The organism is Kosakonia oryzae (assembly GCF_001658025.2).
In the GTDB taxonomy this organism is placed as follows: domain Bacteria; phylum Pseudomonadota; class Gammaproteobacteria; order Enterobacterales; family Enterobacteriaceae; genus Kosakonia; species Kosakonia oryzae.
In genome coordinates this window covers 3,903,836-4,018,929 of the sequence record NZ_CP014007.2, presented here as the reverse complement: position 1 = coordinate 4,018,929, position 115,094 = coordinate 3,903,836, and the positions used below count along the sequence as shown (strand labels likewise).

The following is a 115,094-nucleotide window of genomic DNA, read 5'->3' as shown; positions in this document are numbered from 1 at the left end:
ATGTTCTCCGTGCCGACGGATCCGAGTTACGGCCAGCTTTCGCGCCAGGATCTGGATCAGTTGCAGGCGGGGGCGCGCGTGGAAGTCGCTGACGTCAAACGCAACCCGATGGATTTCGTATTGTGGAAAATGTCCAAGCCGGGCGAGCCGAGCTGGCAGTCGCCGTGGGGCGAAGGGCGTCCGGGCTGGCACATTGAGTGCTCGGCGATGAACTGCAAACAGCTCGGTTCACATTTCGACATTCACGGCGGCGGTTCTGATCTGATGTTCCCGCATCATGAAAACGAAATCGCGCAGTCTACCTGCGCCCATGACGGCGAGTACGTGAATTACTGGATGCACTCCGGCATGGTAATGGTTGACCGCGAAAAGATGTCCAAATCGCTGGGTAACTTCTTTACCGTGCGCGACGTGCTGAAGTATTACGACGCGGAAACCATCCGCTACTTCCTGATGTCCGGTCATTACCGCAGCCAGTTGAACTACAGCGAAGAGAACCTCAAGCAGGCACGCTCTGCGCTGGAGCGTCTCTACACCGCACTGCGCGGTACGGACAGCGCCGTGCCGGCGGAAGGCGGCGAGGCGTTTGAAGCGCGTTTTGTGGAAGCAATGGATGATGATTTCAACACGCCGGAAGCTTACTCGGTGCTGTTCGACATGGCGCGTGAAGTGAACCGTCTGAAAACGGAAGATGCGCATGCGGCCAACGCGCTGGCATCACATATGCGCAAGCTGGCGGGCGTACTTGGTTTGCTGGAGCAGGAGCCGGATGTTTTCCTGCAAAGCGGTGCGCAAGCGGACGATGGCGAAGTGGTTGAAATCGAACAGCTGATCCAGCAGCGTCTGGATGCGCGTAAAGCGAAGGACTGGGCAGCGGCCGATGCGGCGCGTGACCGTCTCAACGAGATGGGCATCGTGCTGGAAGATGGCCCGCAGGGCACCACCTGGCGTCGTAAATAAGAAAAAAGCGGCTTCGGCCGCTTTTTTTATCTCTGGCGTGTTTTTCTCTGCCATTCGCTAACGAGCGCCGGATGCCGCTTATCCGGCCTGCACAACGCCGGTTAACACGAAAACCGCCATCCACCCTTTAACGCCTGCGCCACCACAACAATCCCATCACTATCACACCTGGCAGCCACACCCACAGCAACTCCGAAATGATCACCTGGTGACCATATGGCGTGGTGTAGCGTGACAGGGCAAACGGTGCGACTTTAATTACCTGCCAGGGCGCAAAGAAGCGTTCATCTGACCACGGCCACAGCCAGCCGACGCCTTTACCGCCAGTGGTTATTGAATCCAGCAGGCTGTGCGATAACAGCGAAACCGTTAAAAATGCCCAGCAGCGCAGCAGGCTGGCTTTAAACCGTTTTCGCCCAAACCACGCGACCAGCAGCGGTACGACGAAGGCAAACAGCAGCGAGTGGGTAAATCCGCGATAACGCCGCGGTTAATTACGCTGACTCGCGGGCGATAAGCTGCCCGGAGAGCGTAATGCGCTGGGTCTGTAATTCTGGTTCTTTCAGTTTGCGCAGCATCAGCCCGGCAGCCTGGCGCCCGGTCTCTTCACTGGCAGAAGAGACATAGGTGAACGAGGGCGAGGTGAGGTTGACGTGCAGCATATCCTCAAAGCCTATCAACGCAACTTGTTGAGAGAGAAAGACATCCTTGCCGATAGTGCGCCCGGTGTGGTGAATACCGGATATCGAGCCAATCATCGCCGCCGGGGAGTGACAGAGCAGGGCGGTGATGGTGTTGTTATTTTCCAGCAGTTGTCGGGTGGCGTAGCTTGCCGCCTGGGTGTCGTCGCTACAATCCGGCGTTGAACCTTCACGCAGCACCAGCCCATACTGGCTCATCGCGCTGCGAAAACCCAACAGCCGCTGCTGGCGAAGTAAATCGCCCTCAACGCCGCCAATATAGGCAATGCTGCGGTGCCCGCGTTCAATCAGGTAGCGCGTCGCCAGGCTCGCCGCCTGGCGGTTATCACGCATCACCAAATCGCAGTTTTCGTTGAGCAGTGACTGTGAAACCACTACCAGCGGAAGGTGGCACTGGCGGATCTGTTCAGGCAGCGAGGCGCTGCGCGTGTCCGAGGCGAGATAAATCACGCCCGCCACGCCCTGTTGCTGGAAGGAGAGCAGGCAGCGTTCCAGGTGCTCGCCATCATTAAGCGGCTGGCCGAGGAACACCATATAGCCCTGCTTTTCCAGCTCCTGAACGATACTGGCCATCACTTTGATGGAAAAGCTGTCGCTGAAATCGCGCAGGATAAGCCCAATCAGGTTGGAGGTGTTGGCGCGCAGGTTAGCCGCCGCGACGTTTTGTACATAGCCGAGCGCCGCGATCGCCGCATGGACTTTCTCGATCGTGGCTTCTGAGATTTTCCCTTTCTGACGCAGCACCAGCGAGACGGTGGAGACGGAAACGCCCGCCTGTTTTGCGACATCAATAATGCTGACTTTCTTCAACTCTGCTCCCTGAATTTCCTGCTTATCCGCCGGGTTAGCGCCTCGGGTAACCTGGCACAGAGGCGCCAATCCGGCATAATATTATTTGCCAATCATCGTGGACATGGTTTGTGCGATAAATTGCGCCCTCGCACCAAAAATCACCTGAATACCGCTGTCGCCCACGAACACCACGCCGCGTGCGCCCAGCCCGTTAAGGCCATCTTTATCCACCATTTCGCTCTTCGCCACTTCGAGGCGCAAACGGGTGATGCATGAACCCACGGAATCAATATTCTGCGCGCCGCCCAGCAGGCCGATAATTTCGGTCGCCAGTTCGGTATCGGTTTTATCGTCCGCCACGGCGGTCACGTCGGTACGGCCTGGCGTTTTGACATCAAAACGGCGGATCACAAAGCGGAAGGTGAAGTAGTAAATCAGCGCCATCGGAATACCGACGATAATAGCGTTCAGGAAGTTGGTCTGATAGCCGTTAAACGAAGGCAGAATGCCGAATGACAGGTAATCAATAAAACCGGCAGAGAATGATTTGGCGATGTGTGCGTGCAGCAGGTACATCGTCATATAAGCCAGGCCCGCCATGATGGCGTTAAAGACATAGAGGATCGGCGCGACAAAGATAAAGGTAAACTCAACCGGCTCGGTGATCCCGGTCAGGAAGCAAGTCAGCGCCGCCGAGAAGAGGATACCGAAAGCAATCTTTTTGTTGCGGGTCTGTGCTTCGTGGTACATCGCAAGGCAAGCCGCTGGAAGCGCGAACAGCATCAGCGGGAACTCACCCTGCATAAATTTCCCTGCGTTCTGATAAGTATCGCTGCTGAACGATTTCACCCCTTCTTCCAGCATCTTGAACCAGATAGTCTGATCGCCGTGGATCACCTGACCGGCCTGCGTGGTGTAATCGCCAAACGAATACCAGAATGAGGGGTACCAGATGTGGTGCAGGCCGAGCGGGATTAACGCGCGTTCTACCAGCCCGAAAATAAAGGTCGAAGCCGCCTGATTATCGCCGTTGACGATCACCGACAGTGCATCGATTCCCGCCTGGATGTGTTGCCAGACATACGGCAGCAGCAGGCCGAGCACAAATGACAGGAACGCCGTGGCAATGGCGACAAAGCGCTTGCCGGAGAAGAAGCCGAGAAACTCCGGCAACTGCATCGTGTGGAAACGGTTATAGCACCAGGCGGCGAGAATACCGCAGATCAGGCCGCCAAAAACGCCCATTTGCAGCGTCGGGATGCCGACCACCATGGAGTATTTTCCGCCCTGCGAGGCCATCTCCGGCGTAATGCCTAACATTGTGCCGATGGTGATGTTGGTGACAAACACCGATACCGCCGCCGACAGCGCTGCAATCCCGGATTCGGACGCCAGCCCGACAGCCGAACCGATGGCGAAAAGCATGGGCAGGTTATCAAAAATGACGCCGCCTGCATTCATCATCAGCGGCAGATGGAACTTGTCGCCGAAGGCCAGTAATAACCCCGCAGCCGGTAACAGCGAGATCGGCAGCATCAGTGCGCGACCAATCATCGATAATTTAGACAGCGATTTAACAAACCCTGATATCAGACTCATGCTGATTTCCCCCGAAGTTGCGCATATTGCGCGTTATTATTGTCAGTAGAACGTTTTAGTAGAACGTTCTACTCATCGTGAGATAAGGGCAAAAAAGCTGCAACTAAATTTTCACATTCAGCCAGATCAATTAATGATTATTTGAGGTTGATCGGTAATAAACCGTGATGATCGCGGGGTGATTAAATAAGAAAGGCCGGATGGCGGCTATCGCCTTATCCGGCCTGGAGACTCACAATTTGCAGGCGCTGATAAGTGCAGCGCCATCCGGCATTTTGGCAGATGCTCAGGCGGTGACGGTCACGCTCTGGCCGTCAAAACTCACTGTCTGACCGGCAACGATTTTGCAGCGTTTGCGCGTTTCCACCACGCCATCCACATTCACCAGACCTTCAGCAATGGCGATTTTCGCTTGCGCGCCGCTCTCACTCCAGCCTTCCAGTTTCAGCAGATCGCACAACTCTACGTGCGGGTGTTTTCCCAGGGAAAATGTTGCCATCTTATGCGCCTTCTACATCATGATATTCTTCACACGCTTGCAACGTGTTCTGGATCAGGGTGGCGACGGTCATTGGACCGACACCGCCCGGAACCGGGGTAATATACGCCGCGCGGGCCGCAGCTTCTTCATAAATCACATCGCCGACCACTTTGCCGTTTTCCAGGCGGTTGATGCCGACATCGATAACAATCGCGCCCTCTTTGATCCACTCGCCCGGAATAAAGCCCGGTTTACCGACCGCGACGATCAGCAGATCGGCGTTCTCAACGTGATGACGCAGATTTTTGGTGAAACGGTGCGTCACGGTGGTGGTGCAGCCCGCCAGCAGCAGTTCCATGCTCATCGGGCGGCCGACGATATTGGACGCGCCAATCACAACGGCGTTGAGGCCGAAAGTATCAATGTTATAGCGCTCCAGCAGCGTCACGATCCCGCGCGGTGTGCAGGGACGCAGACGCGGCGCACGCTGACACAGGCGGCCCACGTTATACGGATGGAAACCGTCAACGTCTTTATCCGGCGCGATGCGTTCCAGCACTTTCACATTGTCGATACCGGCGGGCAGCGGCAATTGCACCAGAATACCGTCGATGGTGACATCGGCGTTCAGCTTGTCGATAAGCTCCAGCAGTTCGGCTTCGCTGGTGGTTTCAGGAAGATCGTAAGAGCGGGAGATGAAACCCACCTCCTCACAGGCTTTGCGCTTGCTGCCGACGTAAATTTGCGATGCCGGGTTGCTGCCAACCAGTACGACTGCCAGGCCTGGGGCGCGTTTCCCGGCCGCTACGCGCGCCCGTACTTTTTCCGCAACCTCAGAGCGCACCTGCTGCGCAATCGTTTTACCATCAATAATCTTTGCTGCCATCAGAGAGAGGATTCCATCTGTCGTTTCAACTAAGGGGGATGTGACTATTTTGTCAGAAGCGCGGCGTGCTGTCAGTTATCGTTTGCGTATTTCACCTGCCAGGGGGAAGGCAGAGAGCGGAAAATGTCCCGCACAGTCTCGGTTTTAACGAAATCTGACAAATTAAAGGGCATCGATGTCGAAAGGCACGAAAAAGAGGTCATTGGCCGCGAGGAATGGGGCTGGAAACAGCAGGGATGGCGCGAAATTGCGCGCAGCCGTTCACTAAGCAGGCAGCCAGCGGAAAATACATTGACTCATCAGGCGCTGACCGTATAATTCCAGCCGTTTCCACCGCAAAGGTGGAACATCCGCGCAATGCGCCCTTAGCTCAGCTGGATAGAGCAACGGCCTTCTAAGCCGTAGGTCACAGGTTCGAATCCTGTAGGGCGTGCCATTAGAAACCAGCAAGTTACGCTAATTTCAATCCAGCCTGATTTCCTCTTGTGTCGTATTTGTGTCATGGTTGCCAAAATGGCATCAATTTTCCGCGCGTGTTCGGTGAGATAGTTAGGCGCAAGGTGGCATACCGACGCACCATTGCGATGTTTTCCAGTCTGATCGTGTAACACCTTACCGGCAGTTTCATTCAACACAACCCAATAGCGCGGTTTGATTTGTTGTCTCCAGACTCTACCCGCACAATGACTCGTTAAACCGGAGCGGCTTTGGTCGCTCAGCACTTTCTTTCGCCGCGCTGGCATCTTTGTGCAGCACGCTGTCCAGACGCTCATTGATCGCTTCTTCCGTGACAGCGCATCCTGTCCTTGCTAACTCCATCACTACGTAGCCGATAGCTTTCGCCATCTCATCGGAATCACTCTTATTAGCCTGCATAAGTCCACCTCAAAGCTAAGGGAATTCAACTTATCTGACTATTACTCCTTAAGCTGCGAGGTTACCAGGCCGTTCCTGTTGTTCCGGTTGTTTTATATATGTTTTTAGGCAGTAACTTTATGTATTCACTGGGTTATATGATTTATATATGGAACAGCGCTGGAACAATATTGAAAGGGTTTGGAACAACCGAATCGGGGCACGTAATTTTCGGCATAGATAACATGGTGATTTCTTTCAGGCGGCCCTGTGGTTTGGAAAGTTCACTGTAACCATAAGGCCTCCTTCCGCAGACGTACTCAGGCGCACGCTGCTGTTGTGTAGCTGCGCAACAGCTTTGACTATTGCGAGGCCTAATCCACTTCCGCTTTGCATCTGATTGGGATCGCGAAAAAATCTATCGAACACGCGTTCCCTCAGTTCAGCGGGAATGCCGGGCCCGGCATCGGAGACTCGTAGCTGCGTGGCGTCATATGATGATCGCACCTCGACCTCAACCCGTCCGCCTTCAGGGCTGTACTTGATGGCATTTTCAATGACGTTGTCGAGCAGCGACATCAGGCGTTCCCTGACGCCTGTCACCCAGATCTCATCATGCGAGTAGAATTCAAGCTCAATCCCGCGCTCAGCAGCCAGCGGCGCCAGCATCGCCATTCGCTCTTGGATCAGCGTCGTCAGCGGCACCGGCTCCATCACCGTGTCAATGCGCGCTTCGCTGTGCATCAGCAACAGCAGTTGATTAACGAGACGCGCCGCACGGCTGTTGCTGCGAATAATCCCTGCAAGCAACTCCTGTTGACTGTCGCTACTAACATAGGACTGCAAAGCCTCAACATTGATCCGCATCGCAGCCAGCGGGGTACGCAGCTCGTGAGCGGCATCGGCAATAAAAACCCGTTCCCTTTCCGTGCTTTCTCGCACCCTGGCAAGAAATACATTCACAGCGTCCACCATTTGGCGAAGCTCCCTGTGTTTTGGCACTGCTTTTAAGGGAGAGAGATCTTCGGGCGTGCGTGAGGCAATTTCATTGACCACCTTGTTCCAGGGGCGCATTGCAATGCGGATGGACAGCCACGCGGGAAACAAAAGAAAAGGAATGCATACCAGCAGCGGCAATATGTAGTATCCCCGCGAGTTCAGGTAAATAAAGAAGTTCCAGCCGCCGGCAGGGGTGACGAGTGTGACCTCTGCGTCGGAATTCCCGGATTTTAGGGTACGGCTGGTCCAGGTACGGCCTTCACTCTCAATATTCTGGATTTTCCCGTATAGGGTGTTTGTTACCCCTGTCGGAGCGCCATCCGATGAATAAATTATCGCGTTATTCTTCCGGACGATAAGGCTGATTGACAGTTCTGGATCTTCGCCTCCGCCATAACCTTCCCGCAACGCCTTGCTGAATTTTTCCAGCACATCGGTGAGATCCTGTGGGCGATCGTCCATCCGATCAACCAACGTAAGAATGGTTTCGTAAGTCTGGTTGCCCAATAACATAGAGGGGCTACGCAAGTTCTCCCACAAAATGTAGGTCAGAAAAAGACACCAAAGCAGCGTAAGCAGTAGCATCTGGGCGATCATAATTCGCCGTACGAGCGTCGGGGTTTTCAGGCGGCGGCAAAAATTTCGCATCAGCCAGCCCCTTTCTGAATCGGTACGGTATCAATGACATACCCTACGCCTCTCACTGTTCGCACATAGCCGTCGCCGATCTTGCGACGTAAATTCCCCATATGCACGTCGAGAGCATTACTCATGTTTTCTTTTGCGCCGAATATCCGTTCTTCCAGAAACCCTCGTGTCAGTACGCGGTCAGTGCGCAACATTAACGTTTCCAGCAGCGCGTATTCACTTGCCGTCAACTCAATATTACGTGCATTCACTGTTACGCGACGCGTCGGCACGTGAAGAGATAACCCTCGAATTTCTATCACCTCATTCTGAAAACCGTAACTGCGGCGCGCAAGCGCTCTCACTCTGGCCAGCAACTCGGCAAGAACAAACGGTTTGACGAGATAGTCGTCTGCGCCGGCATCCAGCCCGGACAGGCGATCTTGCAGGGTGCCGCGCGCAGTCAGGATGATGACGGGGATCCCTTTGAGCTGCTGACGCAAGCTCGCCATCAGGCTCATGCCATCGCCGTCGGGCAGCCCAAGGTCGAGCAACACAAGTTCTGGCGCGCAGACATCGAGTTGATGCAGCGCATCCACTTTGCGGCGAACCCATATGACATCTAACCCTTGATCTGCAAGGGCAATACGTACGCCATTGCCGAGATCCAGGTCGTCTTCGATGAGGAGAATTTTCACAATGGTTACGGTATCAACAGTGAATGAAGAACGTCTGAAGAAAAAAACGGTATCAGGAAATCTATCAGCTTTGCAGCTCCTGTACTTGCTTCAGTCTTTCTTCATTTTGGGCTCATGAGAACTTTAGGGTGCGCATTCAAACTGAGCGTTCTGGCGTTTAAAAACCGCTTGTATCGTAATCATTTGAATCCACAAGGACTTCTTTCATGAGAAACATCGAACTGTGTCATAAGTTCCCCCATTCACTCTCGGGGCGCATGCTGAAAAAAATGTTGCCGGGAGCCGTGCTGGCCTTACTGGCGACCCCAATACTGGCGGCAGAACTGAAACCGGGCAACGAGTTGACCCTGGGAGGCGGCGTGGATGTCGCGCCACGCTATTCTGGTTCGGATGAAAGCCGCGTCACGACTGCCCTGGTGCTTGATTACGCTATGGCAAATGGTTTCTTCGTCAGCACCACGCGTGGTATCGGTTACGGCAACAACATCGGCAAGTTGAATTACAGCACTGCGCTGAGTTATCGCCCAGGCCGTAAGGATCGTAACGTGGACAGCGATGCGATGAGCGATGGCAGCGACGACTTGCGAGGTATGGGTGACGTCAAAGGTTCGGCTCTCGGTGTGCCTGGCCTGGGGTACGAGGTGACCGACTGGCTTAATGTGCAATTGCAGGCTGAGGTGCCGATTTCTCAGCGAAGCAACGGTGAGGCCCTGCATTTCAGTGTTATCAGCCCGTTCTATAAGTCAGCGAAAAATTCCATGACGCTGGCGCTGACCGGCAGTTGGGGGACCAGCAAGTATATGCAGACTTACTACGGGGTCAGCGCATCGCAGTCGGCCGCATCGGGGTTTAGCCGATATGATGCCGGATCGGGTATTTATGCCTGGTCAATGAATCTTGACTGGACGCACAAGTTCAACGAGGAGTGGAGCGTGGTTGCCGCAGCAGGCGTTACGCAGTTGACGGGTGATGCGCGCAATAGCCCCATTGTGCAACGAAAAACATCGCCCACGGGCAGCCTGAAGGTGACATATCGTTTCTGAGCGTTGTGTGATCTGTGCTTGTCGGCAGCGTGTGGCTCACTAATAAATATGCCTTCGATTCGCCCCGCTTCAGATGACGGGGCGGTGCTGATCCTGACGCAAAATCCTGCGCTACTCAGAAAGCACATTCCTTCCTGATGGGGGCGCTTTCATGTGATCGCCAAGAAACAATTAACGGTTTCGAGCGTTGAGACAGGAACAGGCGAATGGCGGTACTTGCGTTCGGAGTGCGTAGCGCCGTTCCACTTCGTGACGGCGAAGGAACAAAGCGGAGAAGACATTATTGTTGATTCCTCTCCACCTCAGGATCTGCGTGGGAGGAGAGTTAAAGCTTCGAGCCTATAATTCTGGATGCGACTGCTTTCGCCGCTTCAAGCTTTGCTTTCCCGGCTTCAGAATGTGTACCAGATTCAAATGCTTTGAAGTTAAGCTGAATGTTCTCTTTGGCTTTATCGATGAACAATTGCGGCAGTTCTGAGCAGATGGACTGAAAAATTATTTCATACGCTAAAACACGAGACTGCAGATCATCAATCGCTTCTTCTACTGGCTTCATAATCTCTCCTTACGAAATACTCTGGCGCTCACCGGCAAACAAGAAATGTTCTGTCGCGAGTACCTGTGCTATGTGAATATTAAATATCGTTCAGTTAGACAAATAAAACCAGAACAAGCCACGGCCAAACTGGACCGGCAGATCACAGAAATTGAAGGGAAATCAGCAAGTGAGGCAAAAAGTTCGCATGGGTAGCGCACCTGGTCAGCAAAAGAGTGCCGATTTCTTGTAATGGTCCACAGATAAGCACTCCGCAGGTAAATGTTGCGCGGGTGGATGGCTCAGCACCGATCGGCAATACGTTGTTCACTCAGAGGGAACAGGGCGCTTCATCTCTTCCCGTTGGTCTGATCAGCCGGTTATGCAGACCACATTTTCACCCGCTTTCCATCCCTGCTGGTTTGCCACTGGCAGCGCGGTTGCCCGAAACGTATACGCAAAAAAAATTTTATTTTGTGGCCTTGAAAAACGGGTGGGAGGAATTATTTATTGAAGCGGACAAGCAACGCTTGCCTTTATGTTGAACTTTTGAATGGATTATTCAGGAGGTTAATTATGGCACTCAGAACCTTGTCAGCACTCCCGGGCTTTTCTGATTCTGTTTTTGCTGACCGTTTTAATCGTATCGACAGGCTGTTCAGTCAGTTAACGGGCGACTCTCCGGTCGCTTCATTACCCGCTTATGACCTGAAAAAAATCGATGCAAGCAATTATCTGTTAAATGTAAGCGTACCTGGCTGGAAGGAAGACGAACTCGAAATCGAGACGGTCGGCGGAACGCTGAATGTTTCTGGTAAGCGCTCTGAAAATGAATCTCAGGATGAGCAGGGCTGGATCTATAAAGGCATCCGCCGTTCTGATTTTCGTTTGAGTTTCACTTTGCCGGAGCATGCCAAAGTCAGTAATGCAAAACTGGAAAGCGGGATCCTGCAGGTTTCCATTTTCCAGGAAATTCCGGAAAGCGAAAAACCACGCAAAATTGCGATTGAGAATACACAAAAAGCCATTGAACATCAGGCTTGATTATTGACGTTATACATAATTTTTCAGGGCCCGCTCAGGCGGGCCTTTTTTATTTTCCGTTTCATTTGGCTGTCACAAACGAAGTGGAAAATAAAAACTGGCAGACGCGACATCGTTTCTGCCAGTGAAAGAAGTTACTGCTTGTCAGAAGTCATATCCCTTATGCATGTTATAACTTACCTTCATACAATTCACTAATCGCAAATTTCTGCATCCTGATTCAGAAATTTAATGATCCTGGTACTAATGCTCGCCGCGACTTCAAGCTCGCTTATCGTCCTGCACGAAATTTGTACGCTGCCGCCAGCAATCCGACAGCAACCAAGGTCGCCAGAACCACGTCTGGCGGCCGTTGAACAAGGGGCTTCGGCGGATAGCCGCCGGGCAGAAAGCACTCTCCCGGCGAGGAACATCTTCAGGACACGTTTTTCCCCGGCAGGCCGCGCACCCGAATGGGTTCTTCGACGGCGTTTGCTGCGAGCAGGCGCTGAAGGGCGGAGATCGCGGTATCGGTCAGTTCATGTCCTTTGGTCAGTACCATTAATCCATTTGTGGTGCGAATATCTTCATCGACAACCCAGCCCGGCATCAATTCACGGATACGCGCGGAGCGAACTCCCTCCACATTTGAGCGAAAATCTGACAGCACTTTGATGAGATATTCAGGCAGCGCCGGACGCACCGCACGCAGGATTTCCCACGGGCGCTCCAGGCTCCAGCCGCGCGCGGCGTGCCGTTCCAGCTCCAGTGCGGCACGCAGTAGCTGAGCGCCGCGTACCACTTCTAATGGTGCGCTGGCAGGCGCTTCTTTCGCCTGGTGACGAATGATCGCCGCAACCAATTCTAAGCGTGGAATTTGCTCTACCAGCCGGCCCGCAACGTCCGGATGTTCATGCAGCAGTTTTTCTTCCTCCGGCGTCAGTTTACGCTGCGCGGCATCGGCCTGAACGATGTCGGCAGGAATACCAACGCAACCGATCTGACTTAACGACGCGGCGAGGGTGTAAAGCCACTCATCGGGCCATCCCAGTTTCGGCAATGCATGGCGGACGCAGGACTGCGCGAAAGCTGCGCGCTGAAAAGCCCAGGGGGCAACCATCGCCAGTATTTCTGTGAGCGTTTTTACCGAAGCAGAAAGCGTGGTCGCCAGCAGCTCTTTTTCTGCGCAAACGAGCCGGTACTGACGAACCGCATCATTTAACGTCGCGATCAGATCCTCTCTTGGGCACGGTTTACAGAGATAGCGGAAAATCGCGCCCTTATTGATTGCCGCGATCGAGGATTCCACATCGGCCTGTCCGGTAAGAAGAACCCGCACGCTGTCCGGCGAGACTTCCCGCGCTCTGGACAAAAAAGCCGCGCCATCCATTCCCGGCATGCGCATGTCGGAGAGGATCACCGCAAACGGTTCTCCGCTGCGAATCGCATCCAGACCGGCTTCACCACTGTGCGCTGTCACCACATCAAACAGATCAAACAGATTACGCTCGATGGCGGCGAGCACATTGGGTTCATCATCGACGCATAACACGCGGGGTAAGGAAGTATCAGTCATTGAGCATCTCCTGCCATGCGGGCAGTTGGTCCAGCATGCCGGTTTGTTCGAGATAACATTTATCGGGAACGCCATGATTGGCAAGGGTGACCGCAACATGGACGACACCGAGCATGCCAAAGGTTTTTTCCGTTGAGCGGGAAGGTTGTACATGACCTGCGACGGCTTCAACGATGTCCATCGGCAACCCCCACAGCGCCAGTAAATAGGCACCGATGGCGGCGCGCAGCGGGCTATCACCCTGCTCAGTCGTCGCCTCGTCGCGGGGGGGGCTTAATTCGGGAATGAGCAGCGCAATATTGGCCAGCAGTGCCGCCGTGGCTTCCCGTTCCCCGGCGATACGCTCTGCCAGCTTTGAGGCGCGAAGGGCGGTCTGCTGTAGCTTATCCACATCGGGATCAGTACTGGCATCGGCATAAATCTGGGACGCCAGTACCAGCAATTTCACTTGTTCCTGCCCCAGGTGAACGATCGCATTATTAATGTCATGAATTTGTGCTCCCCGGCTGAACCAGGCGGAATTCGCCAGTTGCATAATCCGGGCGCTGAACGCCGGGTCGCTCGCCAGCAGCTCGGCAATCTCCCGGGTATTCGTCCCCGGATTGGCAAGAAGGCGGTTAATTTCCGCAAAGACTTTCGGGGCGGGCGGAAGCTGGTTAATTTTCCCGACCAGCGTGACGACGGTGGGATCTTTGAAAAGCGTGCGCAGCGCCAGCGCGTTTGCCACCATCGCCAGTAATTGCGTGCTGTCGCAGGGTTTGGAGACGAACCGGTGCGCAACGCCCAGCATACGAACCGTGGCCTCGGGTTCGGAGTAACCGGACAAAATGATCCGGATCGTGCCGGGCCAGCGGTCACGAACCTGCGCCAGGAACTGCGCGCCATCCATCAGCGGCATGCGCATATCCGACACTACAACGTCGGCAGGGGTTTCTTCCAGCAGGCTCAACGCTTCGTGACCGCTGGTAGCGAAGCGGCATTCCCACTCGTTGTCCTGCATCATTAAGGCGCGCTCAATACCCGAAAGGATGCGTGCTTCGTCATCCACGAACATCACTTGCATGTTTACGCCTCCTGCTGCACGACGAGGGGAAACCGCATGATAAATGTGGCGCCCGAACCGGGTTTCGACTCGCAGCGAATCTGCCCATTATGCTTGTCCACCACGGTCGAATAGGCAATGGCCAGCCCCTGACCGGTGCCTTTGCCGACTGCTTTGGTGGTGAAGAAGGGATCGAAAATGCGCTCGCGTATCGCCTCAGGGATGCCGGTGCCATCGTCGGCGACGCGGATCTCCATCATATCGCCGACCTGCTCCGCAGAAACGACGATATGCCCTTTTTCCTGCTCGCGGTTCTGAAGGCTGTCCGCAATGGCGTGTGCCGCATTGACGATAAGGTTAAGCATCGCCTGGCCAACCATATCGCGCAGGCAGGGCAGGAGCGGCAAATCACTGGCGAAGCGGGTTTCCAGTTCCGCCACGTATTTCCACTCGTTGCGGGCGACGGTCACCGTGGTATTGATGACGTCGCGTATATCCACGTACTCCTTTTTGTTTTGCGAGGGATGAGAGAACTCTTTCATGGCGGCGACAATCCGGGAGATATGGCCAAGCCCGTCGAGTGATTCATCTAAAGACTGGGGGATCTGACGGCGCAGAAACTCAATTTTGCTGCTCTTAAGGAGGGTATCGAAGGCCGCAAGCGTGGGCTCGTCGGCCATTTTTTCCCGCATCACGGCAGCCATGGCAATCGCCGCATCCAGCAGGTTGAGCAGCGAACGGTTGGCGGTTTTCACGAACCCGACGTTGTCAGAAACATACTGCGTGGGCGTATTAATTTCGTGGGCGATCCCGGCAGCAAGCTGGCCGATGGACTCCATCTTTTGCGCCTGTAGAAGCTGTGCCTGCGTGAGACGCAGCTCAGCAAGCGCCTTCTCTAACTCGTGGCGCTCGTTTTCCAGTTCGATGGTTTTACGGGCGACCACTCTCTCCAGGCCCACATTCTGCTCAAGAATAGCGAACGGGGTCATCTGGTTGTGCCGGCTTTCCTGCGCGATGCGTCGCTTTAGCACCTCGATGGTTTTATCCCGCGCGACAAGTTTGCGCTGATAATCGGTAAGGGAGAGTGTCGCGACCGCTGCTTCAGTTGACGGAGACATTATTTACCTCCTATTGCCACGCCCGTGAATGTCTGGTTGACGTGCAGCCCGTTGTACTGCTCGCCGTAGGTTGAGAAACCCACGATCCGGTTTTGCACCATAAAATTGCCGATCTGCAGGTCAAGCTCCTCCTGCTCAAACTGCAAACGCCGCAGGATACAGTCGCAGCCAATAATCACCGCCGGTTCCGGTATGATTTCATGAACTTTTTCCAGCGCCTTGCTAAAGGTTTCGAGCGGATCTTCCGCAATACCAATCGAGACGATCAACCCTTCTTCAATTGCGCAGTAGCAGGTCAGCGAGAGATCGTCGTTTATTTTCTGGATCGAGCGGACATAAGGTTCGTCGCCAAAAGAGAGCACCAGCGGATTGCGGGAAAACACGGTGGGCGTTAATTCATCAACGGTGATGCCCAGCGATTCGGCATACACCTGCGCGGCAGGCTCGCCGTTGATTTCCCGAATCAGCCGTTTTTCCGGATCGGCATCGGTAATGATGAGTTCCACCTTGCTGGGTTCGAAGTGCTGAACTTTAAAAATCGCCACCGGCGAGGAGGTTTCGATGACCGCGAACACTGCGGCATCGGAGATAAATTCACCTTCACCGTTATAGATGTAGCTCTTTTCGAAACGCAGATCGTCACCCGCAGAGCCGCCGATAACCGGAATATTTCCTGTCTGCTGATAAAGATTAGCGATGAGGCGTTCCTCAGCCATCGACAAGCCATCAACCAGTAACAAACCAAAGCGTTGCAAATTGGGTCTGGCCGCGCTGTCACGACGGATCTCCTCGGCAATCTCTGCAATGGTCGCGGAGTAATCATTCAGGGGGTGAATCACAAAATGGCGGGTGCGAAAAGCGGCGCTCAGACCCAGCCCTAATATCCCGGAGTGCTGAAAACCGTCGGTGCCGATCTGCCCGGAGGAGGTACATCCAATACAGGGGCAGTGAAAGGTTTTTTGCATCTCGCGGCCCAGAATATTCAGGTCATAGTCCGGGGAACAGAAGAAAAGGACCGTTTCTGGCTCAGCGGGAAGCATCTGCCTGGCAAATTCCGCAACCGCCAGCACGGGGTCAGTCAATTCGCTGCTTGCATATCGGATCTGGAAATTCACGTTGTTTCTCCCATGCTAAAGCGTCAGCGTCGCTGGCGGCGTCGTACAACCAACGCCGCAGCGCGTCAGGTTTAAAAAGATTGCCAGTTTTCGCTGGTGGTCACGTTACGGGTTGCTTTGCGCGAAGGCTGATTCGCCGCCGTGGCGGTTTTGGCTGCCTTTCCTGCAAGGCCAGTCGCAGGGTTATCTCCTAAATCAAAGAGCGCGATGGCGTCGTTTAATCGCCCGGCTTCTTCTTCAAGTGCGATGGCATTCGCTTTGGCTTCCTGAACCAGTACCGCGTTTTGCTGCGTCACCCGATCCATTTCTGTCATCGCCTGGCCAATCTGATCGATGCCTTTACTCTGCTCGTCGGAAGCAATGGTGATTTCGCCCATCAAGGCATTGACCTGGCCGACGGTACTGATAATGGTCGACATCGCCTCGCCAGCCTCTTGTACCTGCTCTGCGCCCGTTTGCACCCTGTGAACGGATTCATTGATCAGCGCTTCGATCTCTTTAGCGGCCTGGGCGCTGCGCTGCGCAAGTAAGCGCACTTCGCTGGCGACGACAGCGAAGCCACGCCCCTGTTCACCGGCGCGTGCCGCTTCCACTGCCGCATTCAGCGCCAGCAGGTTGGTCTGGAAAGAGATGCTGTTTATGACACTGGTGATATCTGCAATCTTCTGCGAGCTTTCCGAGATACCGTGCATCGTGGCGACAACCGTCGATGTAATCTCTCCGCCTTGTTCCGCCACCTGCCGGGCGTTTCCGGCCAGTTTTTGTGCTTCGCGTACGTTATGCGCGTTGTTTCTGACGGTTGAGGTCAGCTCTTCCATACTGGCGGCGGTTTGCTGAAGTGCAGCGGCCTGTTGATCCGTGCGTCCGGAAAGCTCTTCGTTCCCGGTACGTATTTGGTTGGTACTGGTAAAGATGGTGGTTGAGCTACCCTGAATCGCCTGCACTGTTCTGGAAAGATTTTCCTGCATCCCCTGAATAAAGGGGATCAAACGACCGGCGCAGTTACGCCCAAACTCTTCGAGTCTGGCGTGCAGCTTGCCGCTGGCAATGGTTTCAAGGTGCCGGGTAATGGTTTCAAGCGGTTTAACCAGATAATTGACCAGATAACGATCGGTTAAGAACAGCGTCACAATACCGGCGACTAACGCGCTGATTAGCACCAGTTTGTTAAAACTGACTTTCGCCGTGGTTTGGCTCAAGATGTCATCTGTTTGAATAGCTTGCGTATATTTTTCTGCGCTCACGCCAAATTGCACGCTCAGCGGCGGATAGGTTTTGCGAAACAGTTGGCGGAACTGCTCGGCCTGCTTATCCTGCGCGGCTTTATACATAGGAATAATGCCGTTGTTGAGCAACGTTTCCCAGTCCTGAGCCATGTTCTGAACAACCTCATCGCTGACGCCAGGATGGCTGCTCTGGCGGAACTTCGCCAGCATATCCTGGCTGATCTCCAGCGCTTTGCCTGCGGAAATCAACGTCTTATCCGCATTGGCATCATCACCGGTCTGGCGGTAATCCATGGCGCGCAGCATGCGCGTTACGGTGCGAAAATATTGATCGTTGCCTTTAACCAGATAAGAGTACGAGATTTTTTGCGTGGCGTTCTGCGTTAATAATGTTTCGATGGTGGCGAAGTTAAATAAGGTCATCGCCGTGGCGATGCCCCAGATGCAACTGAACAGCACCAGGATAAGTAAAACCATTTTTCTGATTGTTATATTGCGAAGTATTTTCATCGTATTTCCCCACTACGTGTTGGGTAACTTTTTTTACGGCGCCGCTGTGCGCCGCAAGAAAAAGAGCTCATTTCTCAAACTGCAATTATTGTGGGTTGTTATAGGGTCGCATCACACCTCGCTTCGATATTACATTCAATAATGTGCAGATTATCCTTGACGGCCTCTAATGAGACGGGACGACCTATGTAATATCCTTGTGCAATGTCACATTTGTATTTTATTAATTGCTGCAATTGCTCTTGTGTTTCAACACCTTCAGCGGTTACTTCAAGGTTATAATCTTTGCCGAGTCCAATGACCTTTTCCACAATACTCTTTGCTGATTCCGAATCGTTCATCGCGAAGATAAATGACTTGTCGATTTTAATGCCATGAAAAGGAAAACTGTGCAGGTAATAAAGCGAGGCATAACCGGTGCCGAAATCATCAATCAGCAACCGGATACCTAAGCTTTTTAATTCCTGCATGACGATCCGTGCATTATCGGGGCTACATAATGTCACATTTTCAGTGACTTCCAGTTCAAGGCGTGCCGCCGGAAAATGGGTTGTCGCCAGTGCGTTTTTAATGCGGGCGATAACATCGCTGGCTTTGAATTCGATCGGGGAAATATTGACTGACACGGAAATATTGTCAAATGCCCTGCCGATGTCCTCACAGGCATTGACCAGCACCCAATCTGTCAGATCGGTAATAATTCCTGACTCCTCGGCCAGGGGAATAAACTGATCCGGCATCAATAGCCCGTGACGCGGGTGTAGCCAACGCACCAGCGCTTCGAGAGAGTTAATGCAGCCTGCATGAATGTCGAAGCGAGGCTGATAGACGAGAAATAATTGATTTTCTTTAATCGCTTCCCGTAATTCATTTTCCAGTTCGCGTCGTTGGACGATCTGTTTCGCCATGTCAGCCTGATATAAAACAAAACTGTTATTGCCGAGATTTCTGGCTTCATACAGCGCAATGTCTGAATAGCGTAATAAATCGCTGGCCGTCAGGGCGTCTTGAGGCGATTGCGCCGCGCCGATGTTGACGCCGAGAGAGACTTCATTACCGGACACGATAAACGGCTCGTTGATGACAGCAATAATAAGCTGGCAGAGCGAGCGGATATCCTCTTTTTTATGAATTGCAGGCGCGATAATAATAAATTCATCACCGCCCTGGCGTGCGACCAGATCGGTTGCGCGTAAACAGTTGCGCAACCTCTGCGCCACCTCGCCCAGCACCTTATCGCCAGCGTCATGGCCGTAGATATCATTGACCAGTTTAAAATCGGTCAGATCGAGGCTGAGCATCACCAGCGTGCTATTCGCTTCGCTGCGTGAATGCAGTTTTCCGTCGAGGAACTCTTGCATCATGACGCGGTTCGGCAGGCCCGTTAACTCATCGTGATGGGAGAGGAAGCGAATACGTTCACTGGACTCCACCTCCAGCGTCACGTCCGAAGCCGTACCACGAAAGCCCAGCGCGCCATTCGGTAGCGTGATCCTTTTTAACGTGATATTGCAGTAGCGCTGGCTGCCGAGTGCGGACACATAACGGCAGTGCGATAACGTTAAATAATCGCCCGGATGCGGCAGTGTTAACCAGTTGCTGATGGTTTGCTGGCTGTCGACTAAAAAATCGGTAAAGCTGCGCCCCAGCCACTCGTCGATGTGATGGCCTGTGATCACCGGAAAGCGGGCAGAAATCCAGGTCAGATTAAAGTTTTCATTGGCTTCCCAGATCCAGTCCGTGGTGGTTTCAACAATATCCCTGAAACGCTGTTCGCTGGCGGATAACGCTGCGCGACTTTGTTCCAGCAGAAAGGTTTTTTCATCATTCATGCGCGCTTTCATCAAGGCCTTACGCATCAAACTGATGGCGAACAGCACGGAAACCACCATTAACAGCACCAGTAAAGGCAGCACTTTGCTTAACAGGGTTTCGACGGGATTTTTGCTCTGCCATTCGACATAAATGCGATCGTTTCCGGCGGTGAGAAACATCGTATCTTTGTGCATTGAGGCCACTTCAGGCGGCAAAGTGCGTAAACCCTGAATTTCATATTCGTCGCCAAGTTGCTGAAACTTTTCTGGCGTGAGCTTATCGACAAAGATCATCACCGCATGATCTGAAGGATTTGTCCCGGCGGCAGAATTATCATCCGACGTGATCCATGATGCGGCGACGAGCGTGGGCTGGTTATGGATAGCGATCAGCCGCGAGAACGCTGCTCCCTGGTTGTTGGCTAATGTTGTCATCAACGTGTCGGTCAAATTTTCGCCCAACCACGCGTCAAAGGAAACCTGCCCGGGTTGTCCCTCCAGCACGCTATAGCGGGTTACGCCATCCGGCGACAGGACAAAAACGCCCTCATACTGAAACTTATTAAAAAGCGATTTTCCCAGGTTTTGTCTGTCCCATGCCCAATGCACATTTATGGTGGTTGTCAGATTTTGAAAAGCGTCATCCCAGTTGGCGTAATCAGCAAGATGTAAGCGTAAGCTTTCCTGCCTGTTTTCAAGCGCTTTAGTCAGCAAGTGCATTTTTTGTCGATGTTCAGTTTGCTGAAGATCGCTTTTTGTCTGGATGAGGGTGAAGAGAATGGTAAAAAAGATAAATGTCATCAGCGCCAGCATCAATGTCGCTGTCTGTTTGAGTATCCCATGCGTATTACCTGCCAGCGAAGGCAGGTTTTTATCATCGAGAACATGCATGCTTCACCCTTTTTTTGTGATGAATAAAATACGCCGGGTCTTTTTACATTAACGGCCTGCGATGCGTTTTATTTAATGCAAATAGCACCGTTGATACTTTTTTGTGATAGTTATCAAACTTCATTCTGCTGTTAATTTTTGCGAACGCGGGAATATTAATTTTTCCTTAAATTATTAGCCTGGATATCATAAAAACAGCGTTTTTTTCTGCAGGTTAATCTTTTTTGAGTAGCCGTAACCAATAATATGAAACGCTGGTTTTAAATATATTTTATATTTCTGCTTTGCCGGTGGCGTATTTATCGCATGGAGAATCAATATGTTGTTTATTAGTAATAAGTATTTTCTTAGGAAGGATAGTGTAAATACCTCCAGGTGGGTATTTTCGGCGTTTGTTTGCAAGCGGGACGACAGAAAAAAAAGGCCTGGCGGGGAAGGCTTTATTGCGTGCCATGCGATCCCCGGCAGGCCTGTTGTGGTGGGAGGCCATGGCGCTCCCACCGGGTTTACATCATATCAGAACGATTTACGCAGACGCAGGCTGACCGTCTGGGCGTCGAAGTGCGGCGCAGTAGAAAGGTCATAACGCGCGCTGAGGCTCAGGTCGTCATTTTGTACCAGCGCCACGCCGGCACCGATATCCGCGGTATCGGACACCGGCGTGGCGCCGAAGCTGGTGAAACGCGTTTCGCCCAGCGTATCGGCGACGTAGCTGGCGCTGGTCGCGGTGCGGCTGCGGTCATATTCGTGCGTCCACATCGCCTGCACGAATGGCACCACATCGCCGATTCCCGTGCTCCAGCTATGTTCCAGTTTCGCGCCCAGCGAGCTGCGTACCGACTGCGTATGGCTGGAATCAACTTTCAGCGCGGCACCCTGATCGCTGTGCTCTTTATAGTCGTCCTGGTGCAGGTAGCTGTAACTGACGGCGGCGAGCGGGGTCAGCGTGGTTCCCTGGGCGAAGAAGATCGGGTAGCCGACTTCTGCTTTGGTCATCACTTGCTGCCCGTTGAAGCTGCCATCCGCCTGGCCGGCAAAACCGTCGAAACCAATACGGCGCTGGCTGTCATACTTCTGCGTGCTGACGCTGGCGGTCAGGTTGACGTACAGCGGGTTGCCGCTCCAGCTTGCGTAGGCAATGCCGCTCCAGGCATCAACATCCGTGTGGCTACCCGTCAGGTTGTCGCGACCATTGACGGAAGATCGCGCGTAGCTGAATGCGCCGCCCACGCGCCAGTCGTCAGCGATCTGACGATCCGCTCCCAGCACCACACCGCCGTAATGCGCGGTGTAACCGCTGACGTTATCAATCATGCCCTGGCGAGCGCTGCCGTAGAACGGCTGGCCCCAGACGGCCCAATCCAGCGCATCATCACCGGTGGCAATACCGCTTTGTGAACCGTTACGGGCGAGACGCGTGCTGTTCATATGGTTATTCACCACGGCCAGCGCGCCGGAAGAGGCTGCGGCTGCGGTACTGCTGGCGGCGCTGTTTTGTACCGGCGACAGTTGCTCACCGGCCCGGTTGGCTTCTTCGCGGCTGCCGATCGCCATGGAGGCGTTATAGAGGTTGAGAAGTCCTTCAGAGAAGCCGCTGTAGTTACCCAGCCCGCGCAACGAGGCGATGGCGTTTGGTGTCGTGGCAAAAACCGGGTTCGGGGTAACCACTGGCGTTGTTGGTGTCGTCGGTGTGGTGGGGGTTGTCGGCGTCGTCGGTTCCGTTGGCGCCGTCGGTGTCGTCGGCGTGGTCGGATCCTGGGCGTCGAGATAAATCACGAGGCTGTTAGTGCCGTTAATCGTTACTGCTTTACCGGTCACCGTACCGTTGTAACCCGCGACATGGTAGGCCAGCGCGTTCTCATTGTATTGCGTTCCTGAACCGGAGGCCTGCACCACCAGGAAACGCTGGCCATTGGCAAAACCATAGCTCTGGCCTGTCGTGAGCAGCGAAACGCTGGAATGCGCGGCAAAAATCGCATCGCCGGTCACCACCAGGCGGCCATAACCGCTGTCCAGCGCACTGCCGTTGGCAACCGCGCCATCGGCGACGCCGATAGCCAGCTCGCCTTGCTCTTGCTGGAGGTAGTTACCGTTAATTGTCACCGTACGGTTAAGTAATAAAGAGGCCCCGTCGTTGATAACGCTGTGCGTGCCCATCTGGAAATCATCATCCACAGTGAGCTTACCGGTGCCAAAGTGCAGATCGGCTCCGGAACTGTAGACCCTGCCACCGCTGTTATAGCCGGTCATCAGGCTGTCGTAGCTGCTGCCACCATTAATGGTTAACGGGTTTGACGTGTTGTTCCAGATATTACCAGCCAGCGTGCCGTTGTTATTAATGACCGACAGTGCGCCGATATTGTAAATAGCCGCATCGATACCGCGCAGCGTACCATTGTTGGTGATCCCGTTGGTCATCGTACCGGCGTTCTGCACGGCGTAGGCACCATCAATCAGGCCGTTGTTGGTGAAATCAGTAATGGTCCCCCAGCTAATCACACCACTGTTAGGACCCTGAATCGTCCCCTGGTTGATCAGCGAGGTAATTGTTCCGGAGTTATTCAGCGCGACGTTACTCGTAATCGTGCCGTTCACACTGTTTTCCAGCGTGCCGATGGTTCCCCGGTTATACAGCCCGTAAGGGCCAATAGTGCCTGAGTTACCGGCGAGATAACTGTTATTGAAGAACATATCTACGGACGAACTATCATCGATATACATGCCGGAATCGTTGTAGTTACTGCCGGAACTCATGATCGTACCGTTGTTGGTAAAGGTGCCCATATCAACAGACTGGAATGAGAGCGCGTTACCCGTAGGGCTGACGACACTTCCGGTAGACGTGATCGTTACCGTATCGAATGCACCGATAAAAGAACTTTGACCTTCTGCTGTGGAAATCTCTGTACCAATTGATGCCTGAATTGCAGGGGCGAATGACACCCAGGCGGCCGCCATCGCGAGCAGTAATGGCTTCTTACGAAAGACAGGGTTATGCATAGCTATTCATCCAAAAAAGAAATGTAACTGCTGAATCTTTGTTCAGGCAGGCGAGGCAGCAGAAAAGGACGCACCTGAAAACCAGGAGCGATGGTGTCCTTAACCGATATTAAGTTATCGGCGCGTCTCAGAAGGGCTGTAGGGGAGAGCGGAAAATATATCGTGCACTTTTTCTCCTTCTTTCACCTGCCGCTTTTGTGCAGACAGCTCGCCTGAAAATAGGGCCAACTAGCGGCAGGAGATAAGAAAGAGCTTAGTTGGATGGGGGGGTTATGCTAGTCAGGTCTTTGGCGCAGTAAATAAAGAAAAATTCCTTCTTAATATTTATCCCGTCAATTAAACAAAGGCTGCGGCAAAAAATGAACTGCCGCAGGTCTTTTTTTGCTGGCGACAACCACAATGACGAAAATTATTATTTTTGCCAGTTAATTTATTGACCTGGAATTACGGAGCGGTCTATGTCAAATAAACTGGAATGGCAAAAAATAGCGAATAAAGAGCTCAGTCGGAAAGGAAAGACGATTGATTCGTTGGTAAAACCGACGCCTGAGGGTATCGCCATTAAGCCTTTATATACCCGTGAGGATCTCGACGAACTGGATATTGCCCGGTCACTGCCAGGGCTGCCGCCTTTTACGCGCGGGCCGCGGGCTACTATGTATACCGCTCAGCCCTGGACGATTCGCCAGTATGCTGGTTTTTCAACGGCAAGAGAGTCGAACGCCTTTTACCGGCGTAACCTTGCTGCCGGGCAAAAGGGGTTGTCGGTGGCCTTTGATTTGGCGACGCACCGGGGCTACGATTCGGATAATCCGCGCGTGGTGGGCGATGTGGGTAAAGCGGGTGTCGCCATTGATACCGTTGAGGATATGAAAATCCTTTTCGATCATATTCCGCTGGACACCATGTCGGTTTCCATGACCATGAATGGCGCGGTATTGCCGATTATGGCCTTTTATATTGTCGCTGCGGAAGAACAGGGTGTCGCCCCGGAAAAATTAACCGGCACCATCCAGAATGATATTTTAAAAGAGTATCTGTGCCGGAATACGTATATTTATCCGCCGAAACCGTCAATGCGAATTATCGCCGATATTATTGCCTGGTGTTCGGCGAATATGCCGCAGTTTAATACCATCAGCATCAGTGGCTACCATATGGGAGAAGCGGGCGCGAATTGCGTTCAGCAGGTGGCGTTCACTCTTGCAGATGGCATTGAATATATTAAAGCCGCAATTTCCGCCGGGCTGAAAATTGATGATTTCGCACCGCGCCTCTCTTTTTTCTTTGGCATCGGCATGGATCTGTTTATGAATGTCGCCATGCTGCGTGCCGCCCGTTATTTATGGAGTGAGGCCGTCAGCCAGTTTGGTGCCACGAATCCGAAGTCGCTGGCGCTGCGCACCCATTGTCAGACCTCCGGCTGGAGCCTGACGGAACAGGATCCTTATAACAATATTGTTCGCACCACGATTGAAGCGCTCGCCGCCACTCTTGGCGGCACGCAGTCTTTGCATACCAACGCGTTTGACGAAGCGCTGGGGCTGCCGACAGATTTTTCGGCGCGCATTGCGCGTAACACCCAGATTATTTTGCAGGAAGAGGCGGAAATCTGCCGCACGGTCGATCCGCTCGGCGGCTCTTACTACGTCGAGTCGCTTACCGCTCAGATCATCAAAGAGGCGCGGGAGATTATCCGGCAAATCGATGAGGTGGGCGGCATGGCGAAGGCCATCGAAGTTGGGTTGCCGAAACGCATGATTGAAGAAGCTTCCGCGCAGGCGCAGTCAGAGATCGATCAGGGTAAACGCGTGATCGTCGGCGTAAACAAATACAAGCTGGAGCAGGAGGCTATTACGCCGGTGCTGGAGATCGACAATGTGAAGGTGCGCAACGAGCAAATCGCCGCGCTGGAGCAGATCCGCAGCACGCGTGATGCGGCAGCAGTTCGCGATGCGCTGGCGGCGCTCACTCATGCGGCACAGCATAATGAAAATCTGCTGGCGGCCGCTGTTCACGCGGCTCGGCTGCGCGCCACGCTCGGGGAGATTTCCGATGCGCTGGAAGCCGCGTTTGATCGCTATCTGGTTCCCAGCCAGTGCGTTACCGGCGTGATCACCCGCAGCTATCAACAAAGCAAGGATACCGCAGCGGAATTCGACGCCATTGTTGAGCAGACCCGGCAATTTCTCGCCACCCACGGCCGCCGTCCGCGCATTTTGATTGCCAAAATGGGGCAGGATGGTCACGACCGCGGCGCGAAAGTTATTGCCAGCGCTTACTCCGATGTCGGTTTCGATGTCGATCTTAGTCCGATGTTCTCAACGCCGCAGGAGATTGCCCGTCTGGCGGTAGAAAACGATGTGCATGTTGTTGGCGCGTCATCACTGGCTGCCGGGCATAAGACGCTAATCCCGGAGTTGATTGCCGGGCTGAAAGCGTACGGACGGGAGGATATCTGCGTAGTCGCGGGCGGCGTCATTCCGCCGCAGGATTATGCCTTTCTGCATGAACAAGGCGTGGCAGCTATTTACGGCCCCGGCACCCCGATGCTGGAAAGTGTTCGTGACGTATTAACACGGATTGACCGCCAGCATGATTAACGAAAAAACGCTGGAAGCGACAATCCATCGGTTGTGTGCCGGCGATCGTGTCGCTCTCGCTCAGGCGATGACGCTGGTGGAAAACCAGCTTCCGCAGTATCAACGCCTCAGTCGTCAGTTGCTGGATATCATTATGCCGCTAACCGGCAGGGCGCTGCGCATTGGCCTTACCGGTACGCCTGGCGCCGGGAAAAGTACCTTTCTGGATACCTTCGGCATGCTGCTCATCCGGCTTGGTAAGCGGGTCGCCGTGATTGCTGTTGATCCCAGTAGTCCGCTGAGCGGCGGCAGTTTGCTCGGCGACAAGACGCGAATGATATCGCTGGCGCGTGCGGAGGAGGCCTTTATTCGTCCGGTGCCTTCTGGTGGTTATGCCGGTGGAGCCAGTCAGCGCGCCGCTGAATTGATCCTGTTATGCGAGGCGGCGAATTATGACGTGGTGATCGTTGAAACCGTGGGGGTTGGCCAGTCGGAAACGGAAGTCTCTGGCCTGGTGGACTGCTTTGTCTCACTGCAAATCGGCGGCGGCGGTGATGATTTGCAGGGGATTAAAAAAGGCATTATGGAGATGGCCGACATCATCGTTATCAATAAGGACGATGGCGATAACCGCGCGGCGGTTGCGGCCGCGCGCCAGGTGTACGAGAGCGCGCTTTCGATGGTGCGACATAAGTATCCGCAGTGGTCGCCGCAGGTGCTGACATGCAGCGCACGGGAAAAGCGCGGTATTGAGGATGTCTGGCAGTGCATTGTCCGCTTTCGCGAAGTCATGGCGCAAAGCGGGGGACTGGCGCAGTTGCGCCAGCAACAAACGATGAAATGGCTTCAGAAGCAGGCCGAAGAGGAAGCGCTGCGACAGCTTTTTGCCCATCAGGTTTTTCGCCAGACTTTCAGCGAGATGCTGGAAGGCGTGAAAAATAACCAACAGGCTCCGCGCACCGGCTTACAGCACATCCGTGAATTTCTTCAGCATCACTATTTTGAACAATAAGAAGGTGTCTTTATGTCGTATCAGCATGTTGTCGTCACGATCATACAAAAAGTGGCTGTTATTGAATTTAACTATGCCCGCAAATTGAATGCGCTCAGTAAGGTATTTATCGATGATTTGATTCAGGCGCTGGAGGATCTCAATACACCGGAGATTCGCTGCGTAATTCTCCGCGCTCCGCACGGCGCGAAGGTTTTTTCCGCCGGGCATGATATTCACGAGCTGCCGACTGGCCGCCGCGATCCGCTCTCGTATGATGATCCGCTGCGGCAGATTACCCGCATGATCCAGAAATACCCGAAACCGGTTATTGCGATGGTTGAGGGGAGCGTCTGGGGCGGCGCTTTTGAGTTGATCATGAGCTCAGATCTGGTCGTGGCTGCCACAACGTCCACCTTCTCAATGACGCCGGTAAACCTCGGCGTGCCGTATAACCTTGTCGGCATCCATAATCTGACGCGCGATGCTGGTTTTCATATCGTTAAAGAGATGATTTTTACCGCAGCGCCGATTACCGCTGAGCGCGCTCTGGCCGTAGGCATTCTGAACCATGTCGTGGATGCGAATGAGCTGGAAGATTTTACCTTGCTGATGGCACACCAGATCTGTGAAAAAGCCCCGCTTGCCATCGCCGTTATTAAGGAAGAACTGCGGGTTCTGGGGGAAGCGCATACCATGAACGCGGATGAATTCGAGCGAATTCAGGGCATGCGTCGTGCGGTTTATGACAGCCAGGATTATCAGGAAGGGCGAAGCGCCTTTATGGAAAAACGCAAACCGCATTTTCTGGGCTACTGAGCAACGGAGAACAGCATGAAAGAGTCCTGGCCCCGGATAAGCGCTGACGAGGCGGCCGCGCTTATCCAGCATGATGAAATGGTGGCATTCAGTGGTTTTACTGCCGCCGGTTCGCCTAAAGCGCTACCCGCTGCGATTGCCCGGCGCGCACGCGAGTTGCATCAGGCGCAGCAGCCTTTTCAGATTCGCCTTCTCACTGGCGCATCCATTGGAGCTGCTGCCGATGATGTATTGTCTGAAGCGGATGCTGTCTCATGGCGTGCTCCGTACCAGTCGGCAGCGGGCATGCGGCAAAAAATTAATCAGGGTAGGGTGAAGTTCGTTGACCTGCATCTGAGTGAAGTGGCGCAAATGGTGAACTATGGCTTTTTCGGCGACATTGATGTCGCCGTTATCGAGGCCTCTGCGCTAACCAGCGATGGCAAAGTCTGGCTTTCCAGCGGTATTGGTAATGCGCCAACCTGGCTGCGACAGGCAAAACGAATAATCATTGAATACAACCATTACCACAGCCCGCAGGTGGCTCAACTGGCTGATATTGCCTCGCCCGGTGCGCCGCCGTACCGCAACAGTGTTGCTATTTTTAGTTCGCTGGACAGAATTGGCCTGCACTATGTGCAGATTGATCCGCGAAAAATTATCGCCGTAGTGGATACCGAATTGCCGGATGCCGGTAATACGCTGGAGGAGGAGAAACCAGTCTGTCAGCAGATTGCGGACAACGTAGTGACCTTCCTGCTCAATGAGATCGCACACGGACGAATTCCTCCAGAGTTTCTGCCGTTGCAAAGCGGTGTCGGCAATATTAATAACGCGGTGATGGCGCGTCTTGGAGAAAACCCGGATATCCCACCGTTTATGATGTATTCCGAAGTGCTACAGGAATCGGTGGTACATCTGTTGGAAACGGGAAAAGTCAGAGGGGCCAGCGCATCCAGCCTGACGGTTTCCGACAAAGCGCTGCGGAAAATCTACGATAACATGGATTTTTTCGCCGAACGCATTGTGTTGCGGCCGCAGGAGATCTCCAACAATCCGGAGATCATTCGCCGCCTTGGCGTCATTGCGCTCAATGTCGGATTGGAGTTCGATATTTACGGTCATGCCAATTCAACGCACGTGGCAGGCGTTAATCTGATGAATGGCATTGGCGGCAGCGGCGACTTTGAGCGTAATGCTTACTTATCGATTTTTATGGCGCCCTCGATTGCAAAAGAGGGAAAAATATCGACCATTGTGCCGATGTGCAGTCACGTCGATCACAGCGAACACAGTGTCAAAGTGATCATTACCGAGCAGGGGATTGCCGATCTGCGCGGGCTTTCGCCGATTGAGCGAGCCCGTACCATTATTGAAAATTGCGCCCACCCGCTATACCGGGATTATCTCCATCGTTATCTGCAATCCACGTCTGGTGGGCATATACACCACGATCTTAGCCGCGTCTTTGAACTGCACACTTCGTTACTGAAAACAGGTTCTATGCTGGGTTAACCCGTCGTACCGTGGCGATCGTCAGCAATGTACTGACATATCGCTGCGGTATGCCGCTGGTTTTTCAGTGAATAAAGGTACTCCTGCATCACCATCGGACCGTTCGGCGCATCGAAATACGTTAATGTTTGCTGGTTAACCAGCGGCCAGGCGAACCAGGGGATCACCGTGAGAAATTGCCCGCGTTCCACTGCGCTGATTTTGGCCATAAAGCTGTATGCCCGATAAATAATCGTCGGATGAATGCCGCATGACCGAATGTGGGCATCCAGCATGGCTTCAAAATTGGCTCGGTTCTGGAAACGCATTTGCAGCCACGGCAACTCGCGCAGCAGTTCCTGTGGCTGTTTATCCTGATAGCGTCGCGAGACAAGAAAACCGAGTCGCAGCGGCGGCAGCTCGGTAACCATCAGGTTTTCCAGTTCCTGGACGCGTGGCGAGACCAACTGCGGTGAAATAATAAAATCGAACTGATGGCCCAACAGATCGTCAATCACCCCATTTTCACTGAATTCAACCGCCTGGGTGCTGACGTTTTCATACTTATCGCCCAGGCTAATGAGCTGATCGAAAATAATGGTTGGGTAAGTGTTATCAATACCGAGCACCACTTTCTGTGAGCGCTGCGCTGAGTTATGGAGCTCGTTTTCAATGGCCGATAACCGCTCATAAACCGGGAAGAGTTTCTGGTAAAGCTCCTGACCGGCTTTATTCAGGCTGATGCTGTTATCTTTTCGGGTAAAAAGCGGATAGCCAATCTGCGCTTCCAGCGCGACGATGCTTTTGCCAAAGGGCGAGGCGGTCATATGAATTTTTTCCGCCGCTCTGGCAATGCTTTTGGTCTGCACCAGAACAATAAAATTACGCATCCTTTTGGAAATAAAAATAGAGTTGCTCACCTGAAAATCCCTCTCGGTTCCGATAACCAGTATGTTTGGCAATCCGTGCCATTGTTAGCATGCTATTTATTGCTGCGATCAATGTTAGCACACACTGGCACAGTGGGAACCACTGCAATCCTTCAGAGATGGGAGAAGCGCCGCAATTCACCTGTTGCGTTTGCCAGATGGTCTCTTCAGCCAGTGTGCAGTGTTAAAAGAACCCGCGATGTTTTATTCTTTTATACATACTATTGGTGTGGTTTCTCATTAAGATGAGAATGAGATGCATCTCATACTTTAATTTATTTAAAATATTAAGAAAGCATTAATTTTTATTTTATTGATGCGTTTTTATTGCGAGATGAGTACCACAATTGATTCATTGATAAATGAATCGCCTGTGGTAATGTTTCACTTAAAATCAATGTTCAGATCACCTGTGGAGTGAGTATTATAGTTACGTCATGGTAGATAAAAACATTTACTTCGAGCTGCAAAAGCTATCTTTAGCACTATTTTTAGCGACGAAAGGTTCAGCGGCGCGATTATTTATCGACGATGATAACCAACCTGTTAATAATCCAGCGGTTAATGAACCTTTTCAGGAGATCGACGCGGAGGATCCTCATACCCGGTTGCATGTGCGCCATTTTTGCCACAACGTGCAGCTATTGAAAACGCATACCCGCGCGAGTGAATGTCAGCAGGTCATCGAGGCCTGGCGCGCTTACGGTAACGACTGCCTGATGGATGGCCAGTCGATGCCGCTGCTTAATCTTGTCCAGGGCTGGATGTTGATCGAGACCTGTCAGTCGCAACACGATGGAAGTACGACGTTGCCTGGTTTTGATAAGTGCAGGACATTGCAGAGTGCAGACTCTATTTTTCAGCAATGTTTGCCTCCACCAACAGCATTAACTACCCCAATGCAGGGAAAAAACGACTGCGGCCAGTGTTGCTGTCAGTTGAATATTTCTCCTGTGCAGAGCTATACATCGGATAAATAAGCTTCAGGATTCATTAATTTTCATGGCAATACATTAGGTAGCCTGTTTTATTAACATTAGCCCTGGAAGGGATGGTGGGCATTTACTGCACTACCCGTAGACACAAGAATAACGTTAAGGCCGTATGGATATGAGGGGGAATTCTTCGCTGTGCGGCTATGTTTGTTTTCTCGTTGCCACTTTTCCTGATCTTTCGCATAACATGCTTTACGACATATTCGCTAATTTAACAAGCCGTACAATGAATGACGAAGCGCAAGAATAGTCACTCAACATCTCCCGCCGGAAGTTGATCGGGCAACAAATTGTGTGCCGGGTAATAAACCCTGCCGCCAGCATAGACGAGAATGTTGTTGGCAAGCAGCATGCTCAGGGAAAAGTTAAATAAATGTTCGATGGGGGTATCGAGCGTTTCCGTGTCGCACGACGACTGTTCTGTGCGGCAGTAAAAGCTATCAGATGTTACTTAAGGGATAAACGGCAGCGGCGATGGGGAAAGATCAGAAAAGAAAGCTGAGTGGCTGGGCAGAAATAAAAAAAGGGGCAGTTGCGCTGCCCCTGATACATTTTAGAGCTCGAAGTCTTCCAGCTTTTTGCCGCCTTCAATGGCTTTTGCAATCGCTTTCGGCGTACGACCCTGGCCGGTCCAGGTTTTTTCGCTGCCGTCTTCGTCAATATACTTATATTTAGCAGGGCGAGGTGCACGAACAGATTTAGACTTCGTGCTTTGCCCTTTCAGGGAGGATAAAAGCTCGGTTGGATCGATTCCTTCATCCAACAGTTTTTGACGGAAAGCAGCCAACTTCGCTTCTTTCTCTTCTTGTTCTTTGCGAATTGAAGATTCTTCTTCGCGGCGTTCTTCAACGACAACAGACAGTTTCTCAAGCATCTCTTCCAGTGCTTCGAGCGTAACTTCACGAGCCTGAACTCTCAGGGTGCGAATGTTATTTAATGATTTTAATGCTTCTGACATAGCGTCACTCCGTGTGCAGAGAAATGTAAATTCTATCGGAATTAATTTTTAGTGATCATGAGATAAAAATCAATACTGAATTATATTTTTTAGCAAATATAAATTCACTTTTGTAAACATGCTCTACCTCATACATGTGGATAAAGCGAAATTTAGCCAACGATATACGGGAAAAGACCATATCCTTTAAGGGTTAATTTAATGTTGAGCTGCAGTTAGAGCCGCCTGGCTTGTTGAGGAAATAATGCGCAACTCACCATTTTTCCATCCATACAAAGATAAGACTGCTCCCAAAAGCCCGTCATTCCATGCTTAGCGCCTGTTTCAACCGATAAAAATTATCCCTGAAGAGGCGTGTTTTCTCTTTCTTGTTGGTCGTTTCGTCCACTGCGATTTCAGCACTGCTGAATGTTTCGTTAAACATTACCACATATTGATGGCTCAGATTCCGACACAATAAGTAGCTAAGGAATTTCGCCCGTGTCAAACATTGTTGAGAATAATCTCGATCCGTCGCCAGTACGGCGCGCTCCAGCTCATACCGGAAATCAAAGAAATCCACTTTGTTGACGGTCATATGTGATTTTTTCTTCATACCATCCTTTTTTATTCTGCCTGGTAATGGCGTAAGCCGCATTACCAGGTCTTGCCAATATTAAACTGGAACTGTTCAGCTTTATCGTTCTCATATTTTTTAAAAGGCAGGGCATAAGAGAAGACCAGCGGTCCCAGCGGCGACATCCACTGTAAGGCGATACCTGCGGAAAAACGGATATCATAAGGATCGCTATAATCTGGCAGACCTGCAGCCAGTGTTTGTGCTGTGTTATGCCATGAGGTATTCCAGACCGTTCCGGCATCTACGAATAATGAGGTGCGCAAGCTGTCGGCATATTTATCGCTGACAAAGGGCGTCGGGACGATAAATTCGCTGTTCAGCACCACCATCGCATTTCCGCCCACTGAATCATCTGAATTTTCCAGCGGACATCCGCTATAGCTACTTTCTGATCCGTTACAGCGGTAATAAGCCGATTTTGGCCCGATAGTATTTGAGGAAAAGCCGCGAACTGACGACGATCCGCCAGCGTAGAAGTTGTCATAAAATGGCACTTCTTTGCCATTCAGCCCGCCGGCATATCCTGCTCGCAGACGTTCCATCCACACCCAATTTTTATCGCTGTTTAATGGCAGATACTGCGCACTGTCGAAACTGATTTTGTAATAGCTGTTATCGGAACCCGGAATGGTTATTTTGCCGGTTAAGCTACTTTTATTACCGGAACGAGGAAAAAAACCGCGATCCAGCGAGTTATAGCCCCAGCCCAGCGAGGCAAAGAAGTCATTGGCGCTATATTCCGCGTTGCTGTCTTCATCTTTGCTCACCACGTTAGGGTAGATTCCACGTGAATTAAGGTAATTCCAGGTGGTAAGCTCCGGTTCCATATTCGTTAACCGGTTATGGACATAATCCAGCCCGAGATTAAGGGTATTATTTTCGCTGACCGGGAAGCCCATATTCCCGCCGAGACCATAGCTTTGCTGATTGTAGCTACCGGTGTCAGCATCAGAAGCATCGTAACTGTTATAGAAAATTTTGCCGCCGAGGCTTACTCCATCCACAGTGAAATAAGGATCGGTGACGCCCAGTTCAATATAAGACTGGTAACTGCTGCGCGTGCCGTTAAAACTGACGGTGTTGCCGGTGCCGAGCCAGTTATCCTGCGAAACGCCCAACTGGTAACTGATACCGCTATCCGTACCGTAGCCGAGGCCGACATTAAAAGAGCCGGTATTACGCTCCTTCACTTTATATTCGACATCCACCTGATCCGGCTGGCCGGAAACCGGTGTGATATGGCTCTCCACGGTTTCGAAATAGCCGGTGCGTTCCAGCCGCGCTTTCCCCTGCTGCACTTTCTCATCATTCAGCCATGCGCCTTCCATCTGGCGCATTTCCCGACGCAGTACCGAATCGCGGGAGGTATCGTGGCCGGAAAACCGGATCTGGCGCACTGAGTAGCGACGTCCGGCATTGACATTAATCCGCAACGTGACGCTACGGTTTTTGTCGTCAATCTCTGGCACGGTATTGACCTGCGGCCAGGCATAACCATCCTTACCGTACAGTTTTTTGATCGCCTCTTCGATGCGGGTAATGTTCGCTGCGCTGTAAGTTTGCCCTTGCAGCGTGCGCGCCAGCGCATCCACCTCTGTATTGCGCTGCGCCAACTCGCCGCTCACCCGTGTGCTGACGATCTGATAGCGCTCACCCTCAGAAATATTCAACGTGATATACAGTGATTTTTTATCCGGCGTCATACTGACCTGGCTGGAATTAATCGCAAAACGCGCAAACCCACGATCGAGATAATAGCTGCGAAGAGTCTCAATATCGGCTTCAAGTTTTTGCTTTTGGTATTTCTGATCGCCAAGCACATTCCACCACGGTACTTGATCGCGTAATTGCAACTGATCCAGCAAGGTCTGATCGCTGAATGCATGATTGCCAATAATATTAATCTGCACGATTTTGGCAGAAAGCCCTTCCTGAAAAACAAATTTCACATCAACGCGATTACGCGGTAGTGGCGTTACCACCGAATGAACCTGCGCGCTGTATTTTCCCACGCTATAATAAAAATCCTGCAACGCTTTTTCTATTTCCGAAAGATTATTTCGATCCAGCGCTGAGCCTTCCTGAATACCATTAGCACGCAGGTTCTCTTTGAGCACATCCTCTTTTATTGCTTTATTTCCGGCGAAGCTAATCTGTGCGATTGTTGGCCGTTCTTTGACCTTTATCAGCAATGTCTCACCTTCGCGCAGGATCTGCACATTGTCGAAATTGCCGCTGGCATACAGCGCACGTACCGATTCGCTGATATCGTCATTGGTGACCTCTTCACCCGCTTTGATTGGCATACTAAGCAGTGCTGCCCCAACGGTAACGCGTTGCAAGCCTTCGAACTGAATATCATTGATTTTCAAAGAGGTAGCGGCATGCAAAGCGCAAGGAGATAACAATAAACCGGCGATGATATTGTATTTTTTAAACATGAAAGTTTCGTCTAAGAGATATTTTCAAAGAAAACCGCTGCGAATAGAAATGCAGGATTACATTTAATGATGGGGAAATAATGGAGAAAGCATGAATATACAACGCAGGTAAAAATAATATGCCTGCGTGGAACTTTATTTGAATATCAGTATCGAAAGATTTGTCGGCGAGTGGTGTAAGACTATTTTAAAATTCCGTATTAAAAAAAGCCCCCTTCCTGAACGGGGGGGAAGGGGGAAGAGTTTATTAGGAATGATGTCCTCTGCACTCAACAAAGAACGCTGAGACAATAACAAATAATGTGTCAGTTAAAATGAAGAAAGCATGGATAATATATGTATGAAAAAAGAGGCTGCTGAGCATAAAGCCGTTACTCAGGGAAATCATTAATAAAAGAGCGCAGTGAAGGGAAATCCCCCCTCCACCGCATGGCTGCGGTTGGGATTTGGAAGGGGGGATGGAGTACTACTTTTATGAAGGAGTGGTATTACACCACAGTTGATTTCTGCTGGATCCATTCCCGCCGAACTCAACCGTGCTAATAATAAACCCGGATAGTGAAAGGATTATGCAGAAGCGATGAAGATTTTGTCATCATATATAACAGCGCGGATTTAGCGGACAAAAAAGCCGGAAACATAAACTGTTCCGGCTTTGATGATGACATCAGAAATGCGTGTTCACGCTAACATAAAAGGTGCGCCCTGATTCGTTATATGTTTCTGCGCCTGCGCCGTACAGGTAAGCACCGGTGGTGCTGTTGCCGGTGGTTTGCGCATTACCGGCGCGGTAGTGGCGGATATCAAAGATATTGTCCACGCCGCCGGTCATGCTCAGGTTTTTGTTCACCGTCCAGGTCGAGCTCAGACCGACCACACTGTAAGGGCTGACTTCATTCAACTCACTGCCGGAAACCGCCTCACCTTTATAGTTGAAGCGTTTGGGTTTCTGCCGTCCGTACCAGGTAAAGGTGCTTTGTAGCGACAAATCGTCGCGAACCTGCCAGGCCAGCGTCGAGTTCAGGGTAAATTGCGGGATCACCGACAGACGATCGCCCGTGGTTTTGTTCTTGCTTTGCAGCATCCATGTCATATTGTTGCTCCAGTTGACGCTTTCGCTAACCGGAACATTCAGCGTGCCTTCCAGCCCTTCTACTAATGCTTTGGGCACGTTTTCCCATTGATAAATATTGGTGGTGCCATTGCTGGCGGTACCGACGGCGGAATAACCGGATTCGATCTTGTTGTGGTAATCGTTGCGGAAGTAAGTGATGCCACCCTGGAAGCCGTTGTGTTTGTACTCGATGCCGATCTCTTTGTTAACGCTGGTCTCGGCTTTCAGGTCGCTGTTACCCATCAGATAGCAGGCTGAACTGCTGGCATAGCATCCCTGGCCATTACTATAGAGAATGTAGTTTGGGTTGAGCTGATAAAGATTCGGCGCTTTATAGGCGCGTGCAATCCCCAGTTTCAACGTCCAGTCTTCCGCCAGCCCTTGCGACAGGTTCAGAGACGGGCTCCAGTTGTTGCCGACGATCGAATGGTGATCAAAGCGCAGCGCCGGTGTCAGCATGGTGCTGTCGGTAAGGGCGATATTGTCTTCGGTAAATAGCGAGAAGATCTCCGCGCTGGAGTAAGGGCTGCGATTGGTGCTGCTGACGCCATCAATCGATCCGTAAGAGAGCGACTGGGTTGTCGAAACGCCATCTTTCATGCGCTGCTGGTTCCACTCGGTGCCGATCGTCAGGTTCTGATCGACGCCCAGCGTAAACGGAATATTGACCTCGCTGTGTAGCAGCACATCGGAAAGATCAATATCGAAGAACTTATCGCTGGAGAAGATCCCTTCCGTGCCGCCAGCCAGCCCTTCGCCAAGCCGGGAGTTGCGGGTGCGTTCATACTGCGCGTAGGTGTTGGTTGTTACGCCATTGTCCCAGCCGCCGGTCCAGGTCACGCCCCAGTTCTGGCGGTAAAGGCGGTTGGTCTCTTTGCCGTACATACTTTTCACCAGCGTACTGGTGTTGGTGTTTTGCGTATCGCCTGCGTACAGGTTGCCCTGACGGCTGTAGCCGGATTCAAACTCCAGTGCCTGCATCGGAGCGAATTCCCAGCGCACTTTGCCGTGAATATCTTTATTAATCACTCCTTCACGGCCTGCCGGATAAGAACCGGCATAGGTGCCGGTGCGTGCGGCTTCGTGGCCGGAGTTGATGTCCTGTGCGTCGGCCTGGGTTTTGCTCAGATTGCCCCACAAATTAAAGCTGACGGTATCGGAAAGCGGGCCGTTCAGGCTGAAGTTGGTGCGTTTCGTCGAACCCTCTTTGCGGTGCTGCGGCGCATTCAGATAAGTGTTCCATGAACCGTGCCATTCACCGGTAGTGGGTTTGGTAATGATATTCACTACGCCGCCCATCGCGCCGTTGCCGTAGCGCGCGGCGGCCGGGCCACGGATCACATCGATATGATCGATCATTTCCGCCGGTACCCAGTTGCTATCGCCACGGCTATCGCGATCGCCACGCCAGCCATAGCGCACGGAATTACGGCTGGTCACCGGTTTGCCATCCACCAGAATCAGCGTGTTTTCCGGCCCCATACCCCGGATGTCGATCTGCCGATTATTTCCGCGCTGGCCGCTGGTGGAGTTGCCGGTCAGGTTGACGCCAGGCTGCGTGCGGATCAGTTCAGAGACATCGCGGGCGGGCGGGTGTTTGCGGATTTGTTCGGCGGTGATGGTCGAGACGCCGGAAGCCTGCAACGTCTGTTTGGCGGCGGTTACCACCAGCGTATCTTCCTGCGTTTTGGTTGTGTCCGTCGCGGTTTGCTCAGACGTATTACTGGTGTCAGCGGCCTGTATCGGAAGCGCCAGACCCCACAGCGCCAAGTGAATCAGCATGGCCAGTGGGTAATGTGAAGCGTGTTTCATGCCATATTCCCTGTATTTTTATGTGTGCGGTTCTCGCTTTTTTCGGGCGTAGTGACGCCTCCCTGAGCCGTGGCATAAAAAAGAGAATAAATGCCCGGACTGCGGCGGTTATCTGCGTCAGTAAATGAGTAAAAACGAGAGGGATTATTTGCACGATGAGGAAAACGTTATTCGCCAGAGAATCCTCATCATGCGCGAATGACGTTAATAGAAATGAAATTCATTATCAAGATAATAGTTATTCAAAATTTAAGAATTTAAATATGATTTATAATCAATGAGTTATAAATATTTTTTAAAGTTGATATGTGAGGTTGGTAAATAATAAAAATAAACCTTCATTGTTAATTCGTAATATTTTCAAATTCTCTTCATTATTCACTTTGTTATTCCTTGAGTCACGAAAATAATATGCTGACATTAGCGGCCGACATTTTTCGGGAAACTTTCCAGCAGCCAGTCAATAAAAACCCGCAGGCGATGCGTCACATGGCGGTTTTGCGGATAAACCACATGGAAGGGGTAGGGTGCGGGGCGCCACGGGCGCAAAATTTCCACCAGCGCGCCGCTCTTCAGCGCACTTTCCAGCGCATAACTGAAAGTCTGAATAATCCCCAATCCGGCCATACCGGCGGCCAGATGGGCGTTACTCTCGTTTACGCCGATGCGGTGATCGACCTTGATTTCACACTTTTCGCCGTCGCGCTCAAAACGGAGGGGGAAGGCTCTGCCGGTTTGCGGCGACAGATAACTTACTAGCCGGTGACCATTTTTCAGCTCATCCGGGTAGGCGGGCGTGCCAAAGGCTTTCAGATACGCGGGCGTGGCGCAGGTCAGCAGCGTTGCGGCGCCAATCTGGCGGGCGATCAGCGAGGAGTTATCCAGCGGGCCGCCGCGGATCACGCAGTCCACATTGTCGCTAATCAGATCCACTGCGCGGTCAGAAACGCCAAGATCGATACGGATATCCGGGTAGCGCGCCAGAAACTCCGGCAGCGCCGGGATCAGTACATCGCGCGCCGTGGAGCCACCGACGTCAATACGTAACTGGCCCCGCGGATGGCTGCGCACGCTGTTAAAGGAGGTATCGATATCTTCCAGATCGCGCAGAATGCGCGCGGTTTTGTCGTAATAGTCGCGTCCTTCCGGCGTCACCGTCACCCGGCGGGTGGTACGCTGCAACAATCGCACGCCGAGGTGCGCTTCCAGCTCCTGCACCAGTTTGCTCAGCGTGGCGTTGGGCATCTCCAGTGAATCTGCCGCCCGGGTAAAATTCCCGGCTTCTACCACGCGGGCAAAGGCCCGTATTGCCTGCAACTGATCCATACGTCCCCCTTTGTTCGTGAAAGCTGATTATACACCACAGTGAATAGTCATTTTCATTTTTCGGTATTTTTCAATAAAAACGCCAGCGCTACAGTAGCGCCATACCGAAGACGTCAGCCCTGCTGACCGCCGGTAAACCCTAAAACCCAAACTGAGGAACAGAAAAATGACGAAACAACTGAGCGGAAAAATTGCCCTTGTCACTGGCGGTACCAGCGGTATCGGGCTGGCGACGGCGAAAGAGCTGGTAGCCCAGGGCGCACGTGTCTTTATTACCGGCCGTCGGCAGAAAGAGCTGGATGCTGCCATCGCGGAAGTGGGCGCCAACGTAACCGGCATCCGTGCGGATGCATCAGTTCCGGCGGATCTCGACGCGGTGTATGCGCAAATCGCCAAAAGCGCCGGTCGGCTGGACATCCTCCACGCCAACGCCGGGGGCGGCGATATGTTGCCGCTAGGGTCGATTACCGAAGAGCATTTCGACCGCATTTTTGCCACCAACGTACGCGGGGTGCTGTTTACCGTACAGAAAGCGCTGCCGCTGTTAGTGAATAGCGCATCGATTGTGCTGACCGGCTCCACGGTGTCGATCAAAGGGACAGCCAATTTTAGCGTCTACAGCGCCAGTAAAGCCGCCGTACGTAACTTTGCCCGCTCGTGGTCGCTGGATCTGCAAGGCCGTGGTATCCGCGTCAACGTGGTCAGCCCTGGCCCCATCCGCACTCCGGGTCTTGGCGATTTAGTCCCGGATGAACACCGTCAGGGGCTGTTTGACGCGTTGGCTGCGCAAGTGCCGCTGGGCCGTCTTGGTGAACCGGAAGAGGTCGGCAAAGTGGTGGCTTTCCTGGCGTCGGATGCCTCCAGCTTTATCAATGGCGCAGAGCTGTTTGTCGATGGCGGCATGGCGCAAATCTGATGGTCAACGCCCTCACTTTTCGCGGGCTGGCGCTGGCAGCGTTGATGGTGCTGCCGCTGGCCCGTGCACAGACAACGGAGCATAAAGAGATGAAATCACCTGAACTGCACATCGCCCAGCAACTGATCGATAAACACTTTGCCATCTGGAACGATCCGCAGCCGCGTATCAGCAGCTTTGGCGAGGTTTATACCGAAGACGTTTATGTCGCCGATTACGCCGACATCGCCACCGGTTACCAGCAGGTTGTGGCATTAATTGCCCGCGTCCAGCGTGAGCATCCGGGCTTTGTCTTCCATCCGGCCCCGGTAACATGGAATCACGGATTAGGCCGCGTGACCTGGAGCTATGGCCCGCAGGGCAATCCAGGCCTGGTTCACGGCGAAGACATTTTCACCGTTCGCGATGGCCGTATCGCCAGCGCCCATGTGTTTATCAATCAACCCTAAGCGGAAAAGCCCCATGAAACGCCCTTTATTACTGCTCAGCGTGCTGCTGGGATTGAGCGGTCTGACGCAGGCCGCCGGGATCAAAACAGCCGGAATCGATCACGTCGGCATTAGCGTGCCGGATCTGAAACAGGCGGAAACCTTCTTTCATGACACGTTCGGCTGCGTGCCCGCCACGCAAATCGGTCCGTTCGCGCTGGAAAAACTGCCCTCGCCGGATGGCAAACCGCTGACCGGCAGCGTGACGATTGCCATGATCCGCTGTGGCAATGGCGCGAACATTGAATTGTTCGCTTATCAGGACGCCAACGGCAGCATGCAGATGCCAGCGATGCAGGATATCGGTGCCTCGCACATTGCGTTTTACACCGATGATATTCAGGGCGGCGTGGCCTGGCTCAAGTCGAAAGGGATTGCCATTAGCGGTGAGCCGATGACGATGACCAGCGGCGATACCGCGGGTGAAACTTGGGTGCATTTCCGCTCGCCATGGGGCGCGGATATGGAACTGGTCAGTTACCCGAATGGCAAAGCGTATGAAAAACATGCCTCTGTCAAACTGTGGAAGCCGGGCCGTTAATCCTCTACTGGAGCGAGAAATATGAACCGTACGATTTCGAGTGCCGATCACGACAAATCTCCTGCTACCGGCATTGTGGTTAGCGCTTACTATCGCGTGCATCCCGACGATCGGCAGACCTTTATTGATGCGGTGGTGCCGGAAATGGCCGCCGCGCGTAAACTGCCCGGCTGTATTTACTACGCCTTTGCTCAGGATCTGGCCGATGCCAACGCCTTTCATCTGCTGGAAGGCTGGGCCGATGAAGCCGCGTATGAGCACCACGAAAACGCCGCCACCTTCCTGCGGGCGCTGGCGACGGTGGTGAAAAATGTGCGCATTCTTCATCGCGAAGGCGTGCGTTACGACGTGGCGCAGCAATATATCGACGATCCGCGCGGCAAAGTGGCCTGAGCCGCGCCGCCCGGCGTTTTGCCATTTTCCGCAATAGTTACGCCATTTAAGTTGGTTGTGATTTCTGCCGTTCCCTCACATCGTGACGCGAATCAGTGCAGAGAGTGTATGAGTGAATGGCAAAACGTCGTGCGGTCTATTTACATGAAGAACAACGTGATTTTATTCAACAGCGCGCCCGTAGCTGGCTGTGGCGCTATGAGCTTCCCACCTGGACGGTGATTATTGCCGTGTATGGCGGCTGGTTTGCCACGCTGGCGAACTGGCAAACCTTAGGCTTGTGGCCAGCAACGTTGCTGCTGATCGTGTTTACCTGCTGGTATCTCTCTGTGCAGCATGAATTAATCCATGGTCATCCAACGCGCTGGCCGTGGTTTAACCAACTGCTGGGCCTGCTGCCGCTGGCGGTCTGGTATCCGTATGGCTTTTACCGTGATTCCCATCTCGCGCACCACAACACGCCGGAACTGACGCTGCCGCATGCGGATCCTGAATCGTATTATTTTGCCCCTCAGCGCTGGCAGCGTTTCTCGCGCCTGCAGCGCGAAATCATTCGTCTGCGCAACACATTCCCCGGGCGGTTGTTGCTGGCGCCGCTGCTCGATATCGGGCAACTGCTGGCAGGCATGATTCGCGCGTTTTATCAGCGGCAGACGAAAACTATCGCTATGTGGCTGGTGCATGGTCTACTGCTCGCAGCGCTGTTTACGTGGATGGCACATTGGGATTTTTCACCGCTGTGGTTTGTGCTGGCGGTCAGTTATCCGGCGCTGGCGGTGACAAAAATCCGCTCTTTTCTCGAACATCAGGCGGCGGACGATCCGCTGGCGCGATCGGTGATCAATGAAGTGGCGCTGCCGTGGCGCATTCTGTTTCTCAACCTCAACTATCACTCCATCCACCACGATCTGCCCGGCGTGCCCTGGTATGGATTGCGTACGCTCTACCTGCGAGACCTGCAGGTTTATCGCCAACGTAATCGCGGATTTCTGGTTCAGGGCTATAGTGAATGGTTACGACGCTTTTTGTTTACATCGGTGGACGTGAATGCACACCCAGGCTGCAAGCAATACAACGACTAACCTGTTTTCTTTGCCCATGTACGATCTGCACCGCGCAGATACCGTGGCGCTGGGCGGTGTGCTGAAAGAACTGTTCGCCGCTCGCGGCATCGTAGCAACACATGTCTGGCCGTCGCCGGATCTGTTGACGCACTGGCAGGAAGAGGGGTTGCTGTTAAGCCAGACCTGCGGTTATCCGCTGGTTACGCAGCTTGATAAAGTGCAAACCGTGGGATGTTTTCACTATCAGGCACCGGGCTGCGAAGGCATCGGCTACTGCAGCTTCCTCGTGGCGCGTGCAGAAGAGAGCGGGAAAACATTGGTGGATTTTCGCGGTCAGCGCGCGGTCTGCAACGCCATCGAATCACAATCGGGCTATAACGCCCTGCGAAAAATGGTCGCGTCACTCTCCGGCGGGCAACGTTTTTTTGCCTCGGTGGAGTTTAGCGGCAGCCACCGGCAATCGCTGGTGGCGTTACAGCAAGATCGTGCGGATATCGCCGCCATCGACTGTGTTACCTGGGCGCTGCTACAGCGCCATCAACCGGACTTACTTGAAGGGCTGACGATTATCGGGCAAAGCCCGCTGACACCCGGACTACCGCTTATCACCTCCGCTTCAACCTCCGCCGATAATGTGGCGCTGCTGCGGGAAGCATTACAGCAACTGGTCAGCGATGCGCAGTATCAGCAGGTTTGTGCGGCGGCATTGATTGGCGGTTTTGCTGCTGTCACACGCGAGGATTACGCTTTACTGCTGGAGTGGCGGGATGAGGCGGCAAAGCACGGTGTGGTTGATTTATAAATGTTGAAATATTTCATTATTTTATGAAAAACAAAAGCCAGCAAACGGCACGTTCCGCCAAAGACAATCGCGCACGGCAGGCGGAAAGTCATGGACCTGAGCCGGAATTAAGGAGAAGAAATGAGCAAATTATTTACGCAAGCAAACGTGGGCAGCGTTGCGCTGGATAACCGCATTGTTATCGCTCCGATGTGCCAGTATTCCGCCGAGGCGGGGAAAGCGACCGCCTGGCACCGCATACATTTGGGCAACCTGGCGCTTTCCGGTGCCGGGTTGCTGATTATTGAAGCCACCGCCGTAGAGCCGGAAGGGCGTATCTCGCCGCAGGATCTGGGCTTGTGGGATGATGAGACACAGCAGGCGCTGCGCGTGGTGCTGGAGGATATTCGCCACTATTCACCGATAAAAGTGGGCATCCAGTTGGGTCACGCGGGACGTAAAGCCTCCGTCAGCGCGCCGTGGCTGGGCGGCAAACAGCTCAGCCTGGAAGAGGGTGGCTGGCAAACGATCTCCGCTTCGCCCGTGCCGCACGATCCGGGCGAACGCCCGCCGCGTGAAATGAGCCAACACGATCTGCAACGCGTCAAACAGCGCTTTGTCGACAGCGCGCGTCGCGCCGTGGCGCTGGGTATTGAGGTGATCGAACTTCATGCCGCTCACGGTTATCTGCTGCATCAGTTCCTGTCGCCGCTCTCCAACCAGCGTACCGACGAGTACGGCGGTAGCCTCGAAAACCGTCTGCGCTTCCCGCTGGAAGTCTTCAGCGCAGTGCGTGAAGCTGTGCCGTCATCGGTGGCGGTTGGCATCCGTATTTCCGCCACCGACTGGATAGAAGGCGGCTGGGATCTGGAGCAATCCATCGTACTGACGAAGAAAATCGAAGCGGCGGGCGGCGATTATGTTCACGTTTCCAGCGGCGGGCTGTCGCCGTTGCAGAGCATTAAAGTGAGCGCCGGATATCAGGTGCCCTTCGCCAAAGCGCTGCGTCAGCAGACCAGTATGCCGGTGATCGCCGTTGGGCTGATTACGGAGCCTCAGCATGCGGAAGAGATTCTGCAACAGGGAGATGCGGACCTGATTGCGCTGGCGCGCGGTGCGCTCTACGATCCACGCTGGCCGTGGCATGCCGCCGCTGCGTTGCACGGCGCGGTGCATGTTGCGCCGCAGTATCGTCGTGCAGAGCCGCACGGCGTGAAAGGCACGGTAAAATAATCCATTCAGGCGAGCCGGACCGCAGCAGGCTCGCCTGTCTGAAAGCATTAAGCGGAGCTAAACGCCTTTGCGTACCAGCTCCGCTGCTTGCAAAAAAACCTCATCTTCAACCCCATCACCCCGGCTTCTGCCTTGCCGTTCGATCTCCTGAATAATGTTGTCGCGGTTAATCGCCTTCCGTTCCGAAACCAGTCCAATTACTGCTGCACCAATGGCTAATCCAATGAGTCCCGTCTGTTCATCATTGAATTTCATGCTCCACTCCTCCTGATTATTAGGATAGGAAAAATCTAGCACAGGGATATATTTCCGTCATTTTCCTAAAGTGCCACGCGATCAGCAGGATATGGCCGCTATGCGCCAGAGATCTGTTTCCCTTTTTCGCAGCGCTTGCGGCAGGATTGTGCAGGTTATTATCGGGTTGTTCAGGGGGAAAAAAATCAACAACATGGCCTCTCACTGGCTGGCATTGAGAGGACTTTCAATCACTTCTTACCGTTAGGTTTTAACTGCTCGCCCGGCTTGAGTTTGAACAACTCGTCGTCGCGCGTGGAGTAACGCACCGTACCATCATCCAGCCGATATGCGCCTTCGGTAAACCCTGCGCCATTAAGGAACGGAGCCACCGCATCCGGTTTACCGCGCATCGCCGCTTCCAGCGCCAGCAAGGCATAAGGAGCGATACTGTCGATATTGGCGTAGATATGCTGCTGATCATCGACGAAAAAGCCGTTCAGCCGTTTGTGGGCAATAATGTTGTCCGCCACTTTATCCGCCAGCGTGAGGTAGCTTTTATCGCCGGTTGCCTGCGCCAGATCGATCAGCGCAAAGATGGCGTACGGCTCGCTGTTTTGCGTGTTGAGAGCCAGTTTGTGGTTTTTGCCGCCGGGTTCGCCGATATCACCCAACCCCTGGCTACGGGCAATCCCGCGCGCCACTTTCCATATCTCTGTATCCGGTTCCAGCGTCCAGGCGCGGGCGTAAGAGAGCAGGAATTCATTGCCTGCCGGATAAGGCTTCAGCACGGTGCCTTTTTTACCGTAGTAGCCGTCACGTTTCAGGGTATAACCCGACAAATCGCTGCCGTTTGCCAGCATTGGACGGAAGGTGTTGCTGTTCGCGTCATAGGCATATTTGGCGAAAGCTTTCAGGCCATCCAGCGTCCATTTTTTGATGTCATCCCCGTCGTGTCCGAGAGATTTCGCCAGCGCCAGTTGCATCAGCGCGTTTTCCGAATAGAGCGTACTGGTACGGCCTTTCAGCATCATATTGCCTTCCAGTGCATCCGCGCCAAACTCCGGGCCAAACTGGCGCTGCGCGCGGTCGCCATATTTTGAGTTGGTATCGCTGTCGTCGCTGGTTTCGGCGCGTTTTAACGCCTGGGTAAACTGATAAACGCCTAACCCGGTCTTTTTATCGCGTGGCAGAACATACTGTTCCGCCAGCCGTTTTGCCCAGGTGAGCGCGCCTTTGTCACCATCGTGTTGATAGAGCAGCGAGGCGGAGTAGATCAGATCATTTCCCGCGTTGAGAAAGCTCAGGCCTTTGGTGGCAAAGAACGGCGGCTGTTGTTCAAACTCGCTGTTCCACAGTTTGCCCATTGCTTTGCCGTATTCCCCGTGGCGGCTGGTTTCCAGGATCTTCCAGTCGTAAACATGTGCATTCCAGAACGCGCGGATAAAACGTTCGGTCGCCGGTTTATCGACGGTAAACATTAAATCATAGTAGGGGTAGGCGTTCTTCAGTTCGTGGACCATCTCTTTCTCGCTTGGCCCTTCCGGTTGCAGCGTGTTGAGATCGATAAAGCGGTGTCCGCCCCACAGCAGTAGCCCGCTCTTGTCCTGGTAATGGCGGAAATAGTAACGAACGTTCTCTTCGGCCAGTTTTTTGTATTTTGCATCGCCGCTCAGATTACTTAACCCAACCAGCACGCGCATCAGGTTCTGCTGCGCGGAAAAATTCGACAGCACTGCGGTTTTCCCATCGGGGAAGATCCATTCCATCTGTTTGCCGGTACGCGGATCCACGCCATCGGCCAGTAACGGCACGTTAGGCTGATTTTGTGCGGCGGCCTTCGTCATCACCGTGTCGGCAAAGGCTTTGACGCTGCTCAGGCGCGCGCTTTCCTGCGCAATGGCCGCGCAGGAGAAGGTACTCAACATCGTTAATGCCAGCGTTATTTTTGACAGTTTCATTATTCGCCTCTTTAAAAATAAGGATTTCTGCCGAAATCCTTATTTATATCCGGGTTATCAGAAATTATATTTCACACCGACGCGATAACGAGTTTGACGTTCATCCGTATATTTACTGCCGGATACATTACCAATCGCAACATACGGCGACCAGTTTTTATCAAATTTGTAGGTTAATTTCACATCATGCGTCCAGTCGTAATTTTCATTATCGGCAATCAGCACGCCAGCGGACGTCGCGTGTTTATAATCCAGTTCGTAGTCGAGCTGATAATCATTAAACAGTTTCCACGAAATAACAGCCGTCAGGTTGTAGCCGTTTTCGCTAGTGTCTTTTGTGGTGCCGATGTTGTTGGAGTTGCGCTTAAAGTAAGGGCGGTAGCGCAGCGTAGCTCCGACATCACTGGAGAAGTTGACCTTGCCGCGCAGATACGGGCGATAGTTGTTCGAGGTTGAACTGCTGTCCAGTGAAAAACCCGGTTCAATCTGGAAGGTCGGATTAATTTTATAAACATAACTGGCAACCACTTCCGTACCATTACTGACGGTTTCGTGATACGCCTTGTCTTTATTTTGTGAGCCTTTCCATTTGCCTTCCAGCGATAAACCAAAACCATTTGCAAAGCGGTGCGACATTAATAAACGATCTTTGTGGTTATTACCGCCACTGTCATTTATTTCATGACGATAATCAAAAGTCACCGCATGAGCCGCAATACTGAACAACGGTATGGTAGTTAATAACAACGTGCGCAACATAATATCCCCTATTATTTTAACCCAAAGGTACAGAAGGTTCTCCGCAAAAAATTGCAGATAGTTTTAATTCAGAGGGAATGTGGCAATCCCTTCTGATAAAAATTGATATAATTAGCAGGCATAATAATTATGACGAATATAATCACTGTGCCGGTAATGTGGTGTGTGGTGCCGGGTGCCTCCCGGTGAACTGGAGGCCGATCTCTCCAGTTCGCCCATAAAAATGAAACATCATTGAGGATAACCTCATATCAGCATGACCCCGCCGCTGAGGGGGATTCACCACACAGAATACGTTATCAACCAAATTATCAGGATTAATTGGGTGCATTAATCTTGTTGTTTTCATATCTCACTTAATCATATGGAACGCACTTTTACACAATTTGAAATGATGTTTTGAGACTGAGATCGAACATTTAAATACAGACTGTAAATTATTAAAATGATGGAATTAAAGATATTCTTATTTATAATAAGTCATTTATAAACAACAAGATAAGTTTTCTAAGTGAGATGATAAATAAAGAGATGTATTGTTGATTTACTATCGAAAATAAATAAGTTAATAAATTTATTCCTGGAATAAATTGCGAACATTTGACGAAAAATGCAATACACTGAGCGCAACAGGGAGAGTGCGGAATGCAGAACCAGACGGGATGTCATCAACAACCTAAACGAAAGCTAAACAAGACAGTCAGCCAGGCTTGATCTGCCTTAACGTATCCCCAACACTCAGGAAAAAACATGCCTCCGTTAACGGAGCGGAAAATATAAAAATTATCCTCTGGAGCTGCTATGACAATCTATGGAAAGGATCGCCTTTTCATCTACGGTATTGAGAAAATACTCAGGCAACTGAGCAGAGAAAAAGGCAGCCGTTTTCGCAGCGGTGGCGCCGCAATATATGTGACCGCGGGAATGGATATCGTGGAAATGTATTCACTGTTTTTCTCCAGCCCGCCGCCGCATTACTCTATTTTCATCTCCTCTGAACGCCATTTCGATTCACTGACGCTACTTTTCCCTGGGCTGGTGAAACTCTGCCTTGCAGAAGATGTTCACGTACATGAGCTGCGCCAGGCACTGGAAGTGATGATCCTGCTTTGTCAGCAAAACCAGCAGCCCGGCTATATTCATGGCGCCTTTAAGTTCACCAGCGCCGAGCAGCAAATTATGCGCTTGCTGCTGCGCGGGCATTCAGTGGAGGATATCGCGCGGATACGCGGCGTCAGCCCGACCACCGTTAGCGTGCAGCGCAACAGCCTGATGAAACGTACCGGCACCAAGAGCTTGCAGGCGCTCTGTTCGCTCTATTCAGCGATGCGTATCGGTAGCGCACCCGAGATGTGCCGTTAATGCCTGGTGTTGCTCGCCCGCAGGCAGGCACAAAAAAAGCGCCTCGCCGGCGCTTAAAAACCACAAACACAATCCACCTGGTGTGGGCTGAGAATCAACAGGTTTTCGCCAAAAAATCACTGACGGTCTGCATGCACAACGACCGCTCTTCGACATGGGGCATATGGCTGGAGGATTCGAAAATCACCCATTGTGCGCCGGTAATATGATCCATAAACGGTTGCACCACTTCTGGTGTGGCTTCGTCATAGCGCCCGGAAATCAGTAATGTCGGTACGCGCACCTGTGGCAGACGGTCGATAATCGTCCACTCTTTCATGCTGCCGATCACGTGGAATTCTGTTGGGCCGTTCATTGCGTGGTACACCGTCGGATCGGCATCCATCGCATCAAAGGTGCGCTGAACTTCCGGCGGCCAGGGATCGAGACGGCAGACGTGGCGCTGGTAAAACACCTGGCTGGCCGCTTTGTATTCCGCGCTATCCAATGTGCCTGCCGCTTCGTGCGCCAGCAGCGTCTGCTGCACGTCAGGCGGAAGCTGCGCGCGCAGTTTCGCCGCGCCTTCCAGCCACAGCGCCATTGAAGCCGGTGAGTTGGCGATAATCATCGCTTTCAACCCTTGCGGCTGAGTGACTGCATGTTCTGCCGCCAGCATTCCACCCCACGATTGCCCCAACAGCGCGTAGTTGTCGGCAATCTCCAGCGCCTGCAGCAGATGATTCAGTTCGTCGAGAAATAGCGAAGGCTGCCAGAAATCGGGGCTTTTCTCCGGCAGATGGGTGGAACGTCCGTTACCCAATTGATCGTAGTGGATCACGGCGCGCCCGGTTTCGGCGATATCTTTGAACGCATCGACATAATCGTGAGTGCAGCCGGGGCCACCGTGCGCAACCACCAACGGCGTCTGGCCGTTGTGCAGATCGCCGCAGATGCGAAACCAGGTCTGATATCCCCGGAAGGGGACATAGCCTTCTCGAATGGTGTACATGAGTGACGTTTACCCTGTTAAGTGAACTGGCTTTCAGGTTAGAACGTCACTGCTTACGCTGAACACTAGCAAAAATGCTAGTTCTTAACTGTCCAGCAAACGGTAATGCAACGCCCGGACAACAGCCTGCACGCGGTTGGTCGCACCGAGCTTTTTCGCCGCCGTGTTCAGATGCAGCGTAACAGTCGCAACTGAGCGGTGCAGCTTGCGGGCAATCTCTTTCGCCGTCAGCCCTTCGGCGGACCACGCCAGACATTCACGCTCGCGGTTACTCAGTTTGACATGGCGACAGGTAAGCATTGAGGCGTCAAACAGCGGAAACGCCGACTCCTGAAAGCGGTGCGCCAGAAAGGTTAATTGCGCCAGCGTTTCGCTGATATCCCGCTCTTCCCGCTGGTCGGTCACAATGCCGGTTAGCGTGACAAAACCGCCATTGGGCAGATGCAGCGGCACGGTGGCGCCGCAGGGCATATTGTTATCGCGCATGTAGTGCGTCACTTCTTGCGCGTTCTCATCCAGTCGCCCCTGCAATGCGCTGCGATCCGGGCGTTGATAAGACCAGACAAACGGCGCGCAACTCTCCAGCGCAAAATGTTGAACCGGATCGACCTGATAGTAGCCACGCTCGCACCACAGCCTGCGCATATCATCCGGCACATTGCGCATCTCCAGCAGCGATGGCGTAATCAGCGCACCTTCCAGCGAACGCGGCACCGGCGTGTAGTCGTAAATTACCGCATCAAAACCCAACGCCTGCGTCCGGGCAAACAGCCCGGCAAAAGCCTCTGCAAGCCTGGTGGCGTTGGTTGCACCAGGGCTTTCGATATCAATGCGCATAATGAACTCCCCCAAGGTAAACGGTGCCATGCCACGGGCACGGTTTGTGCAATTTCCCCATGGCTTCGCCAAAGCATGCAATTCCGGTGCCGTCCTGCGAGAAAGGTAAAACTAGTATTTTTGCTAACTACCCAGCCCTGAGTGATGCCGTTAGCGTAAAGAAAACGCCCGCTAAGGCTGACCGGGCGCAAATTTATGACGCAGGGCTGCACTACGGTGGAGCGATTTTTTAACTTTTACCACCGTATGCACCATGGGAGTTCGCTGATGCATCGTTACCGTTTTCTGTTATTTCGACCCTTGCAATTGCTGCCCGTACTGCTTGGGATCAGCATCATCACCTTCGCGATGGTACGGGCGATCCCCGGCGATCCGGCGCGCATTCTGCTCGGCGTGCGCAGTACGCCAGAGGCGCTGGCGCGTATCCGTGCGCAGTTTGGTCTCGATGAACCGTTATGGGTGCAGTACGGCTACTTCCTGCGCAATTTATTGCAGGGGGAGCTGGGCAAATCGATTGTCTACCGCGTCGATACCCTGAAGCTGATTAACTCGCGGCTCGAACCGACATTGTGGCTGGTGCTGGGCAGCGTGCTGCTGGCGGTGATCCTCACCGTTCCGCTGGCCTCGCTGGCGGCGCGGCAGCGCGGGCGGGCGGCGGATCAACTGATCCGTCTGTTCACCACCGCCGGGTTAGGGTTTCCGGCGTTCTGGCTCGGCATCATGATGATCATCATTTTTAGCGTGGTGCTCGGTTGGTTCCCGGTCTCCGGTTACGGCAGCGATTTTGCCGACCAACTGCACCATATGGTGCTGCCGTGTCTGACGGTCGCGCTGGCATTGTCGGCGGTATTGATTCGCAACCTGCGCGCCAGCCTGCTGATGGAGATGAGCAGTGATTACGTGGTAGCGGCCAGGGCGCGAGGTCAGCGCGAAAACCGTATCTTCTGGCGTCATGTGCTGCCCAACTCACTGGTGCCGACGCTAAACCTGCTGGCGGTGAATATTGGCTGGCTGATTGGCAGCACGGTAGTGATTGAGAGCGTGTTCGCCATTCCGGGGCTGGGCCAGTTGCTGGTGAAAGCGATTTTTAGCCGCGACTACATGGTGGTGCAGGGCGTGGTGATGGTGTTTGCGTTGGCGACCGTGGTCGTCAACCTGCTGGCCGATGTGCTGACCGTGGCGCTGGATCCGAGGGTGAAATTATGAGTGCTCTCAGCGTGATTTCCGGGTTACGCCGCCGGGCGATCCCACGCCAGCATGCGCTGCGCGCCGGGATAGTGATTGTTGGTCTGTGGCTGTTTATCGCCCTGTTTGTTCCGTGGTTGGCACCGTTTGATCCCATTACGCAGGATGCCACATCAAGCCTGCTTCCCCCTGGCGGCGCGCATCTGTTCGGTACCGATAACTTTGGTCGCGATATCTTCTCGCGCGTGCTGTGGGGCGCGCGGGTGGATCTGCAAATCTGCCTGTTGGGGGTTATCTTCCCGTTTTTGCTCGGCACCACGCTCGGCGCGCTGTCCGGCTATCTCGGCGGCGTGGTAGATGCGGCCATTATGCGATTGATCGACATCGTGCTGGCGTTTCCTTTTCTGGTACTGATGCTGGCGATCATCGCCATCCTCGGGCCGGGACTGGGCAGCTTCTATATTGCGATGGCGATGGTTGGCTGGGTCTCTTACGCCCGACTGGTGCGGGCGCAGGTACTGACGTTAAAACAGCGGGATTTTATTGTTGCGGCACGCAGCCTTGGCTACGGCCACGCGCGCATCCTGTTCCGCCATCTGTTGCCAAACGCCATTACTGGCGCGCTGGTGTTCTCCATGTCCGACTGCGTGCTGGTGCTGCTGAACGGCGCGGCGGTCAGCTATCTTGGGCTGGGCGTGCAGCCGCCCACGGCGGAGTGGGGCGTGATGGTGGCGGAGGGGCAGAGCTTTATCACCACCGCGTGGTGGATAACCACCTTTCCGGGGCTGGCGATTGTGCTGCTGGCGATGGGCTTTAGCCTACTGGCCGATGGCCTCGGCGATAAACTGGGAGCGCGCGTATGACCCTGCTGACCGTCTCAGAACTGACCATTACCCGCGAGCCGGATATCGCGCTGGTCGATAAGGTCTCATTTACGTTGAGTGCCGGAGAGATGCTCGGCCTGGTCGGCGAGAGCGGCTCCGGGAAAACCGTGACCTGCCGCGCGTTGATGCGGCTGTTGCCCGGCCAGGGGTTAGCCATTACCGGCGGCGAAGTGCGGCTGGGTGGCCGTGATTTACTGGCGCTCAGCGAAGCGCAAATGTCGGCGGTGCGCGGTCGCGAAATGGGGATGATTTTCCAGAACCCGGCCAGCCACCTCAACCCGGTGATGACCATTGGCGAGCAAATTGCCGAAAGCCGTCGCCGTCATTTCGGCGCCAGCCGCGCGCAGGCGCGGGAAGATGCTAAAGAACTGCTGCGCCAGGTGGGTATTCCCGATCCGCAAAACCGCGTTCATAACTATCCGCATGAATTTTCCGGCGGCATGCGCCAGCGCGCGATGATCGCCGTGGCGCTGGCACCGGAGCCGTCGCTGCTGATTGCCGACGAGCCAACCACCGCGCTGGATGTCACCGTGCAGATGCAGATCCTGCGTCTGCTCAGCGACTTGCGTCAGCAACTGGGGCTGGCGGTGATCATGATCACCCACGATCTCGGCGTGGTGGCGCAAACCTGCGATCGCATCGCCGTCATGTACGGCGGGCGGCTGTGCGAAGTGGGCGGCAAGCGCGATGTGCTGGCGCAGCCGCTGCATCCTTACACCCGTGGATTAATCGATTGCCAGCCGGCCAGCGAAGGCGGGCAGGGGCGTCTGGTGACTATCAGCGGCCAGCCGCCGGTGGCAGATAACTTCCCGGCCGGTTGCCGCTTTCATCCTCGTTGCCAGTACGCCAGCGCGGCTTGTCAGCAACAGCCTGCGCTGCGGCAGGGACGCGACACGCTGGCGCATGCGGCGGCCTGTCATCACGCATTACAACCACTTAGCCTGCGGGAGGGCGCATGACGACATCAGCAAACTGGCCCCTGTTAGAGGCGGACAATGTCAGCGTGACCTTTCCGGTTTCCGGCGGCCTGCCAGGCGCCAGGCGGGTGGTGCACGCCGTTAATGATGTCACACTGAAAATTCACGCCGGGGAAACCCTCGGCCTGGTGGGCGAATCCGGCAGCGGCAAAAGCACGCTGGGACGGGCGTTATTGCAGCTGGAGCGGGTGACGGCGGGCGAGGTGCGCTTCGATGGTCACCGCATTACTCATGGGCTGAAGAGTGACGTGGCGCGGTTGCGCCTACAAACGGCGATGATTTTCCAGGATCCTTTCGCCTCACTTAATCCGCGCCAGACCATCGGCGACAGCATTGCGGAAGTACTGCGCGTGCATCAGAAAGTGCCGCGCAGCGGTGTGAATGCGCGAGTGGCTGAATTGCTGACGTTAGTCGGGCTGCGCCCGGAGCAAGCGAAGGCCCTCCCCGGCCAGCTTAGCGGCGGGCAGTGCCAGCGTGCCGGAATTGCGCGCGCGCTGGCGATCGAACCCCGCTTGATTGTGGCGGATGAGTGCGTGGCGGCGCTGGATGTCTCCATTCAGGGGCAGATCGTCAACCTGCTGATGGAACTGCGCGAAAAGATGGGGCTGGCGATTTTGTTTATCGCGCACGATCTGGCGATTGTGCGCCGCCTGTGCGATCGCGTGGCGGTGATGTACCTCGGGCGCATTGTCGAAGAAGGCCCGTCCGAAGCGGTGTTCACGCAGCCGCGCCATCCTTATACCGCCGCGCTGGTGGCGGCGATCCCGGAAATCGATCCCGATAAACCGCTGCCTGCGGAGCCGCTCGGCGGTGAACCGCCCAGCCCGTTATCCATTCCACAGGGTTGCGCTTTCCATCCGCGCTGCCCCTATGCGCAGGTGCAGTGTCGTACCGGCGCGTTACCTCCAACCCGGCAGATTGCCGATCACGCATATTCCTGTGTGTTGACCCATACAGGTGATGAGACTGTTTTTCCTTTAACCAGGAGATCTTTTGATGAAGCACAGGCATGTTAAGTTGTTGGCGGCCAGCGTTTTTCTGGCGCTCAGTGTGGTCAGCGAAATGGCGCAGGCGGCAGGCGTATTAACCATTGGCCGTCGCGAAGACAGCACCACGTTCGACCCGATCAAATCGGCGCAAAACGCCGACAACTGGGTGTTTTCCAACGTCTTTGATCCGCTGGTGCGGGTGGATAAAACCGGCACCAAACTGGAGCCGGGCGTGGCGGAAAGCTGGAGCATTTCACCGGACGGCAAGGTCTATACCTTTAAAATTCGCGACACTAAATTCTCCGACGGTACGCCGGTGAGCGCCAGCGATGCCGCGTTCAGCCTGCTGCGTATTCGTGATGATGCCGGTTCATTGTGGCGCGATTCGTACAGCATTATCGACAAAGCCGAAGCGCCGGATGCGCGCACGCTGGTCGTCACGCTGAAATCGCCGTCTGCGCCGTTCCTGTCACAACTGGCATTGCCGAATGCGTCGGTGATCTCGGAAAAAGCGCTGAAGGACGAAGGAGCAGAGACGTTTGCCGAAAAACCGGTCGGTTCTGGCGCGTTTAGCGTGAAAGAGTGGGTGCGCGGCGAGAAAATCGTGCTGGTGAAGAACCCGAACTTCTGGCAGGCGAAGAACGTCAGCCTCGACGAAGTGGACTGGCTGACTATTCCCGATGACAACACCCGCATGCTGAAAGTGCAGGCCGGTGAGCTGGATGCCGCGCTGACGGTGCCGTTCTCGCGCATTGCATCACTGCAAAAAGACAGCAATCTGAAGGTGGAGCTGGATCCATCAACCCGTGAAGATCATCTGTTGATCAACCACTCGCACGGTGCGCTCGGTAAAGTGGAAGTGCGCCAGGCGCTGGACTTCGCCATCGACAAAGATGCGATTGTGAAGACCGTGACCTTTGGCTACGGCCAGGTGGCGAACTCCTATATTCCGGCTGGCGCGCTGTATCACTACAGCGATAACCTGCGCCGCGCCTACGATCCGGAAAAAGCCAAACAGATGCTGAAAGCCGCCGGCGCCTCCGATTTAACGCTGAATTATGTGGTTAACGCCGGGGATGAAGTGGATGAGCAGATCGCCATTCTGCTGCAACAGCAACTGGCGAAAGCGGGTGTGAAGGTGAACCTACAAAAAGTTGACCCCAGCCAGAGCTGGGACATGCTGGTGGCGGGCGAATACGATATTTCGGTGATGTACTGGACCAACGATATTCTCGACCCGGATCAGAAAACCACCTTTGTGCTGGGCCACGATGCGAACATGAACTACATGACGCGTTATAAGAATGACAAGGTGAAAGCGCTGGTCGCTGCGGCTCGCGTGGAAATGGATCCGAAAAAACGCGAACAGATGTATATCGATCTGCAAAAAATGGCCAAAGCCGATGTGAACTGGATCGACCTCTACTACAGCCCGTACCGCAATGTGAGCCGGAAAAATATCGAAGGTTTCTATCAGAATCCGCTCGGTCGCTTTTTCCTCGAAGATACGGTGAAGAAATAACGTTTTGCCTGATGGCGTACGCTTACCGGGCCTGGGGGAGTGAATCCGCGCCAGTCCCGGTGAGCGGCGCTAATCGAAAGCCGCCAGGAGACGTCGCACCAGCGGCTTTGTTTCGTTTTTTCTCCACACCAGGTGTAGCGTGATCTCCAGCGGTAGCCATGGCAAAGCCACTAATGCCACCTTCTCCGACGCAATGCGCGCCAGGCTTTGCTGAATAAAGGTGAATCCCAGTCCCGCTTCGACACAAGAGAGCGCGGCCAGCGGGCCGGAAACTTCGAGGCTGATGCGCGGGGTGAAGCCTTTTTCCTGACAGGCCCGAAGTAACTGCGCGCGTGCTGCCGGGTTCAGGTTTTCCTGCTCGGCTATCCAGGGATACTGCTCAAGCTGCGCGGGCGTAGGCGCGGGGAGGGCCATCTCTTTCGGCATCGCCAGCAGCACCGGCTCGGTAAGAACGATTTTCTGGCAAAACTGCGCGTCGCTTGACGGCGGCAGCGTATATAAGAACGCCACATCAATTAACCGGGCCTGTAGCTGCTCAAGCTGTTGCTTTGAACGCATCGAATGCAGCTTGATATCGATATCTGGCGGCAGCGCTAATTTTGCCAGCGCGTCGGGCAGCAGGCGTGAGTGAATCGCCGCTTCGACATAGCCGATATCGATACGTCCGGCGTTGGCCTGGCCCAGATGTCTGGCGTGATCTTTCAGCCGATTATAGTGCTGAAGAAAAGGCCCCACTTCGTCGAGAAATTTTTCCCCTTCAGTGGTCAGATGGAGGCGTTTTTTCTCGCGATGAAACAGCGTGACGCCTAATTCATCTTCCAGCATCTGAATTTGTCGGCTCAGCGGGGATGATGAGATATTCAGCCTTTCAGCCGCCTGGCCGATATGCTCAAGCCGGGCAACAACGGTAAACGATCGCAGCAGTTTGATGTCCACAACAAATCCGGTCTCAACTCGGTTAAAAATGGCAATAGCCTGAACGGCTATTTAACCGCAATATAACTCTCATGAATACTGCACCGTAACATGTTGATAATTATCTATTTATAGAGAGGAGTTTGCGCATGTTTATCGTAACGTTGAAATATAAAAAGCCGTTAAGCGAGGTCGATCGCTTTGTTGAGGCGCACCGCACGTATCTCGACGCGTGCTTTAAAGAGAACTATTTTCTGGCGGCCGGGCCAACGAACCCGCGCAGTGGCGGCGTGATTTTAACCCGCGCGCTGGCCCGCCCGGCGCTGGATGCGCTGCTGCAAGAAGATCCCTTTTACCGTGAAGGCGTGGCCGATTACGAGGTTGTAGAATTCGAGCCGATGAAATGCAGCGCCGCAATGGCCGCCGCGCTGGGAAAATAGCGCTTAGCGTGGCAACAAACTCAGCAGGGCACAAATCGTGCCCTTGTGCTTTTCCCGCGTTAAAACACCATTACATGTAACAGCGTGCGGACCAGAATGCCGACAATCGCGCCGGGCAGTACAAAGCGGAACAGGTGGACAAAGCGGCTGGCGATACCGAGGAAAATCCCGATCCCCGGTAAATCGAGGGTTTGCACCAGGAAGCCCGCCGAGGCGTTGATCTGCTGCGCCGTCAGTTGACCGTGCTGCACCATCTCCGAGGCCACGCCAAAATAGGCCGTTCCGCCCGCCAGGCATTTGGTCAGCGTCAGCAGCACATATACCGTGGAAATATGGAAGAATTCCAGCATCGGCGTTAACAGCGACGTCAGCGCTTCTACCACGCCTGCCGCTTTCAGTAAGCCCACCACCGTCAGCGATAACAACAGCATCGGCAGCGATCCCAGCGACAGGCGAATCGCATCGGCGCCCGCGCCGTTAATCACCGAAATCAAACTCGCGCGCGGTTTATCTTTATTCAGCTCTCCCTCTTCATCGCGCAGGCTGGCAGAAGAGAGCCTGCGTCCCGTGACGTACCAGGTCAGCGTTGAAGCAGCAAGGCCACCAATCAGCGAAATCACAATCGCTATGCCCCAGTGCAGGCCGAACGGAGTCAGAGGATAAAACACATTCGCCTGGCCCATGGCGAACAACATGGCGAGCGTGGCGGCAAGATGGCGATCGGAGGTGCCGCGGCGCTCCATAATAGCCAGCGCGGCGAGCGGTGCGGCAAAGCTGACAAAATTAAGCTGAATCAGGGCGAAAATCCCCATTCCGCTGATACCAAAAGGCTTTAATACCGGGGAGGTGAGACGAACAATGCCATCCAGAACCCCTTTTTCCTCCAGATACTTCATTATGATAAGCATCACCACCATGATCGGCAGCAAGGTATACAGCGCAACATCCACGGAAACCTTGCCCGCCGACATGATGATTTCAATGATATTCATGAACCACTCCGGTAAACGTACTTGCCCGGTAGTTTACACCCGCTAACGGAACGGCAGGCTCATTCATTCCATTGGTTTTACTTATTTTCTGTAAGCGAATACGGCCTGGCGATGCGCCGTCGGCATAAATCGGAGGGGAAAAGACGTCAGGAACCTGGGTTGGCGTAGCCGCCGAGGATAAACCAGGCAAGGAAAGCGACCGCTACAATAAAAACCAGCACCGGAAAGGCAATACCAATTCTCATATACCCTCTTACGTTGTCAAAAGCCTTAGTCAACAGGAAACCGCGTCGTCTGCGCGGGGAGACAACGTTAACACAAAAACACTAAAAAATGACCGTGTTACAGACTAAAAGCGGCTGCGATTCGCCTGCTCGACGGTGATTTTTAAGTAGCTATGGGCAATATTTTCGCGGAAGTACGCTTCCTGTTGCTGACTCATCAAAAAACCCTGCCAGACTTTCGGCGGTACGCCGAGATACTGCTCTACGCGGCCATTACTGTGCTCAAGCTCCAGCACACTGGAGTTCGGGTCATAGCCTGCCGCCTTTAGCGCCCTGCAAGAAAGGGGATGTCTTTTCATTTTTTTGTCCTGCTCAACGTCAATGTCACAAAAGGCTTTTAAGCTATCGGCAGGCGGCTAAGAATATTTACCACTGATGCAAGACTCTTTTCGTATAGTCGAGGTGAATGAATGACGCTCAGTGACCTACACATTGCGCCATGCGCTGGCCGGGACTTTCAGCCAGCGGCAGTGATGAACAAGTTCGGCGCGGCGATGATCGCTGGCACTGATCAGCGCTTCCAGTTCAATTCCGGTTAGTTTTTGGCGCCGAAGTTCATAAATTTCTTCGACCGCATTGAGCGAGGAATAACGGCGTAAAATACGCAGATAATAGTGGCGCATGGCGGTCATACTACAAAGGTTAGTAGGCATAGTAATTTTCTCTTGTTTTTAAATGAATAAATGTTTTCAAAATAATGTCTGTAGTGAGGCCAGTCTTATTTTCTGTGTCAGCTATTGACGTGTAACCTTGTTCATCAGTAAATAAAGCATCCTCTCTTTGCGAGTACACAAAATGATCATCATCGAACTGACTGTGATTGGTGTGCTGCTGGTTATAATCGCTTTTTCATTCTATAAGCATTTAAAAGTGGTTCGTGCCAGAAACGTCGGCAATACCAAAAAATATCACCGACGATAATCTCACTACTATTATGCTTTTACGCTGTCCGTTTCGAACGTAAACAGGTACAGAGGATGTTTTTTTATACTTAATTATTATGGTTTACGTTGCGAGTATCAGGTTTTTATTTTAACTTCTGGTAATAATCAGCCGTAGGCCACCAATCTACGATTTGGCGTTTTTTGCTGGGGGAAAGGCATTATTTCTTCCTCGTTTTCTGCCAGTCCACTATCTTTGAATGGAAAAATACTGAAGGCGTAAAAAATATCAATTCTGGAGTTGGCTGAGATTTTCTTCTTAATGTTGTCTTTATGGGATGAAACCGTTTTCTTGTTGATACTCAGTAGGTTAGATATTTCGTCGTCGCTCTTTTCGAAGATCATGCCCTTCAATATGGCGATTTCCCGACGGCCTAGTCGAATGGTTTTTACATGGCTACTTACTCGTCCATTTATAAATTCAGTTAAAATGTCTGCTAAAACATCCACTTGTATTTTATCGGGGATCACAATTATAGGTGTATGTACCAGGGTAAACGGCGAAAAATGACCTTTAGTCACAACCAGCATCCCTCGGTTGGAAAAAGGCGCACTAAAATTAATGGCAATGTGTATTTCACTGCAATTTCGAATTTCTTTCACTAATTGAATTATACCTTTTTTGGTATAAGAGCAATTAATTTTGAACAATACGATATCTATATTTCTTCCCATATTAACATCCTCCCGGATCGTATGAAACTGTGTGTAAAAACATTGGCGAGTAAAAAAATGGTTTTGCTTTCGATCCTTCTTCTCTTTCTAGTTTGATCTGTATCATACTGCCAAAAAGTTGTTAACTGAGGATATTCTTATTTTTGTTTTATGCAAGATGTTGCCGCTTCGTTTAGATAATTAAATAGAACTGAGGAATCTCCCAATTGTTTCCATATTGTCGAGGAATGTCTTAATTTGCGATCTTATTTTGTGATGGCGATTTAAAGTGCGAAAGCTCCCAATAAAATATGAGGGTTGGACATGACGCATTTACATCGCATTATTTTGGTCGTTAGTTTTATTATTTCTGGATTGGCACACGCAGCTCCTGTAGCCGAAGGCTCTGCCGCGGGAAGTAATGCTTCAGACAGTGCTATTGGCAATTCGGCGTGGGTAGGGGTTGCGGGCGTTGCCGCCGTTACCGGGCTGGCATTGTTGGCAATGGGCGGTGGGGACAACGGCAGTAACACGTCAACCTCTACCACCACTACTACCACCACCACACCGTCGAAGTGAGGTGAATTAAGACCGTACGTGTTGCCTGAGAAAAAAGGGAGCCTGGATGACTCCCTTCTTCCGGGATAGCGGCGAATGCCGCCAGCCAGTTCCTGACATAACGGATAACATCGACCAGTGCCTGATTTTTCGCCCGTCTGTTTGTCCTCCCTGAAAAGCGGATATTCATGCTGACAAGGAGCCGATTGCTCCGATCGTTATTCCGCACGAAAAGGCCGTTAGTCGATGATTGCAGTATTGCCTGCAACATCATCATTGACTGCGCCGTGCCTTAAGCGAATCCCTCCAGGGAGCGTGAATCGTTAATAAGTAATAAGGCGCCAGCATTTCATCAACAAATGCTCTAACTGCGTATTACTGTGGGCAGCGGTAGCGCATCCAGCTTCTTCTTTATTATTGAGCTGTTCGACCTCTCTCTTTTATTGCAGCGCAATAAACCCGCCTGTAGGCCTGATAAGGCGCTGTCCCATCAGGTGATCCCATCGTAATTTCATATTTTCCGTAAGGTTATAGCCTTCGTATAGTGAAATCGCACCCATTACGCAGCTTGCGGAATTCGTTGAAACACTACGAGGGACACTATGCGAGTCATCAAACCCTTCTCTCTCGGTGCACTTTTAGGCACCGGCTTTGCCGCCATTATTGTGATCAGTTTCCTGGTAGCGATTTTTGGGCGGACACAATTACTTAGCACCAGCAAACACATTGAATATTACGAGAAATATCACCTGACTAACCTGCTGGCGATGCAGGAGCTAAAGGACACGTTAAACAACGCCACCAAAGCAACCTTTATTATGGTGTTCCAGGATGACGCCGATAAACAGGAGGCCGAAGAGAAGGTCACTGAAGCGGCAATCCAGCGTATCGACACGCTGGTCAAACAGTTACAGCAGAATATTCAGGGCAGCGATATCCAGCAGATGTTGGATCGTTTTAAACAGACGCAGGCGCAATACGTCGCGGTTGTGCGCCAGACGGTGAGCATGGCGAAAAATGGCCAGATGCTCGACTCCCAGTCGATGGCGGTGGATAAATTGCAACCGGTTCAGGCACAACTGTTTAATGAAATCACGTTGATGATCCAGCGCCAGCAGGCCAGCACGACCACGGCAGCGGCGGAGAGCACCGGCGACGCGCGCACATCCGGCGATCTGTTGCTGATACTGGCCGCAGCGGCAACGCTGCTTGGCGTGTTGATCGCCTGGTTTGCCACGCGGCTTATCAAGCGGCAACTGGGCGGTGAACCGGCTTATGCGCTGCGAGTGGTACACGATATCGCTGAGGGTAATCTGGCCATGCCGGTGACGCTGGCGGCAGGCGATCGCCACAGCTTGCTGGCCGGGATGGAAGCGATGCGTCAAAGCCTCAACCGCATTGTGGCGCAGGTTCGTGAGAGCAGCGAATCGATCTCGGCAGGCGCCAGCGGCGTGGCGGCGGGCAGTATGGATCTCAGTCAGCGTACGGAGCAGCAGGCGGCCAGCCTGCAACAGACGGCGGCATCAATGGAGCAAATCGGCCAGACCATTCGCCAGAACGCCGACACGGTGCGCGTCACCAACCAGCAAGCCACTGCCGCCAGCGACATTGCCGCCAAAGGCGGAGAAGCGATCGACAACATTGTGCGCACCATGGACGAGATCAGCCAGAGCTCGCGCAAAATCGGCGAAATCATTGCCGTTATCGACGGTATTACTTTCCAGACCAATATCCTGGCGCTCAACGCGGCGGTGGAAGCGGCGCGTGCCGGTGAGCACGGGCGCGGTTTTGCCGTGGTCGCAGGGGAGGTGCGTTCACTGGCGCAGCGCTCCGCCACGGCGGCGAAAGAGATCAAAGGGCTGATTCAGGCCAGTATTGATTGCGTGGATCACGGTGCAACGCTGGTCAACAATGCCGGTTCCACCATCGGCGAGCTGGTTAAGCAGTCACACCATGTCGCGGAAATGATTAACGAAATCGGCATGACCACCCAGGAACAGGAGCTGGGCGTTGCGCAGGTGAACGATGCGATTGCCCAACTCGATCAGGTGACGCAGCAGAATGCCGCGCTGGTGGGCGCCTCCAGTTCGGCTGTCGATCATTTGCGCGATCAGTCCCGAAATCTGGTGGCGCTGATGAGCGTTTTCCGCACCGAATATGCCCGGCGGGAAAATGCGCCGCAGCTCGCCTCCGGTGTGCTGGTGAATACGTGACGATTCTGAATAAACGCGATGCCACGTAAACCAGACAACGGCGTCGCAGAATGAGGGACAGGGATGTCCCGATAGCGATGGATGTAATCCGCGACGGAGAGCACTCGAATAGCGTAATCATTAAACCATGGTGAATGGCGCGGATTATGCCGCAAGCGGCAGTCAATCCTGTATTTTCAGCAAAGGCGAGTGACCAAAAAAATTGGCTGGATAGCGTTATTTTTCTGCAGTAAATTCGAGCAATCTGTTATTTACCCCAGGAAAAAATCCTGGAAGTTGATATTTTTATTTTATAAAAACATAGGTTAATACTTTTGTTTTAATAAAATAAATCGGCAGGATGTTAATAGTGCGTAATGCCTGGCTGTCTTTTATTTCCAGGCTCGGTTTTTTATTTGGCTAAATATTTCTACGAAAGTGGATTGTTTTTAGTTATTGTTGCTGAAGCTTTGTTATTGTCTTAATGAAATAAACATGTTTTTATCTCTCCGCAGTTGAACAGGGATCGCTGCTTTGTGAATATTAATAATATTTACATGCAGGGAATAAATGTTATCTGTCATACGAATAATATACGGCGCGTTGTTTTTATTTTGACGATAAAGTCGTGCGATACGGATATCTGGGTAAATGTTAAGGCGGGGTATGCCAGACGAGGAAAATAAAGCGCTTTCAGTCATGGGCTTCCTTATCGAAAAGCGTGTGATTTATGACTGTAGAACAAAAAAACTCATCTGCCTTCATGGTACAGCGAAACCTATCTCTCTGAGGAAAACCCAGTCGTACTTACTGGAATATCTCTTTAATCATGGGGTTAACAACGTTGTTTCTGATGAGATGCTGATGGTTGATGTCTGGGAGCGAAACGGCCTTCGCGCGTCAGCTCAGCGGGTTTGGCAGGTTATAAATGATCTCAAATATAACGTTAGTAAATCAGGCGTAAGTGATGAGTTTATCCTGAGGGTTTCCCGAAAAGGATATTTTATTAGATCAAGCAGCGTGCAAGCTTTATTTTATCATGCAGAAAATCAATGCTGATATTCGTTGGATAAAATAACGATAAGGTTTGGTGGTAATACATTGGTTGTTTTTAGTTAATGTTAATAATGTCAGGTTTGAGGTTATCGATGAAAAAATTTTTACTGTCCGTTGCCGTCTCTGTCGCGATTACGATGCCCGGATTGGTTCACGCTGAGGAAACGGCGACGATAAATCAGGTGGTGCGACCGGAAGTGGCTGAAAGGGTCAAGGCTTATGAAGGGGCTGAAGGCGTCATTGTGTGGACACTGCGTTATGGTAAACCGGAAGAGAAAAAATTAATTGTGCAGGTGACAGATATTGATCATCCATGGAATAAAAAAATTCATGTAATGAACGTGGATGATGTGGGGGCAAAAAAATATGTTTACACACTGGTTGATGGGAAAAAATTTACCGTCTTGTTTTTTAACAGTAATGGGTGGGGGGAACTGAATCTGCCGGGCGAAAATAAAGCGATACCAATATATTACAGCAAAGCATACTCCTCCGCAGGAAACGCCCAGGCTTTTCTGACTGATTATCTTGAATCGGAGAAATAAAAAAGCAGTATCTGCTCTCTTACGACCCAATCATACGCGTTACGACGAAGCGGCAAGATTGAGCCAACCACAGTTGCTGGCATAAGTTAGCGACTGTGGTGAAGTTAAGGGTAGCTGACGTAAAAACTACCCGGCAGGCGTAACAAAACTGACAGGATTATCATTTTCGCGTCACTTTTGAGTCAGTATGGCTGCGTTAAGGTGAACGCTCCTTAAAGAAGGAGGCTTTCACGATGGGTATGCAACAGATGGTGGTACATGAGATCCAGCAGTGGATCGATGAAAACCTCGACCGTCCGCTCAGAATTCGCGATGTTGCCACGCGGGCCGGTTACTCAAAATGGCATTTACAGCGTCTTTTTCAGGAAGTGATGCAGGTGCCGTTGGGGATTTATATCCGCAATAAGAAGCTGGAAAGCGCCGCTGAAGCGTTGCTGACCACGGAAGATTCGATCATCACTATTTCCACGCGCTATGGTTATGACTCACAGCAAACCTTTACCCGCACCTTTGCCCGTAAATACCATATGCCGCCTGGCGTATGGCGGCGGTACCATCAAGGCTAGCGTAGAATTGACGCCACGATATGTGGTTAATCATCCGGTTGCATTTTGTCGCTAAAACGGTGAAAAAATGTCAGCTAAATGTCAGCCCAACAGCGGTAACATTGCGGCTATGAATATGTTTGCGGCAGGTGCCGGAACGTTGAAGGAGTCGCCCCTTTGAAGCTGTTACTCATCGAAGACGAGGAAAAGACCTCGTCATATATTAATCGCGCGCTGAGCGAACAGGGTTTCACTCTCGATGTCGTGGATAATGGCGTCGAAGGGCTGCACCTGGCGCTGGAGTACGAGTACGATGCGATTGTGCTGGATATCATGTTGCCCGGCATGGACGGTTACCAGATTCTGGAGCGCCTGCGCGCCTGTAAACAGACGCCTGTGCTGATGCTCTCGGCGCGCGGCTCGGTTGAGGAGCGGGTAAAAGGGCTGCGCCACGGCGCGGATGATTATCTGCCAAAACCCTTTTCGCTGATCGAGCTGGTAGCGCGCATTCAGGCTCTGCTGCGCCGCAGACCTGGCGACGGCGCGGACATCACCCAGTTGCATATCCACGATCTGCATCTCGATCTGCTGGCGCGGCGCGTAACGCGCGGCGGCGATCGTCTGGAACTGACGGCCAAAGAGTACGCGCTGCTGAGCCTGCTGGCGCGTCATCAGGGCGAAATCTTGTCGAAAATGATGATCGCCGAACAGGTCTGGGACATGAACTTTGACAGCGATGCCAATGTGGTCGAAGTGGCGATTAAACGCCTGCGCGCCAAAGTCGATAATCCCTATCCCGTTAAGCTGCTGCATACGGTGCGCGGTATGGGGTATGTGCTGGAAACCCGCCAGGAGAGTAAAGCCAGTTGAACGCGCTCTCTTTGTGTAAACACTCGATTGCCGGACGCATGGCGCTGATGTTCGCCGTGGCGTATGTGTTTGTCGTCGTCACCTTTGGCGTTGTACTCAGAAGCTCGTTGTATGAGTCGCTGCAAAGCCAGATGCATAACGAATTATTATTCCGCGAATCGCTGATGGCACCGTGGGTGGAAAACCGTCAGTCCATCGACGGCTGGAAAACCCTGACCACTAAATTTAACACGCTCTCCTCCTATGAAGGCGGGCGCGTGAAGTACTGGCTGGTGGCCGATGATCCCCGCTTTGATATGGGCGGCCCGCCGCCGAAAGGCGTGGAGTGGGCTTCGTTGAAAAACGGGTTCAGCACCGCGCCAGGCGAAACGGAAGCCTCCTGTCTGCTGTTCCTCTACTCCCGCGAAATCCCGGCGAGCGGCGAACGCCCAGCGTTGCGCTATGTGGTGGCGATCGATTCCACACCTTATATGGGCACGCTGTATGAATTTACCTGCGCGCTGGTGCTGGTTAGCTGTATCGGTGTCTTCCTGATTGCGCTGCTGGGCTATCTGATTGCCCGTTTCGGTATGCGTCCGGTGAATACCTTGAGCGAACAGGCGCACCAGCTTGCGCCGGGTAATCACGGCCAGCGTCTGCAGGCGCACACTTTGCCGGACGAGCTACAAACGCTGGCGGTCTCGTTTAACGGCGCGCTGGAGCGCCAGGAGATCGCCTGGCGCCAACTGGAGAGCTTTAATGCCGATGTGGCGCACGAACTGCGTACTCCGCTGACCAACCTGATTGGCCAGACGCAGCTTGGCTTGTCGCGTCAACGCTCCATAGAAGAGTTACAGGATCTGCTGGAGTCCAACCTCGAAGAGCTGGAGCGCATGACCTCCATCGTCAACGATATGCTGTTTTTATCCCATGCCCAGGCGGGCGAACACGCCACCCAGCTCACCACGGTTTCTCTGCGCGAAGAGGCTTACAAAACGTTTGAGTATGTCGAGCCATCGTTTGCCGAGAAGAATCTCCAGGTGCAGGTCGAGGGGGATGTAACGGCATCCATTGACCGCCGTCTGTTCCACCGTTCGCTGGCGAATTTGCTGGAAAACAGCGCCCGCCATGCGCCGCAGGACAGCACAATCATTGTGCGGCTGCAAAACGTCGGTGAACAGGCGCATGTCGCGGTGTCGAATAACGGCGAGGAGATCGCGCAAAGCCATCTTGCGCGGCTGTTTGAACGTTTCTATCGTGTGGATGCCTCCCGCACCCGCAGCGATACGCACCACGGGCTGGGGCTGTCGATTGTCCGCGCGGTGGCGAATATGCATCAGGGCGATGTGTTTGCCACCAGCGTAAATGGGATCAATACCTTCGGTTTTACCCTGGCGCTAAAGCGCGAGGCAGCCAGTGGCGAGGCGGAAAAGCGCTAAGGGCAACTACCTGATGCTGAAGCGGCGGGGAAGATGCCGCCGTATTCTGCGCGACGCAGGTTTCTCAGCAGCGAAACGCTTCGTTCTTCTGCGCCAGACTCTTTACTTCAAGGTAGCGCTTTAAATCATAATATATATGTTTTAGCATATATATAAATGAACGCCATCGAGACTCAGCATGCTACATCCGGTTCAGCTTTTCAAAACGCTCGCCGATGAAACCCGCCTGTCAATTGTGATGCTGCTTCGCGAAGCCGGAGAGCTTTGCGTCTGCGATCTCTGTGCGGCGACGGGAGAATCGCAGCCCAAAATTTCCCGCCATATGGCTATCCTGCGCGAATACAACCTGGTTATCGACCGGCGAGAGGGGAAATGGGTTCATTATCGTCTCTCTCCGCATATTCCGGCCTGGGCCGCTGGCGTCATCGATACCAGCTGGAACTGTCTGCGAGAAGAGACGCGCGAAAGGCTAAAAGCCGCAGCGTCCGGCATGTGTTGATGTCTTAAACACATTTATAAATTCATATGTGATGGAGTAAGCGATGTTACTGGCAGGGGCAATTTTTTTGCTCACTCTGGTGCTGGTTATCTGGCAGCCGAAGGGGTTGAGTATTGGCTGGAGCGCGGTGATTGGCGCCGGGCTGGCAATGGTCTGCGGGGTGATTCACCTTAGTGATATCCCGGTGGTATGGAATATCGTGTGGAATGCGACGGCCACCTTTATTGCCGTCATTATTATCAGCCTGTTGCTGGATGAATCCGGCTTTTTCGCATGGGCGGCGTTACATGTTGCCCGCTGGGGAAACGGACGCGGTCGGCTCCTGTTCACGTATATTGTCTTGCTTGGTGCTGCGGTGGCCGCCTTATTCGCCAATGATGGCGCGGCGCTGATCCTGACGCCGATTGTGATTGCCATGCTGCTGGCGCTGGGTTTCAGCAAACGCGCCACGCTGGCCTTTGTGGTGGCGGCCGGGTTCATTGCGGATACGGCAAGTCTGCCGCTGATTGTCTCGAATCTGGTCAATATCGTCTCGGCTGATTTCTTCCGGCTCGGGTTCAGTGAATACGCTTCGGTGATGGTGCCGGTGGACATCGCAGCGATTATCGCGACGCTAATCATGCTGCATCTCTTCTTTCGCCGGGATATCCCGCCGGTGTATGACCGGGAAAAACTGCGGGAGCCGGCGCTGGCGATTAAGGATCGTGCAACATTTCGCACCGGTTGGGTTGTTCTGCTGCTGCTTCTGGTCGGTTTTTTTGTGCTGGAGCCGCTGGGTATTCCGGTCAGTGCCATTGCGGCGGCTGGCGCGCTGATTCTATTGTTGGTGGCGAAAAAAGGTCACGCCATCAATACCGGTAAAGTGCTGCGCGGCGCGCCGTGGCAAATTGTGATTTTTTCGTTGGGGATGTACCTCGTCGTCTATGGCTTGCGCAACGCCGGATTAACTGCGTATCTCACCGACATCCTGAATATGCTGGCCGATAAAGGATTATGGGCGACCACGCTGGGAACGGGGTTCATCACCGCGTTCCTCTCTTCGGTGATGAATAATATGCCGACGGTGCTGGTGGGCGCGCTGGCCATTGATGGCAGTTCGGCAACCGGCGTAATGAAAGAAGCGATGGTTTATGCCAACGTGATTGGCTGCGATCTTGGGCCAAAAATCACGCCGATTGGTAGCCTGGCGACGCTGCTGTGGCTGCATGTGCTGGCACAAAAAAATATACGCATAAGCTGGGGCTACTATTTCCGTACCGGTATGGTCATGACGCTGCCGGTACTGTTTGTCACGCTGGTGGCGCTGACGCTGCGCCTCTCTATTCATCCGTAACGGGACACTGCTATGAGCAACATCACTATTTATCACAATCCGGAGTGCGGCACGTCACGCAATACGCTGGCGATGATCCGTAACAGCGGCGAAGAGCCGACCGTTATTCTCTACCTTGAAACGCCGCCATCGCGTGATGAACTAAAGAAACTGATTGCGGATATGGGCATTTCGGTGCGGGCGCTGCTACGTAAAAACGTCGCGCCTTACGAACAACTGGGGCTGGCGGAGGAGACATTCACCGATCCGCAGTTGATCGATTTTATGCTGCAGTATCCGATCCTGATTAATCGCCCGATCGTGGTGACGCCATTGGGGACGCGGCTGTGTCGCCCTTCGGAAGTGGTGCTGGATATTCTGCCCGGTCAGCAAAAAGGGGCCTTCACCAAAGAAGATGGTGAGCAGGTTGTGGATGCCGCAGGCAAGCGAATCGAGTAACGGCTTTTCGGGTTGCGAAAAGAGAAGGGGGGCACGGCTGGCCCCCCTTTTTCATTCACCGGCTGCCGGATATCCGGCCTGCGGCTTATTTATACAGTGTCGCAACGCCGTAATATTTATCATCGCCACCGGCAGAAATGATTTTAAAGCTGCTGGCACCGTCTTGTGTTGCTTTCTGCTTCAGCTGGTGTTGCAGGTCGCTTAAGGTATCGGCACCGGAAACGGAGACGCTGCCCATCGGCTGCATTCCTGCCCCAGAGGTCACTTCCGTTGCTGCCCAGGTTGCCGTAGAGAAAATAACCAGAGTCGTTGCGAAAAGCGCTGCTGTAACCTTTTTCATCTTAACCACCTCATATTTTACAGAAGTAAAAAATCGTCCTTACAGCGGCTATTTTACGCGGCGAGGCTGACAAGTTTCTGACCTGAAAATTACGAACTTGTCAGATAACAAAACTCAACAATTCTTTTAATAAAAAGAGGTTACGCACAGGGAAGAATACAAAATCAGCGGGGAAAAGAAGAGGCGGCGAGCGCCGCCTCGGTACAGAATCAGAACTGATAAACCATGCCTACAGCGACAACGTCATCGGTATTGATGCCAGCCGCTTCGGTGAATTTATCGTCATCGATCAGGTTAATTTTATAATCGACGAACATATTGAAGTTTTTGTTGAAATAGTAAGTTGCACCCAGGTCAACATATTTTTCGATATCTTCATCACCGTAGCTAACACCACTGGTATTGCTGCCGATTTTTTTGCCTTTCAGCGCGTTATACGCAACGAACGGCTGTAAGCCAAAGTCGAACTGATAGCTGGCATAGGCTTCAAAAATCTGCGATTCGTTAGCATAACCGAAGGTCTGCGTATCGCTGGATGAGCTACCAAAGCGTGAAGCGTTATAAGCCTGAGTAAACATGGCTGCCAGATAAATACTATTGGCGTCATATTTGATTGCGCCGGAATAGGCTTCAGCGCGTTTACCGCTGCCATAAATATTGGCTGTATCATTCTGCGCATTAGTACGATCGGCAGAACTCATCGCACCAACAACGCTTACGCCTGCGCCAATGTTATATTCCAGCGACATACCGTAGCCGTCGCCATTCTGGCGCAGCACATTACGACCGGCACCCGATTCACCCGCACCGTCATTTTTACCCTGATATTGCAGTGAGAAATTCAGACCATCAACCAGGCCGAAGAAATCAGTGTTACGGTAAGTCAGCATGCCGTTACCACGGCTGAACATAAACTGATCGGAACCGTAGGTCATACCATCGAACTCAGGCTGCATATCGGTATAACCCAGTGAGTCATACAAAACGCCTTTATTACGACCGTAATCCAGTGAGCCATAATTGGCGAATTTTAAACCAGCAAAACCATAACGAGTACGCGGTGTATTGGTATCGCCTTCGGATTTATTGGCATCGATATGCATCTGCCACTGGCCGTAACCCGTGAGCTGGTCGTTGATTTGTGTTTCACCACGGAAGCCAAGACGCATATAAGTCTGGTCGCCATTCCAGCCGCTATTATCAGAAAAATAATGTTCTGCTGAAATCAAACCATATAAGTCTAACTTATTACCGTCTTTATTATAGATTTCTGCAGCCTGTACAGAAGAGCACAGCACCGCAGCAGAGACTAAAAGACTCAGTTGAGAAATTTTCATATAAATAAACCCTTAGAAATTGCCACTGTTTTTTAATAGCAACAAGAATCCGCCGCCATTTATGAAAATGGTTCATGGTTAATTCAGGTTGTACCCCACTGTTTATCATCGGGGATCCGTTTCTGTAAATATGTAAATTGTTTTTAGCACAGATTGATAAATATTTACCTTGATCCGGTTGAACTATTTTTTATCGCACATATCGATAATATTTTTGCGCCACGAGTGGGGTAAGTTAACAGCGTTTTATTAACCTCATTGCATTTTTTAGTTGTCTATTGCTTATTTTTTAATATCCCCGGGGTATTCCCCGGGAGTTTTATTGGCAATATGTGCTTTTAAATTTGCAGGGTTAATCAGGTGGCTGTTTCGTCTGGCTGCTAATAGCGGATATTTGATTTTTAAATATCCGCCGCTGCTGCATGGTTAAATATAATTAATATAGTTGAAGGAATTAAAATAGCAGCAAATAAAAAAGGCCGGAAATTCCGGCCTTTGGCTTGAAATGGCTCATCGTCCTCCGTGATTTCGCGTGCCGGGGAAACCGTATCCATCGCCTTCGCGCCGCTCACCGGTTAAATTCCCGGCGTTGACGTTTCATTATCAACGGCCGGTTTTCGTCACCGCGTTCGATACGCTTAACATCATGCAACCGCACTTGTGCGCCGTCTCGGTTCACTTTCAGCAGAATAGTGCCCCTTGCGCCGGGGGGGTTATTGGGATCAAACCAGGCGCACATCGCTGACTACGAACCGACAGCGTGGGGCCTGCAAGCATCACAATAATCGCCAGCGCCCGGGCAAAAATGGGGCGGCTGATGAAAACGTTCGATATCCAGGCGTTTTCAAAAACAAAGGGCAGGCAGAATCAAATTGGCGCGTGGGCGGTTTCTGTCTTACCGTTTAAACGCCGAAAGCGGGAGGGCGGTAAACAGTATTTTTTTGCAAAACTACGGGTAAACGACTGTTGCGAGTCGAAGCCATATTTCCACGAAATGGAGAGTATGCTTTCGTCACTCTGGATTAAATCGCGCGCCGCCATTTCCAGTTTTCTGTCGCGAATATAATTCGCCAGGTTGGTATTTTTCACCTGATAGAAAACGCGTTGCAGATGCCACTTGGAATAGCCGGAACGCTGTGCCACATCTTCTATTTTCAGTGGCTTATGAATGTTGCTGTCAATCCAGATGAGTAATTCATCGATGATATGTTCGAGTTTGAGCACTGAAGCATCCTTTTTAGTAACCTTGATTTTTTGTCAATCACAATCCCGGTTGATTAAAATGCCAGACGTCTTCGGTGAATGAGCGAGGAGGGGGATTGTCGTGCCGTTATTTATAAATTTCGGCATCACCGTGCAGTTTATTATTGCCGGTCGTCGCTAATACCCGAAAAGCGCTCGCACCTTGCCGATCGGCTTTTTCGGCAAGCTGATTCACCAGTTCATCCAGCGTCAGCGCATTGCTGACGGAGACCACGCCAATTCTTTGTTTGCCGGTGCTGTCGTTAATTTGTACAGCGGAAAAGGCCGGTTGTGTTGTGCTTAAAATAAACAAAGTGGCCAGGATAAAAGTAATTCGTTGCATAAAAACCTCGTCAGTTTTGTGGGGAATATTACTACCATAACGATCGTGATATTACCGTCTGGGTAAGCGCTGATTAAGATGTGATTATTACTTGGGGTTATGAAGTAAATTCATTAAAGGTATTTTCAGAAGGCCTCTATAACATGAAAACAAGTGACCTGCTTCGCAATTGGAGCCATTTTGCCGCACGATTCGTGAATTATGAACATATATTTAATGGCAGGCAGAGTGTAGCATAACCCGCAATGACATAATCTGACAAAGGGGCAGAAATGCTAAAAGATAATTTTAACGATCTGTTCTATTTAATTGTGGTAGCGCGCGAACGGAGTTTTACCCGCGCGGCAGCAAAATTGGGTGTATCGCAATCGGCGCTCAGCCATGCTATTCGCGGGCTGGAAGAGAGACTGCAAATTCGCTTATTAACGCGTACTACCCGCAGCGTTGCGCCAACCGAAGCGGGTGAATCATTAATTAATAGTATTGGCCCACGTTTTAAAGAGATTGAGGAAGAACTGATTGCGCTGACCGATATGCGCGATCGTATGGCGGGGAATATTCGTATCACATTGAGCGAACACGCTTTGCATTCCACCGTGTGGCCTGTGCTGCAACCTTTTCTCGAAACCTACCCCGATGTTCACGTTGAATTAACCATTGATAATACCCTGACCGATATTGTCACTGAACGTTATGATGCCGGTATCCGCCTTGGCGAGCAGGTTGCCAAAGATATGGTTGCGGTGCGTATTGGCCCCGACTGGCGCATGGTTGTGGTGGGTTCTCCGGCTTATTTTGCGCGTTACGGTAAACCGCAAAAGCCCCATGATTTACAGAGCCACAACTGTATTAATATGCGCTTGCCAACGCTTGGCGGATTATATGCATGGGAATTTTCTAAAGATGGACAGGAGATCCGCGTGCGGGTCGAAGGGCAATTAACCTTCAATAATCTGGCGTCGCGTATTAATGCGGCAACCAGCGGAATGGGGCTGGCGTTCGTACCGGAAGATTGCGTTGCCGATGCAGTAGCGCAGGGAACGCTTGAGACCGTGCTCGATGAATGGTGCGAACCTTTTCCCGGCTACTTTCTCTACTATCCGAGCCGCAAACAGCATACCGCCGCCTTCGCGCGTTTAATTGACACGCTGCGTTACTCTGCGCATTGAATAAGCCCGATGACGCAGCACCGTTGATGACGAGAAAAAATATAAGCGGTTTATTAATGCGTTTACGCGGAATATTTATGAGCGATATTCATAGATAAAAGCGGCGGCGAAATAGCTGATGTAAAAAAATGAAATCTAACAATAAGCTGACAGCGCAATGACATCACGGTTAGCTGTGCATGCCATATTTCAATTGGTAAGAATAATAGCTTGAAGTGTTAAATCCCTTGTCGAAATATCAGCGTATGCTGACGCCGGGAGTTGCCTGAAAAGGATTTCTGGACATAAAAATTAACGTTGGGAATAGCGCATAAAATCAATGCTACGAGAGAATATTGTCAACCTGTTATCCTTTATTGAAGTGGCTCGTGAGTGCAGTTTTACGAAAGCGGCGGCAAGGCTCGGCGTTACCCAATCGACGTTAAGTCATTCGGTGAAAACGCTGGAAGAGCGTCTGGGGGTGAAGTTGCTAATCCGCACCACGCGTAATGTCGCGCCAACGGAGGCTGGCGAACAGTTGCTGGATATCCTTATTCCGCGTCTGGGGGAAATTGATGAAAAGCTCAATGACTTAGCGAGTAATAACAGTGCGCCGGTGGGAAATATTCGCATTGCCACCAGCGAACATGCTGCGGACGCTTATTTATGGCCAAAGGTAAAAGAATTTCTGGCGGCCTGGCCCAAAATTAATGTCGAACTGTTTATCGACAATGGTTTTAATAATATTGTCGCTGAACGTTTTGATGCTGGCGTCAGGCTGGGAGAATTCATTGAAAAAGATATGGTTGCGGTACGCATCAGCCCTGATTTTCGTATGAAGGTCGTCGGTTCTGCCGACTATTTTTCACAGCATTCCGTACCTGTGACCCCGGATGATTTATATCAGCATGAGTGTATTAATTTTCGTCTCTCGACGAGCGGAGGTATCTATTGCTGGGAATTTGCCAGGGCCGGGCAGGAAGTAAAAGTTAAAGTGAAAGGGCGATTTATTGTCAATACCGTGAGGCAGTGCGTGGAAGCGGCAAGCGCCGGGCTAGGTCTGGCTTATGTGCCTGAGGATCTGGTTAACGATGCGCTGGCATCCGGCGAATTGGTACAGGTGTTAGAGGCGTGGTGCCCGGTTATTCCCGGTTATTTTCTCTATTACCCGAACCGGCAACAGCACAGTAATGCCTTCCATTTATTTATTGAAGCGGTGCGTCGCCATCCGCTTTGAAAAAACCTTCCCGACAATAAAGTTTGAGCACCATCTCATCAGGGATCATGTAACCTTTTCCCGCCACCCGCAGTATAAAATCTTCTGGTAAATCAAATTGCTCCAGCTTGCGCTTCAGGTTATTCATTACCTGCCACAAACGCTGGCTGGAGCAGCGCAGGCCGTGGTTTTCCCACACATGGATCTGCAATGCTTTATCCGCCACTACGGTGCCAACCGCATGACTTAACAGGTAGGTCAGCAAGTTAGCCATTGTTAGCCGTAAATTGACATTGCCTCCCGCAGATCCATAGCGGATAAGGCTTTTTTTAAACGGTAAAAATTCTATTTCGCTATTTTTACCCAGGCGATAGCCATAAACAGTGAGTTTTTCCATCGTTTCAATCCAGATATACAGGGAAGAGGATGAAAAGCGCAGAGTGCTTCTTTTCCGTCTTCTCTGGAAAGGCGACCACCGGAAGGAAAAACTTAAATTGTGGCGTAAAAAAACTTTCGCCTCTGGGCTGCCCTGGCCTCAGAGGCTGTCAGAAGGAATATCGTTGGTCCATTTGGTTGCCGCCTTAATCAGCTCCGCAATCATGCTGCGGTTGAAACCCAGACGGTGACCAAGGGCGCTGACCTCTTCCCACTGGTGCTGTTCGTAGAGTTCGATCAGGCGCAGGTAAGGGTACAACGTGCCTTTCTTTTCCCGCAGCGCCAGCATGACGTTGGCGGAGATATCGATCTGGGTTATCAGATCCGCCATCGGCATTTCGAAAATGCTGTCGAGCTGTGAAAAAAGGCCGACGATAAAGGCATCGTCTGCGGAGTGGCGGCTGATCGAGTGCGCCGACGCCAGCTCGCAAAACTTGGCGCGTATCAGGCTCTGGCGATAAATATCATCGGTCTCGTCTTTATTGACCGATGTCAGGCAGGAGACCAGCACGAAGCGGCGCAACTCATTGGTGCCAAGATAAAAAATAATATCTTTTAACGACTGGCTGCGGATATGTTTAATACCGCGGGCGTTAAAGACAATATTTTGCGCATAACGCATGATTTTGAACGACAGCGCCAGATCCTGCTTCAACAACGCCTCGATCTTATTGAAATTCGGCGAATCGGTATTCACCTCTTTCATCAGTTTCAGGGTGATAGCCTGATTCTGAATCAGCTTGTTGGCGGAGTGGATCACCGGCTTGCTGAAAAAATGGCCCTGAAACAGCGTGCAGCCTATATTTTTAAAGCACTCATACTCTTCCTGCGTTTCGACTTTTTCCGCCAGAAACACCGTATCTTTCAGTAAGGCGCCTTTATCTTTGATATAGCCGCTTATCTCTTCTGGCGTGTTTATCCGCACATCGAATTTAATGATGTTGATATAGGGGAGAAAGTCATTCCAGCCATCGCCAAGTTCGAAGTCGTCCAGTGCAATGCGAAAGCCGTGTGCAGAGAGCTGTTTTACCGTGTGCAGCAGCAGCGGCGTCGGTTTGGCCGTTTCGAGAATTTCCACAATTACTCTATCTTTCGGCAACGTTTCCGCCATGCCCTGTACCAGCAATTCATAGGGGAAATTGACGAAAATAGCGCTGTACTCTTTCAGACGGCCCAGCGGCGCGCCGAGAAATTGTTCCACAATAATTTGAGCAGTTGCGTACTCCGGCGTGACGTCGGGAAACCGGTTCGTCATACTGTCTCTGAACAACAACTCGTAACCGACTGTGTTCATATTTGCATCAAAAATCGCCTGGCGGGCGACAAAAGAGAACATGCGAAACTCCACTTACAGATGCCTGCAAATCTTTTAAAAGTCGGTAATGCGCGAGTTTGACCTGGTCAACCCCCGCCATTTTTCCGCAGGGTAAAATGGAAGCCTGGACGAAAACGGAAAAGACGCAAGTCGGAGCTGGGGAAGGCAGTATCTTTTGTAAACTTCTGAGGAATTTAAGTCAAATTCAGAATGGCAGAATCATACAGTATTGCGATATTTATCGGCAACTGAGGCAAGAAAATAACCCGATGGCAGACAATCGGGCTATTTCCCTTGCTGATATCAGGTATTGCGCGCCACGACACCGGCTTTTTCCAGCATCGCATGCAATAACACATTGGCACCGGCGCTCACCTGTTCTGGCGACGAATACTCAATTTCGTTATGGCTGATGCCGTCCTTGCAGGGAATAAAGATCATTCCAGTCGGTGCCAGCATGCTCATATATACGGCGTCATGTCCGGCGCCGGAAACAATATCCATATGAGAATAACCTAATTGCTGCGCCGCCCGGCGTACAGCCTCCTTGCAATCGGCATGGAAGGGCGCAGCCGGGTACTGCGACACCTGGCGCAGAGCGATATCCAGCCCGCTTTTCTGCGCTGTTTGCTGGATAACGGCTTTCAGCGCCGCGTCCATCTTATCGACCTCGGCATCGGTCATATTGCGAAAATCGATGGAGAAGGTGACGCTGCCCGGCACCACGTTACGGCTGTTAGGATGCACCTGCACCATGCCCACCGTTCCGCGTCCATGCGGGGCAAACTGGTTGGCGATGGCGATCACCTCCTGCATCAGGCCGGTTGCCACTTGCAGCGCATCTTTGCGCATCGCCATTGGCGTTGGGCCAGCGTGCGACTCCATCCCCGTAACCGTGCAGTCGTACCAGCGGATCCCCAGTACCGCCTGCACCACGCCGATGGCGACATCCTGCTCTTCCAGAATCGGCCCCTGTTCGATATGCGCTTCAAAATAGGCGCCAATTGGATGCTGGCCTGGCGTATGCTCGCCCGCATAGCCAATGTTGAACAGCTCATCGCGTACCGTTTTGCCTGCGGTATCGGTCGCCGCATAGGCCAGCTCCAGCGGAAAAATCCCGGCAAAGACGCCAGAACCCATCATCACCGGAACAAAGCGCGAACCCTCTTCGTTCGTCCAGAACACCATCTCGATGGGGGCTTGTGTTTCAATGCCGTTGTCGTTGAGCGTGCGGATCACTTCCAGCGCGGATAACACGCCAAAGTTACCGTCGAATTTGCCGCCGGTCGGCTGGGTATCGATATGGCTTCCGGCGACGATGGGCGGCAGGCTGTTATTCCGCCCGGCGCGACGCATAAAGACATTGCCGATTTGGTCTATTTCCACCGACAGCCCGGCCGCTTTGCCCCAGCCGACCACCAAATCGCGCCCCTGGCGATCAAGGTCGGTGAGCGTCAGGCGACAGCAACCGCCTTTCGGCGTTGCGCCAATTTGCGCCAGATCCATCAGCGACTGCCACAGGCGCTGGCCATTAATGCGCAGGTCACCCGTCGCAACCACGGTGTCCGGCGCGGAGATCGTTTCACTCATCTTTTTTCTCCCAGGTTAACGTTGCACGGCCTGCGGCGCACGATGGCGTTCCCAGACCGCGGCGGCGCTGAAATCCGGTCCGAAGGCCGGGCGTTTGATATAGCGTCCTGCGCCTTCACGTGCGCGCAGTTCCCCGTCAGCCCAGACCACCACGCCCTGGCTGAGGGTATAAGCCGGGACGCCGGTGACGACGCGGCCCTCGAAAATATTGAAGTCGTTGCGTGAATGATGGGTTGCAGCAGACAGCACCTTGCTGCCCTGCGGATCCCACAGCACCAGATCGGCATCCGCGCCGGGGGTGACCACACCTTTGCGCGGATAGATGTTAAAGAGCCGCGCGGTATTGGCTGAAGTGATAGCGACAAACTCACTCGGCGTCAGACGACCACTGTTAACGCCTGCATCCCATAGCACCATCATACGTTCCTCCACGCCGCCGCAGCCGTTCGGGATCTTGGTGAAATTATCCAGTCCGGCGGCTTTCTGGCTGGCGCAGAAGGTGCAGTGATCGGTGGCGGTGGTATGAAGCTGACCGGACTGCAAACCGTGCCACAGCGCAGCCTGGTGCGATTTATCGCGAAACGGCGGGCTCATCACATGGGCGGCGGCGAAGGCGAAATCGGGGTGACGGTAAACGCTGTCATCCACCACCAGATGGCCCGCCAGCACTTCGCCGTAAACGCGCTGACCGCGCCCCCGCGCGCGGGCAATCGCTTCTGCCGATTCCCGACAGGAGACATGCACTACATAAATCGGCACGCCCATAATGCTGGCGACGGTAATCGCGCGGTTGGCGGCTTCACCTTCCACTTCCGGCGGGCGCGAGAGGGGATGCGCCTCCGGGCCGCTGATCCCTTGTTTCAGCATCTCCTGTTGCAGCAGATACACCATCTCGCCATTTTCCGCATGTACCGTCGGCATAGCGCCTAACTCCAGGCAGCGGCGAAAACTGTTCATCAGCGTTTCGTCGTCGCACATAATGGCGTTTTTGTAGGCCATAAAGTGTTTAAAACTGTTCACCCCTTCCTGCTGTACAAGCTGCCCCATATCCTCACGCACGCTCTCATCCCACCAGGTAATGGCGACGTGGAAGCTGTAGTCGGCGGCGGCTTTTTCTGCCCAACCGCGCCACTGCTGATACGCCTCCATCAGCGGTTGCTGCGGATTAGGGATAACAAAATCGATAATCGTCGTGGTGCCGCCCGCCAGCGCGGCGGCAGTGCCGCTGTAGAAATCATCGACCGTCGTCGTACCCATAAACGGAAAATTCATATGGGTATGCGGATCGATGCCGCCGGGCATCACATACAGGCCCCCGGCATCAATGACTTGTGTGTGTGCCGGAAGATCCCACTGTGAGGCGTCGCCAACGGCGGCGATCAGGCCATCAACGCACAACACATCGGCGCGGCGCTGGCAGTCCGCATTGACCACCGTGCCGCCTTTAATCAACACATTACGCATGCTCTTCTCCTGTGCCTGACCCGGTTTACGCCGTGGTCGCCATCGGGTTATTGGGGTGGGTTGTCCAGTTGGCGTACTGGTCGGAAACCACGATTCCGGTGCGTTTATCGACTTCGCCGGGTTGCAGGTGGCGCAGCGAAATACAGTTTTCTACCGGGCAAACCGAGGCGCAGAGGTTGCAGCCAACGCAATCTTCCTCGCGCACAGCGAAATGGCGCTCGCCCATCAGGCTGGTGGAGATCGCCTGGTGCGAGGTGTCTTCGCACACCAGGTGGCAGCGCCCGCACTTGATGCAGCTTGTCTGGTCGATGACGGCTTTTTCGACGTGATTGAGGTTGAGGTAGCGCCAGTCGGTAACGCTGCCCAGCGCCATGCCGCGAAAATCCTCCAGCGTGCGAAACCCTTTCTCATCCATGTAGTTTTCCAGGCCGCTTATCATGTCGCGCACAATCTGGAAACCGTGGACCATTACTGCCGTACAGACCTGGACGGTGCCACAACCCAGCGCGATAAATTCGGCGGCATCGCGCCAGGTGGAGATCCCGCCAATGCCGGAGATCGGCAACCCGCGCGTTGGCGCGTCGCGGCTAATTTCTGCCACCATATTCAGCGCAATGGGTTTCACCGCCGGGCCGCAGTAGCCGCCGTGGGAACCCTGATTGCCGGTGTGCGGCGTCATCAGCATCTGGTCGAGATCAACGCCCATCACCGAGTTGATGGTATTGATCAGCGAAACCGCATCCGCGCCGCCCGCTTTTGCCGCCCGCGCCGGGTAGCGAATATCGGTGATGTTCGGCGTCAGTTTGACGATCACCGGCAGGCGGCAATACTGCTTGCACCAGCGGGTGACCATTTCGATATACTCCGGCACCTGGCCGACCGCCGCGCCCATGCCGCGCTCGCTCATGCCGTGCGGGCAACCGAAGTTCAGCTCAATGCCGTCCGCGCCGGTCGCTTCCACCTGCGGCAGGATCCATTTCCATGCCTCTTCCTCACAGGGCACCATGATCGACACCACCACCGCCCGATCCGGCCAGCGTTGCTTAATCCGCGCGATCTCTTCCAGGTTGGTCTCCAGCGAGCGGTCGGTGATCAGCTCAATATTGTTCAGCCCGAGAATACGGCGGTCCGCGCCGCGCAGCGTGCTGTAGCGCGGCCCGCAGACATTAACGACGTGCGGATCAAGCCCCAGCGTTTTCCACACCACGCCGCCCCAGCCAGCCTGAAAAGCGCGTTCGACGTTGTACTCTTTATCGGTCGGCGGCGCTGAAGCCAGCCAGAACGGGTTGGGGCTGTGAATGCCGAGAAAATTACTGTGCAGATCAGCCATGAGAAGACTCCTGGTAAAAGGTGGCATTGGCGGCATCGGCCTGCGAAATGGCGAGTGCCAGCAGGATGGCGCGGGCGGCAGCTTTGCCCTGTTTAACCGCATCGACGGTGAGATCCAGCCCGCCTGCGCAGCAGTCGCCACCGGCCCAGACGCCGGGCAGTGAGGTGCGTCCTTCCTCGTCAACGGCGATGCGCCCGCCGCTTAACGCCACGCCCTGCGCCGGGCGTGGATCGTAGGTTTGCCCAATCGCTTTCAGCACCATATCCGCCGCCAGCGTGAAGGTTTCACCGCCAGGCGTCAGCCCTGCGTCGGTCTGTTGCATCAGGGAAAAGGTGACGCCGGTTAAGCGGTTATCCTGCTGCTCAAAGCGCAGCGGCGCGGCGAGAAAGCGCAATGTGACACCGCACGCTTTTGCCCACTGCTGCTCTTTCAGGGAGGCTTTCATCTGGCTTTCGCCACGGCGATAAACCAGGGTGACTTCGCGCGCGCCCAGTTTTTTCGCCTGCACGGCGGCATCCACTGCGGTCATTCCGCCACCAATCACTACGACATTGCGGCCCACTGGCATCTGGCTGAGATCGGCGCACTGGCGCAGTTCGGCAATAAACTCGACGGCTTCGCGCACGCCGTGCGGCTCTGGTGTATCACTGTCGAGCGCATTCACGCCCGCTAAACCGGTGCCAAGGAATACCGCGTCATACTCTGCACGCAGTTGCGCCAGCGTGAAGTGCTGGCCCAGCGTTTTGCCGCAATGCAGGGTGATACCGCCTACCGACAGCAGCCACGCCACCTCCTGCGCCGGAAAATCTCCGGTCACTTTGTAACGGGCCAGGCCGTATTCGTTCAGGCCACCCGCTTTCGCGCGGGCATCAAACAGATCAATCGCATGCCCGGCGAGCGCCAGCGCATGCGCTACGGTCAACCCGGCAGGCCCGGCGCCGACAATCGCCACGCGTTTACCGCTGCTGGCAGCGCGGGTAAACAGCGGTTTGCCGGGAGCGGCGAAAAAGCGATCGGTGGCGTAGCGCTGCAAACGGGCGATATCCAGCGGACGGCCATCCTGTGCATTACGCACGCAGGCCTGCTCGCAGAGGGTTTCAGTCGGGCAGACGCGTGAGCAGGTGCCGCCAAGAATATTGGCCCGCAGGATCACTTCCGCCGCGCCGCGATCGTTACTTTGCGCGATGCGCTGAATAAAGCTCGGTACATCGATCTCCGCCGGGCAGGCGCGGGTGCAGGGGGCATCAAAGCAGTAGTAGCAGCGTTCCGCTTCCAGCACCGCCTGAGTGGAAGAGAGCGCGGGATCGCAATCGCTGAACGCACGGGCATACTCCGCGGGCGTCAGCCGACCGGGGCAGATCCCCGGCGTATCGAGTGTGTTCATCATGCCTCCTGAATAATCCTGACCAGATGGTTAAGTTTTCCGGAATAGCCATGCGATTTATGTGCCATTTTGACGCGCATGGCGGCAGGGCAGGAGAAATCAGCGGTTCAGGGATCTTCAGGATCGATTGCACTAAAATGATCGTCGCATTTTGGTGCATTTCGCACCAAATTTGCCGATTATTGCTGCATTTAGCAGCAAGAAGGTTATTCCAGCCCGCAGATGCGCCAGACGGCGCTCAGCACATGCTGCGTGGCACGCGCCTGCATCGTGTCGCTGTGGGCATCTTCGCCGCAGACGGCTTCCACCTGGATATCGAAATCGGCATAGGTTTGCGTCATCGACCAGACGGTAAAGAAGAAGTGGGTGGTATCCAGCGCGCGCATTTTACCGGCGGCAATCCAGCCATCGAGGATGTGCGCTTTCTCTTCTACCAGTTGGCGCAGTTCGCTTTTCAGTAACGGATGCACAACCTGCGCACCTTGCAGGATCTCGTTGGCAAAGAGTTTGGAGGCTTCCGGGCGGCTGAAGCTGAAGTGGATTTTGCGCCCGACATACTCCGCCAGTGCGCTTTTCGGCTCGGCGCTGGCGCAGATCCCCTCCAGCGGCGACAACCAGTCGTGGAGAATGTTTTCCAGCACCCGCAGGTAGAGATTGTGTTTGTTGCCGAAGTAGTAGTGCAGATTGGCTTTCGGCAGAGCTGCGGCGTCGGCAATCTGTTGCATCGTCGCGCCGCGAAAGCCGTAGCGGGCAAATACGCGCTCCGCCGCTGGCAGGATAATGGCTTCGTTATCCTGACGAATGCGTCCCTTATCGGGTGACTCCACCACGCCGTGGAGAAGAACCTCATTCATAGTGTGCTCCGTGAGAAAACCGCCCTCCCTGGCGGCGGGGGTTATTTCAGTTTGGCGGCGGCGTCCCAGACTTCGTGCGTCATACCGCTGTCGCCCGGATCTTTCTTGATAACCGGCGTATCGCCGCCGCTGTGCAGCAACACGTCGATAGTGCGACGGTACGCGGCCGGATCGAGATAGCCGATTTTCGGCGTATTGGCGTTGGTGATAAGCTTCGCCACGTTCTCCATCTGGCGAGTCTGCACCTCTTCCGTGGCGGCGCCGGAGGCATCTTCTGCCACCACGATTTTCGCCGCTTCATCCGGGTGTTTCACCGCGTAATCCCAGCCTTTAAACGACGCTTTGAGGAATTTCGCCATTTTGCTGACAAATGCCGGATCTTTCAGATCGGAGCCGAGGACATACAGCCCATCTTCCAGCGTGGAAACGCCCTGATCCTCATACGGGAAGGTGATTAAGTCGTCCTGCTTCAGCCCGGCGTCGATCAACTGCCAGTATTCGTTGTAGTTCATGGTCGAAATACAGGCGGCCTGATCCTGTAACAGCGGATCAACGTTAAAGCCCTGTTTTAAAATGGTGATGTCTTTACCCGGCTTGAGGCCCAGTTTGTTCATCCAGTTAAAGAACGGGTATTCGTTGCCGCCGTACCAGACGCCCAGGGTTTTGCCTTTGAAATCGGCCGGGGTTTTGATGCCGCTCGATTTTTTACAGGTCAACATCATCCCGGAACGATCGTACACCTGGGCGATATTCACCAGCGGCACGCCCGCTTCGCGCGAGGCCAGTGCATCCGGCAACCAGTCAACAATGACATCGGCGGATTTACCGGCAATCACCTGCACCGGGGAGATATCCGTGCCGCCGGGTTTAATGGTGACATCCAGCCCTTCATCCTGATAAAACCCTTTTTGCTGCGCCACGTAATAACCGGCGAACTGTGATTGCGGCAGCCACTTCAGTTGCAGTGTGACTTTCTCGGCGGCGGCCGCCTGAAAGGCCAGTACAGACATTGCCGCCAGAAACAAACCCCGGCGCAAAGCGAAACTTTTTATCATTAGAGAACTCCTCGGGTTAGTGAACCTGAATAGGTGCTAATTGTTTTACTTCTGAGCGGCGCTCCCACGTAGCGTGGGGTGCCAGAAATTCACGCGCCGGTCGAGCTGAACCAGCAGGCTGTAGAACAGAGAACCGGCGATCGAGGCGACAACAATCGCCGACCACACCACCGGCATATGCATGCGCGCCGATTCGGTGGAGATGCGAAAGCCCAGCCCGGCGGTCGGCGAACCGAAAAATTCCGCCACAATCGCGGTGATAAGCGACAGCGTGGCATTCACTTTCAGGGCGCTAAAAATAAACGGCATCGCGGCAGGCAGACGCAGCACCCGCAGGCTTTGTCCCGGCGTGGCGGCGTAGCAATACATCAGTTCCTGCTCCAGTTTGCCGCTGGCTTTTAACCCGGCCAGCGTACTGACCAGCGCCGGGAAGAAGGTCACCAGCGTGACCACGGCGGCTTTGGAAGGCCAGTCAAAGCCAAACCACATCACTGCAATCGGTGCGACGCCGACCAGCGGAACGGTGCTGGTGAGGCTGGCCACTGGCAGTAACCCGCGTTGTAAAAACGGCAGGCGGTCGATAAGAATCGCCACGCCAATCCCCAGCCCGCTGCCGAGTAGATAACCTGCCAGCACGGATTTGATCACCGTTTGCAGCACATCGCCCGCCAGCAGCGGCACGCTGTTGACCAGCGCGGCAAGAATATCCAGCGGCGCGGGCAGAATGACCTGCGGAACGGCAAAACCGGTGACCAGAATCTGCCAGAACCACAGCAGCCACAGGCCGAGCAGCGCCGCGACGCTGGCGGCCGGAAGCGTTGAGCGCGCCAGACGTTGCACGCTGACCATCGCCAGCAGTGCCACCGCGCCCAGCGTCAGACCGTGAATCGGCTGCCACGCCAGCCACAGTACGCTCGCCAGCAAAGTGACGGCGAACAGAGCGCCGCGCAGACGGCTAAAGGTGGCGGTGCACCCTGCCAGCGCGCACAGCACCAGCAGGATATTGACCAGCAACAGCGGAGCCGATAACGGCGTTTGCCCGCTTAACTGGATCAGCGACAGCATCAACAACAACAGCGCGCCGACCAGCAAAAACGTGCCGGGTATCGCAGTGCGTTTCATCATCCCCCCTTACGCTGGCGCATCACCAGCCGTTCCGTGAGCGTGACCAGCCCGGTTAACGCCAGCCCAAGCAGCGAGGCCATTACCAGCGCCGACCAGATCTGAATGGTGTTGCCATAGTAGGAGCCGGTCAGCAGCCGCGCGCCCAGCCCGGCCTGCGCCCCGGTGGGCAACTCGGCCACCATCGTACCGACCAGCCCGCTGGCAATCGCCACGCGAAACGCCGGAAACAGATACGGCAGCGAAGAGGGCAGGCGCACTGTCCAGAAGATATCGACCCGCCGGGCAGCCCAGGTGTGCATCAGTTCCATCTCCATTTTTTGCGGCGAGCGCAGTCCCTGCACGGTGGCGATGGTGACCGGGAAGAAGCAGAGATACATGGCGATAGTGGCTTTTGGCAGCATGCCGGTGATGCCGACGCTGCCCAGAATGATCAGCACAATGGGCGCTATTGCCAGCACCGGAATGGTTTGTGAGGCGACGATCCACGGTAGTAGCGCTTTATCCAGGGTGCGCGAGTGAACAATGCACACCGCCAGCACCACGCCGAGCACCACACCCATGGCAAAACCCGTCAGCGCTGCGCTGGCGGTGACCCAGGTATGCAACAACAGGTTGCGCGGCGAGGTAAGTGGCCACTGGGTGATACTGTTCCAGATATCGATGGCAATCTGGTGCGGTGCGGGCAACAGCGGACGGCTGGCATTCAGCGCTGCCTGCATCACATCGTGATAATTCCACGCGCCGCGCGGTGCCAGTACGCGGTCAATCACGCCGGGCGCATTCAGCGCCAGCGCCAGCAGATACCAGAGCACCAGCGCAACCAGCAGCACCATGCTCACCGGCAGCGCGTTCGTAATAAGACGCCGCTCAGCGATCATGATGCCCCTCCACCAGCGCTTCGCGCACCTCCTGCGCCAGCGCAAGGAACGCGGGCGTATTGCGGATCGCCAAATCGCGCTGTGCCGGAAGCGGGGAGTCGATCACCTTCACGATGCGCCCCGGACGCGGCGACATCACCACGATTTTGGTCGACAGATAAACCGCTTCGGCAATGGAGTGGGTGACAAACACCATCGTGCGCTGCTCGTTGTACCACAGTTGCTGAAGCTGCTGGTTGAGGTTGTCGCGGGTCAGTTCGTCGAGCGCGCCAAAGGGTTCATCCATCATTAAAATCTTCGGCTCAAAGCCGAGCGCCCGCGCGATAGACACACGCTGCTGCATGCCGCCCGAGAGCTGCCACGGGTACTTTTTCTCAAACCCCTTCAGGCCAACGCGTGAAAGCTGCTCACGGGCGATTTCGTCGCAGCGCTCTGGCGGTACGCCCTGGATCTGTAACGGCAATTTGACGTTGGCTATCACGGTGCGCCACGGCAGCAGCACCGGAGCCTGAAAGACATAGCCGTAAGCTCCGGCTTGGCGCGCTTCCGACGGCGACATATCGTTCACCAGCACATCGCCGGAGGTAATCGGCTCAAGATCGGCAATGACCCGCAGCAGGGTGGTTTTGCCGCAGCCGGATGGCCCGATAAACGAGACAAACTCGCCCTGGCGAATCGTCAGATTAATGTCCTGTAACGCGTGTACGGGTTTATCCGCCGCCGGATAGATAACGCTGGCCTGACTAACGGTTATGGCGGGCCGCGCTGTGGCGCTGGCGGTCTTTAAGGACACCACGGCGCTCTCCTCAGCAAACATCACCTGGCTCATCCTGCTCCCCCTGTTTTTTGACTAACTGGTTAGGTTTCTTTTTCACCATGCCATTTTTGTGCCAGGGGTTAATTTCCGCATTTTTACCGCATTTAGCTGCACGATAATGAATTTTACTCATCAATTTAGTGCAGATGTCGGCGCGTTTGCTTTGTGATGGGGCAGTGAGGAGGATCGGGGTGGGAAAAGGCAGCATAAACAGGCGCAGCGCGCGTGGTTAGTGACAGTTGTCGTATTTCTGCGTGCCAGTGGCGCGAAAAGAATGATCGACGTCATACATCTTTCGCGCCACGCGCTTTACGTATTGCCAGGATTAATCCGATTGACTATTATCTCTACACCCCTTACAGAGCTAACGCCACATCTAATGTGAGTGCCGGAGATAAGCGCCGGGCGGGGTAAAACCTTGCAGTACTTAGATACACTTAAAACACCAGGCCCTGGCATCAGCCGGGGCGTTTTATTTTGTACGTCAGCCAGACCCTCTTCCCGCAGGAAGAGGGCGGTAACTCAGTCGCGGTCGATGGCAAACGGCTGCCAGGCCTGGCGTACCGGCATCACTTCCACGCGGTTAATATTCATATGATCCGGCAGCGTCGCGATGTAGAACATCTGTTCGGCAATATCCTGCGCGGTCAGCGGCGTGGTGCCGCGATAGAGATTATCCGATGCGGCCTGGTCGCCTTTGGTGCGTACCAGCGTAAATTCCGTTTCCGCAATCCCCGGCGCTAAATCGGTCACACGCACCCCGGTACCGAGTAAATCGCAGCGCAGGTTATAGCTGAACTGCTTCACAAATGCTTTGGTCGCGCCATAAACATGGCTGCCAGGGTAGGGCCACTGCCCGGCAATCGAACCGATATTGATGATAGACGCGCCTGCGCCGTGTTGAATCAGCGTAGGCAGCAGGGCGTGGGTCACGTTGACCAGCCCGGTCACGTTGGTGTCGATCATGGTCTGCCAGTCTTCAAGATCCACGCGCTGCGCAGGTTGCGGCGACAGCGCCAGCCCGGCATTGTTGATAAGCGCGGTAATATCGGCGAACTCAGCCGGCAGCGCCGCCACGGCGCTTTTCACTGCATCTTTATCGCGGACATCCAGCTCAATAATATGCACCGGCACTTTTCCCTGAAGGCGGTCTTTAAGGCTTTCGAGACGTGCCAGACGACGCCCGCTCAGCACCAGCGACCAGCCCGCATCGGCAAACACCTGCGCTGCCGCTTCGCCAAAACCGGAGGTTGCGCCGGTAATAAACACCACTTTCTTTGCTTCACTCATCGTCTTCTCCTGTGCGGGTTTGTGACGTCACTATAAAAACGCCCGCCCGCGCCAGACAGTGCCAGTTGCGCTGTCGCGGTGTGACACCTGTGTCACATGTTGCTAACACGACTGGCTCTATCTGCGGTTTGCCCGCGCGCCGCATGATACGGACAACAATAACGGCATGAGAGGAGCAGGATATGAAACTGGCACTTCAGAGCGAGATGGCGATAACCAACGACGACGTACGTCAACTGGACCGGTCGTATGTGTTTCATTCATGGTCGATGCAGGGCAACCTTAACCCGATGGTGATTGCCGGGGCGAAAGGCTGTGAGTTATGGGACTACGAAGGCAATACGTACCTCGATTTCAGCAGCCAACTGGTGAACGTCAATATTGGTTATCAGCATCCGCGCGTGCTGGCGGCGATGAAAGCACAGCTTGACGAACTGGTGACGATTGCACCGGCGACGGCCAACCTGGCACGCGGCGAAGCGGCCAAACGCATTGTCTCGCTGGCGCCGGAAGGTTTCAGTAAGGTCTTCTTTACCAACGCCGGGGCGGATGCCAACGAAAACGCCATCCGTATGGCGCGTCTTTACACCGGGCGCGACAAGATTTTCTCCGCCTACCGTTCCTATCACGGCAATACCGGTAGCGCGATTGCCGCCACCGGTGACTGGCGGCGCGTACCGAACGAATATTCACGCGGGCATGTGCACTTCTTTAACCCGTACCTCTATCGCAGCGAATTCAACGCGACGACGGAAGCCGAAGAGTGCACACGTGCGCTGGCGCACCTGCGCCGCATGATTGAGGTCGAAGGGCCGGCATCTATCGCCGCGATCCTGCTCGAATCCGTACCGGGAACGGCGGGTATTCTGGTGCCGCCGGAAGGTTATATGAAGGGCGTGCGCGCGCTGGCCGATGAGTTTGGCATTGTGCTGATCCTGGATGAAGTGATGGCCGGTTTTGGCCGCACCGGTAGCTGGTTCGCTTTTGAGCAGGATGGCATCGTGCCGGATCTGATCACCTTCGCAAAAGGCGTTAACGCCGGTTATGCGCCCGCAGGTGGCGTACTGATTTCAGAACCGATTTCGCGCTACTTTGACGACCACTTCTTCGCGGGCGGTCTGACTTACTCTGGTCATCCGCTGGCAATGGCCGCGATTGTCGCCACGCTGGATGCGATGAAAGAAGAGAAAGTGGTGGAGAATGCGGCGCTGGTGGGTAACGGCGTGCTGCGTCCGGGGCTTGATGCGCTGGCGGCGAAACATAAGCTGATTGGCAACGTGCGCGGGCGCGGCATGTTCCAGGCGATGGAACTGGTTAGCGATCGGCAGAGCAAAACCCCGCTGGCGGCAGCAGAGATGGGTGCCATCAAAGCGGCGCTCACGCAGGCCGGTATTTTGAGTTTTATCGTCGAAAACCGCATTCACGTGGTGCCGCCTTGCACCATGAGCGCGGAAGAAGTGAATAAAGGGCTGGCCATTTTTGACCATGTTCTGGCGCAATTTAGCCACTTCGCGAAATAATCCTTCTGGCGTCAGAGACTTCTGACGCCAAATCTATTCATTGCGCTGATTTAAATAGCTTTTTAAATAACGCCCCCAATTTTTAGCACTGTATTCCGCCGCGCAGACTTGATACAACATCTCTTTTACATTTGTCTTTTTTGCCGGGGAGCGAAACGTGCCGGAAACTAATCACTTCGGTCAAACGGTCGGCGACAGCTTGCCGCACTGGAACGGTGTTCAGCCGTTGCCGCGCAGCGTGTTGCCGGGGCAATATTGCCGGCTGGAACCGCTCGACGCCAGAACGCATACGCACGATCTCTTACAGGCTTACGCGCAGGCAGAAGATGACAGCGGCTGGACCTGGCTGGCGGGCGAACGGCCTGACGGGCTGGAAAGTATGGCGCGCTGGATCGTCGGTAAAACGCTCGACGCCAGCGTAGAGCCTTTTGCCGTGGTGGAAAATGCCAGCGGCGATGCGCTCGGCGTGATTGCCTGGCTGGCGATTAACGCCGACAACGGTTCGGTAGAGATTGGTCATGTCACCTGGTCGCCGCAGATGCAAAACAGCGTGCTCGGCACGGAGGCGATATGGCTGATGCTGCGCCACGCTTTTGCCTGCGGTTATCGCCGCGTGGAGTGGAAATGTGATTCGCTGAATGTCGCCTCGCGCCGTGCGGCAGAACGCATCGGTTTCACCTGGGAGGGGCGTTTTCGCCAGCATATGGTGCGCAAAGGGCGCAATCGCGATACCGACTATTTATCGATGCTGGACAGCGAGTGGCCGCTGCGCGACGCCGCTATTTCCGCGTGGCTGAACGCGGATAACTTTGACGCGCAGGGGCAACAAAAACAGAAACTCGATACCTTCCACGAACAGCAGTAAACCACCGCGCACCGGTGGCTGCCGGTGCGCGGCATTAGCCCATCCGGTGTTCGCCACGCACCAGCGCACCACGGTCAAAGAAACGCTCAATCACGCCATTGGACATAAATGCTGCCCGGTCAGACATATGGGCAATCACATCGGCATCGTGGCTGACCAGCAGATAACTCATACCGTGTTGCTGTTTCAGGCGGTTAAGCAGGTTAAGAATTTCGGCCTGCACTGACATATCCAGCGCCGATGTCGGCTCATCCAGCAGCAGAATTTTTGGGCGCAGTAACAGTGCGCGGGCAATCGCCACGCGCTGGCGCTGGCCGCCGGAGAGCTGGTGCGGGTAACGCCGCGCGGCATCAACCGGCAGCCCGACCTGCTCCAGCGCGGTAGCTACCTGCTGCTCAATCTCCGGTTCGCCGTGAATTTTCAGCGGCTCCGCCAGCGTGCGCCACAGCGTATGGTTCGGGTGCAGCGAGGCGTAAGGATCCTGGAAGACCATCTGCACATTGCGCCGCAGCGCGCCCTGGTAACGCGTCCCGGGTTTCACCGGCTGGCCGAACAGCGACAACTGGCCTTGCCATTCGCGCTGCAAACCTGCCAGCACGCGCAGCAGGGTGGATTTTCCGCAGCCGGACGCGCCAATCAGGCTGAAGGTTTCACCTTCTTCCACGCGCAAACTGGCACCTTTCACCACCGTTTTCTCAGCAAAAGTGACCTGCAACTGCGCGATATCAACGATGCTCATCATTCGCCTCCGTAAAGGAGTGGCTGCGATCCAGCGTCGGCAGCATCTGGCCCCAGGTTTCTGCGCCGGGTCGGCAGGTCCACAGCGTGCGGGTATAGGGATGCTGCGCCTCAGGCAGATCGCTCGCCGCCATTGTGTCCACGCATTCCCCTTGATACATCACCATCACCCGGTGGCAGTGCTGCGCCACCAACGGCAGATCGTGGCTGATGAGCAGCAGCGCCATTTGCCGTTGTTCGCACTGGGCGACCAGCAGTTCAAGGATCTGATTACGCAGACGCGCATCCAGCGCAGAAGTGGGTTCATCGGCAATCAGCACCTGCGGATCGTTAACCAGCGCCATGGCGATCATTACCCGCTGCCCCATACCGCCGGAGAGTTCGCCGGGGTAGCGTTGTAGCACCGTCGGTTCGAGTTCCACCGCCCGCAGCGCCTCGTTGATCTTCTCCAGCCGCTGCTTGCGGTTCAGCCGCTGGTGGAGCGTCAGCGCTTCATCCAGTTGTGCCAGTACGGTTTTCACCGGGTTTAGCGCGTAGCGCGGATCCTGCAACACCATCGCGATATCGTTGCCGCGCAGCGCGCGCCAGCCGCGATCGTTGAGCGTAGTGACATCCCGCCCCAGCACATTCAGCGTGGTGGCGCTGACGTGACCCGGCTTGCGCACCAGCCCCATCAGGGCGCGGGCGGTCATCGATTTTCCCGAACCGGATTCGCCGACCAGCGCCAGCCGCTCGTTGCCAAGCGTAAAGCTCAGGTTTTTCACCACCCGCGCGCCGGGGTAGTCGATATTCAGGCCGCTTACCGCGACGCGTGTCTCAGTCATGTTGCGGCTCCAGTACATCGCGCAGGCCATCGCCCAGCAGGTTGAAGGCGAGGCTTGCCAGTAAGATCACCGCTCCAGGCGCTGCGGCAATCCACCATTGATCGAAAATCACCTGCATACCGTCGGCGATCATCGCGCCCCATTCCGCCATCGGCGGGCGCGCGCCTAACCCTAAGAAACCCAGCCCGGCGGCAGCCAGAATGATGCCTGCCAGATCGAGCGCGAGGCGCACAATCGCCGAGGGCAAACAGAGCGGCAGAATATGGCCAAACAGCAGCCGCCAGCCGCGAATGCCCATCATCTCAGCGGCGGCCAGATAATCACTGTGGCGCAAACGCTGGATCTCGCTGCGCGTCTGGCGGGCATAAGCGGGCCAGGTGGTGAGCGCCAGCGCCAGCGCGCCATTCACCAGCCCCGGGCCAAGCATGGCGACAAAAGCAAAGGCGAGGATCAGGCGCGGCATTGACATCACCACATCGGTAAAGCGCATCAGCACGCGTTCCAGCCAGCCGCCGTAATAGCCGGAAACAATACCGATCAGCAGCCCGACAGGCAGGGTAATGGCGGTCACCAGCGCCACCAGACCGAGCGCCGGGCGGGTGCCGTAAATCAGCCGCGAGAGCAAATCGCGCCCGTAGCTGTCGGTGCCGAGCCAGTGTTGTGCGCTCGGAGCCTGCAAGCGGGCGGCGGCGTCCTGCCAGTTGGGATCGCGCGGCGCGAGCCACGGCGCAAATAGGGCGATCAGCAGCAGCAGGGCGACAATCAGCAGCCCGCTGAATGCGGCGGGTGAGCGGCGCAGACGGCGAAGAAAAAGCGTTGTCGGCATCAGCGCACCCTCGGGTCGGTTAACCGTACCAGCAGGTCGGTCAGGTTATTGATCAGCACAAAGCAGACGCCAATCACCAGCGTACCGCCCATGATGGCGGTAGTGTCGCCAGCGAACAGTGCCGTGGTGAGATAGCGGCCAATGCCGGGCCAGGAGAAGACCGTTTCGGTGAGTACCGCGCCTTCCAGCATGCTAGTGTACGCCAGCGCGATCACCGTCAGCAGCGTACCGCGAATATTTGGCAGCACATGGCGCAGCAGAATGGTCATCTCGCCTGCGCCTTTGGCGCGCGCCAGCAAAATGTACTCTTTGTTCATCTCGCTCAGGCAGGCAGAGCGGGTAAGGCGGGTAATGCTCGCCAGCGAATAGTAGGCCAGAAGCAGTACCGGCAGCAGCAGGTGACTGAGCGCATTTTTAAACGCGCCGCTGTCGCCGGAAAGCCAGGTATCGATCAGCGCGAACCCCGTGCGCGGCGTGACGGTGTACTGGTAGATATCATCGAGCCTGCCTGGCCCGGCGCTCCACTGCAGGCGGGCGTAAAACAGCGCCAGCATCAGCAAACCCAGCCAGAAAATCGGCACCGAGTTGCCGAGCAGCGTAAAGGTACGCACCGCCATATCCCACGGTGAGCCTTTAAAGCGCGCGCATAAAACGCCCGCGATCACGCCGAGCAGGCTGCCGACAATCAGCGCCAGCGTTGCCAGCTCCAGCGTCGCCGGAAACGCGGCGAGCAGATCCTGTAATACCGGTTGCCCGGTGGCGCTGGCAGTGCCTAAATCGCCGTGGGACAGGTTTACCAGGTAGTGCCAGAACTGCACCGGCAAAGGCTGATCCAGCCCCAGTTGATGGCGTACCTGCTCGTAGGTGGACTGGCTGGCATGATCGCCGACAATCTGCAAAACCCGGTCAACGGGGGAGAAGGCCGACAGCGAAAAAGTCACCAGCAGCAGGCCAAAAAGCGTCAGGGCCAGCGTGAGCAGCCCCTGAAATAGCGCGAGCAGAGGGCGTTTTACGCGCCGCTCTGCTCTGTTGGGTAAGACCACTGACATGGAAAAACTCGTCTTCAGCGAAAGAACCCTCCCGCGCGGGCGGGAGGAGGAAACGTTACTTGGTGACGCGGTCGTACCACACCATATCGGCATTCAGCCCTTGCTGGTAGCCTTTCACGTTATCGCGCACCACGATCTGCGTTTTGCCCTGATCGACAAAGACATACGGCGAGTTGTGCTGCAGCTCCTGCTGCATTTTCTTGTACAGTTCAAGGCGTTTTGCCGCATCCGGCTCGGCCACCGCCGCCAGCGTCTCTTTATTCAGTTGCGGGATCTGCCAGCCGTTCAGCCCGGCCACGGTACTGGATTTACCATCGTTCCAGGCAAAGGCGCTGGCGTTAGAGTGGGCGTCGAAGTAATCCGGGATCCACAAACGAATCGCCGCCTGATGCTGTTTCGCGCGCACGCGAGCGTATACCTGGCTACCCGCTGCGGGCAGCAGATCCACTTTCACGCCGCCCTGAGCGAAGCTGGCCTGCATTGACTGGGCAATGGTGATAAATGGCGGTTTGTTCTCGACATCCAGCGTGAAGTGCGCGTCTTTAATGCCCGCTTTGGCGAGGATCGCTTTGGCTTTCGCCGGATCAAAGGTGAACGGGTTATCCTCCAGCGCGCCCGGCAGGCCAACCGGCAGGAAGCTCTGATGAATAAAATACTGGCCTTTCAGCAGATCTTTAGTGATGCCGTTGTAATCAACCAGCCAGCGCGCGGCTTCCCAGAACGCCGGGTTGTTCAGCAGCGGGTTGGTGCTGTTGCCGGTGTTAAAGACCAGGTAATTCTGCTCGGCAGACGGAATGCTCAGCACTTTCACGCCTTTCTTATCTGCCAGCGCACTGATTTGATCGGCGCCCAGATCGCGCGCGACATCGGCATCGCCCTGCTGGATCAGCAGACGGCGGGAAGCCGGATCCGGCACGTTTTTAATGATGATGTTTTTAAGCTTCGGCGCGCCGCCAGGCGCGGTGGCGTTGGCATCCAGCACAATGGCCTGGTGCGGCTGGTAGACGCGCATTTTAAACGCGCCACTGCCCGCCGAGTGCATCTTCAGCCAGGCGTTGCCGAAGTCATTGCCCTGCACATTGGCGCTAACCAGCTTCTCATCGACGATCGAGGCAATCGGCGTGGAGAGAATATTCAGCGCTACCGCCGGGCTGACATCCGCCGTCCAGTGCAGTTGCAGGGTGTGGTCATCCACTTTCTTCAACTGGCTGGCAATATTATCCGGCTGCCAGCCCAGCACATTGAGGATAAACGCCGGGGATTTGTTGAGTGTCACCGCGCGGGTATAGGAGAAAATCACATCTTCCGGGCGCAGCGGGTTGCCGGAGGCAAATTTCGCGTCGCTCTTCAATTTGATGGTCAGGGTTTTTGCCGCAGGGTCCGCCTGCCAGCTTTCGGCCAGAATCGGGGTGATTTTTTCCGGGTTTTCCCGATCGGGCTGCACCAGGCGCTGGTACAGGCTCGGGACGGTCTGAATACTGGAAAGCTCGTTCGCTTCCGCCGGATCCAGGCTGACAATATCGTCTAAACCCTGAGCGACGACCAGCGTATCCGGCGGTGTTGCCGCGTAGCTGGCAGCAGAAAGGAGCGCCAATATGACAACAGGCAGCAGTTTTTTAGTCATAAGAAATCCCTGAAAAGTTAATATGATGTGATTATTTTGTACCGCTAAGGTAGGCCAGCAGTCGGCGTTTCTTAAAGTTTAAATTCATCTTTCTATATGCTGCATGCGCATAAGCCAGATTGTTTTGTCATTAGGGGAAAGATGCGCAGGGCGAGCGCCCCGCGCGGCGAGAATTACTTCGTTGAGCGCGCCAGTTGTACCGCGTTTTGCCACGCAAACCAGCGTTTTTGCAAGCGGCCATGACGCGCCATATCCGGCTGAAAAGTGATGTGTTCCGGCAGGTAATGGCGCAGTTGTTCGCTATCGATGTGCAGCAGCGCTTTGCGCGCCAGCAGCGCCGCGCCGATTGCCGACAGTTCCGCAACGTCGCTGCGCATTACCGGGCAGCCGAGCAGATCCGCCTGGTACTGCATGAGCCAGTCATTCTTCGTCGGCCCGCCGTCCACCATCAGCGCCTTCAGCGTGAAATCACCGTGCTGGCGCATAGCGACTACCACATCAGCAATCTGATAAGTGATGGACTCCAGCGCCGCGCGAATCAGATGCGCGCGTTTAACGCCGCGGCTTAAACCGTGGATCAAACCGCGTGCCTGCTCATCCCACCACGGCGCGCCCAGCCCGGTCAGCGCCGGAACAAAGTAGACGCCAAGTGTGGAATCCACCGACGCGGGCAGCGTGCTGAGCGCCTGTGCCAGTTCGGCTTCCGGCAGTTCGCTCAACCCGGTGCTTTCGACCATCCACGCCACCGCATCGCCGGTGTGCGGAATATTGCCTTCCAGACCGTAAACCAATTTTTCGCCGTCGTGCCAGGCGACGGTCGTCGCCAGCGATTTCACGTCACCCTGCGCTGGTGCGACCGGCACCATTACCGAAGAACCGGTGCCGTAGGTCGCTTTAACGCAGCCCGCCGCGCCCAGCCCGTGGGCGAACAGCGCGGCATGGGAATCGCCAATCATCGCCAGCAGTGGAATGCCGTCCGGAATGCCCGCCAGCCCTTGGGTGTGACCGAACAATCCGCTGGAGGGGCGGATTTCGGGCAGCGCCCGGCGCGGAATGCCGAACAGTTCCAGCATGTCGTCATCCCACTCGCCGCGTTGCAGATTCAGCAACTGGGTGCGCGAAGCGTTGGAATAGTCACAGCAAAACGCCGCGCCGCCGGTGAAGTGCCACAGCAGCCAGCTATCGATCGTACCAAGGCAAATCTCGCCTTGCTTCGCCAGCGCGCGGGCGTTGGGCGTGGCATCGAGCAGCCAGCGCATTTTCGACGCGGAAAACAGCGGCGCGACCGGCAAGCCGGTCACGGTTTTAATCTCCGCTTCGCGCCCCTGTTCACGCAGGGCGTGGCAAAAATCGGCGGTACGCGAACACTGCCAGCTTAGCGCCGGACCTAACGGTTGCCCGCTGGCGCGATACCAGCCGATGGCGGTTTCGCGCTGGTTGCTGATCGCCAGTGCCGCAACGTTGTGTGCGCCGACGGCGTCAATCACCTGGCGCACCACGGCCAGCGAGGCCGCCAGCAGCAGCTCGCCGGACTGCTCCACCCAGCCTTCGCGCGGCGTCTGGATATTCAGCGGCCGCGCGCATTTGGCAACCACGGCACCGCGGGCATCCAGCGCAATGGCTTTCGCGTTGGTGGTGCCTTCGTCCAGCGCGATAATGATCTCTTTATTCAGCGACATGGCGTCTCTCCCGGCGGCTTATTGATGGAGATACGTTTCGACGCCGAGATAACGGGTAAAGGCTTCGTGCAGGATCTCCGCGCTGGCCGCATGGTTCATCGCCACGTGGTGTTCGAAGCCGTTACGGCAGATCCACGCCAGCAGGTTTTCCAGCTTGGGCACCTGAATTACCGCGCGGCAGCCGACGGTATCGAGCGGATCGTCAACCGACTGCCCGGAGCCGACATAGGCTTTGATCTCGCCGCTCAGATCGTCAGTACTTAAGCGGAAGTAGGTGAGCGCGCCCGCTTTCAGGCGACCATGCACCGCGCCGCAGGTATTCTCTTTGCCAACGGTGGTGCCAATGATATCGGCGGTGCCCATATGCGGGCTTTCCAGGCTGGCGGAAGCGAAGTTACCGCAGTGAAACAGCACGCATTTGTTGCGATCGTCGCCAAAGTTGTTGTTCCAGTCGGCAATGGAGGCCGGGCTCATATTGGCGCTCGCCAGCGCATACATCGACAGCGCGCCCATTACGTCCACTTCGCAGGCCGACGGCATCAACTGGCCGGACATCACGCTCATGATCGAACAGACGTTAATGCCGAGATTTTCCTGCAACGAGGTCCAGCACTGGATGGCGGTGGTGTCGATATCGTTGGCGATCACCCATTCGCTGATCACCACGAACAGTTTCGCCATCGTCACCAGTTTGTCGGCGGGAATGGCGCTGGCATCGGCGTTATCCAGCAGCAGGCGGCGTTTTTCATCGACGCGAATATCGTCATCGCGCAGGGTTTTGATGCGGGTAAAGACTTCGGAAAGATCGAGAGTTTCTACCGCAATGCCCAACCGTTCGAGCAGTTTTTCGCTGTAACGCACGGTATTGAATCCGGCCGGACGCGCGCCAATTGCGCCAACGCGCACGCCGCGCATGCTGCTGACCACCCGGCAAATCTGCTCAAAACGCTTCAGGTCTTTTTCAAATACCTCGCCGCTTAACGCGCAAACATGTTGGGTGGTGAGGGTAAAAGGAATGCCGTACTGGCGCAGGTTATTGCACAGGGAGATCTTGCCGCAGAAGCTGTCGCGGCGCGTCGCCAGCCCCATTTTGTCCAGATTATCCTCTTCGGCCTGCACCAGCACCGGCACATTCAGCCCGGAAAGGCGCAGGGTTTCCGCCACCGCTTTTTCATCGCCAAAGTTGGGCAGCAGCACTACAACACCGTGGATCTCATCTCGGTGAGCGCGGAACAGTTCCGCGCAGATTTTCGCATCCTGGCGGGTTTCTACACCGCCCAGTTCGGTTTGCGTCTCATCGAGCATGATGGTGTTGATGCCAAGACGGCTGAACAGTGCGACGGCCTGCTCGCGGGCTTCGGCGACCAGATAGCTCGGGAAGAAACCACGGTTGCCAATGATCACCGCCATGGTCAGTTGTTGCGGAATTCGGGACATTGTTCTCTCTCCAGTAAGATGTTCTTTTTATTGTTATTGCCGTGCGTTCAGCAGTTCGCGGGCATTTTTTACCACGCCAGCCGCATCGATTTGATGGCGGGCGCGGGTTGCCGCGCGATCGGCGGCGATGGCGTATTGCCCGTCGGCAATGCCAAGCCGACGCAGCGGTAGCGCACATCCGGCTTCGGCCAGCACTTCAGCCACCAGGCTGCCGACGCCGCCGTTGATGTTGTGCTCTTCGACGCTGACCACGGCGCGGTGGGATTTCAGCGCGGCCAGTAGCTGGGATATATTGCAGGGACGAATAGACGGTACACTGATAACACTGGCCTCAATACCTTCTGCTGCCAGTTGTGTGGCGGCTTCGACAATTTCATGGACCGTCGACCCCATCGCCACCAGCGCGATATCGCCACCGCTCCGCAGTACATCAATGTTACCCGGCGCAAAGCGGTAGCTTTCGTCATGCAGTTCCGGCAGCGCTTTGCCATCAAGACGGATATAGACCGGGCCAACGTGGGCGAGGGCGTAATCAATAATTTGCCGACACTCCAGCGGGCTGGATGGGGCATAGATTTCGATATTGCCAAAACCGCGCAGCACCGAGATATCGTCGATACTGTGGTGCGTGCTGGCCAGCGGGCCGTAACTGGCACCAGCGTTAAGGCCGAACAGCTTCACATTGGTGTTGTTGTAGCAAATATCGACTTTGATCTGCTCGTTGGCGCGGGAGATCAAAAATGGCGCGGCGTTACAGGTGACAGCGATTTTACCGCCCAGCGCGAGGCCTGCCGCAGCACCGACCAGCGTCTGTTCGGCGATGCCGACGTTCACCACGCGGCCGGGGAATTTCTGCATAAACGGCGAGATTTTGGCGGTGGACGTGGAATCCGCCACCACCGGCACCAGATCCATACCGCTGTCGACTGCGTCGATAAAGGCGTTCACCATCACCGTCGCCAGGTGTTCACTGTTACTCATCTTTCAACTCCTCCAGCGCCAGTTCAACTTCGTCGCCTTTCGGTACGCGGTGATGCCACTCCGGCCGCCCCTGAATAAAGGAGATGCCCGCGCCTTTGGTGGTGTGGGCAATCACTACATGCGGTTTGCCGGCGGGCCGTAAGCCTTCCAGCGTGCGCACCACATCGGCCATATCGTTACCGCGACATTCCGTGACCTGCATTCCAAAGGCGCGCCACTTGGCATCCAGCGGATCGGTATTGAGGATCTCTTTGGTTGGCCCGGCGAGTTGCAGGCTGTTTTTGTCGTTAATAATGATCAGGTTGTCGAGCTGGTAGTGCGCGGCTACCAGCGCCGCTTCCCAGTTGCTGCCTTCCGCCAGTTCACCATCGCCAGTGACCACGAAAACGCGGCGCGCGCTGTTGCTGCGTTTGGCGGCCAGCGCGATGCCGACAGCGACCGGCAAACCGTGACCGAGCGCGCCAGTATTGAGTTCAATGCCGGGAGTTTTGTGTTTCACCGGATGGCCGGGCAGGTGCGAATCGGCGTGTTGATAGGTAGAAAGCCAGTTGATGGGAATAAACCCGGCTTCGGCCAGCACACAGTAATAACCGCCGACCGCGTGGCCTTTTGATTGAATGTAGATGTCCCGCTCATCGCTCTCTTTGGTCTGCGGCGAGCAGTTCAGGATGCGAAAATAGAGTGCAGTCAGCACTTCCACCTGGGATAAATCAGCCCCGGTATGCCCGCCAGCCGGGCTTTCGGCGTTAAGCACGATGATACGACGACGCACCGCGCGGGCTTTTTTTTCAAGCTCATCCACAGAGAGTGAAAACGGATTCATAGCGTACCTCTTGAATGTATAATCTGTTATGAATAAATATTCAATCAGGGCGTGAAAAGGTTTCCGCAAAGCAGGTTACAACGCACTATCGTCAGTTTTTACGACAGGTTGTGACTGAGTTGGAATATATATTCACTACTGATTTATTATTCATGATTAAAGATATGCCTTGCGTTAAGGTTTGTCTACGCCCGGATCGGGCAAATTTGGAAGAAAGGAGAAAAGGATCACATTTGGATGGGGGGTTGCCGCGTCGGGCTGGCTTGTTATCTATTCAATGATGAATAAAAATATCAGGCATCAGAGAAAGGGGAATCTCATGTCAAAGCAGGATGAACAGCGGCTGCTGGTGAAAATCGCCACGCTTTATTACAACGAAAATAAAAAACAGTCTGAGATCGCGACGCTGCTGCACCTTTCGCAATCCTTTGTTTCGCGTGCGCTGACGCGCTGCCAGAAAGAGGGGCTGGTGAAAATCACCGTTGTGCAGCCGACCAATATTTTTGTCGCGCTGGAGAAGACGATCGAGCAGCAGTACGGCATCCGGCAGGCGATTGTCGTGGATGTCGGGGAAAATCCCGCGAACGCGGCGATAAAACACGCCATCGGCAGCGCGGCGGCGCACTATGTCGAAACGCGTCTGCGCCCGGAAGATCTGGTCGGGATCTCGTCGTGGAGCAGCACCATTCGCTGCATGGTGGATGAGATGCACCCGCAGAGTATCCGCGCGGCCGGAGTGATTCAACTGCTGGGCGGCGTCGGGCCGAACGGCAACGTGCAGGCGACGATCCTGACGCAGCAACTGGCGGCGCACCTCGGTTGCCCGGCATGGCTGCTGCCGTCGCAGAGTATTGAGCATTCGGTGGATGAACGGGCGCGGCTGGTGAACAGCCCGGACGTCGCCGCCGTGGTAGCAAAATTTGCCGAAGTGGATGTGGCGATTGTCGGTATCGGCGAGCTGGAGCCGTCGCAACTGCTGAAAAATTCCGGTAACTACTACAACGAAAACATGTTGAAACTGCTGGCGGAGCGCGGCGCAGTGGGCGATATCTGCCTGCACTATTACGACGCGGCGGGCAACCCGGTGCTGAGCCATGAAGAAGATCCGGTGATCGGCATGGAACTGGCGCAGATCCGCCAGTGCCCGCAGGTGATTGCGCTGGCGGGCGGCATCGAAAAACGCAACGCTATTCGCGGGGCGTTGCAGGGCAACTATATTGATGTGTTGATCACCGATTATCCGACGGCTCGTAGCCTGGTGCAGGCTGAGTAAGGCCTGGCGGCAAAATTGCCGTTGGCGCTGCGCTTACCGGGCCTACGTAATTACAGCAACGCATAAGCTGCAGGCTGGACAAGTTCTGGCGGCCTGGCGGCAAAATTGCTAACTCGACATATGAGAAAGGGTTCCGTTCACCAGGCGTTCAGTAGTTTCAGAAGCATCGCGTCACGTGAACGGGACAAGGGGAGCTGCCGCGCTCCCCTTGTCAATCCCCGCGGCCCCGCGGGAAATCGGTGCTGCGCACTGCGCTCACCTCCCGCGCATCTGCCTGCGGTCGGCTCAACTCGACGTCCTGTCTCGGTTCGCCTCTGGCCGCCATCCATGGCGTCCAGACCTTGTCATCTGCGCTTCGGCTCGCCGATTTCAGCGGGGACACAACCCCTCGCTGCGAGAGTTGTGGTAGAAAATAGCTTACTCATCGCGGTAATTGAGTCAGCCTGGTTCGCGCTGCGCCATCGGGCATTCCCCACTACAACCCCTCGCTGCGAGAGTTGCGGCAGAAAATAGCTTACTCATCGCGGTAATTGAGTCAGCCCGGTTCACGCTGCGCCACCGGGCATTTCCCACTACAACCCCCTCGCTGCGAGAGTTGTGGTAGAAAATAGCTTACTCATCGCGGTAATTGAGTCAGCCCGGTTCGCGCTGCGCCATCGGGCCACCCGCCGTGATTGTTATCGCTGTTTTAAATAAAGGTTATTGCGTTACTTCTTTTTAATCTTAATTAACTGCGCCGTAACGCCGATGGAGAGTTAAGCAGCGCTGTATCGCTGTTGTTCCTTTTCTTCACAGCAATTTACCGGGGTTTTTATGCACATTATTCGAAATTTAAAAATCAAGGTCGTGATGCTTGCGATCCTGATCATTTTTACTCTGCTCTGGGGCGGTGTGTCGTTTTTCTCTCTGCATGCATTAAGCGGCTTAACGGACGAAGTTGAACTCACCAACGTTCAGCAGGTAAACGGCGATATTATCAATAGCGCCAGCGACCGTTACTATCAGGTGAAACTGCTGATGGATCGCGCAATCGTTTACCAGGCAAATAACGATACCCAAAACTACCAACAAACCATCGAGCGCATCGGCAAAGATATCGACTTTCTGCAGGGCGGGTTGAACCAGTTTAAAGTCACCGACCACGCCAATATCAGCACCACTGCTACGGACAATATCTACAACAGTTCGCTGACACTGTTTAATCAGGCCATCACCCCCATGTTTGCCGCCATCAAGGAGAACAACGCCGCGAGCTACGCGCAACTGTCGAAAGATCAGTTCAGCCCGCTGCGCAGCGGTTTTTCGCAGGCAATCGTCGCTTATAACCAGGAGATTCACGATCTGAAATCCGCGGCAAATGGGCGTATTGCCAGTTGGGTGTCGGTGACGCGCACCATCATTATTATCGCGATGGTCATTGGCCTGGCGATGCTGCTGCTGTCGGAACGTTACCTGGCGCTGTGCCTGGCGCGTTCGCTGGAGTGGGTGAAACAGCATTTGCAGGTGCTGTCGGTCGGTAGCCTCGATAAACCGACGAAAGATCTGGGGCGCAACGAAGTCGGGCAGTTGATCCCGTACCTGGCAACGATGCAGGAGAACTGGGTGAAAACCGTCGCGCAGATCCGTAACAGCGCCGGAGAAATCTACCAGGGCGCCAGCGAAATCGCCTCCGGGAATACCGATCTCTCTTCGCGCACCGAAGAGCAGGCTGCGGCGCTGACGCAAACCGCCGCCAGCATGGAAGAGTTAAGCGCGGTGGTGAAACAGAACGCCGACAACGCTAATCAGGCCAGCCAACTGGCGAAAACCGCGTCGGAAGCGGTGAACACCGGTGAAGAACGGGTGCAGGCGGTCATCGCCAGTATGAAGAACATTACCAACAGTTCGCAGAAAATTACCGACATTATCAACGTGATCGACAGCATTGCTTTCCAGACCAATATCCTCGCGCTGAACGCCGCGGTGGAAGCCGCGCGCGCGGGTGAACAGGGGCGCGGTTTTGCCGTCGTCGCCAGCGAAGTGCGTAACCTGGCGCAGCGCAGCGCCGGGGCGGCGAAAGAGATCAAAGCGCTGATCGAAGAGTCCGTGGTTAACGTCAATAACGGCTACGACCAGGTGACGCTGACCAGCGAATCGATGGATAACATCCTGCGTTCGGTCACCAGCGTGACGGACATCATGGGGGAGATCGCTTCGGCATCCAGCGAGCAGAGCAAAGGCATTGGCCAGGTCGGCACGGCGATTTCGCAAATGGATGGTGTTACCCAGCAGAACGCCGCGCTGGTGGAAGAGTCCTCCGCTACCTCCAGTTCGCTGGAGCAGCAGGCTTACCAACTGACCGAAATCGTGTCGGTGTTTAAACTGCCGGGCGATGCTGCCGTGCAAAGCGCCGCCAGCAAACCGGCATCGAAAGCGCCAAAAGCCGGAAAACCGACGCTGCGCCCGGCGTTAGCCAGCGCCAGCAAAGCGCCGGATAGCGAGTGGGAAGCGTTCTAATAAAAAAATGCCCGACCGCATCGTGCGAGCCGGGCCTACACAAAAGCCCGGTGATTATCACCGGGCAAGCTGGTCCTGGTTACCTTCCATCACCGCTTTTTGCGCGACGACTGCCGCTTTCTGCTGCATGCGGTTTTGCATCTGATCGATAATCACCGCCACGATAATCACGATCCCTTTGATCACCATTTGCCAGAACTCGCTGACGCCCATCATCACCAGCCCGTCGGCGAGAAAACCGATCACGAACGCGCCAATCAGCGTACCGAGCACGGTGCCGCGACCACCGGCCAGCGAGGTCCCACCCAGCACCACGGCGGCGATGGCGTTCATTTCAAACGCCGTACCGTTAGCCGGGTGGCTCGCCAGCAACTGCGCCGAGACTACAATGCCCGCCAGCGCGGCGCACAGCCCGGAGAGGGTGTAAACCCAGATTTTCACCTGCTTCACCCGCACGCCGGAGAGCTCGGCGGCGCGTTCGTTATCGCCAATCGCATAGACATGGCGGCCAAACGGCAGGCGGCGGGCGATATACGCAATCACTGCGGCCAGCACAATCATCAGCCAGATGGCCCACGGAATGCCGAACAGCGTCCCGGCGCCAATTTCATCAAACCCGGTATTGCCGAGCAGCGGGTTGCCGGCAAGCCCAGGAAACGTCTGCCCGTCGGAGGTGAGCATCGCTGCGCCGCGCAGCACATACATGGTGCCAAGGGTGCAGATAAACGGCGCAACGTTGTAGCGGGTGATGATCCAGCCGTTCACCGCGCCGATAAGCCCGCCAATCAGCAACACCAGCGGCACAATCACCCACACGCTGGGGAAAATGGCGATGCCGAACATCGGCAGCACAATGCCTTTGGTGATCATCCAGCCGGCGATCATCCCGCATAGCCCGAGCGTTGCGCCAATCGACAGATCGATTCCGGCGGTGATGATCACAAAGGTAATGCCCAGCGCCAGAAAGGCGTTGATGGCGATATGTTTAATCATGATCAGCAGGCTGCCGGTGGAGAGAAAACCCGGCACGGTGGCGGTAAAAAAGCCGACGATCAAGAACAGCGCGATAAAGGTGCGCAGCTTCAACAGTAAAAGCAGAATGCTTTCGCGTGATAACGATGCGCCCGCGCGCGGCACGATGGCCATAGATTGTGTTGTTTTCATATCAGAACCCCTGAGCACTTGCTGTTACCAGTGCCGACTCTTCGGCCCGGGCGCGTTCAATATCGGCCGTCAGTTTGCCGCCGGACATCACCATAATGCGGTCCGAAACCGCCATGATTTCTTTCAAATCGGAAGTGGAGAAGACCACCGCGATCCCCTGTTGCGAAAGTTGCACCATCATGCGGAACACGTCGGCTTTTGCGCCGACATCAATGCCGCGCGTTGGCTCGTCGAGAAACAGCACTTTCGGGTTCGTCAGCAGCGAGCGGCCAATCACTACTTTCTGCTGGTTGCCGCCGCTGAGCGCCTGGATCTCCACCTCCGGCGAAGAGACTTTAATCGACAGGTTGCCAATGGTGCTGGCAACCACCGCTTCTTCATCCTTTGTGGCGATAGTGAAACCGCGCTGCAAGCGCCGCCACAGGCTGGCGATGGTGAGATTGCTCGCCACCGACGAGATGGGAAAGATGCCGGTACGTTTGCGATCTTCCGGTACCAGGCTCATGCCCATGCGGATGCGCTCCGCGGGCGTCAGCCGCTGCGGCACCGGTTTGCTGTCGAGCCACAGCTTGCCGAGATAGTTGCGTTCGGTTCCGAGCAGGCACTCAAACAGCTCGGTACGCCCGGCTCCCATCAGGCCGTAGATGCCGACAATCTCGCCAGCATGCACTTTAAAACTGACATCATTTACCGTGGTGACGCCGCTGGCGTTTACGCAGGTGATGTTTTCAGCTTCCAGAACCGGCGCGCCGAAGGTTCTTCCCGGCGAGAGGAAGTTACTCACCGGATCGCTGCCGAGCATTTCGCGCACGATCCACGGCACATCGATATCGCAGACCTTCGCTTCGGCCTGAAATTTGCCGTCGCGCAGAATGGTGATGACATCGCCAATTGCCATTAACTCTTCCAGCCGGTGCGAAATGTAGATAATCGACACCCCCTGGCGCGTGAGTTCGCGGATCACGCGGAACAGGATCTCCACTTCCGTTTTACTCAGCGCCGAAGTGGGTTCGTCGAGGATCAGAATATCGGCATCCTCGGCCAGCGCTTTGGCGATCTCGACCAGTTGCTGCTGGCCGACTTTTAAGTTGCCAACCAGTTCGCGCGGCGAGATGGGTTGATCGAGGCGCTTGAGTAGCTCGGCGGTGCGTTTTTCCTGCTCCGCTTCGTTAATCGGCGTCACCCCTTTTTGCAGCTCGCGGCCGAGAAAAATATTCTCGGCGACGTTGAGGTTTTCAAACAGGTTTAGCTCCTGGTGCACCATGCCGATACCGTGTGCGGCAGCGGAGCGGGTGTCGGAAAAGTGCACCGTTTCGCCATTCAGTTCGATGGTGCCGACGCTCGGCTGCTGCACTCCGGCGAGAATTTTCATCAGCGTCGATTTGCCCGCGCCGTTCTCGCCGATAATCACGTTTACTTTACCGCGCCAGACGTTGTAATCGACGTTGTCCAGCGCCACGGTGCCAGGAAACAGCATCGACACGCCACGCGTGCGCAGAATGATGTCGTCCACAGGTAGATCGCTCATTACTGTGCCTCCTGTTGCAACTCCAGTGCCACGGCGTCATTAAGCTTGCCGCCGCTGAGCGTGACCGCCATCAGTACGGTGACCGGTTTTCCGGCCCAGCTGGCGTCAACTTTTGGCAGATGTTTTACTGCTTCACGGTTATAGGCGCGGGAAAGCTGCGCAAACTGGACCTGGTTGGTAAAGTCTTCAAATTTAAAACCGGTAGCATCGCGAATTGCGTTACCGCGTATTACCGGGCCAAGCTGCACCGGCAGCGGTTGCCCGTTAACGTTAATCAGCAACTGTTGTTCGCGTTCATTACTGGTATCAATGCGTTCGACCTGGCTTGTCAGCCGGACAAATACGCTCTGCGGCGCGGCGGCCGGGTTTTTTTGTTGGGCGGCCAGCGTGTCGGCGCTCAGCGCATGTTGATGCGCGGCGTTGATCACGCGTTCCTGCCAGGTTTGTTGCGCGATCTGCTGCGGCGTCTGGTTGTCAAAGCTGGCTTTGGCATGCGGATCGGCAGGCATAATCGGCTTGCCGTTCTCATCCAGATCCACCACGGTGCAGGCCGTGAGCAACAGGGCGACGCACCCTGCGAGCGCGTTACCCCATTGTTTTAACCACATAGCGCCTCCGCGTTACTTGCTGAGGTTGAACATTTTCAGTTTGCTGGCGTTGCTGTCATCGATCAGCATGCAGTCCATCAGTTGTTTCTCTTCCTTCTGCGCTTTGCCGTTTTTCAGGAAGTAATCCGCTTGTTCAACGGCCATTTGCGCCTGCTGCCAGCCGGGTTGCAGCACGGTAGCTTTGATATTGCCTTTGTTGATGATCGAGTCGCGCACGTAGTCGCTGCCGTCAAAACCGACCACAATGACGTTGTTTTTTCCGGCGGCTTTCAGCGCTGCTTCCGCGCCAAGCGCCATGGTGTCGTTGCCGGAAATCACACCGGCAATGTCCGGGTGCGTTTGCAGAATGGCTTCCATACGGGTGAAGGCTTCGGTCTGGCTCCAGTTGGCGGTTTGCTGCGCCACCATTTTCATCTCCGGGTTGTCATCCAGCACATCGTGATACCCCTGCGACCGCACGCTGGCATTGGTGTCCGACTGGCGGCCTAATAGCTCAACGTACTTGCCTTTACCGTTCAGCAATTTGGCGAACTTCTCTGCGCCCAGTTGTGCGCCCTGATAGTTGTTGGAGACGATTTGCGCCACCGCCACGCCGGTTTTGTTGATTTCACGATCGATCAGAAACGTGGGCACGCCTGCTGCTTTTGCTTTCTCCAGCGGACCGACGGTGGCATCTGCCCCGGCGTTATCCAGAATGATCGCTTTCGCTTTGCGGGCGATTGCCGTTTCAATCAATTGGTTCTGTTTGTTGACATCGTCGTCATGGGAAGCGACCAGCGTGGTGTAGCCCAGCTCCTTCGCTTTGGCTGCGGCGCCATCGGCTTCTGCTTTAAAAAACGGATTGTCGTGGGATGGGGTAATAATCGCGATCAGGCCGTTATCTGCGGCGAAAAGCGAGCCGGATGCAGCGATCATCGAAGCCAGTACAACGGATTGCAGTAGGGTCTTTTTCATCTTTTTCTCCACATTGAATATATATTCAATAATGATTTATTATTCAAAGTAACGATAATTCGACGATGGCAAACTGTCTACGGTTTGCGCAGCTAATTTCTTAAAAGGAGAAAAGGATCACGATCCGAACGGTAAACCTACGGCCAGCGTCATTACCTGTTCGTGCTCGGCTCGCCAGTAGACATTTACTTTTTTATCAACCAGTTGTGGGGAAAATTCCGCCAGAAAACACAGCTCAAGATGCCGATCATCAATGGCGGTGATATGCGCGCTGGCAAAGCCGGGAAAGGGCTTCGCCAGCCGGGAAAACGCTTTGTAAAGGCTCTCTTTCGCGCTGAAAGCGAGCGTGAGTGCCAGCGTAAACGGCAGGGGGCAGGCGGCGAGCAGCGCGTGTTCCTGCGCATTAACAATGCTTGCGGCCAGTTCATTGCACAGCGCCGGGCTGAACTGCGCTTCAAGATCCACGCCGACAGGATGCGACGCCACCACGGCAACGGCGCGCTGCCCGCTGTGGCTGATGCTACCCGATACGCCGCGCGGCCAGCAGGGTTCGCCAGCCGCACCAGGGGCCGGAACGGTGCTGAAACCCTGCTCCTGCAATGCGTGCAGCGCGGCGATGCGCCCGGCCAGATGCTCGGTCTGGCGCTTTAACGCGCAGTGCGCAAGCGCTTCGTGATGCGGCAGCCAGAGCAGATCGGTATGGGTAAACGTTGCGGGAAGAAAATCGATCAGATGAAGCGTGTGATCGGCGAGGGAAACGGTGTGATGAGTGGTGTGCATGGCGTTTCCTCGCCCGGCCCTCTCCCCGCCGGGAAGCGGGGCTCTTCCGTTGGGGGAGAGGGCAGGTGCAACTTAGAAGTGGGTATTCACACTCATATACCAGGTGCGGCCCGACTCGTTATAGGTTTCTGCGCCAGCGCCGTACATCCAGCCGGTGCTGCCGCCGGTGCTCTGGGCGTTACCCGCGCGCCAGTGGCGTTTGTCGAACAGGTTATCGATACCGGCCGTCAGGCTGACGTATTTGGTCACATCCCAGGTGCCGCTCAGGCCAACAATGCTGTAAGGGCTGACTTCGTTGGTGGCGGAACCGGTCACGCGATTGCCCTGATAGTCATACTTTTTCGGTTCCTGTTTGCCGTACCAGGTAAAGGTAGATTGAACAGAAACATCCGGCACAATCTGCCAGCTCAGGGTGGAGTTGACCGTATACTCCGGAATGATCGACAGGCGTTCGCCGGTGGTTTTGTTTTTGCTTTGCAGCATGTAAGTGAAGTTGTTGCTCCACGTTACCGCATCGCTAACCGGCACGTTCAGGGTGCCTTCTAAACCTTCCACCACCGCTTTCGGCACGTTCTCCCATTGATAGAGATCGGTTTTGGTACTGCCGACAGAGGTCTGGCTCAGCGGTGAATAACCGGCTTCGATCTTGTTGCGATAATCGTTGCGGAACCACGTCACCCCGGCCAGCCAGCCTTCATGTTTGAACTCCAGACCAATCTCTTTGTTGATGCTGGTTTCCGCTTTCAGATCGTCATTACCCATCATGTAGCAGCCCACGCCGGTGCCGCTGGCGTAGCAACCCTGCCCCTTACTGTAGAGGATGTAGTTCGGGTTGGTTTGATAGAGGCTCGGCGCTTTGTAAGCGCGGGCGATACCCATTTTCAGCGTGAAGTCATCGCCCAGACCCTGCGACAGGTTCAGCGATGGGCTCCAGTTATTGCCGACAATGGTGTGATGATCAAAACGCAGGGCCGGCGTCAGCATGGTGCTGTCGGTCAGCTCCATGTTGTCTTCCGCGAACACCGAGTAGATATCCGCGCTGGAGTAGGGGCTGCGATTGGTGCTGCTCAGACCGGAAATCGGGCCGCCCTGGAAAGCCTGCTTGTTCGACGCCATGTCTTTCATCCGCTGCTGGTTCCACTCGGTTCCCAGCGTCAGCGTCTGATTGACCAGCAGCTCCAGCGGCAGGTTCACTTCGTTATGCAGCATCACATCCGAAAGATCGATATCGGTGAACTTATTGGTGTTGAATAACCCTTCCAGACCGCCCGCCAGGCCTTCGCCGAGACGCGAGTTGCGCGTGTGTTCGTACTGGAGCCAGTTATTGGTGGTCACACCGTTATCCCAGCCGCCATTCCAGGTGACAGAGTAGTTCTGGCGATAAAGACGGTTCGTCTCTTTACCGTAGTTCTCTTTCACGTAGTTATTGGTGCTGCTGTCGTTGTTGGTGTTCTGCGTATCGCCCGCGTAGAGGTTGCCCTGGCGGCTGTAACCGGCTTCGAACTCCAGCGACTGCAACGGCGCGAAATCCCAGCGCACCACGCCGTTGATATCTTTGTTGATCGAACCTTCGCGACCGGCGGCCAGGGTGTTGGCATAGATACCGGTACGTTCAGACTGATGATCCTGGTTGATATCCCATGCGTCGGCCTGGGTTTTTGCCAGGTTGCCATACAGGCGGAAGCTGACATCGCCGCCCAGCGGGCCGCTCAGGCTGAAGTCGGTACGTTTGGTGGAACCTTCGTCTTTGTGTTCCGGCGCGTTGAAATAGGTATTCCACGCGCCGTGCCATTCGTCTGTTTTATCTTTTTTGGTGATGATATTCACCACGCCGCCGGCTGCGCCGTTACCGTAACGCGCCGCTGCCGGGCCGCGAATCACTTCGATGCGTTCGATCATTTCCGGCGGCACCCAGTTGGTGTCGCCACGGCTGTCACGCTCGCCGCGCCAGCCAAGGCGCACGGAGTTGCGGCTGGTAACCGGTTTGCCGTCAATCAGGATCAGGGTGTTTTCCGGGCCCATACCGCGAATATCGATCTGGCGGTTGTTGCCGCGCTGACCGCTGGTGGCGTTACCGGTTAAGTTAACGCCCGGCATGGTGCGGATAATTTCAGAAACGTCGCGCGCTGGCGGGTTTTTGCGAATTTCGTCAGCGGTGATGGTGGAAACGCCCGGCGCCTGCAAATTTTGCTGCGCGGCGGTCACAACGATGGTGTCATCATTCGCGGTGGAGCTGGTGGTATTGCTGTCTGCCGCCATAGCGGGCAAAGCAGCACCGTAAATCCCCAGATTGACCAATAAGGTCAAGGTCTTGATTTTGTTATTCATTGTTTTACCTGATTTTCATCGCCGCTTCCCCGGTTCATCCATTCCCAGCGGGAGAGGAGGCGGCATAATGGAGCCAGCACAAAGCGAGCTATTCAGCCCTGAGCAGCATCGACAAAGGTGGCCAATTGAGTGAAAGACGCGCTTCCCACAGCGCGTTAATACGCTATTGCAAATGCAAATTGTTATCAATAATATTATCAACAAATTTAGAAGTGCAAGCAAAAATTTCCACAGCATAATTGGGGTAATAGACGTGACGTCAACAACGGGAAGTGCTGCCTGGTGGGAGTCAAAACAGGGGCCGGAATGGGTGCAGGAAGCGGGCGGATACCGCGTCACGTTTTGGTGGCGGGATCCGGCAGGCACGGAAACCACATCCTCCATTCAACGGGTCTGGCTCTATATCACCGGCGTGACCGATCATCATCAAAATGCCCGGCCGCAATCGCTTGAGCGCATTGCCGGTACTGATGTCTGGTACCGCGAGATTCACCTTGAAGCAGGCTGGCGGGGCAGTTATTGCCTGATACCTTCACAACATCACGACGACTTTTCCCCCGCTGTGTGTGCTGCCACTCCGCCGGATCGCGCCGCCCTCCGCGAAGGCTGGCGCAAACTGCTGGCGCAGGCGATTGCCGACCCGCTTAATCCGCAAAGCTGGCGCGGCGGGCGCGGTCATCCGGTTTCGGCGCTGGAAATGCCCGATGCGCCGCTACAGCCGGGTTGGCAGGCATTAGATACGCCCTTCAATGAACCGCAATTACTGCACTGGCGCAGCCAGCGGCTGAACAACACGCGCCGCGTGTGGATCTACACCACCGGCGAGGAAAACGCCGCCGAACGCCCGCTGGCGGTGCTGCTCGACGGGCAATTCTGGGCGCAGAGTATGCCGGTATGGCCTGCGCTGGCCGCGCTCACCCACGAGGGGCAATTACCGGCGGCGGTCTATGTGCTGATCGATGTGATTGATAACGCGCACCGCACGCGCGAACTGCCCTGCAATGCCGATTTCTGGCTGGCGGTGCAGGAAGAGCTGCTGCCGCAGGTGCAGGCGCTGGCACCGTTCAGCGATCGCGCTGAGCACACGGTGGTGGCTGGGCAGAGTTTTGGCGGTCTCTCTTCACTTTATGCCGCGCTGCACTGGCCGCAGCGTTTTGGCTGCGTGCTGAGCCAGTCTGGTTCTTACTGGTGGCCGCATCGCGGCGCAGAGCAGGACGGCATCATTATCCAGCAACTTCAACGCGGTGAACTGCACCCCTCCGGCCTGCGCATTGTGCTGGAAGCGGGCGTGCGCGAGCCGCTGATTTTTCGCGCCAATCAGGCGCTTTTATCCCTGTTACAACGCATACAGCAGCCGGTTTTCTGGCGTCAGGTTGACGGCGGACATGATGCGCTTTGCTGGCGCGGTGGGCTGACTTCCGGGCTGATTACCCTCTGGCAGCCTTTGACCCGCGCCCGCTGACGCGCCTTTCTATGACAGGAGTTTGCTATGGAGTTCACCAACCCCTTCGATAATCCGCAAGGGCGGTTTTATATTCTGCAAAACGACCAGAAGCAATACAGTTTGTGGCCTGCGCAGTGCGCGTTGCCTGGCGGCTGGCGCGTGGTGTGCGAACCGCAGCCGCAGGAAGCCTGCAATAGGTGGCTTGCCGCTCACTGGCAGAGCTTAACCCCGGTGCACTACGTGACAGCAAGGAGCGGCCAATGACGCAACGTTTACCGCTGGTCGCCGCCCAGCCAGGCATCTGGATGGCGGAAAAACTCTCGTCGCTGCCCAACGCCTGGAGCGTGGCGCACTACGTTGAGCTGAAGGGTGATATTGATGCCGCGCTGCTGGCGCAGGCGATTGTCACCGGTATGGCGCAGGCCGATACGCTGCGTCTGCGCTTTGAGGAAGATAACGGCGACGTCTGGCAGTGGGTGGATGAATCGCAACAGTTTGCGTTGCCCGCTATTACCGATTTACGCACTCACAGCGATACGCATGCCGCCGCGCTGAATATTATGCGCGCCGATCTGGCGCAAAACCTGCGTGTCGAGAGCGGTAAACCGCTGGTCTGCCATCAACTCCTGCGCGTGGGCGAACAGCG

At 54.5% G+C, this 115,094-nt stretch carries 106 protein-coding genes, 1 tRNA gene and 1 pseudogene (2 of these 108 running past the window's edge); 42 read left to right on the top strand and 66 right to left on the bottom strand.

All coding sequences use genetic code 11. The features are described from left to right. Positions 1-960: the 3' portion of a cysteine--tRNA ligase gene (cysS, locus tag AWR26_RS19110; protein WP_064568121.1), read on the top strand. Its footprint begins 426 nt before the window's first position; 960 of the gene's 1,386 nt are visible here — the last part of the coding sequence; its start codon lies off the left edge, out of view; its stop codon occupies positions 958-960. 127 nt (positions 961-1,087) lie between these two features. On the opposite strand, the pseudogene AWR26_RS19105 reads toward cysS, so the two are convergent. From AWR26_RS19105 to folD, 5 genes and pseudogenes are all read right to left on the bottom strand, one after another. Then, positions 1,088-1,441, bottom strand: a pseudogene (locus tag AWR26_RS19105) (metal-dependent hydrolase); the annotation flags it as partial. 13 nt (positions 1,442-1,454) lie between these two features. Beyond that, complete coding sequence (malI, locus tag AWR26_RS19100; RefSeq protein ID WP_064568120.1) at positions 1,455-2,471, bottom strand: Mal regulon transcriptional regulator MalI; 1,017 nt, start codon at positions 2,469-2,471, stop codon at positions 1,455-1,457. Between the two features lie 81 nt (positions 2,472-2,552). Continuing rightward, positions 2,553-4,052, bottom strand: coding sequence for a PTS transporter subunit EIIC (locus AWR26_RS19095; RefSeq protein ID WP_007373628.1), 1,500 nt, complete (start codon positions 4,050-4,052; stop codon positions 2,553-2,555). Between the two features lie 286 nt (positions 4,053-4,338). Next, positions 4,339-4,551 (bottom strand): ribosome-associated protein YbcJ, encoded by a 213-nt coding sequence (gene ybcJ / locus AWR26_RS19090; protein ID WP_064568119.1) that lies wholly within the window; start codon positions 4,549-4,551, stop codon positions 4,339-4,341. Position 4,552: 1 nt separating this feature from the next. Beyond that, positions 4,553-5,419, bottom strand: a complete 867-nt coding sequence (folD, locus tag AWR26_RS19085) for a bifunctional methylenetetrahydrofolate dehydrogenase/methenyltetrahydrofolate cyclohydrolase FolD (protein WP_007373630.1) — start codon at positions 5,417-5,419, stop codon at positions 4,553-4,555. Between the two features lie 359 nt (positions 5,420-5,778). Between folD and AWR26_RS19080 the strand changes: the two genes are divergently transcribed. After that, a tRNA-Arg gene (locus AWR26_RS19080) sits at positions 5,779-5,855 on the top strand. Between the two features lie 236 nt (positions 5,856-6,091). Here AWR26_RS19080 and AWR26_RS19075 read toward each other — a convergent pair. The 3 genes from AWR26_RS19075 to AWR26_RS19065 form a co-directional block, all read right to left on the bottom strand. Further along, the gene (locus AWR26_RS19075; RefSeq protein ID WP_064568117.1) at positions 6,092-6,295 is read right to left on the bottom strand and encodes a hypothetical protein; all 204 of its coding nucleotides are present in this window, start codon (positions 6,293-6,295) and stop codon (positions 6,092-6,094) included. Between the two features lie 237 nt (positions 6,296-6,532). Then, positions 6,533-7,921, bottom strand: a complete 1,389-nt coding sequence (locus AWR26_RS19070) for a sensor histidine kinase (protein WP_064568116.1) — start codon at positions 7,919-7,921, stop codon at positions 6,533-6,535. Continuing rightward, positions 7,921-8,598 carry a response regulator gene (locus AWR26_RS19065; protein WP_064568115.1) on the bottom strand — a complete coding sequence of 226 codons (678 nt, stop codon included), beginning with the start codon at positions 8,596-8,598 and terminating at the stop codon, positions 7,921-7,923. Before AWR26_RS19065 ends, AWR26_RS19070 begins: the two co-directional genes overlap by 1 nt. 206 nt (positions 8,599-8,804) lie before the next feature. Between AWR26_RS19065 and AWR26_RS19060 the strand changes: the two genes are divergently transcribed. Then, positions 8,805-9,641, top strand: coding sequence for a MipA/OmpV family protein (locus AWR26_RS19060; protein WP_064568114.1), 837 nt, complete (start codon positions 8,805-8,807; stop codon positions 9,639-9,641). Between the two features lie 325 nt (positions 9,642-9,966). On the opposite strand, the gene AWR26_RS19055 is transcribed toward AWR26_RS19060, so the two are convergent. Continuing rightward, positions 9,967-10,197, bottom strand: coding sequence for a hypothetical protein (locus AWR26_RS19055; RefSeq protein WP_007373652.1), 231 nt, complete (start codon positions 10,195-10,197; stop codon positions 9,967-9,969). A 555-nt stretch (positions 10,198-10,752) separates the two neighbouring features. On the opposite strand from AWR26_RS19055, the gene AWR26_RS19050 reads away from it, so the two are divergent. Further along, positions 10,753-11,220, top strand: coding sequence for an Hsp20 family protein (locus AWR26_RS19050; protein WP_064568113.1), 468 nt, complete (start codon positions 10,753-10,755; stop codon positions 11,218-11,220). 415 nt (positions 11,221-11,635) lie between these two features. Here AWR26_RS19050 and AWR26_RS19045 read toward each other — a convergent pair whose 3' ends face one another. The 8 genes from AWR26_RS19045 to AWR26_RS19010 form a co-directional block, all read right to left on the bottom strand. After that, the gene (locus tag AWR26_RS19045) at positions 11,636-12,775 is read right to left on the bottom strand and encodes an HD domain-containing phosphohydrolase (RefSeq protein ID WP_064568112.1); all 1,140 of its coding nucleotides are present in this window, start codon (positions 12,773-12,775) and stop codon (positions 11,636-11,638) included. Beyond that, a complete protein-coding gene (locus AWR26_RS19040) occupies positions 12,768-13,838 on the bottom strand; it encodes an HDOD domain-containing protein (RefSeq protein WP_064568111.1) in 1,071 nt (356 codons plus the stop codon). The genes AWR26_RS19045 and AWR26_RS19040 overlap by 8 nt, the downstream gene beginning before the upstream one ends. Positions 13,839-13,840: 2 nt before the next feature. Next, positions 13,841-14,935: a sensor histidine kinase gene (locus AWR26_RS19035; RefSeq protein ID WP_064568110.1), complete on the bottom strand. Its 1,095-nt coding sequence runs from the start codon at positions 14,933-14,935 to the stop codon at positions 13,841-13,843. After that, on the bottom strand, positions 14,935-16,050 hold the full coding sequence (locus AWR26_RS19030; RefSeq protein WP_064568109.1) for an FIST N-terminal domain-containing protein: 1,116 nt from the start codon (positions 16,048-16,050) through the stop codon (positions 14,935-14,937). Before AWR26_RS19030 ends, AWR26_RS19035 begins: the two co-directional genes overlap by 1 nt. Positions 16,051-16,121: 71 nt before the next feature. After that, positions 16,122-17,786 (bottom strand): methyl-accepting chemotaxis protein, encoded by a 1,665-nt coding sequence (locus AWR26_RS19025; protein WP_064568108.1) that lies wholly within the window; start codon positions 17,784-17,786, stop codon positions 16,122-16,124. A gap of 98 nt (positions 17,787-17,884) precedes the next feature. Further along, positions 17,885-20,491, bottom strand: coding sequence for a bifunctional diguanylate cyclase/phosphodiesterase (locus AWR26_RS19020; protein ID WP_064568107.1), 2,607 nt, complete (start codon positions 20,489-20,491; stop codon positions 17,885-17,887). Positions 20,492-20,762: 271 nt separating this feature from the next. Further along, on the bottom strand, positions 20,763-20,945 hold the full coding sequence (locus AWR26_RS19015; RefSeq protein WP_139227854.1) for a hypothetical protein: 183 nt from the start codon (positions 20,943-20,945) through the stop codon (positions 20,763-20,765). A gap of 62 nt (positions 20,946-21,007) precedes the next feature. Further along, positions 21,008-23,491 carry an autotransporter family protein gene (locus AWR26_RS19010; protein ID WP_064568106.1) on the bottom strand — a complete coding sequence of 828 codons (2,484 nt, stop codon included), beginning with the start codon at positions 23,489-23,491 and terminating at the stop codon, positions 21,008-21,010. A gap of 458 nt (positions 23,492-23,949) precedes the next feature. On the opposite strand from AWR26_RS19010, the gene scpA reads away from it, so the two are divergent. From scpA to AWR26_RS18990, 4 genes are read left to right on the top strand one after another with little or no spacing between them, the layout of a single operon-like run. Further along, positions 23,950-26,094 carry a methylmalonyl-CoA mutase gene (gene scpA / locus AWR26_RS19005; RefSeq protein WP_064568105.1) on the top strand — a complete coding sequence of 715 codons (2,145 nt, stop codon included), beginning with the start codon at positions 23,950-23,952 and terminating at the stop codon, positions 26,092-26,094. Then, a complete protein-coding gene (gene meaB, locus AWR26_RS19000) occupies positions 26,087-27,085 on the top strand; it encodes a methylmalonyl Co-A mutase-associated GTPase MeaB (RefSeq protein WP_064568104.1) in 999 nt (332 codons plus the stop codon). Before scpA ends, meaB begins: the two co-directional genes overlap by 8 nt. Before the next feature lie 12 nt (positions 27,086-27,097). Continuing rightward, positions 27,098-27,883: a methylmalonyl-CoA decarboxylase gene (scpB, locus tag AWR26_RS18995; protein ID WP_064568103.1), complete on the top strand. Its 786-nt coding sequence runs from the start codon at positions 27,098-27,100 to the stop codon at positions 27,881-27,883. A 15-nt stretch (positions 27,884-27,898) separates the two neighbouring features. Beyond that, a complete protein-coding gene (locus AWR26_RS18990; RefSeq protein ID WP_064568102.1) occupies positions 27,899-29,377 on the top strand; it encodes an acetyl-CoA hydrolase/transferase family protein in 1,479 nt (492 codons plus the stop codon). On the opposite strand, the gene srsR is transcribed toward AWR26_RS18990, so the two are convergent. Then, positions 29,374-30,246, bottom strand: coding sequence for a LysR family transcriptional regulator SrsR (gene srsR, locus AWR26_RS18985; protein WP_064568101.1), 873 nt, complete (start codon positions 30,244-30,246; stop codon positions 29,374-29,376). The two genes, AWR26_RS18990 and srsR, sit on opposite strands and share 4 nt — an antisense overlap. 476 nt (positions 30,247-30,722) lie before the next feature. Between srsR and AWR26_RS18980 the strand changes: the two genes are divergently transcribed. Further along, complete coding sequence (locus tag AWR26_RS18980) at positions 30,723-31,265, top strand: hypothetical protein (protein WP_064568100.1); 543 nt, start codon at positions 30,723-30,725, stop codon at positions 31,263-31,265. Between the two features lie 568 nt (positions 31,266-31,833). Here AWR26_RS18980 and AWR26_RS18975 read toward each other — a convergent pair. From AWR26_RS18975 to AWR26_RS18955, 5 genes are all read right to left on the bottom strand, one after another. Further along, positions 31,834-32,238: an H-NS family histone-like protein gene (locus tag AWR26_RS18975; RefSeq protein ID WP_064568099.1), complete on the bottom strand. Its 405-nt coding sequence runs from the start codon at positions 32,236-32,238 to the stop codon at positions 31,834-31,836. Between the two features lie 301 nt (positions 32,239-32,539). Beyond that, positions 32,540-32,833 (bottom strand): hypothetical protein, encoded by a 294-nt coding sequence (locus AWR26_RS18970; protein WP_043954461.1) that lies wholly within the window; start codon positions 32,831-32,833, stop codon positions 32,540-32,542. A gap of 41 nt (positions 32,834-32,874) precedes the next feature. Next, on the bottom strand, positions 32,875-35,298 hold the full coding sequence (gene bamA / locus AWR26_RS18965) for an outer membrane protein assembly factor BamA (RefSeq protein WP_064568098.1): 2,424 nt from the start codon (positions 35,296-35,298) through the stop codon (positions 32,875-32,877). Positions 35,299-35,965: 667 nt separating this feature from the next. Then, entirely contained in the window at positions 35,966-38,224 is a 2,259-nt protein-coding gene (locus tag AWR26_RS18960; RefSeq protein ID WP_064568097.1) for a TonB-dependent siderophore receptor, read from the bottom strand. Positions 38,225-38,644: 420 nt separating this feature from the next. Then, positions 38,645-39,550 carry a LysR family transcriptional regulator gene (locus AWR26_RS18955; protein WP_064568096.1) on the bottom strand — a complete coding sequence of 302 codons (906 nt, stop codon included), beginning with the start codon at positions 39,548-39,550 and terminating at the stop codon, positions 38,645-38,647. A 166-nt stretch (positions 39,551-39,716) separates the two neighbouring features. Here AWR26_RS18955 and AWR26_RS18950 point away from each other — a divergent pair, with 166 nt between their 5' ends. From AWR26_RS18950 to AWR26_RS18920, 7 genes are all read left to right on the top strand, one after another. Then, on the top strand, positions 39,717-40,466 hold the full coding sequence (locus AWR26_RS18950) for an SDR family oxidoreductase (RefSeq protein WP_064568095.1): 750 nt from the start codon (positions 39,717-39,719) through the stop codon (positions 40,464-40,466). Further along, positions 40,466-40,915, top strand: coding sequence for a nuclear transport factor 2 family protein (locus AWR26_RS18945; RefSeq protein WP_175518612.1), 450 nt, complete (start codon positions 40,466-40,468; stop codon positions 40,913-40,915). Before AWR26_RS18950 ends, AWR26_RS18945 begins: the two co-directional genes overlap by 1 nt. A gap of 13 nt (positions 40,916-40,928) precedes the next feature. Beyond that, a complete protein-coding gene (locus AWR26_RS18940; RefSeq protein WP_064568094.1) occupies positions 40,929-41,495 on the top strand; it encodes a VOC family protein in 567 nt (188 codons plus the stop codon). Positions 41,496-41,516: 21 nt separating this feature from the next. Then, positions 41,517-41,888, top strand: coding sequence for a putative quinol monooxygenase (locus AWR26_RS18935; protein ID WP_064568093.1), 372 nt, complete (start codon positions 41,517-41,519; stop codon positions 41,886-41,888). A 116-nt stretch (positions 41,889-42,004) separates the two neighbouring features. Beyond that, positions 42,005-42,970, top strand: coding sequence for a fatty acid desaturase (locus tag AWR26_RS18930; RefSeq protein ID WP_064568092.1), 966 nt, complete (start codon positions 42,005-42,007; stop codon positions 42,968-42,970). Further along, on the top strand, positions 42,936-43,754 hold the full coding sequence (locus tag AWR26_RS18925; protein WP_064568090.1) for a phosphate/phosphite/phosphonate ABC transporter substrate-binding protein: 819 nt from the start codon (positions 42,936-42,938) through the stop codon (positions 43,752-43,754). The genes AWR26_RS18930 and AWR26_RS18925 overlap by 35 nt, the downstream gene beginning before the upstream one ends. Before the next feature lie 120 nt (positions 43,755-43,874). After that, the gene (locus tag AWR26_RS18920) at positions 43,875-44,966 is read left to right on the top strand and encodes an NADH:flavin oxidoreductase/NADH oxidase (RefSeq protein ID WP_064568087.1); all 1,092 of its coding nucleotides are present in this window, start codon (positions 43,875-43,877) and stop codon (positions 44,964-44,966) included. A gap of 57 nt (positions 44,967-45,023) precedes the next feature. Here AWR26_RS18920 and AWR26_RS18915 read toward each other — a convergent pair whose 3' ends face one another. The 3 genes from AWR26_RS18915 to AWR26_RS18905 all read right to left on the bottom strand — a co-directional run bounded on the left by AWR26_RS18915 (position 45,024) and on the right by AWR26_RS18905 (position 47,920). Continuing rightward, complete coding sequence (locus AWR26_RS18915) at positions 45,024-45,221, bottom strand: hypothetical protein (protein WP_064568086.1); 198 nt, start codon at positions 45,219-45,221, stop codon at positions 45,024-45,026. Positions 45,222-45,451: 230 nt separating this feature from the next. Next, a complete protein-coding gene (locus AWR26_RS18910; RefSeq protein ID WP_064568083.1) occupies positions 45,452-47,161 on the bottom strand; it encodes a pectate lyase in 1,710 nt (569 codons plus the stop codon). A 57-nt stretch (positions 47,162-47,218) separates the two neighbouring features. After that, positions 47,219-47,920, bottom strand: a complete 702-nt coding sequence (locus AWR26_RS18905) for an oligogalacturonate-specific porin KdgM family protein (RefSeq protein ID WP_035889729.1) — start codon at positions 47,918-47,920, stop codon at positions 47,219-47,221. A gap of 801 nt (positions 47,921-48,721) precedes the next feature. Between AWR26_RS18905 and AWR26_RS18900 the strand changes: the two genes are divergently transcribed. Continuing rightward, on the top strand, positions 48,722-49,282 hold the full coding sequence (locus AWR26_RS18900; protein ID WP_064568081.1) for a helix-turn-helix transcriptional regulator: 561 nt from the start codon (positions 48,722-48,724) through the stop codon (positions 49,280-49,282). Positions 49,283-49,376: 94 nt separating this feature from the next. On the opposite strand, the gene AWR26_RS18895 is transcribed toward AWR26_RS18900, so the two are convergent. Continuing rightward, positions 49,377-50,270 carry a proline iminopeptidase-family hydrolase gene (locus AWR26_RS18895; protein ID WP_064568079.1) on the bottom strand — a complete coding sequence of 298 codons (894 nt, stop codon included), beginning with the start codon at positions 50,268-50,270 and terminating at the stop codon, positions 49,377-49,379. Between the two features lie 84 nt (positions 50,271-50,354). After that, positions 50,355-51,107 carry a LuxR family transcriptional regulator gene (locus AWR26_RS18890; protein WP_043954441.1) on the bottom strand — a complete coding sequence of 251 codons (753 nt, stop codon included), beginning with the start codon at positions 51,105-51,107 and terminating at the stop codon, positions 50,355-50,357. 267 nt (positions 51,108-51,374) lie between these two features. Here AWR26_RS18890 and AWR26_RS18885 point away from each other — a divergent pair, with 267 nt between their 5' ends. The 5 genes from AWR26_RS18885 to AWR26_RS18865 are packed head-to-tail and all read left to right on the top strand — an operon-like array spanning position 51,375 to position 56,664. Continuing rightward, on the top strand, positions 51,375-52,313 hold the full coding sequence (locus AWR26_RS18885) for an ABC transporter permease (protein ID WP_007373693.1): 939 nt from the start codon (positions 51,375-51,377) through the stop codon (positions 52,311-52,313). Next, the gene (locus tag AWR26_RS18880; protein ID WP_043954440.1) at positions 52,310-53,155 is read left to right on the top strand and encodes an ABC transporter permease; all 846 of its coding nucleotides are present in this window, start codon (positions 52,310-52,312) and stop codon (positions 53,153-53,155) included. The genes AWR26_RS18885 and AWR26_RS18880 overlap by 4 nt, the downstream gene beginning before the upstream one ends. Continuing rightward, positions 53,152-54,135, top strand: a complete 984-nt coding sequence (locus AWR26_RS18875) for an ABC transporter ATP-binding protein (RefSeq protein WP_064568077.1) — start codon at positions 53,152-53,154, stop codon at positions 54,133-54,135. Before AWR26_RS18880 ends, AWR26_RS18875 begins: the two co-directional genes overlap by 4 nt. Next, on the top strand, positions 54,132-55,169 hold the full coding sequence (locus AWR26_RS18870; RefSeq protein ID WP_064568075.1) for an ABC transporter ATP-binding protein: 1,038 nt from the start codon (positions 54,132-54,134) through the stop codon (positions 55,167-55,169). Before AWR26_RS18875 ends, AWR26_RS18870 begins: the two co-directional genes overlap by 4 nt. Beyond that, entirely contained in the window at positions 55,150-56,664 is a 1,515-nt protein-coding gene (locus tag AWR26_RS18865) for an ABC transporter substrate-binding protein (protein WP_035889726.1), read from the top strand. Before AWR26_RS18870 ends, AWR26_RS18865 begins: the two co-directional genes overlap by 20 nt. 69 nt (positions 56,665-56,733) lie before the next feature. Here AWR26_RS18865 and AWR26_RS18860 read toward each other — a convergent pair whose 3' ends face one another. Continuing rightward, the gene (locus AWR26_RS18860) at positions 56,734-57,600 is read right to left on the bottom strand and encodes a LysR family transcriptional regulator (protein WP_064568073.1); all 867 of its coding nucleotides are present in this window, start codon (positions 57,598-57,600) and stop codon (positions 56,734-56,736) included. Between the two features lie 128 nt (positions 57,601-57,728). On the opposite strand from AWR26_RS18860, the gene AWR26_RS18855 reads away from it, so the two are divergent. Further along, positions 57,729-58,019: a YciI family protein gene (locus AWR26_RS18855; RefSeq protein ID WP_064568071.1), complete on the top strand. Its 291-nt coding sequence runs from the start codon at positions 57,729-57,731 to the stop codon at positions 58,017-58,019. 59 nt (positions 58,020-58,078) lie between these two features. Here the strand turns inward: AWR26_RS18855 and AWR26_RS18850 are convergent, their stop codons facing one another. The 5 genes from AWR26_RS18850 to AWR26_RS18830 form a co-directional block, all read right to left on the bottom strand. Continuing rightward, complete coding sequence (locus AWR26_RS18850; RefSeq protein WP_064568069.1) at positions 58,079-59,011, bottom strand: nucleoside recognition domain-containing protein; 933 nt, start codon at positions 59,009-59,011, stop codon at positions 58,079-58,081. 146 nt (positions 59,012-59,157) lie between these two features. Further along, the gene (locus AWR26_RS18845) at positions 59,158-59,256 is read right to left on the bottom strand and encodes a YoaK family small membrane protein (RefSeq protein WP_035889721.1); all 99 of its coding nucleotides are present in this window, start codon (positions 59,254-59,256) and stop codon (positions 59,158-59,160) included. Positions 59,257-59,360: 104 nt separating this feature from the next. Beyond that, a complete protein-coding gene (locus AWR26_RS18840) occupies positions 59,361-59,594 on the bottom strand; it encodes a KTSC domain-containing protein (protein WP_043954432.1) in 234 nt (77 codons plus the stop codon). A 126-nt stretch (positions 59,595-59,720) separates the two neighbouring features. Then, entirely contained in the window at positions 59,721-59,948 is a 228-nt protein-coding gene (locus AWR26_RS18835; RefSeq protein WP_082934117.1) for an Hha/YmoA family nucleoid-associated regulatory protein, read from the bottom strand. A 396-nt stretch (positions 59,949-60,344) separates the two neighbouring features. Continuing rightward, positions 60,345-60,911: a LuxR C-terminal-related transcriptional regulator gene (locus AWR26_RS18830; RefSeq protein ID WP_043954430.1), complete on the bottom strand. Its 567-nt coding sequence runs from the start codon at positions 60,909-60,911 to the stop codon at positions 60,345-60,347. 354 nt (positions 60,912-61,265) lie between these two features. Here AWR26_RS18830 and yjbE point away from each other — a divergent pair, with 354 nt between their 5' ends. The 10 genes from yjbE (at position 61,266) to arsC (ending at position 70,344) form a co-directional block, all read left to right on the top strand. After that, the gene (yjbE, locus tag AWR26_RS18825) at positions 61,266-61,469 is read left to right on the top strand and encodes an exopolysaccharide production protein YjbE (protein ID WP_407658714.1); all 204 of its coding nucleotides are present in this window, start codon (positions 61,266-61,268) and stop codon (positions 61,467-61,469) included. Between the two features lie 581 nt (positions 61,470-62,050). Next, positions 62,051-63,661, top strand: coding sequence for a methyl-accepting chemotaxis protein (locus tag AWR26_RS18820; protein WP_064568065.1), 1,611 nt, complete (start codon positions 62,051-62,053; stop codon positions 63,659-63,661). Positions 63,662-64,306: 645 nt separating this feature from the next. Continuing rightward, complete coding sequence (locus AWR26_RS18815) at positions 64,307-64,699, top strand: winged helix-turn-helix domain-containing protein (RefSeq protein ID WP_167351152.1); 393 nt, start codon at positions 64,307-64,309, stop codon at positions 64,697-64,699. 89 nt (positions 64,700-64,788) lie between these two features. After that, positions 64,789-65,241 (top strand): hypothetical protein, encoded by a 453-nt coding sequence (locus AWR26_RS18810; protein WP_064568059.1) that lies wholly within the window; start codon positions 64,789-64,791, stop codon positions 65,239-65,241. A gap of 233 nt (positions 65,242-65,474) precedes the next feature. Further along, positions 65,475-65,807 carry a helix-turn-helix domain-containing protein gene (locus tag AWR26_RS18805; RefSeq protein WP_043954427.1) on the top strand — a complete coding sequence of 111 codons (333 nt, stop codon included), beginning with the start codon at positions 65,475-65,477 and terminating at the stop codon, positions 65,805-65,807. A gap of 156 nt (positions 65,808-65,963) precedes the next feature. Next, entirely contained in the window at positions 65,964-66,656 is a 693-nt protein-coding gene (locus tag AWR26_RS18800; protein WP_007373715.1) for a heavy metal response regulator transcription factor, read from the top strand. Positions 66,657-66,667: 11 nt separating this feature from the next. Beyond that, a complete protein-coding gene (locus tag AWR26_RS18795; RefSeq protein WP_064569061.1) occupies positions 66,668-68,074 on the top strand; it encodes a heavy metal sensor histidine kinase in 1,407 nt (468 codons plus the stop codon). A gap of 178 nt (positions 68,075-68,252) precedes the next feature. Continuing rightward, positions 68,253-68,573, top strand: a complete 321-nt coding sequence (locus AWR26_RS18790; RefSeq protein WP_064568057.1) for a metalloregulator ArsR/SmtB family transcription factor — start codon at positions 68,253-68,255, stop codon at positions 68,571-68,573. A gap of 43 nt (positions 68,574-68,616) precedes the next feature. After that, the gene (locus AWR26_RS18785) at positions 68,617-69,906 is read left to right on the top strand and encodes an arsenic transporter (protein ID WP_064568055.1); all 1,290 of its coding nucleotides are present in this window, start codon (positions 68,617-68,619) and stop codon (positions 69,904-69,906) included. Between the two features lie 12 nt (positions 69,907-69,918). Next, positions 69,919-70,344: a glutaredoxin-dependent arsenate reductase gene (gene arsC, locus AWR26_RS18780; RefSeq protein ID WP_064568054.1), complete on the top strand. Its 426-nt coding sequence runs from the start codon at positions 69,919-69,921 to the stop codon at positions 70,342-70,344. Between the two features lie 85 nt (positions 70,345-70,429). On the opposite strand, the gene AWR26_RS18775 is transcribed toward arsC, so the two are convergent. The 5 genes from AWR26_RS18775 to AWR26_RS18755 form a co-directional block, all read right to left on the bottom strand. Next, positions 70,430-70,684, bottom strand: a complete 255-nt coding sequence (locus AWR26_RS18775) for a YdgH/BhsA/McbA family protein (RefSeq protein WP_064568053.1) — start codon at positions 70,682-70,684, stop codon at positions 70,430-70,432. A 209-nt stretch (positions 70,685-70,893) separates the two neighbouring features. After that, a complete protein-coding gene (ompC, locus tag AWR26_RS18770) occupies positions 70,894-72,021 on the bottom strand; it encodes a porin OmpC (protein ID WP_064568051.1) in 1,128 nt (375 codons plus the stop codon). Between the two features lie 401 nt (positions 72,022-72,422). After that, positions 72,423-72,593 carry a hypothetical protein gene (locus tag AWR26_RS18765; protein ID WP_156525217.1) on the bottom strand — a complete coding sequence of 57 codons (171 nt, stop codon included), beginning with the start codon at positions 72,591-72,593 and terminating at the stop codon, positions 72,423-72,425. 295 nt (positions 72,594-72,888) lie between these two features. Continuing rightward, a complete protein-coding gene (locus tag AWR26_RS18760) occupies positions 72,889-73,245 on the bottom strand; it encodes a helix-turn-helix domain-containing protein (RefSeq protein WP_043954418.1) in 357 nt (118 codons plus the stop codon). A 106-nt stretch (positions 73,246-73,351) separates the two neighbouring features. Beyond that, positions 73,352-73,606, bottom strand: coding sequence for a YdgH/BhsA/McbA family protein (locus AWR26_RS18755; protein ID WP_064568049.1), 255 nt, complete (start codon positions 73,604-73,606; stop codon positions 73,352-73,354). A 272-nt stretch (positions 73,607-73,878) separates the two neighbouring features. On the opposite strand from AWR26_RS18755, the gene AWR26_RS18750 reads away from it, so the two are divergent. Continuing rightward, a complete protein-coding gene (locus AWR26_RS18750; RefSeq protein ID WP_064568047.1) occupies positions 73,879-74,775 on the top strand; it encodes a LysR family transcriptional regulator in 897 nt (298 codons plus the stop codon). Positions 74,776-75,094: 319 nt separating this feature from the next. Next, positions 75,095-75,991 (top strand): LysR family transcriptional regulator, encoded by an 897-nt coding sequence (locus AWR26_RS18745; RefSeq protein WP_064568045.1) that lies wholly within the window; start codon positions 75,095-75,097, stop codon positions 75,989-75,991. Here AWR26_RS18745 and AWR26_RS18740 read toward each other — a convergent pair. From AWR26_RS18740 to AWR26_RS18685, 12 genes are all read right to left on the bottom strand, one after another. After that, a complete protein-coding gene (locus AWR26_RS18740; protein ID WP_064568043.1) occupies positions 75,960-76,367 on the bottom strand; it encodes a winged helix-turn-helix domain-containing protein in 408 nt (135 codons plus the stop codon). The genes AWR26_RS18745 and AWR26_RS18740 overlap by 32 nt on opposite strands. 138 nt (positions 76,368-76,505) lie before the next feature. Further along, complete coding sequence (locus tag AWR26_RS18735; protein WP_064568041.1) at positions 76,506-77,741, bottom strand: EAL and HDOD domain-containing protein; 1,236 nt, start codon at positions 77,739-77,741, stop codon at positions 76,506-76,508. Between the two features lie 282 nt (positions 77,742-78,023). Beyond that, a complete protein-coding gene (locus AWR26_RS18730; RefSeq protein ID WP_064568039.1) occupies positions 78,024-79,310 on the bottom strand; it encodes a Zn-dependent hydrolase in 1,287 nt (428 codons plus the stop codon). A gap of 15 nt (positions 79,311-79,325) precedes the next feature. Next, positions 79,326-80,774, bottom strand: a complete 1,449-nt coding sequence (gene hydA / locus AWR26_RS18725; protein WP_064568037.1) for a dihydropyrimidinase — start codon at positions 80,772-80,774, stop codon at positions 79,326-79,328. A 25-nt stretch (positions 80,775-80,799) separates the two neighbouring features. Continuing rightward, positions 80,800-82,104 carry an NAD-dependent dihydropyrimidine dehydrogenase subunit PreA gene (preA, locus tag AWR26_RS18720; protein WP_064568035.1) on the bottom strand — a complete coding sequence of 435 codons (1,305 nt, stop codon included), beginning with the start codon at positions 82,102-82,104 and terminating at the stop codon, positions 80,800-80,802. After that, entirely contained in the window at positions 82,097-83,491 is a 1,395-nt protein-coding gene (locus AWR26_RS18715) for an NAD(P)-dependent oxidoreductase (RefSeq protein ID WP_244256206.1), read from the bottom strand. Before AWR26_RS18715 ends, preA begins: the two co-directional genes overlap by 8 nt. Positions 83,492-83,694: 203 nt before the next feature. Beyond that, positions 83,695-84,342 carry a TetR family transcriptional regulator C-terminal domain-containing protein gene (locus AWR26_RS18710; protein WP_064568031.1) on the bottom strand — a complete coding sequence of 216 codons (648 nt, stop codon included), beginning with the start codon at positions 84,340-84,342 and terminating at the stop codon, positions 83,695-83,697. Positions 84,343-84,383: 41 nt separating this feature from the next. Beyond that, complete coding sequence (locus AWR26_RS18705; protein WP_043954408.1) at positions 84,384-85,397, bottom strand: ABC transporter substrate-binding protein; 1,014 nt, start codon at positions 85,395-85,397, stop codon at positions 84,384-84,386. Positions 85,398-85,442: 45 nt separating this feature from the next. Further along, positions 85,443-86,522 (bottom strand): ABC transporter permease, encoded by a 1,080-nt coding sequence (locus AWR26_RS18700; protein WP_227121510.1) that lies wholly within the window; start codon positions 86,520-86,522, stop codon positions 85,443-85,445. Beyond that, positions 86,519-87,400 carry an ABC transporter permease gene (locus AWR26_RS18695; protein WP_064568027.1) on the bottom strand — a complete coding sequence of 294 codons (882 nt, stop codon included), beginning with the start codon at positions 87,398-87,400 and terminating at the stop codon, positions 86,519-86,521. The genes AWR26_RS18700 and AWR26_RS18695 overlap by 4 nt, the downstream gene beginning before the upstream one ends. After that, positions 87,390-88,229 (bottom strand): ABC transporter ATP-binding protein, encoded by an 840-nt coding sequence (locus tag AWR26_RS18690; protein ID WP_035886055.1) that lies wholly within the window; start codon positions 88,227-88,229, stop codon positions 87,390-87,392. The genes AWR26_RS18695 and AWR26_RS18690 overlap by 11 nt, the downstream gene beginning before the upstream one ends. Before the next feature lie 510 nt (positions 88,230-88,739). Then, positions 88,740-89,507: an SDR family NAD(P)-dependent oxidoreductase gene (locus AWR26_RS18685; RefSeq protein WP_064568025.1), complete on the bottom strand. Its 768-nt coding sequence runs from the start codon at positions 89,505-89,507 to the stop codon at positions 88,740-88,742. A 182-nt stretch (positions 89,508-89,689) separates the two neighbouring features. Between AWR26_RS18685 and AWR26_RS18680 the strand changes: the two genes are divergently transcribed. Together AWR26_RS18680 and AWR26_RS18675 are read left to right on the top strand one after the other, a co-directional pair. Beyond that, positions 89,690-91,027 (top strand): aspartate aminotransferase family protein, encoded by a 1,338-nt coding sequence (locus AWR26_RS18680; protein ID WP_064568023.1) that lies wholly within the window; start codon positions 89,690-89,692, stop codon positions 91,025-91,027. A 157-nt stretch (positions 91,028-91,184) separates the two neighbouring features. After that, positions 91,185-91,892, top strand: coding sequence for a GNAT family N-acetyltransferase (locus tag AWR26_RS18675; protein WP_064568021.1), 708 nt, complete (start codon positions 91,185-91,187; stop codon positions 91,890-91,892). 34 nt (positions 91,893-91,926) lie between these two features. On the opposite strand, the gene AWR26_RS18670 is transcribed toward AWR26_RS18675, so the two are convergent. The 9 genes from AWR26_RS18670 to AWR26_RS18630 all read right to left on the bottom strand — a co-directional run bounded on the left by AWR26_RS18670 (position 91,927) and on the right by AWR26_RS18630 (position 101,873). Next, entirely contained in the window at positions 91,927-92,631 is a 705-nt protein-coding gene (locus AWR26_RS18670) for an ABC transporter ATP-binding protein (protein WP_064568019.1), read from the bottom strand. Further along, the gene (locus AWR26_RS18665) at positions 92,618-93,454 is read right to left on the bottom strand and encodes an ABC transporter ATP-binding protein (RefSeq protein ID WP_064568017.1); all 837 of its coding nucleotides are present in this window, start codon (positions 93,452-93,454) and stop codon (positions 92,618-92,620) included. Before AWR26_RS18665 ends, AWR26_RS18670 begins: the two co-directional genes overlap by 14 nt. Further along, positions 93,447-94,280, bottom strand: coding sequence for an ABC transporter permease (locus tag AWR26_RS18660; RefSeq protein ID WP_064568016.1), 834 nt, complete (start codon positions 94,278-94,280; stop codon positions 93,447-93,449). Before AWR26_RS18660 ends, AWR26_RS18665 begins: the two co-directional genes overlap by 8 nt. After that, on the bottom strand, positions 94,280-95,329 hold the full coding sequence (locus AWR26_RS18655; protein ID WP_064568014.1) for an ABC transporter permease: 1,050 nt from the start codon (positions 95,327-95,329) through the stop codon (positions 94,280-94,282). The genes AWR26_RS18660 and AWR26_RS18655 overlap by 1 nt, the downstream gene beginning before the upstream one ends. Before the next feature lie 55 nt (positions 95,330-95,384). Continuing rightward, positions 95,385-96,953 carry an ABC transporter substrate-binding protein gene (locus tag AWR26_RS18650; protein ID WP_064568013.1) on the bottom strand — a complete coding sequence of 523 codons (1,569 nt, stop codon included), beginning with the start codon at positions 96,951-96,953 and terminating at the stop codon, positions 95,385-95,387. 173 nt (positions 96,954-97,126) lie between these two features. Continuing rightward, positions 97,127-98,632, bottom strand: coding sequence for an FGGY family carbohydrate kinase (locus AWR26_RS18645; protein WP_064568011.1), 1,506 nt, complete (start codon positions 98,630-98,632; stop codon positions 97,127-97,129). Positions 98,633-98,650: 18 nt separating this feature from the next. Further along, positions 98,651-100,069 (bottom strand): L-fucose/L-arabinose isomerase family protein, encoded by a 1,419-nt coding sequence (locus tag AWR26_RS18640; protein WP_064568009.1) that lies wholly within the window; start codon positions 100,067-100,069, stop codon positions 98,651-98,653. A gap of 33 nt (positions 100,070-100,102) precedes the next feature. Further along, the gene (locus tag AWR26_RS18635; protein ID WP_064568008.1) at positions 100,103-101,050 is read right to left on the bottom strand and encodes a transketolase family protein; all 948 of its coding nucleotides are present in this window, start codon (positions 101,048-101,050) and stop codon (positions 100,103-100,105) included. After that, entirely contained in the window at positions 101,043-101,873 is an 831-nt protein-coding gene (locus tag AWR26_RS18630) for a transketolase (protein ID WP_064568007.1), read from the bottom strand. Before AWR26_RS18630 ends, AWR26_RS18635 begins: the two co-directional genes overlap by 8 nt. Before the next feature lie 319 nt (positions 101,874-102,192). Here AWR26_RS18630 and AWR26_RS18625 point away from each other — a divergent pair, with 319 nt between their 5' ends. Both AWR26_RS18625 and AWR26_RS18620 read left to right on the top strand, forming a co-directional pair. Beyond that, the gene (locus AWR26_RS18625) at positions 102,193-103,146 is read left to right on the top strand and encodes a sugar-binding transcriptional regulator (RefSeq protein WP_064568006.1); all 954 of its coding nucleotides are present in this window, start codon (positions 102,193-102,195) and stop codon (positions 103,144-103,146) included. 813 nt (positions 103,147-103,959) lie between these two features. Beyond that, positions 103,960-105,642 (top strand): methyl-accepting chemotaxis protein, encoded by a 1,683-nt coding sequence (locus AWR26_RS18620; protein WP_064568004.1) that lies wholly within the window; start codon positions 103,960-103,962, stop codon positions 105,640-105,642. Positions 105,643-105,699: 57 nt separating this feature from the next. Here the strand turns inward: AWR26_RS18620 and AWR26_RS18615 are convergent, their stop codons facing one another. From AWR26_RS18615 to AWR26_RS18590, 6 genes are all read right to left on the bottom strand, one after another. Next, the gene (locus AWR26_RS18615) at positions 105,700-106,806 is read right to left on the bottom strand and encodes an ABC transporter permease (RefSeq protein ID WP_043954391.1); all 1,107 of its coding nucleotides are present in this window, start codon (positions 106,804-106,806) and stop codon (positions 105,700-105,702) included. Position 106,807: 1 nt separating this feature from the next. Further along, positions 106,808-108,334 carry a sugar ABC transporter ATP-binding protein gene (locus AWR26_RS18610; protein WP_175518613.1) on the bottom strand — a complete coding sequence of 509 codons (1,527 nt, stop codon included), beginning with the start codon at positions 108,332-108,334 and terminating at the stop codon, positions 106,808-106,810. Beyond that, positions 108,334-108,942, bottom strand: a complete 609-nt coding sequence (locus tag AWR26_RS18605; protein ID WP_064568002.1) for a DUF2291 family protein — start codon at positions 108,940-108,942, stop codon at positions 108,334-108,336. Before AWR26_RS18605 ends, AWR26_RS18610 begins: the two co-directional genes overlap by 1 nt. Positions 108,943-108,954: 12 nt before the next feature. After that, positions 108,955-109,896 (bottom strand): D-ribose ABC transporter substrate-binding protein, encoded by a 942-nt coding sequence (locus AWR26_RS18600; protein WP_064568000.1) that lies wholly within the window; start codon positions 109,894-109,896, stop codon positions 108,955-108,957. 117 nt (positions 109,897-110,013) lie between these two features. Further along, a complete protein-coding gene (entD, locus tag AWR26_RS18595; RefSeq protein ID WP_064567998.1) occupies positions 110,014-110,676 on the bottom strand; it encodes an enterobactin synthase subunit EntD in 663 nt (220 codons plus the stop codon). Between the two features lie 72 nt (positions 110,677-110,748). Then, the gene (locus AWR26_RS18590; protein WP_064567996.1) at positions 110,749-113,004 is read right to left on the bottom strand and encodes a TonB-dependent siderophore receptor; all 2,256 of its coding nucleotides are present in this window, start codon (positions 113,002-113,004) and stop codon (positions 110,749-110,751) included. 253 nt (positions 113,005-113,257) lie between these two features. Here AWR26_RS18590 and fes point away from each other — a divergent pair, with 253 nt between their 5' ends. The 3 genes in view from fes to entF are tightly spaced (at most 27 nt apart) and all read left to right on the top strand, a layout consistent with a single transcriptional unit that may run on beyond the window. Beyond that, positions 113,258-114,466 carry an enterochelin esterase gene (gene fes, locus AWR26_RS18585; RefSeq protein WP_064569059.1) on the top strand — a complete coding sequence of 403 codons (1,209 nt, stop codon included), beginning with the start codon at positions 113,258-113,260 and terminating at the stop codon, positions 114,464-114,466. A gap of 27 nt (positions 114,467-114,493) precedes the next feature. Beyond that, positions 114,494-114,712, top strand: a complete 219-nt coding sequence (locus AWR26_RS18580) for an MbtH family protein (RefSeq protein WP_064567994.1) — start codon at positions 114,494-114,496, stop codon at positions 114,710-114,712. Beyond that, positions 114,709-115,094, top strand: partial view of an enterobactin non-ribosomal peptide synthetase EntF gene (gene entF / locus AWR26_RS18575; protein ID WP_064567992.1) — the 5' end (the start) only. 3,502 nt of this gene lie beyond the right edge of the window; 386 of the gene's 3,888 nt are visible here — the first part of the coding sequence; it begins with the start codon at positions 114,709-114,711; the stop codon falls past the right edge of the window. The genes AWR26_RS18580 and entF overlap by 4 nt, the downstream gene beginning before the upstream one ends.

What these genes read in the sequence shown, in the direction of transcription:
- AWR26_RS19095 (WP_007373628.1), bottom strand. Translation starts at nt 4,052, where the DNA reads ATGAGTCTGATATCAGGGTTTGTTAAATCGCTGTCTAAATTATCGATG.
- ybcJ (WP_064568119.1), bottom strand. Translation starts at nt 4,551, where the DNA reads ATGGCAACATTTTCCCTGGGAAAACACCCGCACGTAGAGTTGTGCGAT.
- folD (WP_007373630.1), bottom strand. Translation starts at nt 5,419, where the DNA reads ATGGCAGCAAAGATTATTGATGGTAAAACGATTGCGCAGCAGGTGCGC.
- AWR26_RS19075 (WP_064568117.1), bottom strand. Translation starts at nt 6,295, where the DNA reads ATGCAGGCTAATAAGAGTGATTCCGATGAGATGGCGAAAGCTATCGGC.
- AWR26_RS19070 (WP_064568116.1), bottom strand. Translation starts at nt 7,921, where the DNA reads ATGCGAAATTTTTGCCGCCGCCTGAAAACCCCGACGCTCGTACGGCGA.
- AWR26_RS19060 (WP_064568114.1), top strand. Translation starts at nt 8,805, where the DNA reads ATGAGAAACATCGAACTGTGTCATAAGTTCCCCCATTCACTCTCGGGG.
- AWR26_RS19055 (WP_007373652.1), bottom strand. Translation starts at nt 10,197, where the DNA reads ATGAAGCCAGTAGAAGAAGCGATTGATGATCTGCAGTCTCGTGTTTTA.
- AWR26_RS19050 (WP_064568113.1), top strand. Translation starts at nt 10,753, where the DNA reads ATGGCACTCAGAACCTTGTCAGCACTCCCGGGCTTTTCTGATTCTGTT.
- AWR26_RS19045 (WP_064568112.1), bottom strand. Translation starts at nt 12,775, where the DNA reads ATGACTGATACTTCCTTACCCCGCGTGTTATGCGTCGATGATGAACCC.
- AWR26_RS19040 (WP_064568111.1), bottom strand. Translation starts at nt 13,838, where the DNA reads ATGCAAGTGATGTTCGTGGATGACGAAGCACGCATCCTTTCGGGTATT.
- AWR26_RS19035 (WP_064568110.1), bottom strand. Translation starts at nt 14,935, where the DNA reads ATGTCTCCGTCAACTGAAGCAGCGGTCGCGACACTCTCCCTTACCGAT.
- AWR26_RS19025 (WP_064568108.1), bottom strand. Translation starts at nt 17,786, where the DNA reads ATGAAAATACTTCGCAATATAACAATCAGAAAAATGGTTTTACTTATC.
- AWR26_RS19020 (WP_064568107.1), bottom strand. Translation starts at nt 20,491, where the DNA reads ATGCATGTTCTCGATGATAAAAACCTGCCTTCGCTGGCAGGTAATACG.
- AWR26_RS19015 (WP_139227854.1), bottom strand. Translation starts at nt 20,945, where the DNA reads ATGGCACGCAATAAAGCCTTCCCCGCCAGGCCTTTTTTTTCTGTCGTC.
- AWR26_RS19010 (WP_064568106.1), bottom strand. Translation starts at nt 23,491, where the DNA reads ATGCATAACCCTGTCTTTCGTAAGAAGCCATTACTGCTCGCGATGGCG.
- scpA (WP_064568105.1), top strand. Translation starts at nt 23,950, where the DNA reads ATGTCAAATAAACTGGAATGGCAAAAAATAGCGAATAAAGAGCTCAGT.
- meaB (WP_064568104.1), top strand. Translation starts at nt 26,087, where the DNA reads ATGATTAACGAAAAAACGCTGGAAGCGACAATCCATCGGTTGTGTGCC.
- scpB (WP_064568103.1), top strand. Translation starts at nt 27,098, where the DNA reads ATGTCGTATCAGCATGTTGTCGTCACGATCATACAAAAAGTGGCTGTT.
- AWR26_RS18990 (WP_064568102.1), top strand. Translation starts at nt 27,899, where the DNA reads ATGAAAGAGTCCTGGCCCCGGATAAGCGCTGACGAGGCGGCCGCGCTT.
- srsR (WP_064568101.1), bottom strand. Translation starts at nt 30,246, where the DNA reads ATGCGTAATTTTATTGTTCTGGTGCAGACCAAAAGCATTGCCAGAGCG.
- AWR26_RS18980 (WP_064568100.1), top strand. Translation starts at nt 30,723, where the DNA reads ATGGTAGATAAAAACATTTACTTCGAGCTGCAAAAGCTATCTTTAGCA.
- AWR26_RS18975 (WP_064568099.1), bottom strand. Translation starts at nt 32,238, where the DNA reads ATGTCAGAAGCATTAAAATCATTAAATAACATTCGCACCCTGAGAGTT.
- AWR26_RS18970 (WP_043954461.1), bottom strand. Translation starts at nt 32,833, where the DNA reads ATGAAGAAAAAATCACATATGACCGTCAACAAAGTGGATTTCTTTGAT.
- bamA (WP_064568098.1), bottom strand. Translation starts at nt 35,298, where the DNA reads ATGTTTAAAAAATACAATATCATCGCCGGTTTATTGTTATCTCCTTGC.
- AWR26_RS18960 (WP_064568097.1), bottom strand. Translation starts at nt 38,224, where the DNA reads ATGAAACACGCTTCACATTACCCACTGGCCATGCTGATTCACTTGGCG.
- AWR26_RS18955 (WP_064568096.1), bottom strand. Translation starts at nt 39,550, where the DNA reads ATGGATCAGTTGCAGGCAATACGGGCCTTTGCCCGCGTGGTAGAAGCC.
- AWR26_RS18950 (WP_064568095.1), top strand. Translation starts at nt 39,717, where the DNA reads ATGACGAAACAACTGAGCGGAAAAATTGCCCTTGTCACTGGCGGTACC.
- AWR26_RS18945 (WP_175518612.1), top strand. Translation starts at nt 40,466, where the DNA reads ATGGTCAACGCCCTCACTTTTCGCGGGCTGGCGCTGGCAGCGTTGATG.
- AWR26_RS18940 (WP_064568094.1), top strand. Translation starts at nt 40,929, where the DNA reads ATGAAACGCCCTTTATTACTGCTCAGCGTGCTGCTGGGATTGAGCGGT.
- AWR26_RS18935 (WP_064568093.1), top strand. Translation starts at nt 41,517, where the DNA reads ATGAACCGTACGATTTCGAGTGCCGATCACGACAAATCTCCTGCTACC.
- AWR26_RS18930 (WP_064568092.1), top strand. Translation starts at nt 42,005, where the DNA reads ATGGCAAAACGTCGTGCGGTCTATTTACATGAAGAACAACGTGATTTT.
- AWR26_RS18925 (WP_064568090.1), top strand. Translation starts at nt 42,936, where the DNA reads ATGCACACCCAGGCTGCAAGCAATACAACGACTAACCTGTTTTCTTTG.
- AWR26_RS18920 (WP_064568087.1), top strand. Translation starts at nt 43,875, where the DNA reads ATGAGCAAATTATTTACGCAAGCAAACGTGGGCAGCGTTGCGCTGGAT.
- AWR26_RS18915 (WP_064568086.1), bottom strand. Translation starts at nt 45,221, where the DNA reads ATGAAATTCAATGATGAACAGACGGGACTCATTGGATTAGCCATTGGT.
- AWR26_RS18910 (WP_064568083.1), bottom strand. Translation starts at nt 47,161, where the DNA reads ATGAAACTGTCAAAAATAACGCTGGCATTAACGATGTTGAGTACCTTC.
- AWR26_RS18905 (WP_035889729.1), bottom strand. Translation starts at nt 47,920, where the DNA reads ATGTTGCGCACGTTGTTATTAACTACCATACCGTTGTTCAGTATTGCG.
- AWR26_RS18900 (WP_064568081.1), top strand. Translation starts at nt 48,722, where the DNA reads ATGACAATCTATGGAAAGGATCGCCTTTTCATCTACGGTATTGAGAAA.
- AWR26_RS18895 (WP_064568079.1), bottom strand. Translation starts at nt 50,270, where the DNA reads ATGTACACCATTCGAGAAGGCTATGTCCCCTTCCGGGGATATCAGACC.
- AWR26_RS18890 (WP_043954441.1), bottom strand. Translation starts at nt 51,107, where the DNA reads ATGCGCATTGATATCGAAAGCCCTGGTGCAACCAACGCCACCAGGCTT.
- AWR26_RS18885 (WP_007373693.1), top strand. Translation starts at nt 51,375, where the DNA reads ATGCATCGTTACCGTTTTCTGTTATTTCGACCCTTGCAATTGCTGCCC.
- AWR26_RS18880 (WP_043954440.1), top strand. Translation starts at nt 52,310, where the DNA reads ATGAGTGCTCTCAGCGTGATTTCCGGGTTACGCCGCCGGGCGATCCCA.
- AWR26_RS18875 (WP_064568077.1), top strand. Translation starts at nt 53,152, where the DNA reads ATGACCCTGCTGACCGTCTCAGAACTGACCATTACCCGCGAGCCGGAT.
- AWR26_RS18870 (WP_064568075.1), top strand. Translation starts at nt 54,132, where the DNA reads ATGACGACATCAGCAAACTGGCCCCTGTTAGAGGCGGACAATGTCAGC.
- AWR26_RS18865 (WP_035889726.1), top strand. Translation starts at nt 55,150, where the DNA reads ATGAAGCACAGGCATGTTAAGTTGTTGGCGGCCAGCGTTTTTCTGGCG.
- AWR26_RS18855 (WP_064568071.1), top strand. Translation starts at nt 57,729, where the DNA reads ATGTTTATCGTAACGTTGAAATATAAAAAGCCGTTAAGCGAGGTCGAT.
- AWR26_RS18850 (WP_064568069.1), bottom strand. Translation starts at nt 59,011, where the DNA reads ATGAATATCATTGAAATCATCATGTCGGCGGGCAAGGTTTCCGTGGAT.
- AWR26_RS18845 (WP_035889721.1), bottom strand. Translation starts at nt 59,256, where the DNA reads ATGAGAATTGGTATTGCCTTTCCGGTGCTGGTTTTTATTGTAGCGGTC.
- AWR26_RS18840 (WP_043954432.1), bottom strand. Translation starts at nt 59,594, where the DNA reads ATGAAAAGACATCCCCTTTCTTGCAGGGCGCTAAAGGCGGCAGGCTAT.
- AWR26_RS18835 (WP_082934117.1), bottom strand. Translation starts at nt 59,948, where the DNA reads ATGCCTACTAACCTTTGTAGTATGACCGCCATGCGCCACTATTATCTG.
- AWR26_RS18830 (WP_043954430.1), bottom strand. Translation starts at nt 60,911, where the DNA reads ATGGGAAGAAATATAGATATCGTATTGTTCAAAATTAATTGCTCTTAT.
- AWR26_RS18820 (WP_064568065.1), top strand. Translation starts at nt 62,051, where the DNA reads ATGCGAGTCATCAAACCCTTCTCTCTCGGTGCACTTTTAGGCACCGGC.
- AWR26_RS18815 (WP_167351152.1), top strand. Translation starts at nt 64,307, where the DNA reads ATGCCAGACGAGGAAAATAAAGCGCTTTCAGTCATGGGCTTCCTTATC.
- AWR26_RS18810 (WP_064568059.1), top strand. Translation starts at nt 64,789, where the DNA reads ATGAAAAAATTTTTACTGTCCGTTGCCGTCTCTGTCGCGATTACGATG.
- AWR26_RS18805 (WP_043954427.1), top strand. Translation starts at nt 65,475, where the DNA reads ATGGGTATGCAACAGATGGTGGTACATGAGATCCAGCAGTGGATCGAT.
- AWR26_RS18790 (WP_064568057.1), top strand. Translation starts at nt 68,253, where the DNA reads ATGCTACATCCGGTTCAGCTTTTCAAAACGCTCGCCGATGAAACCCGC.
- AWR26_RS18785 (WP_064568055.1), top strand. Translation starts at nt 68,617, where the DNA reads ATGTTACTGGCAGGGGCAATTTTTTTGCTCACTCTGGTGCTGGTTATC.
- arsC (WP_064568054.1), top strand. Translation starts at nt 69,919, where the DNA reads ATGAGCAACATCACTATTTATCACAATCCGGAGTGCGGCACGTCACGC.
- AWR26_RS18775 (WP_064568053.1), bottom strand. Translation starts at nt 70,684, where the DNA reads ATGAAAAAGGTTACAGCAGCGCTTTTCGCAACGACTCTGGTTATTTTC.
- ompC (WP_064568051.1), bottom strand. Translation starts at nt 72,021, where the DNA reads ATGAAAATTTCTCAACTGAGTCTTTTAGTCTCTGCTGCGGTGCTGTGC.
- AWR26_RS18755 (WP_064568049.1), bottom strand. Translation starts at nt 73,606, where the DNA reads ATGCAACGAATTACTTTTATCCTGGCCACTTTGTTTATTTTAAGCACA.
- AWR26_RS18750 (WP_064568047.1), top strand. Translation starts at nt 73,879, where the DNA reads ATGCTAAAAGATAATTTTAACGATCTGTTCTATTTAATTGTGGTAGCG.
- AWR26_RS18745 (WP_064568045.1), top strand. Translation starts at nt 75,095, where the DNA reads ATGCTACGAGAGAATATTGTCAACCTGTTATCCTTTATTGAAGTGGCT.
- AWR26_RS18740 (WP_064568043.1), bottom strand. Translation starts at nt 76,367, where the DNA reads ATGGAAAAACTCACTGTTTATGGCTATCGCCTGGGTAAAAATAGCGAA.
- AWR26_RS18735 (WP_064568041.1), bottom strand. Translation starts at nt 77,741, where the DNA reads ATGTTCTCTTTTGTCGCCCGCCAGGCGATTTTTGATGCAAATATGAAC.
- AWR26_RS18730 (WP_064568039.1), bottom strand. Translation starts at nt 79,310, where the DNA reads ATGAGTGAAACGATCTCCGCGCCGGACACCGTGGTTGCGACGGGTGAC.
- hydA (WP_064568037.1), bottom strand. Translation starts at nt 80,774, where the DNA reads ATGCGTAATGTGTTGATTAAAGGCGGCACGGTGGTCAATGCGGACTGC.
- preA (WP_064568035.1), bottom strand. Translation starts at nt 82,104, where the DNA reads ATGGCTGATCTGCACAGTAATTTTCTCGGCATTCACAGCCCCAACCCG.
- AWR26_RS18715 (WP_244256206.1), bottom strand. Translation starts at nt 83,491, where the DNA reads ATGATGAACACACTCGATACGCCGGGGATCTGCCCCGGTCGGCTGACG.
- AWR26_RS18710 (WP_064568031.1), bottom strand. Translation starts at nt 84,342, where the DNA reads ATGAATGAGGTTCTTCTCCACGGCGTGGTGGAGTCACCCGATAAGGGA.
- AWR26_RS18705 (WP_043954408.1), bottom strand. Translation starts at nt 85,397, where the DNA reads ATGATAAAAAGTTTCGCTTTGCGCCGGGGTTTGTTTCTGGCGGCAATG.
- AWR26_RS18700 (WP_227121510.1), bottom strand. Translation starts at nt 86,522, where the DNA reads ATGATGAAACGCACTGCGATACCCGGCACGTTTTTGCTGGTCGGCGCG.
- AWR26_RS18695 (WP_064568027.1), bottom strand. Translation starts at nt 87,400, where the DNA reads ATGATCGCTGAGCGGCGTCTTATTACGAACGCGCTGCCGGTGAGCATG.
- AWR26_RS18690 (WP_035886055.1), bottom strand. Translation starts at nt 88,229, where the DNA reads ATGAGCCAGGTGATGTTTGCTGAGGAGAGCGCCGTGGTGTCCTTAAAG.
- AWR26_RS18685 (WP_064568025.1), bottom strand. Translation starts at nt 89,507, where the DNA reads ATGAGTGAAGCAAAGAAAGTGGTGTTTATTACCGGCGCAACCTCCGGT.
- AWR26_RS18680 (WP_064568023.1), top strand. Translation starts at nt 89,690, where the DNA reads ATGAAACTGGCACTTCAGAGCGAGATGGCGATAACCAACGACGACGTA.
- AWR26_RS18670 (WP_064568019.1), bottom strand. Translation starts at nt 92,631, where the DNA reads ATGAGCATCGTTGATATCGCGCAGTTGCAGGTCACTTTTGCTGAGAAA.
- AWR26_RS18665 (WP_064568017.1), bottom strand. Translation starts at nt 93,454, where the DNA reads ATGACTGAGACACGCGTCGCGGTAAGCGGCCTGAATATCGACTACCCC.
- AWR26_RS18660 (WP_064568016.1), bottom strand. Translation starts at nt 94,280, where the DNA reads ATGCCGACAACGCTTTTTCTTCGCCGTCTGCGCCGCTCACCCGCCGCA.
- AWR26_RS18655 (WP_064568014.1), bottom strand. Translation starts at nt 95,329, where the DNA reads ATGTCAGTGGTCTTACCCAACAGAGCAGAGCGGCGCGTAAAACGCCCT.
- AWR26_RS18650 (WP_064568013.1), bottom strand. Translation starts at nt 96,953, where the DNA reads ATGACTAAAAAACTGCTGCCTGTTGTCATATTGGCGCTCCTTTCTGCT.
- AWR26_RS18645 (WP_064568011.1), bottom strand. Translation starts at nt 98,632, where the DNA reads ATGTCGCTGAATAAAGAGATCATTATCGCGCTGGACGAAGGCACCACC.
- AWR26_RS18640 (WP_064568009.1), bottom strand. Translation starts at nt 100,069, where the DNA reads ATGTCCCGAATTCCGCAACAACTGACCATGGCGGTGATCATTGGCAAC.
- AWR26_RS18635 (WP_064568008.1), bottom strand. Translation starts at nt 101,050, where the DNA reads ATGAGTAACAGTGAACACCTGGCGACGGTGATGGTGAACGCCTTTATC.
- AWR26_RS18630 (WP_064568007.1), bottom strand. Translation starts at nt 101,873, where the DNA reads ATGAATCCGTTTTCACTCTCTGTGGATGAGCTTGAAAAAAAAGCCCGC.
- AWR26_RS18625 (WP_064568006.1), top strand. Translation starts at nt 102,193, where the DNA reads ATGTCAAAGCAGGATGAACAGCGGCTGCTGGTGAAAATCGCCACGCTT.
- AWR26_RS18620 (WP_064568004.1), top strand. Translation starts at nt 103,960, where the DNA reads ATGCACATTATTCGAAATTTAAAAATCAAGGTCGTGATGCTTGCGATC.
- AWR26_RS18615 (WP_043954391.1), bottom strand. Translation starts at nt 106,806, where the DNA reads ATGAAAACAACACAATCTATGGCCATCGTGCCGCGCGCGGGCGCATCG.
- AWR26_RS18610 (WP_175518613.1), bottom strand. Translation starts at nt 108,334, where the DNA reads ATGAGCGATCTACCTGTGGACGACATCATTCTGCGCACGCGTGGCGTG.
- AWR26_RS18605 (WP_064568002.1), bottom strand. Translation starts at nt 108,942, where the DNA reads ATGTGGTTAAAACAATGGGGTAACGCGCTCGCAGGGTGCGTCGCCCTG.
- AWR26_RS18600 (WP_064568000.1), bottom strand. Translation starts at nt 109,896, where the DNA reads ATGAAAAAGACCCTACTGCAATCCGTTGTACTGGCTTCGATGATCGCT.
- entD (WP_064567998.1), bottom strand. Translation starts at nt 110,676, where the DNA reads ATGCACACCACTCATCACACCGTTTCCCTCGCCGATCACACGCTTCAT.
- AWR26_RS18590 (WP_064567996.1), bottom strand. Translation starts at nt 113,004, where the DNA reads ATGAATAACAAAATCAAGACCTTGACCTTATTGGTCAATCTGGGGATT.
- AWR26_RS18580 (WP_064567994.1), top strand. Translation starts at nt 114,494, where the DNA reads ATGGAGTTCACCAACCCCTTCGATAATCCGCAAGGGCGGTTTTATATT.